Annotated in this window: 94 protein-coding genes and 1 tRNA gene (2 of these 95 cut by a window edge); 53 read left to right on the plus strand and 42 right to left on the minus strand. The window is 65.7% G+C overall.

Going from position 1 to position 115,343, the window contains the following annotated elements:
- The 5 genes from BWQ93_RS16865 to BWQ93_RS16880 form a co-directional block, all read right to left on the minus strand.
- Positions 1-996, minus strand: the 5' portion of a protein-coding gene (locus BWQ93_RS16865; protein WP_077031511.1) for a tyrosine-type recombinase/integrase. 117 nt of this gene lie to the left of the window's left edge; only the first 996 of its 1,113 coding nucleotides appear in the window; its start codon is at positions 994-996; the stop codon falls past the left edge of the window.
- Positions 996-1,133 carry a hypothetical protein gene (locus BWQ93_RS20930; protein WP_156878273.1) on the minus strand — a complete coding sequence of 46 codons (138 nt, stop codon included), beginning with the start codon at positions 1,131-1,133 and terminating at the stop codon, positions 996-998. The genes BWQ93_RS16865 and BWQ93_RS20930 overlap by 1 nt, the downstream gene beginning before the upstream one ends.
- A gap of 202 nt (positions 1,134-1,335) precedes the next feature.
- Complete coding sequence (locus BWQ93_RS16870) at positions 1,336-2,547, minus strand: tetratricopeptide repeat protein (RefSeq protein ID WP_198040408.1); 1,212 nt, start codon at positions 2,545-2,547, stop codon at positions 1,336-1,338.
- Positions 2,548-2,799: 252 nt separating this feature from the next.
- Positions 2,800-3,861, minus strand: coding sequence for a helix-turn-helix transcriptional regulator (locus tag BWQ93_RS16875; protein ID WP_077031513.1), 1,062 nt, complete (start codon positions 3,859-3,861; stop codon positions 2,800-2,802).
- A gap of 81 nt (positions 3,862-3,942) precedes the next feature.
- Positions 3,943-7,593 carry an autotransporter domain-containing protein gene (locus BWQ93_RS16880; protein WP_077031514.1) on the minus strand — a complete coding sequence of 1,217 codons (3,651 nt, stop codon included), beginning with the start codon at positions 7,591-7,593 and terminating at the stop codon, positions 3,943-3,945.
- Positions 7,594-7,795: 202 nt separating this feature from the next.
- On the opposite strand from BWQ93_RS16880, the gene BWQ93_RS16885 reads away from it, so the two are divergent.
- The 5 genes from BWQ93_RS16885 to BWQ93_RS16895 all read left to right on the plus strand — a co-directional run bounded on the left by BWQ93_RS16885 (position 7,796) and on the right by BWQ93_RS16895 (position 11,126).
- Positions 7,796-7,987: a hypothetical protein gene (locus BWQ93_RS16885; protein ID WP_077031515.1), complete on the plus strand. Its 192-nt coding sequence runs from the start codon at positions 7,796-7,798 to the stop codon at positions 7,985-7,987.
- 162 nt (positions 7,988-8,149) lie between these two features.
- Positions 8,150-9,274 carry an RHS repeat protein gene (locus tag BWQ93_RS16890; protein ID WP_077031516.1) on the plus strand — a complete coding sequence of 375 codons (1,125 nt, stop codon included), beginning with the start codon at positions 8,150-8,152 and terminating at the stop codon, positions 9,272-9,274.
- Between the two features lie 137 nt (positions 9,275-9,411).
- On the plus strand, positions 9,412-9,915 hold the full coding sequence (locus BWQ93_RS20935; protein ID WP_156878274.1) for a hypothetical protein: 504 nt from the start codon (positions 9,412-9,414) through the stop codon (positions 9,913-9,915).
- Entirely contained in the window at positions 9,912-10,355 is a 444-nt protein-coding gene (locus tag BWQ93_RS20940) for a hypothetical protein (RefSeq protein ID WP_198040409.1), read from the plus strand. The genes BWQ93_RS20935 and BWQ93_RS20940 overlap by 4 nt, the downstream gene beginning before the upstream one ends.
- Positions 10,356-10,838: 483 nt before the next feature.
- Positions 10,839-11,126 carry a hypothetical protein gene (locus BWQ93_RS16895; protein ID WP_077031517.1) on the plus strand — a complete coding sequence of 96 codons (288 nt, stop codon included), beginning with the start codon at positions 10,839-10,841 and terminating at the stop codon, positions 11,124-11,126.
- Here BWQ93_RS16895 and BWQ93_RS16900 read toward each other — a convergent pair.
- The gene (locus tag BWQ93_RS16900) at positions 11,068-13,107 is read right to left on the minus strand and encodes a TonB-dependent receptor (RefSeq protein ID WP_232314641.1); all 2,040 of its coding nucleotides are present in this window, start codon (positions 13,105-13,107) and stop codon (positions 11,068-11,070) included. The genes BWQ93_RS16895 and BWQ93_RS16900 overlap by 59 nt on opposite strands.
- 57 nt (positions 13,108-13,164) lie before the next feature.
- On the opposite strand from BWQ93_RS16900, the gene BWQ93_RS16905 reads away from it, so the two are divergent.
- Positions 13,165-14,463 carry an acyl-CoA dehydrogenase family protein gene (locus tag BWQ93_RS16905; RefSeq protein ID WP_232314642.1) on the plus strand — a complete coding sequence of 433 codons (1,299 nt, stop codon included), beginning with the start codon at positions 13,165-13,167 and terminating at the stop codon, positions 14,461-14,463.
- A complete protein-coding gene (locus tag BWQ93_RS16910; RefSeq protein WP_077031518.1) occupies positions 14,463-15,407 on the plus strand; it encodes an acyl-CoA dehydrogenase family protein in 945 nt (314 codons plus the stop codon). Before BWQ93_RS16905 ends, BWQ93_RS16910 begins: the two co-directional genes overlap by 1 nt.
- On the opposite strand, the gene BWQ93_RS16915 is transcribed toward BWQ93_RS16910, so the two are convergent.
- Positions 15,404-15,874: an Lrp/AsnC family transcriptional regulator gene (locus tag BWQ93_RS16915; protein WP_198040410.1), complete on the minus strand. Its 471-nt coding sequence runs from the start codon at positions 15,872-15,874 to the stop codon at positions 15,404-15,406. The genes BWQ93_RS16910 and BWQ93_RS16915 overlap by 4 nt on opposite strands.
- Positions 15,875-15,972: 98 nt before the next feature.
- Between BWQ93_RS16915 and putA the strand changes: the two genes are divergently transcribed.
- The gene (gene putA, locus BWQ93_RS16920; protein WP_077031519.1) at positions 15,973-19,062 is read left to right on the plus strand and encodes a bifunctional proline dehydrogenase/L-glutamate gamma-semialdehyde dehydrogenase PutA; all 3,090 of its coding nucleotides are present in this window, start codon (positions 15,973-15,975) and stop codon (positions 19,060-19,062) included.
- Between the two features lie 111 nt (positions 19,063-19,173).
- Here the strand turns inward: putA and BWQ93_RS16925 are convergent, their stop codons facing one another.
- Positions 19,174-20,124: a tetratricopeptide repeat protein gene (locus BWQ93_RS16925; protein WP_232314643.1), complete on the minus strand. Its 951-nt coding sequence runs from the start codon at positions 20,122-20,124 to the stop codon at positions 19,174-19,176.
- 159 nt (positions 20,125-20,283) lie between these two features.
- Between BWQ93_RS16925 and gdhA the strand changes: the two genes are divergently transcribed.
- From gdhA to BWQ93_RS16955, 6 genes are read left to right on the plus strand one after another with little or no spacing between them, the layout of a single operon-like run.
- Complete coding sequence (gene gdhA / locus BWQ93_RS16930; RefSeq protein WP_077031520.1) at positions 20,284-21,639, plus strand: NADP-specific glutamate dehydrogenase; 1,356 nt, start codon at positions 20,284-20,286, stop codon at positions 21,637-21,639.
- Positions 21,640-21,689: 50 nt separating this feature from the next.
- Positions 21,690-23,177 (plus strand): multiheme c-type cytochrome, encoded by a 1,488-nt coding sequence (locus BWQ93_RS16935; RefSeq protein WP_083720979.1) that lies wholly within the window; start codon positions 21,690-21,692, stop codon positions 23,175-23,177.
- A gap of 53 nt (positions 23,178-23,230) precedes the next feature.
- Positions 23,231-25,201 carry a heme-binding protein gene (locus BWQ93_RS16940; protein WP_232314644.1) on the plus strand — a complete coding sequence of 657 codons (1,971 nt, stop codon included), beginning with the start codon at positions 23,231-23,233 and terminating at the stop codon, positions 25,199-25,201.
- 3 nt (positions 25,202-25,204) lie between these two features.
- A complete protein-coding gene (locus BWQ93_RS16945) occupies positions 25,205-27,172 on the plus strand; it encodes a hypothetical protein (protein WP_156878277.1) in 1,968 nt (655 codons plus the stop codon).
- Positions 27,173-27,180: 8 nt separating this feature from the next.
- On the plus strand, positions 27,181-31,527 hold the full coding sequence (locus BWQ93_RS16950; RefSeq protein WP_077032488.1) for a hypothetical protein: 4,347 nt from the start codon (positions 27,181-27,183) through the stop codon (positions 31,525-31,527).
- Between the two features lie 53 nt (positions 31,528-31,580).
- Complete coding sequence (locus BWQ93_RS16955; protein WP_077031523.1) at positions 31,581-32,147, plus strand: hypothetical protein; 567 nt, start codon at positions 31,581-31,583, stop codon at positions 32,145-32,147.
- Here the strand turns inward: BWQ93_RS16955 and BWQ93_RS16960 are convergent.
- Complete coding sequence (locus BWQ93_RS16960) at positions 32,144-34,237, minus strand: RelA/SpoT family protein (RefSeq protein ID WP_077031524.1); 2,094 nt, start codon at positions 34,235-34,237, stop codon at positions 32,144-32,146. The two genes, BWQ93_RS16955 and BWQ93_RS16960, sit on opposite strands and share 4 nt — an antisense overlap.
- 126 nt (positions 34,238-34,363) lie before the next feature.
- Between BWQ93_RS16960 and BWQ93_RS16965 the strand changes: the two genes are divergently transcribed.
- Entirely contained in the window at positions 34,364-35,248 is an 885-nt protein-coding gene (locus BWQ93_RS16965; protein ID WP_077031525.1) for a glycosyltransferase family 2 protein, read from the plus strand.
- A gap of 405 nt (positions 35,249-35,653) precedes the next feature.
- Here BWQ93_RS16965 and BWQ93_RS16970 read toward each other — a convergent pair whose 3' ends face one another.
- Positions 35,654-35,983 (minus strand): CC_3452 family protein, encoded by a 330-nt coding sequence (locus BWQ93_RS16970; RefSeq protein WP_077031526.1) that lies wholly within the window; start codon positions 35,981-35,983, stop codon positions 35,654-35,656.
- 126 nt (positions 35,984-36,109) lie between these two features.
- Between BWQ93_RS16970 and BWQ93_RS16975 the strand changes: the two genes are divergently transcribed.
- The 3 genes from BWQ93_RS16975 to BWQ93_RS16985 all read left to right on the plus strand — a co-directional run bounded on the left by BWQ93_RS16975 (position 36,110) and on the right by BWQ93_RS16985 (position 38,644).
- Complete coding sequence (locus tag BWQ93_RS16975; RefSeq protein WP_058806643.1) at positions 36,110-36,631, plus strand: winged helix-turn-helix transcriptional regulator; 522 nt, start codon at positions 36,110-36,112, stop codon at positions 36,629-36,631.
- An 85-nt stretch (positions 36,632-36,716) separates the two neighbouring features.
- Positions 36,717-37,841, plus strand: coding sequence for a sensor histidine kinase (locus BWQ93_RS16980; protein ID WP_077032490.1), 1,125 nt, complete (start codon positions 36,717-36,719; stop codon positions 37,839-37,841).
- On the plus strand, positions 37,838-38,644 hold the full coding sequence (locus BWQ93_RS16985) for a LytR/AlgR family response regulator transcription factor (protein WP_077031527.1): 807 nt from the start codon (positions 37,838-37,840) through the stop codon (positions 38,642-38,644). The genes BWQ93_RS16980 and BWQ93_RS16985 overlap by 4 nt, the downstream gene beginning before the upstream one ends.
- A gap of 160 nt (positions 38,645-38,804) precedes the next feature.
- On the opposite strand, the gene ribA is transcribed toward BWQ93_RS16985, so the two are convergent.
- The 4 genes from ribA to BWQ93_RS17005 all read right to left on the minus strand — a co-directional run bounded on the left by ribA (position 38,805) and on the right by BWQ93_RS17005 (position 44,084).
- Positions 38,805-39,848, minus strand: coding sequence for a GTP cyclohydrolase II (ribA, locus tag BWQ93_RS16990; RefSeq protein WP_077031528.1), 1,044 nt, complete (start codon positions 39,846-39,848; stop codon positions 38,805-38,807).
- Positions 39,845-40,633, minus strand: a complete 789-nt coding sequence (locus tag BWQ93_RS16995; RefSeq protein WP_077031529.1) for an exodeoxyribonuclease III — start codon at positions 40,631-40,633, stop codon at positions 39,845-39,847. Before BWQ93_RS16995 ends, ribA begins: the two co-directional genes overlap by 4 nt.
- 355 nt (positions 40,634-40,988) lie before the next feature.
- A complete protein-coding gene (locus tag BWQ93_RS17000; RefSeq protein WP_077031530.1) occupies positions 40,989-41,648 on the minus strand; it encodes a LolA family protein in 660 nt (219 codons plus the stop codon).
- 117 nt (positions 41,649-41,765) lie between these two features.
- A complete protein-coding gene (locus BWQ93_RS17005; protein ID WP_077031531.1) occupies positions 41,766-44,084 on the minus strand; it encodes an FtsK/SpoIIIE family DNA translocase in 2,319 nt (772 codons plus the stop codon).
- Positions 44,085-44,432: 348 nt separating this feature from the next.
- On the opposite strand from BWQ93_RS17005, the gene BWQ93_RS17010 reads away from it, so the two are divergent.
- Positions 44,433-45,662, plus strand: a complete 1,230-nt coding sequence (locus tag BWQ93_RS17010) for an FAD-dependent monooxygenase (protein WP_077031532.1) — start codon at positions 44,433-44,435, stop codon at positions 45,660-45,662.
- 214 nt (positions 45,663-45,876) lie between these two features.
- On the plus strand, positions 45,877-46,533 hold the full coding sequence (locus BWQ93_RS17015) for a sigma factor (protein ID WP_077031533.1): 657 nt from the start codon (positions 45,877-45,879) through the stop codon (positions 46,531-46,533).
- Here BWQ93_RS17015 and BWQ93_RS17020 read toward each other — a convergent pair whose 3' ends face one another.
- Positions 46,534-47,181, minus strand: a complete 648-nt coding sequence (locus BWQ93_RS17020; RefSeq protein ID WP_077031534.1) for an LON peptidase substrate-binding domain-containing protein — start codon at positions 47,179-47,181, stop codon at positions 46,534-46,536.
- Positions 47,181-48,092 (minus strand): tetratricopeptide repeat protein, encoded by a 912-nt coding sequence (locus BWQ93_RS17025; protein ID WP_077031535.1) that lies wholly within the window; start codon positions 48,090-48,092, stop codon positions 47,181-47,183. Before BWQ93_RS17025 ends, BWQ93_RS17020 begins: the two co-directional genes overlap by 1 nt.
- A 184-nt stretch (positions 48,093-48,276) precedes the next feature.
- On the opposite strand from BWQ93_RS17025, the gene BWQ93_RS17030 reads away from it, so the two are divergent.
- The 9 genes from BWQ93_RS17030 (at position 48,277) to BWQ93_RS17070 (ending at position 58,702) form a co-directional block, all read left to right on the plus strand.
- A tRNA-Gly gene (locus BWQ93_RS17030) sits at positions 48,277-48,351 on the plus strand.
- A gap of 405 nt (positions 48,352-48,756) precedes the next feature.
- Positions 48,757-49,023: a hypothetical protein gene (locus BWQ93_RS17035; protein WP_077031536.1), complete on the plus strand. Its 267-nt coding sequence runs from the start codon at positions 48,757-48,759 to the stop codon at positions 49,021-49,023.
- On the plus strand, positions 49,020-49,766 hold the full coding sequence (locus BWQ93_RS17040; RefSeq protein ID WP_077031537.1) for an HAD-IIB family hydrolase: 747 nt from the start codon (positions 49,020-49,022) through the stop codon (positions 49,764-49,766). The genes BWQ93_RS17035 and BWQ93_RS17040 overlap by 4 nt, the downstream gene beginning before the upstream one ends.
- 156 nt (positions 49,767-49,922) lie before the next feature.
- Positions 49,923-52,193 (plus strand): glycosyltransferase family 4 protein, encoded by a 2,271-nt coding sequence (locus BWQ93_RS17045; protein WP_232314645.1) that lies wholly within the window; start codon positions 49,923-49,925, stop codon positions 52,191-52,193.
- Between the two features lie 12 nt (positions 52,194-52,205).
- Complete coding sequence (locus tag BWQ93_RS17050) at positions 52,206-53,507, plus strand: glycoside hydrolase family 130 protein (RefSeq protein ID WP_077031538.1); 1,302 nt, start codon at positions 52,206-52,208, stop codon at positions 53,505-53,507.
- The gene (locus BWQ93_RS17055) at positions 53,504-54,463 is read left to right on the plus strand and encodes an NAD(P)/FAD-dependent oxidoreductase (RefSeq protein ID WP_077031539.1); all 960 of its coding nucleotides are present in this window, start codon (positions 53,504-53,506) and stop codon (positions 54,461-54,463) included. Before BWQ93_RS17050 ends, BWQ93_RS17055 begins: the two co-directional genes overlap by 4 nt.
- Before the next feature lie 82 nt (positions 54,464-54,545).
- Positions 54,546-56,693, plus strand: a complete 2,148-nt coding sequence (locus BWQ93_RS17060) for a catalase (protein ID WP_077031540.1) — start codon at positions 54,546-54,548, stop codon at positions 56,691-56,693.
- Between the two features lie 12 nt (positions 56,694-56,705).
- Positions 56,706-57,938 carry an NAD(P)/FAD-dependent oxidoreductase gene (locus BWQ93_RS17065; RefSeq protein ID WP_077031541.1) on the plus strand — a complete coding sequence of 411 codons (1,233 nt, stop codon included), beginning with the start codon at positions 56,706-56,708 and terminating at the stop codon, positions 57,936-57,938.
- Positions 57,935-58,702, plus strand: coding sequence for a tyrosine-type recombinase/integrase (locus tag BWQ93_RS17070; protein ID WP_232314646.1), 768 nt, complete (start codon positions 57,935-57,937; stop codon positions 58,700-58,702). Before BWQ93_RS17065 ends, BWQ93_RS17070 begins: the two co-directional genes overlap by 4 nt.
- A 250-nt stretch (positions 58,703-58,952) precedes the next feature.
- Here BWQ93_RS17070 and BWQ93_RS17075 read toward each other — a convergent pair whose 3' ends face one another.
- The 4 genes from BWQ93_RS17075 to BWQ93_RS17090 all read right to left on the minus strand — a co-directional run bounded on the left by BWQ93_RS17075 (position 58,953) and on the right by BWQ93_RS17090 (position 64,697).
- Positions 58,953-60,740, minus strand: coding sequence for a YadA-like family protein (locus tag BWQ93_RS17075; protein WP_077031542.1), 1,788 nt, complete (start codon positions 60,738-60,740; stop codon positions 58,953-58,955).
- Between the two features lie 3 nt (positions 60,741-60,743).
- Positions 60,744-61,325: a hypothetical protein gene (locus tag BWQ93_RS17080; RefSeq protein ID WP_077031543.1), complete on the minus strand. Its 582-nt coding sequence runs from the start codon at positions 61,323-61,325 to the stop codon at positions 60,744-60,746.
- A gap of 148 nt (positions 61,326-61,473) precedes the next feature.
- Entirely contained in the window at positions 61,474-62,184 is a 711-nt protein-coding gene (locus tag BWQ93_RS17085) for a response regulator (RefSeq protein WP_077031544.1), read from the minus strand.
- Positions 62,181-64,697 carry an ATP-binding protein gene (locus BWQ93_RS17090; RefSeq protein ID WP_077031545.1) on the minus strand — a complete coding sequence of 839 codons (2,517 nt, stop codon included), beginning with the start codon at positions 64,695-64,697 and terminating at the stop codon, positions 62,181-62,183. The genes BWQ93_RS17085 and BWQ93_RS17090 overlap by 4 nt, the downstream gene beginning before the upstream one ends.
- A 941-nt stretch (positions 64,698-65,638) precedes the next feature.
- Between BWQ93_RS17090 and BWQ93_RS17095 the strand changes: the two genes are divergently transcribed.
- Entirely contained in the window at positions 65,639-66,655 is a 1,017-nt protein-coding gene (locus tag BWQ93_RS17095) for a glycoside hydrolase family 43 protein (RefSeq protein WP_232314647.1), read from the plus strand.
- 212 nt (positions 66,656-66,867) lie between these two features.
- Here BWQ93_RS17095 and BWQ93_RS17100 read toward each other — a convergent pair whose 3' ends face one another.
- Complete coding sequence (locus BWQ93_RS17100; RefSeq protein WP_443029349.1) at positions 66,868-67,305, minus strand: group I truncated hemoglobin; 438 nt, start codon at positions 67,303-67,305, stop codon at positions 66,868-66,870.
- Positions 67,306-67,401: 96 nt separating this feature from the next.
- The gene (locus BWQ93_RS17105) at positions 67,402-68,289 is read right to left on the minus strand and encodes a DUF3034 family protein (RefSeq protein ID WP_077031547.1); all 888 of its coding nucleotides are present in this window, start codon (positions 68,287-68,289) and stop codon (positions 67,402-67,404) included.
- A gap of 113 nt (positions 68,290-68,402) precedes the next feature.
- Between BWQ93_RS17105 and BWQ93_RS17110 the strand changes: the two genes are divergently transcribed.
- From BWQ93_RS17110 to BWQ93_RS17130, 5 genes are all read left to right on the plus strand, one after another.
- Positions 68,403-68,999: a methylamine utilization protein gene (locus BWQ93_RS17110; RefSeq protein ID WP_232314649.1), complete on the plus strand. Its 597-nt coding sequence runs from the start codon at positions 68,403-68,405 to the stop codon at positions 68,997-68,999.
- Complete coding sequence (locus BWQ93_RS17115; protein ID WP_083720987.1) at positions 68,996-71,308, plus strand: putative bifunctional diguanylate cyclase/phosphodiesterase; 2,313 nt, start codon at positions 68,996-68,998, stop codon at positions 71,306-71,308. Before BWQ93_RS17110 ends, BWQ93_RS17115 begins: the two co-directional genes overlap by 4 nt.
- Positions 71,309-71,426: 118 nt before the next feature.
- Positions 71,427-72,002 (plus strand): sigma-70 family RNA polymerase sigma factor, encoded by a 576-nt coding sequence (locus BWQ93_RS17120; protein WP_077031549.1) that lies wholly within the window; start codon positions 71,427-71,429, stop codon positions 72,000-72,002.
- The gene (locus BWQ93_RS17125) at positions 71,995-72,702 is read left to right on the plus strand and encodes an anti-sigma factor (RefSeq protein WP_077031550.1); all 708 of its coding nucleotides are present in this window, start codon (positions 71,995-71,997) and stop codon (positions 72,700-72,702) included. The genes BWQ93_RS17120 and BWQ93_RS17125 overlap by 8 nt, the downstream gene beginning before the upstream one ends.
- An 84-nt stretch (positions 72,703-72,786) precedes the next feature.
- Positions 72,787-73,380: a fasciclin domain-containing protein gene (locus tag BWQ93_RS17130; RefSeq protein ID WP_077031551.1), complete on the plus strand. Its 594-nt coding sequence runs from the start codon at positions 72,787-72,789 to the stop codon at positions 73,378-73,380.
- A gap of 487 nt (positions 73,381-73,867) precedes the next feature.
- Here BWQ93_RS17130 and BWQ93_RS17135 read toward each other — a convergent pair whose 3' ends face one another.
- Positions 73,868-74,767, minus strand: coding sequence for a LysR family transcriptional regulator (locus BWQ93_RS17135; protein WP_077031552.1), 900 nt, complete (start codon positions 74,765-74,767; stop codon positions 73,868-73,870).
- A gap of 96 nt (positions 74,768-74,863) precedes the next feature.
- Between BWQ93_RS17135 and BWQ93_RS17140 the strand changes: the two genes are divergently transcribed.
- From BWQ93_RS17140 to BWQ93_RS17160, 5 genes are all read left to right on the plus strand, one after another.
- Positions 74,864-75,193: a YybH family protein gene (locus BWQ93_RS17140; RefSeq protein WP_077032495.1), complete on the plus strand. Its 330-nt coding sequence runs from the start codon at positions 74,864-74,866 to the stop codon at positions 75,191-75,193.
- Positions 75,190-75,978, plus strand: coding sequence for an SDR family oxidoreductase (locus tag BWQ93_RS17145; RefSeq protein ID WP_077031553.1), 789 nt, complete (start codon positions 75,190-75,192; stop codon positions 75,976-75,978). The genes BWQ93_RS17140 and BWQ93_RS17145 overlap by 4 nt, the downstream gene beginning before the upstream one ends.
- Positions 75,953-76,294 carry a zinc-binding dehydrogenase gene (locus BWQ93_RS17150; protein WP_198040411.1) on the plus strand — a complete coding sequence of 114 codons (342 nt, stop codon included), beginning with the start codon at positions 75,953-75,955 and terminating at the stop codon, positions 76,292-76,294. The genes BWQ93_RS17145 and BWQ93_RS17150 overlap by 26 nt, the downstream gene beginning before the upstream one ends.
- A 165-nt stretch (positions 76,295-76,459) precedes the next feature.
- Entirely contained in the window at positions 76,460-76,867 is a 408-nt protein-coding gene (locus BWQ93_RS17155) for a nuclear transport factor 2 family protein (RefSeq protein WP_198040412.1), read from the plus strand.
- 269 nt (positions 76,868-77,136) lie between these two features.
- Positions 77,137-77,874 carry an SDR family oxidoreductase gene (locus tag BWQ93_RS17160; RefSeq protein ID WP_077032496.1) on the plus strand — a complete coding sequence of 246 codons (738 nt, stop codon included), beginning with the start codon at positions 77,137-77,139 and terminating at the stop codon, positions 77,872-77,874.
- A gap of 106 nt (positions 77,875-77,980) precedes the next feature.
- Here the strand turns inward: BWQ93_RS17160 and BWQ93_RS17165 are convergent, their stop codons facing one another.
- Positions 77,981-79,603 carry a GMC family oxidoreductase gene (locus BWQ93_RS17165; protein WP_232314650.1) on the minus strand — a complete coding sequence of 541 codons (1,623 nt, stop codon included), beginning with the start codon at positions 79,601-79,603 and terminating at the stop codon, positions 77,981-77,983.
- A 225-nt stretch (positions 79,604-79,828) separates the two neighbouring features.
- On the minus strand, positions 79,829-80,638 hold the full coding sequence (locus tag BWQ93_RS17170) for an alpha/beta fold hydrolase (RefSeq protein ID WP_077031555.1): 810 nt from the start codon (positions 80,636-80,638) through the stop codon (positions 79,829-79,831).
- A gap of 138 nt (positions 80,639-80,776) precedes the next feature.
- Here BWQ93_RS17170 and BWQ93_RS17175 point away from each other — a divergent pair, with 138 nt between their 5' ends.
- Positions 80,777-81,256, plus strand: coding sequence for a MarR family winged helix-turn-helix transcriptional regulator (locus BWQ93_RS17175; RefSeq protein WP_077032498.1), 480 nt, complete (start codon positions 80,777-80,779; stop codon positions 81,254-81,256).
- A 112-nt stretch (positions 81,257-81,368) separates the two neighbouring features.
- On the opposite strand, the gene BWQ93_RS17180 is transcribed toward BWQ93_RS17175, so the two are convergent.
- Entirely contained in the window at positions 81,369-81,995 is a 627-nt protein-coding gene (locus BWQ93_RS17180) for a TetR/AcrR family transcriptional regulator (protein ID WP_077031556.1), read from the minus strand.
- 137 nt (positions 81,996-82,132) lie between these two features.
- Between BWQ93_RS17180 and BWQ93_RS17185 the strand changes: the two genes are divergently transcribed.
- Positions 82,133-83,701 (plus strand): MFS transporter, encoded by a 1,569-nt coding sequence (locus BWQ93_RS17185; protein WP_077031557.1) that lies wholly within the window; start codon positions 82,133-82,135, stop codon positions 83,699-83,701.
- Between the two features lie 137 nt (positions 83,702-83,838).
- Here the strand turns inward: BWQ93_RS17185 and BWQ93_RS21175 are convergent, their stop codons facing one another.
- Complete coding sequence (locus BWQ93_RS21175; protein WP_198040413.1) at positions 83,839-84,036, minus strand: hypothetical protein; 198 nt, start codon at positions 84,034-84,036, stop codon at positions 83,839-83,841.
- Positions 84,037-84,095: 59 nt separating this feature from the next.
- Between BWQ93_RS21175 and BWQ93_RS17190 the strand changes: the two genes are divergently transcribed.
- The gene (locus BWQ93_RS17190; protein ID WP_077031558.1) at positions 84,096-85,112 is read left to right on the plus strand and encodes a formylglycine-generating enzyme family protein; all 1,017 of its coding nucleotides are present in this window, start codon (positions 84,096-84,098) and stop codon (positions 85,110-85,112) included.
- 207 nt (positions 85,113-85,319) lie between these two features.
- On the opposite strand, the gene BWQ93_RS17195 is transcribed toward BWQ93_RS17190, so the two are convergent.
- From BWQ93_RS17195 to BWQ93_RS17210, 4 genes are all read right to left on the minus strand, one after another.
- Entirely contained in the window at positions 85,320-86,795 is a 1,476-nt protein-coding gene (locus BWQ93_RS17195) for a S41 family peptidase (protein ID WP_077031559.1), read from the minus strand.
- 213 nt (positions 86,796-87,008) lie between these two features.
- A complete protein-coding gene (locus tag BWQ93_RS17200; RefSeq protein ID WP_077031560.1) occupies positions 87,009-87,710 on the minus strand; it encodes an RlmE family RNA methyltransferase in 702 nt (233 codons plus the stop codon).
- The gene (locus BWQ93_RS17205) at positions 87,707-88,801 is read right to left on the minus strand and encodes a Ppx/GppA phosphatase family protein (RefSeq protein WP_077031561.1); all 1,095 of its coding nucleotides are present in this window, start codon (positions 88,799-88,801) and stop codon (positions 87,707-87,709) included. Before BWQ93_RS17205 ends, BWQ93_RS17200 begins: the two co-directional genes overlap by 4 nt.
- Positions 88,802-88,984: 183 nt before the next feature.
- Positions 88,985-89,395, minus strand: coding sequence for a glycine zipper 2TM domain-containing protein (locus BWQ93_RS17210; RefSeq protein WP_083720993.1), 411 nt, complete (start codon positions 89,393-89,395; stop codon positions 88,985-88,987).
- Positions 89,396-89,585: 190 nt separating this feature from the next.
- Here BWQ93_RS17210 and BWQ93_RS17215 point away from each other — a divergent pair, with 190 nt between their 5' ends.
- The gene (locus BWQ93_RS17215) at positions 89,586-90,581 is read left to right on the plus strand and encodes an esterase-like activity of phytase family protein (RefSeq protein ID WP_077031562.1); all 996 of its coding nucleotides are present in this window, start codon (positions 89,586-89,588) and stop codon (positions 90,579-90,581) included.
- A 37-nt stretch (positions 90,582-90,618) separates the two neighbouring features.
- Here BWQ93_RS17215 and rpmB read toward each other — a convergent pair whose 3' ends face one another.
- Positions 90,619-90,912 (minus strand): 50S ribosomal protein L28, encoded by a 294-nt coding sequence (rpmB, locus tag BWQ93_RS17220; RefSeq protein WP_077031563.1) that lies wholly within the window; start codon positions 90,910-90,912, stop codon positions 90,619-90,621.
- Between the two features lie 249 nt (positions 90,913-91,161).
- Here rpmB and tadA point away from each other — a divergent pair, with 249 nt between their 5' ends.
- On the plus strand, positions 91,162-91,620 hold the full coding sequence (gene tadA / locus BWQ93_RS17225; RefSeq protein ID WP_077031564.1) for a tRNA adenosine(34) deaminase TadA: 459 nt from the start codon (positions 91,162-91,164) through the stop codon (positions 91,618-91,620).
- A 219-nt stretch (positions 91,621-91,839) separates the two neighbouring features.
- On the opposite strand, the gene BWQ93_RS17230 is transcribed toward tadA, so the two are convergent.
- A complete protein-coding gene (locus tag BWQ93_RS17230) occupies positions 91,840-92,544 on the minus strand; it encodes an NAD-dependent deacylase (protein ID WP_077031565.1) in 705 nt (234 codons plus the stop codon).
- 119 nt (positions 92,545-92,663) lie between these two features.
- Between BWQ93_RS17230 and dapB the strand changes: the two genes are divergently transcribed.
- The 5 genes from dapB to BWQ93_RS17255 all read left to right on the plus strand — a co-directional run bounded on the left by dapB (position 92,664) and on the right by BWQ93_RS17255 (position 97,206).
- A complete protein-coding gene (gene dapB / locus BWQ93_RS17235) occupies positions 92,664-93,389 on the plus strand; it encodes a 4-hydroxy-tetrahydrodipicolinate reductase (RefSeq protein ID WP_077031566.1) in 726 nt (241 codons plus the stop codon).
- A complete protein-coding gene (locus tag BWQ93_RS17240) occupies positions 93,386-93,910 on the plus strand; it encodes a hypothetical protein (protein ID WP_083720995.1) in 525 nt (174 codons plus the stop codon). The genes dapB and BWQ93_RS17240 overlap by 4 nt, the downstream gene beginning before the upstream one ends.
- A 22-nt stretch (positions 93,911-93,932) precedes the next feature.
- Positions 93,933-95,111, plus strand: coding sequence for a M48 family metalloprotease (locus BWQ93_RS17245; RefSeq protein WP_077031567.1), 1,179 nt, complete (start codon positions 93,933-93,935; stop codon positions 95,109-95,111).
- Complete coding sequence (nth, locus tag BWQ93_RS17250) at positions 95,108-95,764, plus strand: endonuclease III (RefSeq protein WP_077031568.1); 657 nt, start codon at positions 95,108-95,110, stop codon at positions 95,762-95,764. Before BWQ93_RS17245 ends, nth begins: the two co-directional genes overlap by 4 nt.
- Positions 95,765-95,832: 68 nt before the next feature.
- Entirely contained in the window at positions 95,833-97,206 is a 1,374-nt protein-coding gene (locus tag BWQ93_RS17255) for a M20/M25/M40 family metallo-hydrolase (RefSeq protein ID WP_077031569.1), read from the plus strand.
- A 54-nt stretch (positions 97,207-97,260) separates the two neighbouring features.
- Here the strand turns inward: BWQ93_RS17255 and BWQ93_RS17260 are convergent, their stop codons facing one another.
- Positions 97,261-98,157 (minus strand): AraC family transcriptional regulator, encoded by an 897-nt coding sequence (locus tag BWQ93_RS17260; protein ID WP_077032501.1) that lies wholly within the window; start codon positions 98,155-98,157, stop codon positions 97,261-97,263.
- Positions 98,158-98,321: 164 nt separating this feature from the next.
- Here BWQ93_RS17260 and BWQ93_RS17265 point away from each other — a divergent pair, with 164 nt between their 5' ends.
- Entirely contained in the window at positions 98,322-99,053 is a 732-nt protein-coding gene (locus tag BWQ93_RS17265) for an SDR family oxidoreductase (RefSeq protein ID WP_077031570.1), read from the plus strand.
- 51 nt (positions 99,054-99,104) lie between these two features.
- Here the strand turns inward: BWQ93_RS17265 and BWQ93_RS17270 are convergent, their stop codons facing one another.
- On the minus strand, positions 99,105-99,698 hold the full coding sequence (locus BWQ93_RS17270) for a TetR family transcriptional regulator C-terminal domain-containing protein (RefSeq protein ID WP_077031571.1): 594 nt from the start codon (positions 99,696-99,698) through the stop codon (positions 99,105-99,107).
- 33 nt (positions 99,699-99,731) lie between these two features.
- Between BWQ93_RS17270 and BWQ93_RS17275 the strand changes: the two genes are divergently transcribed.
- Complete coding sequence (locus BWQ93_RS17275) at positions 99,732-100,913, plus strand: aromatic ring-hydroxylating oxygenase subunit alpha (protein ID WP_077031572.1); 1,182 nt, start codon at positions 99,732-99,734, stop codon at positions 100,911-100,913.
- Positions 100,910-102,517 (plus strand): phytoene desaturase family protein, encoded by a 1,608-nt coding sequence (locus BWQ93_RS17280; RefSeq protein ID WP_077031573.1) that lies wholly within the window; start codon positions 100,910-100,912, stop codon positions 102,515-102,517. The genes BWQ93_RS17275 and BWQ93_RS17280 overlap by 4 nt, the downstream gene beginning before the upstream one ends.
- Here the strand turns inward: BWQ93_RS17280 and BWQ93_RS17285 are convergent.
- The 7 genes from BWQ93_RS17285 to BWQ93_RS17315 form a co-directional block, all read right to left on the minus strand.
- Positions 102,476-104,467, minus strand: a complete 1,992-nt coding sequence (locus BWQ93_RS17285; protein ID WP_077031574.1) for an AAA family ATPase — start codon at positions 104,465-104,467, stop codon at positions 102,476-102,478. The genes BWQ93_RS17280 and BWQ93_RS17285 overlap by 42 nt on opposite strands.
- Before the next feature lie 244 nt (positions 104,468-104,711).
- Positions 104,712-106,028: an APC family permease gene (locus BWQ93_RS17290; RefSeq protein WP_077031575.1), complete on the minus strand. Its 1,317-nt coding sequence runs from the start codon at positions 106,026-106,028 to the stop codon at positions 104,712-104,714.
- Positions 106,029-106,041: 13 nt separating this feature from the next.
- Positions 106,042-108,426, minus strand: coding sequence for a TonB-dependent receptor (locus tag BWQ93_RS17295; protein WP_077031576.1), 2,385 nt, complete (start codon positions 108,424-108,426; stop codon positions 106,042-106,044).
- A gap of 141 nt (positions 108,427-108,567) precedes the next feature.
- Positions 108,568-110,382: a sulfotransferase gene (locus BWQ93_RS17300; protein WP_077031577.1), complete on the minus strand. Its 1,815-nt coding sequence runs from the start codon at positions 110,380-110,382 to the stop codon at positions 108,568-108,570.
- Positions 110,383-110,387: 5 nt separating this feature from the next.
- Positions 110,388-112,025, minus strand: coding sequence for a DsbA family protein (locus BWQ93_RS17305; protein WP_077031578.1), 1,638 nt, complete (start codon positions 112,023-112,025; stop codon positions 110,388-110,390).
- Positions 112,026-112,081: 56 nt separating this feature from the next.
- Complete coding sequence (locus BWQ93_RS17310; RefSeq protein ID WP_077031579.1) at positions 112,082-113,485, minus strand: M48 family metalloprotease; 1,404 nt, start codon at positions 113,483-113,485, stop codon at positions 112,082-112,084.
- Between the two features lie 127 nt (positions 113,486-113,612).
- Positions 113,613-115,343, minus strand: partial view of an Rne/Rng family ribonuclease gene (locus BWQ93_RS17315; protein WP_198040414.1) — the 3' portion only. The gene runs 900 nt beyond the window's last position; 1,731 of the gene's 2,631 nt are visible here — the last part of the coding sequence; the start codon falls outside the window, past its right edge — the gene reads right to left on this strand; its stop codon occupies positions 113,613-113,615.

Below are 115,343 nucleotides of genomic sequence, written 5' to 3' on the forward strand. Positions count from 1 at the left end.
AGCCATAATGTCGGCCGCTTCCTCGTCGGTCAGCTCGCACTCGATAAGCAGCATCGTGCAAAACGTGCCGCGCACGTCGTGAAGATGCTTTGACTTCGCGACACCATCCTCATCGACGTGCACGATGCCAGCCAGATCGCGGATGCCGTTGAAGGACCCGCCGAAGCCGCTCTCGGTCCAGGGGCGCCCGTAACTGTTTACGAGAACCGTGTTCACACCCTCAACGCGGTGCCGCCCTCGGAGTTCTTCCAAGAGTGCGGCGAGTTGTGAGGTCATGGGTATGATCGCCCGGCGCCGCTTTCCGCGGCTTGCTTTGAGCGCGACCTTATTGATCGCATCGGCGGAGACATGGTCGAAGGTAAGCGTGACGAGATCGGCGAGGCGAAGGCCGGTCATGGAAGCCAAACGGAGGCCATCGCCGATCCAAGGTTTGCCTTCCACCGAAGCCGTCACAAGAAATCGGTCAATGTCTTCCGGCAGCCAGATAATCTCCTGGCGGTTTCCACCCCGATAGAGCTGGGGAATGTCGGCGGCGACGTTGATCGCGATGTCATGACCGCAGAGGTTTGCCCACCTCAGCAGCGTAGCGAGCACGCGCACGCCAATATCCGCTGTACGGGGCATGTCCTTGCGCGCGTTTCGCCACTGGATCACTTTCGCCTTCATGCGAGGATCGTTCCACACGCCGACGGGGACGTTGCCCCATTTTTCCTCGATTCGATCGACATGGGTGCGCCAGGTCTTCTTGGTGTTGTCGGCAAGCCGCTCCCATTCGGGGCTTTTCAGCCACGGCCGGGTTACTGACATGAACTTTCCTGACGCCGACGGAGCGTCTTTAGCGACAAGGGCGTCGGACAATTTGCGCGAGGCCGTTGCGTCCAAAGATAGTCGGCGCGGACCAACATGCTTCATGATGCAAGGACCGCCCTTGTAGGCGTAGACGTACCACGTCGTGGGTTTGCCTCGGCGCGCGCTCTTGATGAATTGGACTGCCATCAGAGGATGGCCTCCAGTCGGTCGAAATCCGTCAACATCTGGGGTTGTGCGCGCTCTTCCGTGATGTGGATCGTTCCATCGGGCGACACGGCATAGCGACAGACGTCGAGGCCGCACTCGCGACCGGCCTCGATCATCTGACGGATTTTTGCTTTGGTTGCCTAAAAGCTGCCGTGCGATGCCGCGGGAACCAAGCTTCTGCACGGCACCGGAAGCCGGCGGTGCCAGTGTATCGGCCCTGCGCGGAAGCGGTCGCTCTTTCGAAAGCGGCCTGCCCTGGTCAGCGCCGAATGGAAAGCGTACCGTGCGGCGGCGAAGCCCACCGATCCCCGATGGCGATCAGCTGCCGGTCAGCCGGTTCAACGCGGCTTGGATATGGGTTTCGTCTGGCCACCGGTTTCGTATCCGTCGGACCAGACCGGCGTCGCCCCACCGTTCATGGCGCGCCTCGGCCTCGCCCAGGATCGTAAGCAGGCTCCTCTCGTCGTGCGTCGACGATGCGACAAAGGCGGCCCAGGCGGCGGTGCGATGTTCGCCGCTGGCCCGGTCGGCGCGCGCAAATTGCAGCAGCATCTCTCCTGTCCGACCCAGTCCATCCGTCGAGGCCCTCGCCAGCGCGTCGGTGCGCTTCAACAGCGTGTCGCTTTGCCGAAGCGCGGCCACGCGGGCCTGGCCCTGAATATAGCCGGCATAGTCGCCCTCGGCGAGGCGGATGATGGCGAGGCAGTCGTGGATGACGGCAAAATCGGGATGGCGCTGCGCCAAATCGTTGAACGCGGCGACGGCGTCATCGTCTTGCCCGGCCGACCATAGGGCCCAGGCGAGATCGGTCTGTATTGGCACCGATCCCGGCTGCATCGTACGCGCCTGGCGCAGGTGGCGCAGCGCGTCGGCGCTGTCGCCATGATCGGCGAGGATGTTGCCGTACCAGAAATGGCCGGTCGCGTCGGCGGGCGCCAGTGCGATCGCCCGGTCGAAATAGGCGCGCGCCGTCGCGAAATCCTGTTCCCACCAATAAGCGATGAAACCGTTGACGCGGTGGGCAGAGGCGAGCGACGGCGCCAGGCGCAGCGCATCGCGGGCGGCGGCGCGGGCTTCCGGAAAGGCCTGGCGGTCGTCGCGCGTCCCGAATTCGCGGGACAGGACCAGCGCTTCCGCGAGCGCGGCATAACCGGGGCCATATCCGGGATCTCGCCGCGTCACATCCCGGAGCACGGCGATCGCCCCTTCGATCGATGCGGCATCGCGATCGGCCAGCAAGTCGCGGCCCTTCAGAAAGCGGTCGGCGGTGAGGGGATCCCGGGGCAGGACCAGCATCGCCGGACTTGAGGAAGCCGCGGGGGCGATCCAGGGGAGCGCGGCCCATCCCGCGCCGCCGACCGCGAAGGCGATCAGCGTGGCCGTCGCGACGACCCGCCGGCGGCGGGGCAGGACCATCTCCCGCGGTGTCCCGGACATATCGACGTCGCGGTGGCCGCTTTCGGCCCAGCGATCAAGTTCGTGACGCAAGGCGTAGACGGTGGCATTTTTGCCGCCGGGGATGCGATGCACCGGCAGTTCGCGTTCGCGCGCCCAGCGGATCGCGGTCGTCCGGTCGCGTCCGAAATGCGCGCCGATCGATTTCCAGCCGTCGATCCGGTCGGGCAAGGCCTTGCTGCCCGCCGTCATCGGCAGGTTCCGCCATATCGGAGCGTCCCGAACGAAATCATGAAGTGCCCGATCCTTTCCTGCGCTGGCGGACGCCAAGGATCGGACGGCGCTATCATGCACGGCCGGAACCGGCATCCATCATCTGTTTAGACGTCAGCCCGCCGCGACGATGAAGCGGTGCGCGAACAGACAGAGGTCGGGAAAGCCGGATGTGCCGGTCTTGGCATAGATTTTGTGGAGATGGCTGCGGGCGGTGGCGCGCGCAATGCCGAGCCGCTCGGCGGTTCCGATCATCTCGCCATGGGCAAGCACATCTTCGAGGATCCTGGCCTCGCCCGCCGTCAGCCCGTGCGCCTCTGCCATCGCGCCATAGGCAAAGCCCCAGCGCCGATCGACCTCGGTCACGCTGACCGCATGCGCCGCGCCGCCGCCTTCGCTGACGTCGCCATAGCGGTTGCGCGACAGCGCGCGCGGGGCGAGCAGCAGTCGCAGCTTGCGCGAACCGAAGCGGAACTCGCGCAGGACCGGCGTCCCGACTTCGGCGGCGCGGGCCAGCGCGCGGGCGAACGCCGATCGGCGTGCCGCATCGATCGACGCAAACCCGGTCATCCGTTCGATTTCCGGTCCCAGGTCGAGGATCTGTCCCGCGTCGCCGAGCAGGACGAGGCCATCTCTCGCGCCCTGCGCCGCTTCGCGATAGGCAGCCATCAGATCGGCCTGGCGTATTCGATGGCTCGACAGGATCACCGCGCGGCGCAGATGGGGGACCAGCACGCGCATCGCCGCAAGATCGTCTTCCGAAAAGGGCGCCACGTCGCCTGTGCGCAGGATCGCGATCGTCGCGAACATGTCGTCGCGTTTGATGAGGTTGACCGCGAGATTGTCGACGATCCGCTGCGGCGCGATATATTCGCGGTAGAAACGGCTTTCGCGCACTTCGGGCCGTTGCAGCAGCGGATAGACGGGCCGCGGTTCGCCCTCGGGCGTCTCCATCAATGCCGGACGCAGGATATCGAGCGGCGCATAGGTTTCGACATAGCTTCGAAGATAGGCGGGATCGTTGCCATATTCGGCCTGGAAACCCGCGCCGCTCGCGCCGCCCATCCAGGCGAGGAAACCCGCTTGCGCGCCGAAATGATCGCCGATCCGCCGCAGCAGATCGGGAAACATCCGCTCGTCGGCGGCGGCGTCATAGATGGATTCGACAGGAAACACGGTAGCTTGGCTATGGCGCGTCGCGGGCAGCCGCGCAAACGCAAACCCGGCCCCCGCCGCCAGACGGGGGCCGGGCGCGAGTCAGAAGGCGATCCGCAACCCAGCCTTGACGCTGTGATCCTGCCCTGCCGACCCGATCACACCGTCATAGCTGACGGTGATCTGCGCCGCCCCGCTCAGCCGCAGCCGCGCGTCGATCGTCGCGACGCCGGCATCGCGCGAGCGCCGCGTCCCGATCACGGCAAAGCCCGGACCGGTCGTGAAGCGCATCGCGGTGGCGGGCGTCAGGTCGCCGAACCCATGCTGCCACCCTGCCATGCCGCCGACCGAGAAACGGCCGTCCGTGCTGGTCGAGAAGCGGGCGCCAAGCGTCGAGAGGGTCGCGTTCTCGCGCGCTTTGGCGCCCGCAACCGCCGCGCTGCCGCCGGTTTCGGCGAAAGCGTCGGTATCGGCGCGCACGGCGACGATCTGGGCAAAGGGTTCGACATGGCCGGTGCCGAGCGGCAGGCGGTAGCCGAGGTCGGCAAAGCCATGGATGACCGAGCCGTCATAGTCGGCGACAAGGCGCTGGCCGATGCCGGGAAAGGCGACTGCCCGGTCGGTGTCGATGCTGGCCGACGCATAGCCGCCGCCGACCTTGAGCGATGCGCCGCCGACCTGCACGCCCGCATAGCCCAGCACATGCCAGCTTTTGAGCTTGGCGCTGCTGCTGCGCGCGCGGGCATCGACGTCGGTTTCGAGATAGGAGCCGGCGATACCGATCGTCGCGCGGTCGCCGACCGCAAAGTCGGCACCCAGCACCCCGCCGATCGTCTTGCGATCCAGGTCGCCGGTGCCGTTCGCGCCGTCGCTATCGCCCCAATTGCCGAACAGTTGTCCCCAGACCGCGCTCCCGGTGCGTTCGTCGAGCCGCTCGAGCACCGCGTTGCGCGGCAGACGGCTCTCCTCGATCATCGCGGTGCGGACGCTCGGGTGGATTTCGCCCGACAGGCCGTCGAACGCCGCTTGCGCCGCCGCATCGCTGGGCAACAACAAGGTCGCTGCGGCCAGCGGGTCGCTCGCCGCCTGCCCGTCGAGCGCGGTGCCGACGGCAATCTGGTTCGGCGTCATCCCCGCCGACGCGAACGCGCGCAGCTTCGCCAGTTCGACGAAGATCGTCGTGTCGGTGCGGCCCTGACGATAGCCGAGGAAGTTCGAGAGCAGCTGGTCGGCGAAGGTGAAGCTGCCGGTCACGCCGCCCGCCGATTCGAGCACGGTGTAACGCGTCCCCAGCACTGCGGGCTGCGGATTGCTGACCTGCAGCCGGGCTCCGGTTTCGATCACCGTGGCGCCGCCCGCGACGAAACGGTCCGACCCGCTGCCGCCCGCATCGACCGCAAGCAGCGATCCCGCGGCGAAGGTCGCATCGCCGCTGGTCTGCACGACATCGCCAAAGCCGCCGTCGGCCATCGTGACGATGCCTTGGTTGGTCAGCGTTTCGAGGCCCGAATAAGTCGTGGTCTCGGCGGTCGCCGCTGCCGCGCCGCCGAACAGGCGCCCACCCGCGACATTGACCAGCACATCGTCGACGCCGCCAAAGACATTGACCCCGCCGATGCTGTTCCAGGTGCCGGCGTTGGTGAAGCGGTGGCTCGCCTCGATATCGGGCACTTCGGCGATGACGAAGGCGGCGCGCGCCGAACGGCCGCGGGTTTCATCGTCGCCGGGATCTTCGGGTTCCGGCTCGGGTTCGGGCGCGACGATTCCGGCGTCGAGCCGGATCGTGCCGAGCAGGGCGCCGTTATTGAGGATATCGACCGGACCGCCCGCTGCCTGGATCGCAAGATCGCCCGACGCGCCGGACCGGTTGCGAATGGTGCCGTCGTTGGTCAGGCGGAACGCCAGACCGCTTTCGGTAACCGCATCGATCGCGGCGATGCCGCCCTCGACCGTGCCGCGCGTGATCAGCGTCGTGCCGAATCCCGCGTCCGCGTTGATCGCCGCGATACCGATGTCGGCGGTGCGCAGCACGTCCACACTTTCGCCGCCGCCATCGCCGCCGCCCGTGCCACCCGTCAGGATCGAAACGCCGAAGTCGCCGCCCGAGGCATTGTTGACGTCCAGCGACAGGCTGCCCGTCGCGCCCGGCGTGGTCGCCGCGCGCACGCCGCTCGCGCCGCCGGTTGCCGTGCCGCGCGAAACAAGATGACCATCGCCCGCGCCGGCGATGTTCAGCGTCACGCCGTTGTGCGCGCCGTTGCTGTTGTCGAGGTCGAGCAGGATCGGCCCCGAACCGCTGGCGAACAGGCCGTCGCGATCGGTACCGGTCAGGGTGCCGGTCGCGTTGATGCTCGTCTGCCCCGTGCCCTCCGCCAGCAGCAGGACGCCGTTTTGTCCGCCGGTCACATCGCCCACTGCTACCATCGTGTCGCCGGTCGTGCCGCTCGCGCGCTCGATGCGGACCCCGTCGCCGCCGGCAACGACCGGTCCGGTCACCGTCAAGTCGATATCGCCATTGCCGGCCGGATTGATGACGACGCCGTCGGTCGCGCCCTCGACCGCGGCAAGCTGGACCGCGATGTCGCCCGCCGCGATGCCCGTCGTGATTTCCACGCCGCGCCCGTCGCGTCCCTTGATCAGACCGGTCGCCGTCAACGACGTCGTGCCGAGCCCCCCGTTGTTGATCAGGATGCCCGCGCGTCCCTCGACCCCGGCCGCCGCCACGACGATGTTGCGCGCCGCGGCGCCGTTAAAGACATTGATCCCGTTGCCGCTTTGCGGACTGGCTTCGGGCATCAGATTGTTGCTGGTCAGTTGCGCGCGCGCGATGATGGCCGTGTCGCCGGTGCCTTCGTTGAGTATGGTGATGCTCGTCGCGCCACTGGTCACCGTTCCGTTCGTGATGACGCTGAGGTCCGTCGCGCTCGCCGCGTTGGTGGCCGTGATGCCCTGCCGGCCCGAGACGTTAACGGTTCCGTTGACGGTGATGCTGGTCGATCCGATGCCGCGATTGGTGCTGTTGATTCCGCCGCCAACGCCGCCGATATTGTTCGCTTCGATGACGATATCGCGTCCGGCGCCCGCGACGCTGTTGAACGCGGAGATGCCAAAGCCGGTCGCGATTGTCGCCGACGCGGTCCCGGTCGAGGTGATACGGATCGATCCATTGCCGCCGCGATTTTCAGTGCCGACACCGACTTCGCCGGACGCGTTGTTCGCAATGATTTCGATATCGTCATTCGCACTGGGACCGATGTTTGCCACCGCGAGTGCCGAAATCCCCCGGACGCCTCCGCTGACGGTGCCGGTCGATTCGATGCGGATACCGCCATTGCCCAGATTGTTGACCAGGAGGCCGCGGTCGCTGCCCGTGATATCGGCGCCGGTACGAATCGACACGCGCCCGGCACTGCCATTGTTGACGACAAGCAATCCGTCGCCGCCGCGCGCAATCAACGACAACGCATTGGCATCGTCATAGCTCACCGCGCCGAAGCCGCGAATGACGAGTGCGCTGCCCGCGCTGTCGATCGAGAAACCCGGCGTGGTCGTGACGACGGCCGCGCCCGCCGTGTTGACCGTCTGGCCGTCGCTGTTTTCGCCCGAACAGATCACCGTCACACCGTCGACCTGGGTGACGCATTCGGCGAGCGCGGGCGATGCGCCGACCATCGCCAGGCCGGCGGTGGCGGACAGGAGAGCGACGCGTGGGCTGCGGCGCGGACGAGCGGAACGGAAATGGATGCTGGTCATCGGAGAGAAACCTCAAGGCCAAAGGACGGGATGACCGGCCGCGGAGCCTGATGGATGGCCCCGCCCGATCTACGCTCCTTGTGCCGGTGCGCCGCGCGTCACACCAAGTTGCAACTTGTTGCATCGGGTGGATAAATGTTGCGCGCCACGGTCAGATGCCGCCGGACGATGATTGTTTGTCTATCGATGTTGACAGGGGCCGATGCTGACCGCCGAAGCGTCGCGCGCGGTATTCGCGCTCTATCTGTTCGCGGGCGCGATGCACTACGGCGGCGATCTGGGGATCAGCCGCGCCATGGCGGCAAGCCTAGCGTTCGCAGCCCCGCTATCGGCGATCGCCATCCTGTGGTGCCGACGCAGCTATGATGCCGCTTTGCTTGTTACCCGGCGATAAGGCCATTTTCTTCCCTGCCGGCCAAATGATGCGGGCGGAGGATGTCGTAGCCGACGCCATCGCGACTATTTGCGGTCGGCGATCCGTCGAAGCGCCAGCCAGAGCATCAGCGATGCCGCCAGCGGCGCCAGAAGCATCAATGCCAAGGCATAGCGGAGTGATTTGGTACCGACCGTCGGGGCGATCGCGGCGGACGAGGTGCGCACTGCCTACACCGCGAACGGTCAGGTCGATTATGTGATCGACGCCGAGAGCAATCGCACGACCTATATTTATGACGGGTTCGACCGGCTGTCGCAGACGCGCTATCCCTCGACCACCAAGGGGGCGAACAGCAGCAATGCGAGCGATTACGAGGGGCTGACCTACGACGCGCGGAGCAGCGTGACGCAGCGCCGGCTGCGCGACGGTACGACGATCGGCTACAGCTACGACGATCTGGGCCAGCTCACGACAAAGGACCTGCCGACCGGCGAAACCGACGTCACCTTTAGCTACGACATGATCGGCCGCGCGACAGGCGCGACGCAGGGCAGTCACAGCCTGAGCTTCGTGCAGGATGCGCTTGGACGACTGACCAGCCAGACGGGGCCGCTGGGCACGAACGGCTATACCTATGATGCGGCGGGGCGACGGCTGACGATGAGCTATCCCGGCGCGACGCTGACGATCAACTACGACTATGACGTTGCGGGCAACGTGCTGACAGTTCGTGAAAACGGCGCCACCTCCGGTGCCGGGCTGTTGGCAACCTATGCGTTCGACGCTGCGGGCCGCCGATCGAGCGTGACGTTCGGCAACGGGAGCGTGCAGAGCTTCACTTACGGCACGACGACCGCCAATCTGAGAGATGGCCGGATCGAGACGATCACCAACAACCTGGGCGGCGCGGCGACGACGCACGATCTGACGCAGACCTTCGATTATAATCCGGCGGGTCAGATCCAGAAGGTCGCGCGCAGCAATGACGCCTACGCTTGGGCTGCGCATTATAATGTCGATCGCAGTTACACGATCGACGGGCTCAACCGGATCATGAACATCGGCTCGACCGCCTTCACCTACGACGGTCGCGGCAATCTGACGAATGACGGGACGAACGCCTTTACCTACACCAGCGAGAATCTGCTCAAGACGGGACCGGGCGGCGCGACGCTGGCCTATGATCCGCTGGGTCGGCTCTTCGAGACGGTGAAGTCGGGGGCGACCACGCGGTTCCTCTACGACGGCGCCGACCGCATCGGCGAATATGACGGCAGCAACGTTATGTCGGTAGCGATCCGGTAAATTTTAGCGATCCGACGGGGCTGGCGTGTCAAGGCGACGGAACTGGGTGTCCGTCGATTGAAGTGAATGGGACGAGGCCGACATGCTCGCTAGGCCTAGGTTGCGAGATTTATTCATCCTCGCCATTTGATTATTCTATGACAATATTTTATGATGAAGTAATGATTGTCGGTGGAAGTCTATCATCCAAGACTTGTAAAATTAATAGCGTCGAGGTCACACAATACGGAGCCGGCATGGTAGCCATAAGTGGAAGTATCTCGTTCCCGGACGGCCGTTCGGACTACCTCGCGGCGATGAATAATGCATGGAGCGGCAACTTTGGACGTTATACTGTATCGACTCAAATGCTCCAAGGCACTGGAGGGCTTACGGCTTACATAAACAAGGCGCCGGGAGAGAGCCCTACGGCAGACATCGGTGGGCCAAATTTGAACCTTAACAGCGCAGTGGGAGCAACGCCGACTCAGATGGCCTACGCGCGCTGGGCAGCCGGGCACGAGCTTGGTCATAGTTTTAAATTGCGGGACCAGTATACGGAAGCTGGACCTAATTCTGGATATGAAAACGAAATTATGGGCGTTGACGGTGGAAAACCAAACGAAACAACCATTGATTCTTTGTTATATAATTGCAAGTGAGGTCATTGAACATGTCTCTAATAATGGCTCTTGTATCTCTTGCAGGGTGTTATTACTCTGTAAATTCTGAAGTTGATTGGAAATCTACAAATAATTTAGTATATCCAATTGCAACGAATTTTCAAGCCAGCATCATGGCTAGGATCCAGGATAATAATTTTGAGCGTATAAATTACCGCTTTGCTAGAAAGATAAGTGAAAATATAGAACTTTCTAAATCTCAATATTATTACATCGCCAAAATTTCATATATAGGGGAGAAAGAATATAAGGAGATTCCGACTGGAATTTCAATGTCCATGGATGTTAGCAACGAAGGTGTGGGATACATAACCACATACAGGCTTACAAAGGGAAGCGACGAGAAATTTATTGCAGCCTTAGTCCAAAGCGATGTTCCGTTGAATAGTATCGTATCTGTGTGTGGAGCCGCCGAATAAATAGCGATATCAAGGATAATTTTTAGGTATAAATTGGGATTACGGTGACAGGTGCATAAACCCCTAAACTCTTCGACCACTGAGGGGGCGTTCTCCGGCAATCGATGAGCCAAGGGCGATTACTCTCGCATGGGTTGCTGGTTAAAGCCTTATGGCGCCAGCAGAGGACGCCCCCCCTTCCTGATGCGCCCGGAATTACGGTGACAGTTTACTTAACCCCTAAATCTTTGCTGCCGATCGAACGCGAGCTTCCGCAATCGGCGTCAAGGGCCAACCGCTTCCCATTGGTCGCAGGATGAAGCCCAGTGGCGCCCGCTGAGAATGCCACCCTTGTTCTAGCTAGCCAATGGTTGGCCGACCTCGCAACGGGCTCGATCACCACGGGTGCCGCAACAATCGCGGTCGCAGGGATCGGGTTTGCGATGCTGGCGGGAATTACGGTGACAGCTTACTTAACTCCTAAATCTTTGCCGCCGATCGAGCGTGACCTATGGCAACGGGAGCGTGCAGAGCTTCGCCTATGACGCGGCGTCGCGGCTCGATACGCTGACCAACAACCTCGGTGGCAGCGCGACGACGCACGATCTGGCGCAGATGTTCAGCTACAACCCCGCGCGCCAGATCGCGACCGTGGCGCGGAGCAACGACGCTTATGCGTGGCAAGCGCATTACAACGTCGATCGCAGTTACACGATCGACGGGCTCAACCGGATCAGCCCTGCTGCAACTCGCTGTTCATTTGCGGCGTGCCCGGCGCGTCGATGTCGTTGAACGGCGAGAAATAGAAATATTGCCGGCTCGAATAGGCCATGTTCGGCGCGAAGGTGACGGTACCGCCCGCGACCTCCACGACATCCCATTCGAAACCGAGCTGCGCGGTGAGCTTGGGCGCGAAGGGCAGCTCGTTGCCCGACAGGTCGGCGCCCTGCAGCGTCAGTTCCTTATAGTTCGAATGCAGCCAGCCGAGCGACGCGCTGACGCGGAGGCCGTCGGTCGGGCGCAGCGTCGTTTCGACCTCCAGCCCGTACACCTCGGACGACGGCGCATTGACCAGGAAGGACACCGGCCCGGCGCGCGTATCCTGCAGCTGTTGGTTCGAGTAGTCGTAATAAAAGGCCGAGGCCGCGTAAGTCAGCAGCCGGTCGGCGGTGCGCCCCTTGATCCCGATCTCATAGGCGTTGACGCGTTCGGGCTCGATATAGCCGATGCCCGACGAGGAGGTGTAGCCGCCGCCGTTGACGGCCCCCGCGCGATAGCCGCGGTTGTAGCTTGCATAGACCAGCGGGCCGTCGTCGAAGCTGTAGCTCAGCGCAATCCGCCCGGTCAGCGCATTGTTGGTGTCGGCGAGCGCGAAGCGCGCGGCGGGATCATAGGCGCAGGTGCCGGCGACGCCCGGGCACGGTACCGTCGTCGCGATCGGCGTATCGGGATCGTCGACCCCGCCGATGAAGAGATAGGCGAAGGCATCGTCGTAGCGCGACTTGTCCTTGGTGTAGCGCGCACCCAGCGTCAGCACGAGCTTCTCGGTCAGGTCGATATCGGCCTGCCCGAACACGGCGTAGCTTTTCCGGACCTGCCGATAGTGCTGGAAGAAGCCCCCCGCCGGCGGCAGCGGCAGGTTGAACCGGTTGTCGGTGATGTTGCGGTCCCAGCCATAGAATAGCCCGCCGACGAAGGCGATGCCGTCGCCCTCATAGTTGGCCCGCAACTCCTGGCTGAACTGGCGATATTTCGAGCGCCAGTTGATATCGAGGATATCGAGCGGCGCACCGTCGGCCGCCTGCTGCAGGTCCTGCTTGCCGCCGTCGTAGCTGGTGATCGAGGTCAGGCTTAGCATGTCCGAAAGCTCGAGCGCGATATTGGCCGAAAAGCCCCAGGCGTCGGTGCGGTTCTCGCCGATGCGATTCTCGTTGGTCTCGAAGAAATCGAGCCCGGTGCGAAACGCGCCGAGCCCGTGCACCGCGGCCTGGGTGCCGCGGTCGCGCCCGGCATAGGCGCGCAGCACGACATCGAGCGTCTCGGTCGGCTTGACGCGCAGTGACGCGCGGCCCTGCAGCGTGTCGACCGAATTAGCATCGCGGCCACCGGGGAAGACATTTTTGATCTGCCCGTCGCCATTGGCATAATTCACCGCGAGGCGGAGCCCCGCGATATCCTCGGCGAGCGACGCCTCGGCAGCACCCTGCGCGGTGAAGGTGTCGAAATTGGCATAGCCGATCTGGGCATAGCCGTTCGTCCCCGAAAGGCCCGGCTTCTTGGTGATGAAGTTGATCGCCCCGCCGGTGGTATTGCGCCCGAACAGCGTTCCCTGCGGCCCGCGCAGAACCTCGATGCGGTCGAGGTCGAAGAGGCCCATGCCGTGGCTGGTGCGCGGCGCCAGATAGACGTCGTCGAGATAGACACCGACCGGCGAGGCCTGATTGCTGTTATATTCGTTCGCAACCCCGATCCCGCGTAGCGAGAAGTTCGGCTGGGTGTCGCCGTAGGGGCTGTTGATCTGCAGGTTCGGCACCGCGTCGCCGAGCTGCGCCGAATTGGTTATCCCGCGCTCGGCCAAGCTGTCGCCGCCGAGTGCGGTGACCGCGAGCGGCACGTCGAGCAAAGACTGTTCGCGGCGCTGCGCGGTGACGACGATATCGCCGTCGCTAGCGGCGGCAACCTCGGCGGGCGGGGATTCCTGCGCCAGGGCCAGTGTCGAAGTCGAAAGCGAGAGCGCCGCAAGAAATGCACGCGCGTGGAGCGAAACGGCCATGAAAACTCGCCAGTAAACCGGCTTCTGCGAGCCTGATGTCGAGGAAATTAGCCGCGCGTGCCTCTGCTGGCTTTAGCCGCACTTGCAACGAGTTTTGACATTTCTTGCACGGGCTGGGCCATTCCCCTCATCCAAAATGGGCCTTGCCGCCCGCCCTCCGCCGCAATAGGCGCACAAGCGAAAACAAAGGGAAGGGGACGACCGCTGTTCGATACGCTCACCCTGGCGAGCCTGCCCGAGGCGGACGAGGCGCTGCGCCCCGCGATCCGCGCGCTGGCCGATGAAGCCGCCGCCAATGCGTCCGCCGATGTCCGCGCGCGCTCGTGGTCGGGCTTCGACCCTGCCTTCAGCCGCCGCCTCGGCGCCGCGGGCTTCCTCGGCCTCACCTTACCCAAGGCCTATGGCGGGCAGGAGCGCGGGCCCTTTGCGCGCTTCGTCGTCGTCGAGGAATTGCTGTCGGCGGGCGCTCCGGTCGCGGCGCACTGGATCGCCGACCGCCAGAGCGCGCCGCTGATCCTGAATTATGGCAGCGAGGCGCAGCGCGACTATTACATCCCGCGCATCTGCCGCGGCGAACTCGTCTTCTGCATCGGGATGAGCGAGCCGGGGTCGGGTTCGGACCTCGCGAGCGTGCGCACGCGGGCCGAGCGGACCGAAACCGGTTGGCGCGTCAACGGGCAGAAAATCTGGACCACCAACGCGATGCATGGCGATTATATGATCGCGCTCGTCCGCACCTCCGGTACCAGCGAGGATCGCCACGCCGGGCTGTCGCAGCTGATCATCGATCTGAAGGCGCCCGGCGTGACCGTCCGCCCGATCGCCGACCTCGCGGGCGACGCGCATTTCGCCGAGGTCTTTTTCGACAATGTAGACCTGCCCGCCGAAGCGCTGATCGGCAACGAGGGCGAGGGCTGGAAACAGGTCACCGCCGAACTCGCTTTCGAACGCAGCGGGCCCGAGCGCATCTATTCGAGCGTCGTGCTGCTCGACGCCTGGGTCGCGCATCTACAAAAGGTCGGCCGTGGTGATGCTGCGACGCTGGCGCTGGTCGGCGGCTTCACCGCGCGCCTCGCCACCTTGCGCGCCATGTCGATCGCCTGCACCGCGCGGCTCGCGCTCGGCGAAAGCCCGGTGACCGAGGCCTCGCTGGTCAAGGACCTCGGCACCGCTTTCGAACAGGAATTGCCGGTGGCGATCGGCGACGATCTCGCCGCGCATCCCGAGGAGGCGGTGGACGCCGAACTCTATCGCACGCTGATGTTTGTCACGCATGTGGCGCCCAGCTTCTCGCTGCGCGGCGGCACGCGCGAGGTGCTGCGCGGGATCATCGCACGCGGAATGGGGCTGAGATAATGAGCGAATTTCTCGAACCCTTCGAGCGGATGCTCGAGGATGTCGCCACCCCCGCCGCGGTGCGCGCGATCGAACAGGGCGGCAGCGCCGACGCGATGTGGGGGGCCTTCGCCGAATCGGGCTTCCTCGATGCGCTGGCGCCCGAGGATCGCGGCGGTGCGGGGTTGCCGCTGGCCGAGGTGCAGCCGCTGTGGATGGCGCTCGGCCGCCATGCGGCGCCGCTGCCGGTCGGGGAGACGATGATTGCGCGCGCGCTGCTCGCCGATGCGCCCGACGGCCCGATCGTGTTGACGGTCGCTGATGGCGCGGGCGCCGTCGTGCCCTGTGGCCTCGTCGCGGCGCAGCTGCTGGTCGAATCGGCGGCTGGTCTCCACCTCGTCGCGACGAAAGGCGAAGCGACCGGCGTACCCGCCAGCCTCGCCGCGCGGTTCGATACCGGCCGCTTGCCCGCGCCTGTCGCGCCCGCACCCGAAGGCGGCCTCCGCGGCCTCGCCGCGATCCTTCGCGCGGCGCTGATCGCCGGTGCCGCCGAACGCCTCACGCAAATGACTGCCGCCTATGCGAACGAGCGCATCCAGTTCGGCAAGCCGATCGGCCGCCAGCAGGCCCTGCAGCAGCAGATGGCGGTAATGGCCGAGGAAATGGTCGCCGCCCGCATCGCCTCGCAGCTCGGCTGCGCGGGCAGCTTCCCGCCCTCGCTCGTCGCTGCGGCCACTGCCAAGTCGGTCGCGAGCAAGGCTGCCGCGCGCGTCGCCGCGACCGCGCATGCGGTGCACGGCGCGATCGGGATCAGCGAGGAGCACGACCTCCAGCTCTTCACCCGCCGCCTCCACGAATGGCGGCTGGCCGACGGGTCGGAGACCTACTGGAACCGCCTGCTCGGCGCCGCGCGGCTCGGCGATGTCGGGCGCTCGGTGGATTATGTACGCGAGGCCTTTGCCTAACGCGCCGACTCCAAGATCGTCTCCATAGCGACGAAGGTCGAGGTGCTCGCGACGTGCGGCAGGCTCGAGATCTTCTCGCCGAGCACGATGCGATAGCGGCGGATGTCGGGGGTGCGCACCTTGAGGAGGTAGTCGAAGCTGCTCGCGATCATATGGCATTCCTCGACTTCAGGGATCTGTCGCACGGCATCGTTGAAGCGGCGCAGCGCGTCTTCGCGCGTGTCTGACAATTTGACCTCGGTGAAGGCGACATGGTCGAGGCCCATTTTCGCCGGATCGACAATCGCGCGAAAGCCCGTAATCAGTCCGCTATCGACGAGCCGCTTGACGCGGGCCTGGCACGGGGTCTTCGACAGCCCGACCTGCGCCGCGAGATTGGTATAGGTAATGCGCCCGTCGCGCCCGAGGATGGTCAGGATCTTGCGATCGAACTCGTCCAGATCGACCAGGGATGCTGCATTTTTCATATGGTCGGACTAAGATTTCGAACATCTTTGGTCAAAATATATATTCATGGCGCGCAATGAAGTCGGATCGACTTTGCGCATTCTGCTATGAAAGGTACATGACCCAGCCCACCGACCGCGCCGCTGTCCGCGCCCTCGCCCGCCGTCCCGAAGCCGATATCGTCGCGGACCTGCGCGCCGAACTCGCGCGCTCGTCCGCCACCGTCGAGGCGACCACCGCGCGCGGGCTCGCGCTCATTCGCAAGGCGAAGGCCGAGGGCGAGCGCGAGACGCTCGTCGCGCAGCTGATGAATCGCTACCGCCTTTCGACCGAGGAAGGCGTGGTGCTGATGTGCCTTGCCGAGGCGCTGCTTCGTGTTCCCGACAGTCCAACCGCCAATGCGCTGATCCGCGACAAGATCGCCGGGCGGCGCTGGAACGAGGGCGAGGACGAGGACAGCCCGCTGATCGTCGCGCTGTCGGCGCGCGGGCTTTCGCTCGGCTCGGCGACGCTGATGCTCGATGCGATGGGCAGCAAGGCGAATCCGCTCGCGCTTTTGAAGTCGATGATCCGCCGTTCGGGCGAGCCGGTTATCCGCCAGGCGTCGCTCGCGGCGATGAAGATGCTCGGCCAGCAGTTCGTCATGGGCGAGACGATCGACGCCGCGGTCAAGCGCGCCGACAAGGAAAAGAGCGAACTCGCGAGCTTCGACATGCTCGGCGAGGCCGCGCGCACCGCTGGGGACGCACAGCGCTATTACGACAGCTATGCCAATGCCATCACGCGCATCGGCAAACATGCAAAGGCCGGCGACCCGCACGCGAACCACGGCATTTCGATCAAGCTGTCGGCGCTCCACCCGCGCTACGAATATCTGCAAGGGCAGCGCGTGCGCGAGGAGCTGATCCCGCGCGTGATCGAACTCGCCCGCGCGGCGCGTGCGGTGAACATCCCGCTGATGATCGACGCCGAGGAAAGCGACCGGTTAGAGCCGCATATGGACGTCTATGCCGCGCTGATCGACGCCGGCATTGCCGACGGCTGGACCGGGCTCGGCATCGTCATCCAGGCCTATCAGAAGCGCGCGCCCGAGGTGATCCGCTGGGTCGCGGCGAAAGCCCGCGCGCGGGGCGTCAAGCTGTCGATGCGGCTCGTGAAGGGCGCCTACTGGGACACCGAGATCAAGCGTGCGCAGACGATGGGGCTCGCCGACTTCCCGGTCTTCACCGCGAAGAACCACACCGACCTCAACTATATGCATTGCGCGCAGATTCTGCGCGACGCGCAGGACGCGATCTTCCCTGCCTTCGCCAGCCACAATGCGATGACGCTCGCCTTCGTCGCCGAACTGTTCGCAGGCGCCGATTACGAGCTGCAGCGGCTCCACGGCATGGGCGAAGGCGCGCATGACGCCATCGTCGGGCTGTTCCCGCCGCCGCGTCCGGTGCGCGTCTATGCCCCCGTCGGCACGCACCGCGACCTGCTCGCCTATCTCGTCCGCCGCCTGCTCGAAAATGGCGCGAACTCCAGCTTCGTCCACCAGTTCTCCGACCCCGACGTCACCGCCGAACAGCTCGCGGTCGACCCGCGCAGCATCGCGAGCAAGGTTTCGACGATCGCCACCGGCCGCACCCTGCTCGACCCCGAGCGCCGCAACTCGCGCGGATACGACCTCGGCGAGCCGGGCGTGCCCGAAGCGCTGATGGCGGCCATCGCCCAGGCGCGCCGCGCGGGCCCGGTGGCGGCTCCGATCGTTGCCGGGCGCACGCTCGGCGGTACCGCCGTGCCCGTGCACAACCCCGCGACCGGCGCCGTCATCGGCTCGGTGATCGAGGCCGATGCCGCCGCGGTCGACGCTGCCGTCGCCGCTTCGAAGCCGGTGCAGGAGCATTGGAGCCTCGCGGGCGGCGCCTTCCGCGCCGAACGACTCGAGCGCGCCGCCGACCTGCTCGAGGAACGTGACGCTTTGTTCCTCGGCCTTGCAATCGACGAGGCGGGCAAGACGCTGGTCGATGCGGTCGCCGAGGTACGCGAGGCGGTCGATTTCCTGCGCTATTATGCGGGCCAGGCGCGCACGCATTTCACCCACCCGCTGCCGCTTCCCGGCCCGACCGGCGAGCGCAACGAGCTGATGCTCGAGGGCAAGGGCATCTTTGCCTGCATCAGCCCGTGGAATTTTCCGCTCGCGATCTTCCTCGGCCAGGTGTCGGCGGCGCTCGCCGCGGGCAATGCCGTGCTGGCGAAGCCCGCCGAACAGACGCCGCTGATCGCGCACGCCGCGGTGGAGTTGCTGCACGAAGCGGGCATCCCCGCCGAAATCCTCCATTTTCTCCCCGGCCGCGGCGAGACCGTCGGCGCGGCGGTGACGGGGCATGACGACGTCATCGGCGTCGCTTTCACCGGCTCGACCGAGGTCGCACGGCTGATCAACCGCAGCCTCGCGATGCGCGACGGCCCGATTGCGACGCTGATCGCCGAGACCGGCGGCGCCAACGCGATGATCGTCGATTCGACCGCGCTGCCCGAACAGGTTGCGCGCGACGCCGTCGCCAGCGCCTTCCAGTCGGCGGGACAGCGCTGTTCGGCGCTCCGCCTGCTGTGCGTGCAGGAGGATGTCGCCGAAGGCATGATCGAAATGGTTGCGGGCGCGATGGCCGAACTCGCGGTCGGTGACCCGGCTTTGCTCGCGACCGACACCGGCCCGATCATCGACGAGGAGGCGCAGGCCAATATCGCGACATATGTGGCCGACGCACGCGCCTCGGGCCGGGTGCTCGCCGAAGCGGGCGGCGACCTGCTCCCTGGCGGCCATTTCGTCCGCCCGGCGCTGATCCGGCTGGATGCGGTCACCGACCTCAAGCGCGAAATCTTCGGCCCCGTGCTGCATGTGGCGACGTGGAAGGGCGGCGAACTCGATGCGCTGATCGATGCGATCAACGCGTCGGGCTATGGGCTGACGCTCGGTGTCCACACACGCATCGACGGCGTCGCGGCGCATGTCGCGGCGCGCGCGGCGGTCGGCAATGTCTATGTGAATCGCAATCAGATCGGCGCGATCGTCGGCTCGCAGCCCTTCGGCGGCCGCGGCCTGTCGGGCACCGGGCCCAAGGCCGGCGGCCCGCACTATCTGTTCCGCTTCGCCGAGGAAAAATCGATCTCGACCGACATCACGGCGGCCGGAGGGAATGCGGCGCTGATGGCGGGGTGACCTTCCGCCTCTAGTCCCGTTCGCATCGAGCGAAGTCGAGATGCCCCGAAGGACGGCGCGATGTCGAGGGGTGTCTCGACTTCGCTCGACACGAACGGAAACCAGGGGGCGTTAGGCGCCCGGCACGCCCAGTAGCTGCGCCTGTGCCTTCAGCCGCGCGGCCGCGCCCGGGTTCGCTGCGATGCCGTCCTTCAGCGCTTGCGCGGCCTTGGCGGTCTCGCCCAAGGTCATCCGGCTGCGCATCAGCATGATCCAGCGATCGACGTCGCCCGGATTGGCTTTCAGCTTGGTCTCGAGCCCGCTCACCATGCCCGCTATCATCGCGTCCTGCTGGCCCTTGGGCAGCTGCGAGGCTGCCTCCATGTCCGAACGGCTCGGTCCGGGGATGGCGCGTGCGGCGACGGGCATTTCGTCGGCGGTCAGCGGGCGCGGCTGGGTTTTCGCCAGCCGGTCCGCGACCTCGATCTTGTGGATCGCGCCGACCTGTTCGATCGTCCGGCGGAGGTCGGCCTCCCACGGTGCGCCCTGCGGCGTGTCGGCGAGCAGCGCGAACCAGTCCTCGATCGCGCCCTTGTGGTCGCCACCGATATCCTTCTTCACCGCCATGAAATAGCGCGCGCGCGGGTCCTTGGCGTCGAGCGCGATGGCTTTTTCGAAGGCCTGCAGCGCGTCAGCGGGCATCGGCTCGCGCTCGCTCGCCATCACGCGCGCCTCGCCGAGCGCCGACCATAGCCCCGCCGAATCGGGCGACAGCGCGGTCGCTTTTTCATAAGCCGCCGCCGCGCCGGCGAAATCGCCGAGGTCGAAGCGCGCCGCGCCGAGCTGCATCCAGGCGTCGGCGCTGTTCGGTTCGGCCCTGGTCCGCGCCTCGAGCGCGGTGAGCTGGTCGCCCGGCAGCGCGCCGGCTTCGGTGGCCGCCGCAGGGGCTTCGGGCGCGCGGTCGCGCCAGATCGCATAGCCGATCGCGCCCGCCAGCAGCAGGAAGGCGGCGATCAGGATCAGGCCGTTCGTCCGCGTCAGGCCGGTGCCGGCCGGCTTTGCCATCTCTTTGCTCTCGTTCATTTTTGCCCCTCTTGTGCGCGTGCGAAAAAATAACCGCCCCGCGCGGTCGCGGCTTGCCTTTGCTCGGCGATGGTGTAGCCTTTGAGGGGCGAGGTCGGTCAACGATTAAATCGCAAAGGGGTCGCACCGAAATTTTCCCGGCCAACAGGGGAGGGGTGCATGGCAGTTTCAGATCACGTCGATTTCAAGACGTTCATGGAAGGGGTGTCGAAGCGTAACCCGGGGCAACCTGAGTTCGTCCAGGCGGTGCAGGAAGTCGCCGAGGACATCTTCGATTTCATCAAGGACAAGGAAGAATATCACGCGCAGCAGATCCTGCGGCGCATCGCGGAGCCCGACCGCGTCGTCTCGTTCCGCGTCTGCTGGGAGGACGATAATGGCAATGTCCGCGTCCAGCGCGGCTGGCGCGTCCAGAACAACAATGCCATCGGCCCGTACAAGGGCGGCATTCGTTTCCACCCCTCGGTCACCGAATCGGTGCTCAAATTCCTTGCCTTCGAGCAGACGTTCAAGAACGCGCTGACCGGCCTGCCCATGGGCGGCGGCAAGGGCGGCTCGAACTTCAATCCCAAAGGCAAGAGCGTGCGCGAGATCATGCGCTTCTGCCAGAGCTTCATGACCGAACTCTATCGCCACATCGGCGCCGACATCGACGTACCCGCGGGCGACATCGGCGTGGGCGGGCGCGAGATCGGCTTCATGTTCGGCCAGTACAAGCGCATCACCAACGAATTCACCGGGGTGCTCACCGGCAAAGGCCTCGAATGGGGCGGCTCGCTGATCCGCACCGAGGCGACCGGCTATGGCGCGGTCTATTTCCTTGCCAACATGCTCGCCGCGAAGGGCCAGGACCTGACCGGCAAGACCGCGGTCATCTCGGGCTCGGGCAATGTCGCGACGCATGCGGCGGAGAAGATCGTCCAGCTGGGCGGCAAGGTGCTGACGCTTTCCGATTCGGGCGGCTTCATCCACGACCCCGACGGCATCACGCAGGAGAAGATCGACTGGGTGAAGGCGCACAAGACGCACCGCCGCGGCCGGATCGAGGAATATTGCGACGAGTATAAGGGCGCGAGCTTCACCGCGGGCAAGACGCCGTGGGGGGTCAAGTGCGACGTCGCTTTGCCCTGCGCAACGCAGAACGAATTGCTCGGCGACGATGCGCGCGCGCTGGTTGCCAATGGCTGTATCGCGGTCAGCGAAGGCGCCAACATGCCGACCAACCTCGAGGGCGTGCATGTCTTCAAGGATGCGAAGATCATGTTCGCGCCGGGCAAGGCGGCGAACGCCGGCGGGGTCGCGGTGTCGGGGCTCGAAATGAGCCAGAACAGCGAACGGCGCAGCTGGAAGGAAGCCGAGCTGCAGCAGATGCTCAAGGACATCATGGACGGCATCCACAAGAGCTGCCTGACCTATGGCGATCAGGGCGGCGGCTATATCGACTATGTGAAGGGCGCCAATATCGCGGGCTTCAAGAAGGTCGCCGACGCGATGCTCGCGTTCGGGGTGGTGTAGGACGGCGGTCGAGGCGCAAAAGCGCCCGGCGGGGTAAAAGGGGTTCTGCGATGACGACGCACGCTGGAACGGAGCGCCGCGATGGGCCCACGGCGGCCTTGGCCGCCGTTCGGCCGCCGCTCGTGGCTTTTGCCGCCCTTGTGCTGTTGCTCGCCGCGCTGGCGGTTGCCGCCGTCATCGCGGCTCCGCCGGCGCGCTCGCAGGGCGAGGCCGGTGGGCGCTACACCGGCGTCGCCTCGTGCGCGGGATCGACCTGCCACGGCCGGATGGAGGGCGACGGGACTGTCGTTCGCCAGGACGAGCTGATGAAATGGCAGGAGCCCTCGACTCCGGGCGGCGCGCACAGCCGCGCCTGGGCGGTGCTCAGCAACAGCCGCAGCCAGTTCATCGCGCGCAACCTGGGGCTGAAGGACGCCGCGACCGCGCCGATGTGCCTCGGCTGCCACAGCACGAAGGGCGCGATCGACGCCGCGGGCGGCGCGATGCGCGGCACCGTGCCGCTCGAGGACGGCGTCGGCTGCGAATCGTGCCATGGTCCGGCGGGCGGCTGGATCGCCAGCCACTATGCCGGGGTCGGCACCAACGCCGATCCCGACCGCGAAATGCGCGAAAAGCATCTCGCCAACCTGTCGGCGGGGCTCAAGAAGCTCGAGGATCCGGTGGTGCGCGCGGGCGTGTGCGTCGACTGCCACTTCGGCTCGGCGGGCGAGGGGCAGTTCGTCACCCACCGCATCATGGCGGCGGGGCATCCGCGCATCGCCTTCGAGCTCGACCTCTTCTCCTCGCTCCAGGCGCATCATCAGGAGGATGGTGATTACAGCTGGCGCAAGTTCGGCGCCGCGGGTGCGCGCACCGACCATGTCCAGATGTGGGCGGTCGGGCAGGCCGAGGCGCTCGAGCGCAGCCTCCAGCTCTTCCAGTCGAAGCGCGGGACCGAGGGCATGTTCCCCGAATTCTATTTCCTCGACTGCCACAGCTGCCACCGCCCGATCTTCGACCAGGCGAAGCCGGTGAAGACGAGCCTCGACAACCCCGGGCGCCAGATTCCCGAGGGCATGCCGCCCTATAATGACGAAAATCTGATCATGCTCGCCGCCGCGGCGCGGATCGCGGCACCGGGGCTCGCCGACCAGCTCGCGGCGCGCACCGCCGCCTTCCACCGCGCGATGACGGTCGACCGCGACAGCGCAAAGGCGGCGGCGGCGCAGCTCGGCCAGACCGTCGCGGCGCTGAAGCGCGCCTTCGCCTCGCGCAATTTCTCGGGTACCGATGCCTTCGCGCTCGTCGATGCGATCGCGGCGAAGGCGATCAGCGACCGTTTCACCGACTATTCGGGCTCGCAGCAGGCGGTGATGGGGGTCGATACACTGCTCAACGCGATGGTCTCGTCGGGACGCATCACCGTCGGCGCGGCGGCGGGCATCCGCGGCGATATCGACCGCGCCTATGCCGCCGTGAAGGACCCCAACGCCTATAAGCCCGTGCAATTCCAGCAGTCGCTGGGCAATGCCGTGCGCGCGATCCGGGCGCTGCGCTGACGACCGACATGCAGAACCGAACCCGCCTCTTCCGCTCGAGTGCCTTTGCCGCCATGGCCGCGCTGCTCCTGTCCTCGTGCGGCGGCGGTGGCGGAGGTGGCGGCACGCCGACTCCCACGCCCACGCCTACCCCGACGCCCACCCCGACCGGCGGGCTCTTCACGCCGCCCGCGGCCGAATCGCTCAGCACTGCCGACGTCCAGCAGGTGATCGCGCAGGCGGTCGGCGAAGCGCGCGCGCGCAGCCGCCCGTCGATCATCGCGGTGACCGATCGCGTCGGCAATGTCCTCGCGGTGTTCCGCATGACCGGCGCGCCCGACACCGCGGTGGTCAGCCGCAAGCGCATCGGCGGCCCGGCGCCCGCGGGGGCCGAGATCGCGCTGCAGGGCGCGACGATCCCTGCCGCTGCCGCCGCGATCGCCAAGGCGATCACCGGCGCCTATCTGTCGAGCGGCGGCAACGCCTTCTCCAGCCGCACTGCCAGCCAGATCGTCCAGGAACATTTCCCGCCCGCGCCGACCACCGTCGGGCTCGAAAGCGGGCCCTTGTTCGGGGTGCAGTTCAGCCAGCTGCCCTGCTCGGACCTGTCGCGGCGTTTCGTTGCCGGCGGCGGCACAGGCGCGCTGATCGGGCCGAAGCGCTCGCCGCTCGGCCTCGCCGCCGACGCCGGCGGTTTCCCGCTCTACAAGAATGGCGTCGTCGTCGGCGGCATCGGGGTGATGGCCGACGGCGATTACGGCTTCGACCAGAATATCCTCGACACCGAGAATGACGACGAGGAAGCGATCGCCTTCGCCGGCACGCAAAGCTTCGCCGCCGCGGAAGCGATCCGCGCCGAACGGATCACCGTCGACGGCACCTCGCTGCGCTTCAGCGACGCGACGACCGCGAGCCTGTCGCCGCTCCAGACCAATTTCGGCGCGATCAACGGCAGCCAGGGCGCGCTGATTCCGGTCACCGGCTACACCGACGGCACGCTGGTGGCCGGCACCGTCTACGGCACCGAGGCCTCGGGCATCCGGGCGAGCACCGCGGGCGAATTTTCGAACCGCGATGCGTTCGTGCTCACCGACGGCAGCGGCAACCCGCGCTACCCGATCCGCGCGGGCACCGACGGCGCCGCGGTGGCGCAGCCGCTTACCGCCGCCGAAGTGCGCGCGGTGCTCGAAGAAGCCTTCACGATCCTCTCCCGCGCGCGCGCGCAGATCCGCCGCCCGCTCGACAGCCGTATGCAGGCGACGATCAGCCTCGTCGACACCAATGGCGAGGTGCTCGGTATCGTCCGCTCGCCCGATGCGCCGATTTTCGGCACCGATGTGTCGTTGCAGAAGGCGCGCACGGTGGCTTTCCTGTCGGGCAGCCGCGCCGCGCCCGAACTGCTCGCAACCCCGGTCGTGCCCGGCGTCGCCAATGTGCCCGCTTATGTCCAGCGCACGCGGACTTTCCTCAACGATCCGGCGGCGCTGACCGGCGGAACGGCCTTCGGCGACCGCTCGGTCGGCAATCTCGCCCGCCCCTATTTCCCCGACGGCGAAGTCGCGCGTCCCGCGGGTCCTTTCTCGGTCGAGCAGGCGGCGCAGTTCAGCCCCTTTGGGGTCGGGTTGCAAGTCGATCTCGTCGCGCTCAATATCGTCCAGCACCTCAATTTTGTCGCCAGCGGCGGCGCCAGCCCCGACACCGCGCAGCAATGCACGCAGGTCCCCGACACCTCGCTCGGGCGCAAGCGCATCGCCAACGGCATCCAGATCTTCCCGGGCTCGGTCCCCATCTATCGCGGCAGCACGCTGGTCGGCGCGATCGGCGTGTCGGGCGACGGCATCGACCAGGACGATATGGTCAGCTTCCTTGGGCTCCATAATGGCGGCGCGCGGATCGGCGGCATCGGCAACGCGCCGACGGGCATTCGCGCCGACCGCGTCGTGGTGAACCTGTCGGGCGGCGCAAGCGTGCGGCTGCGCTACGTCTCCTGCCCCTTCGCGCCCTTCCTCGACACGGCGCAGCAAAATGTCTGCGACGGGCTGTAGACGATGAGCCTCGCGGGAAGCAGCCTTTGGCCGATCATCGCCAGCCTGGCCGCCCAGGGCGCGCCGGGCGATGCGGCCGAACCTGCGCCCGCTGCGGAGGCCGAAGCCCCCGCACCCGAACCCTCGCTCGACGAGCTCACCCCGCCGCCGCCGCCGGTCGATTGGCAGGAGATGATGGACGACGATCTGATGACCCAGATCATCGACGGCCGCCGCCGCCCCGGCTATCGCCCCGACCTGCCCGACCAACTGACCCAGGACAATGTCGGCGCGCTGCGCCCGCCGCCGCCCGAGGCCTTTCCAGGGATGGAGGACCAGCTGCCGGTCCCCGACCGCTGGCGCCTGATCGAGAGCCTGGGCGTGGTCAAGGAACGCTGGTTCGACCCCTATCACCAGAATACCTACAAGGGCGATCGCGCGCTTTGCATCCCGACCAAGGAAGAGCAGGAACTTCGGACACGGGGCGGCGAAGCGCGCTGCAAGACGCCGAAATTCCTGGGGCTGAAGGGCGAGGACTGGTTCTTCGTCGTCAACGCGGTGTCGGACACGGTGTTCGAACCACGCACCTTCCCGATCCCGGTCGGCGTCCAGACGACCTCGCGCCCCGGCAGCCTCGATGTATTCGGCAAGAACCGCAGCTTCGTCGCGGCGCAGACCTTCATCGTCGGCGCGGCGCTGATCAAGGGCTCGACCGCGTTCAAGCCGCCCGACATCGAATATCGCCTGACGCTCGCCTATCAGGCCAATTATGTCGACGTGCCCGAACGGCGCGTGCTCGACGTGCGCCCGTCGAAGAAGAGCAACCGCTTCGACCATTTTATCGGCGTGCAGGAATTGTTCGTCGACAAGCACCTCGGCAACACGTCGGACCGCTACGACTTCTATTCGATCCGCGTCGGCATCCAGCCGTTCCAGAGCGATTTCCGCGGTTTCCTGTTCCAGGATTCGCAGCTCGGCATCCGCCTGTTCGGCAATCGCGACAACAACCGCTTCCAATATAATCTTGCGGCCTTCTGGCGGCTCGAGAAGGACACCAACTCGGGCCTCAACGACATCACCCAGACGCCGCGCGACGATTTCATCTTCACCGGCAACCTCTATCGCCAGGATTTTCCGTTCGTCGGGCTGACCAGCCAGGTCAGCGTGACCTATAATATGAATCGCGAAAAGAACGACATTCAGATCGACCACAACGGCTTCCCGGTGCGCCCCGCGCTGCTCGGCGACCTCAAGGGGCGCGAATATGATGTCGTCTATCTCGGCTACAGCGCCGACGGACGCATTGGGCGGATCAACCTGACCGCGAGCTTCTACGCTGCGCTGGGCGAGGACCGGAACAGCTTCTTCACCAGCAAGCCCGCCGAGATTCGCGCGGGCTTCGGCGCGGTCGAGCTCAGCTACGACCACGACTGGATGCGCTTCCGCCTCTCGGGGCTCTACGCGACCGGCGACAAGGACCCGTATAACAACACCGAGGGCGGCTTCGACGCGATCTTCGAGAATCCGATCTTCGGCGGCGCCGACACCAGCTATTGGATCCGCCAGACGATCCCCTTCGCGGGCGGCGGGCGCGTCATTTCGATCAACGGTCGCAACGGCATCCTGAATTCGCTGCGCTCGTCGAAGGAAGAGGGCCAGTCGAATTTCAACAACCCGGGCACCGTCTTCGTCGGCGCCGGCGCCGATTTCGACATCTCGCCGCAGTTCCGCGTCAGCACCAACGTCAACCATCTGTGGTTCGCCAACACCAGCTCGCTTCAGGCGCTGCGCATGGAGGGCTCGATCCCCAAGGACATCGGCTGGGACCTGTCGGTCGCGACGATCTGGCGGCCCAAGGCGACGCAGAACATAGTCGGGCGCCTCAGCGCCGCGGTGCTCGTCCCGGGCAAGGGGTTCAAGGACCTGTTCGAAAACAAGCAGCGCGAGGATGTCTATGTGTCGATCCTCGCCAATGCGATCCTGAGTTTCTGACGATGCCGATGCGCAAGCTCTTCGCCCTGATCGCCTTCGTCCTGATGGGCGCGAGCCTAACCCTGTCGATGGTGCGCGCCGCCGAGGGCGAAAAGCCGGTGAAGGTCGAATATCGCTTCTCGCCCCCCGCACCCCGCGAGCAGCCCGGCGCGACCTTCGAGGAGCGCGAGGCCGCGGTGCTCGCAAAATCGAAGGGCTGCTACAGCTGCCACACCCAGACCGACGCGCCGTCGATGCACGCGACCCCCGCGGTCCAGCTCGGTTGCACCGACTGCCATGGCGGCGACGCCGAAAGCGCCGCCGCCTTCGGCGATGCCAAGCTCGGCTACGACAATCCGTACAATCTCGCCGCGATGAAGATCGCGCACCCGCAGCCGACCTTGCCGAACAGCTGGGGGCACAGCCCTGCGAACCCCAAGCGCAGCTACACGTTGCTCAACAAGGAATCGCCCGAGTTCATCCGCTTCATCAACCCCAGCGATTACCGCGTCGCGCGCGAGGCGTGCGGATCGTGCCACCTCGAGGTGATCGAGGCGACCGAACGATCGCTGATGTCGACCTCGGCGATGCTGTGGGGCGGCGCGGCGTATAACAACGGCATCGTGCCGTTCAAAAACTATGTCTTCGGCGAAGCCTACACCCGCAATGGCGACCCCGCGTGCATCCTATCGCCGACGACCACCATGAGCGCCGAGGAATATAAGAAGGCGTGCGATCCCAAGGTGCCGTCGGACAAGATATTGTCCGACAAGGAACGCGCGCGCGGCGCGCTCGGCAAGATGTACCCGCTGCCGCGCTGGTCCGTGATCCCGCCGGGCGACGTCTTCCGCGTGTTCGAGCGCGGCGGGCGCAACATCAACACGCAATTCCCCGAAATAGGCCTGCCCAACCCGACCGGCAGCATCCAGCGTTTGGAAGAACCCGGCCGTCCCGACCTCAAACAGTCGAACCGCGGCCCCGGCACGGGCCTGCGCGTCGCGATCCCCGTGCTCAACATCCACAAGACGCGCCTCAACGACCCGCTGATGTGGTTCATGGGCACCAACGACCAGCCGGGCGACTATCGCCATTCGGGCTGTTCGGGCTGCCACGTCATCTATGCCAACGACCGCGAGCCGCGGCACAGCCTGACCTATTCCAAATATGGCCGCGACGGCGAGACCGCGACGGTCGACCCGACGATCAAGGACCGCAAGCATAAGGCCGACGACGGCCACGGCCATGGCGACAGTCACGGCGGCGGTGGGTCGAGCCATGGCGATGCCGCGAAGCATGCACCCAACGAGGAAAAGCATGGCGGGCTGATCGACCCCGCCGACGCCAGGGCGGGCCCGCGGGTGTTCGCAAAGAAGGAGCGGCTCGAATCGGGTCACCCGATCAAGCACGCCTTCACGCGCTCGATCCCGACCTCGCAATGCATGACCTGCCACATGCACCAGCCGAACATCTTCCTGAACTCCTACCTCGGCTACACGATGTGGGATTATGAATCGGACGCGCCGCAGATGTGGCCCGGCCCGCACAACACGACGCCGCGTCCCGACGGCATGAGCGACGAAGAGTATCAGAAGAAGTTCAAGCAGCAGCACTACCCGACCGCGGCCGAGGTGCATCAGGTGCTCGAACGCAACCCCGAGGGCGCGGCGACGCGCGGGCTGTGGGCCGATGTCGAGTTCCTGCGCGACGTCTATGACGTCAACGACAGCAACAAGGACACCCAGTTCGCCGACTATCACGGCCACGGATGGAACTTCCGCGGCATCTTCAAGCGCGATCGGAGCGGCAATCTGCTGACCGCCGACGGCAATATGTCGACCTATGGCACCGACACCGCGCACATCATCGATCCCAAGGACCCCGAGAAATGGCGCAAGAGCTGCGCCAGCTACAGCGACGAAAAGCAGCGCGAGCTGTGCCTCGCCAGCGCCGATCCGGGACGGCCCGGGGTCGAGGGCAAGTTCGTTCCGCCCGGGCTCAACCCCGGCAAGGCGGTCCATATGATGGACATCCATGCCGAAAAGGGCATGCAATGCGCCGACTGCCACTTCAGCCAGGACAGCCACGGCAATGGCTATATCCAGGGCGAGGTCGCCAACGCGGTCGAGATCGGCTGCAAGGACTGCCACGGCACCGCCGACGCGCTGCCCAACCTGCTCACGTCGAACGTCGCGGCGCGGCCGCAGGGCACCAACCTCGCGCTGCTGCGCAACCCCGACGGGCGCCGCCGCTTCGAATTCCAGTATAACGACAATGGCGACGTCACCGGGCTGATCCAGCGCTCGATCGTCGATCCCAAGCTCGAATGGCAGGTCAGCCTGGTCAAGCAAGCGGTGACCCCGGGGCCGCATTTCAACGCCAAGGCGGCGCGCGCCAAGCTGATGGCGCGGTCGGGCGCCGAGGACGGGCAGTTCCAATGGGGCCCCGGCGTCGCGAAGGAGGATCGTGCGCACGGCGACGACAAGATGACCTGCTTCACCTGTCACCTGTCGTGGACGACGAGTTGCGGCGGCTGCCATTTGCCGATCGAGGCGAACTGGAAGACCAAGATGCACCATTTTGAGGGCGAGGAGACGCGCAACTTCGCCACTTACAATCCGCAGGTCGCGCGCGACGAAATGTTCCAGCTCGGCCGCCACCAGCTGACCAAGCCCGGCGAGCCCGGCCCCGACGGCGAGGTGCGCGGGATCATCACCCCGGTGCGATCGACCTCGGCGCTGATCCTGTCGTCGACCAATATCAACCGCGAGCGCATCTATGTGCAGCAGCCGCCGATCAGTTCCGCGGGCTATTCGAGCCAGGCCTTTGCGCCGCATTTCCCGCACACCGTGCGGCGGCAGGAAACCAAGCAATGCTCGGACTGCCACCTGTCGGCGAACGACGACAATAATGCCATCATGGCGCAGCTCAATCTGCTGGGCACCAATTTCGTCAACTTCGTGGGCTTGAACGTCTGGTCGGGGATGGAGGACGGTTTCCAGGCGACGCGCGTCACCGAATGGGACGAGCCGCAGGCGGTGATCGGCAGCTATCTCCAGAAATATGCCTATCCCGACTATTGGAAGCTGCACGTCGAGCAGAATGGGCGCGAGCTCAAAAATTGGGTGCGCGGCAAGACCTTCGACAAAAAATTCTCGGGCGAGACGCATGCGCTCGAGGAATTCGCGAACATCGTTCAAGACACCAGCGGCCGGGTGAACTGCCTGCAGCAGCGCGGCGAATATATGTTCGTGGCGGAGGGCAAGGGCGGCTTCCGCGTCTATGACGTCGCGTCGATCGGCAACAAGGGCTTCTCCGAACGCATCATCCGCGCGCCCTTCGCCGGGCTCGGCCATAGCACGCATGTGAAGACGAAGAACGCGACCTGCATGGCGATCGCGACGACCCAGCCGATCAGCGTCAGCCGCAACGACAATATCGTGAAGAATTTCCCCGAAAACCACGAACAGGCGATGCACCCCATCTATCGTTATGCGGTGATCACCGACAGCGTCGAGGGGCTGATCCTCGTCGACATCGATACGCTCGCCGACGGCGAATTCCGCAACAACCGCTTCACGCGCGCCTTGACCTGGAACGAGGGCAATGTGCTGGCGGGCGCGCGGCACGTCACACTCGCGGGCAGCATCGCCTATATCACCACCGACGCCGGGCTGGTCGTGCTCGACTTGACCGATCCGCTGGCGCCCAAGGTCACCGCGCAGCTGCCGCTGACCGACGCGCGCGCCAGCGCGGTGCAGTTCCGCTACCTGTGGGTCACCGACGCCGAGGGCGTGAAATTGTTCGACGTCACGCGGCTGGCGCAGCCGGTGCCGGTGCCCGAGGGCACGGTGCGCCTCGCCAATGCGCGGAAAATCTACCTCGCGCGCACCTATATGTATGTCGCGGCGAAGGCCGACGGGCTCGTCATCGTCGACGTCACGCGCCCCGCGGCGCCGCAGGTCTGGCCCGCGCTGACCTTCGGCGGCGCGCTGACCGATGCCGAGGACGTGATCGTCGCGTCGACCAATGCCTCGCTCTTCGGCTATGTCGCCGACGGCCGCAACGGCATCAAGGTGATCCAGCTGACCAGCCCCGACAATGCCGGCCTCTATGGCTTCTCGCCCAAGCCGACCCCCGAACTGATCGCCTGGGCGAAGACCCCGTCGCCCGCGCTCGCGCTGTCGAAAGGGCTCGACCGCGACCGCGCGGTCGACGAGACCGGCGGCCAGATGGCGGTGTTCGGCCGCCTCGGCTCGCGGCCCTTCACCCGGCCCGAGATGGAGCGGCTGTTCCTCAACCGCCAGGGCCTCGTCTACAAGGTCCGCGACGAGGTCGACCAGGCGGGCTGGCGCGCGGGGGATGTGTTCGCGAACTGACCAACGCGGTTAAGCCCCTTGGCGCCGTCCACGGGTTGTGCGAGACGCGGAGCATGCGACCCCAGGTCACTCCCCACCCCAGCCTCGGCGACAAGCTTCGCCGCGCGGTCTGGAACGCCGTCTGGCTCCTGCTCTATCGCCCCAGCCCGATCCCGCTCCACGCGTGGCGCCGCCTGCTGCTCCGCCTCTTCGGCGCGACCATCGGCCCGGGCGCGCGGCCCTATCCCAGCGCGCGTATCTGGGCGCCGTGGAATTTCGAAATGGGCGCGGGCAGCACGCTCGGGCCGAAGAGCGAAATCTACAGCGTCGCGCGCGTGACGCTCGGCCCCTGGTCGGTGGTCAGCCAGCGCGCCTATCTCTGCACCGCCAGCCACGACATCCATGCGCCCGGCTTTGCGCTCACCGCGGCGCCGATCGCGGTGGGCCGCAACGCGTGGGTGGCTGCCGACGCCTTCATCGGGCCCGGCGTGACGCTGGCGGATGGCGCCGTCGCGGCGGCGCGCGCGGTGGTGATCAAGGATGTCGATCGGGGCGTCATCGTCGGCGGCAATCCCGCGGTGCCGGTGGGCGAATGCGGTCTTGCCGACTTCGCCGACGGCTCGATGCGCCCGGGGGGCTAAAGCCGCTCGGCCTGCACCACCGTGTCCGATGCGCGCAGCGCCGACAAGATACGCATCACATGCTGCACATCGCGCACCTCGACGACGACGTCATAGGTGTGGAAACCGCCCTCGCGGTTCGACAGGCGCAAATTGGTGATGTTCGCCATATTGGCCGCCAAGATGCCCGACATTTCGGCGAGCGTGCCGGGCTCGTTGAGGATCACCACGCACAGCCGCGCATTGCCGCCCTCGCTATCCTCCTGCCAGCGCAGGTCGATCCAGTCGGCGTCGACCCCGTCCGCGAGGCTGGGGCAGTCGATGACATGGACCTCGATTCCCTCGCCCGGGCGCGCCAGCCCGACGATGCGGTCGCCGGGCACCGGGTGGCAGCAATCGGCGAGCTGGTAGGCGACCCCGGGGGTCAGCCCGGCGATCGACACCGCGGCGCCCTGCACCAGCTTGCCGGGCTTCGATTTCATCTCGGCGGTGATTCCGGGGACGAGCGCTTCGAGCACCGCATTGTCGGTCAGCCGCTGCTTGGCGATCGCGACATAGAGCGCGCTGTCGTCGTCGAGCTTCAGCCGCGTCAGGGCGGCGGCGCGTGCCTTGTCGCCGACCTTGTTGGGCAGGCGCGCGACGATCTCGTCGTACATCTTGCGGCCAAGGGCCGTGAGCTCGACCTTTTCCTTCGAGCGCACATGGCGGCGGATCGCGGCGCGCGCCTTGCCGGTGACCGCGAACCCGAGCCAGGCGGGCTGCGGCGTCTGCTTGTCCGATGACAATATTTCGACCGTGTCGCCATTGGCGAGCTGAGTGCGCAGCGGCACCAGCCGGCCGTTGACCTTGGCGCCGACGGTGCGGTCGCCGAGCCCGGTGTGCACGGCATAGGCAAAATCGACCGGGGTCGCGCCCTTGGGCAGCTGGTGCAGGCTGCCCTTCGGGGTGAAGGCGAAGATGCGGTCCTGATACATCGCGATGCGCGTGTTCTCGAGGAACTCGTCGGGATCGTGCGTCTGCTCGAGGATTTCGAGCAAGTCGCGAATCCACCCCGCCTGCCCGTCGGGAACCGCGCCGCCCTGCTTGTAGGCCCAATGCGCTGCGAGTCCGAATTCGGACTGCTGGTGCATGCCCAGGCTGCGGATCTGGATCTCGATCCGCATATTCTGCTGGTGCATGATCGTCGTGTGCAGCGACTTGTAGCCGTTGCGCTTGGGCGTCGAGATATAGTCCTTGAACCGCCCGGGGACCATTTTCCACTTGCGGTGGATCAGTCCGAGCGCGGCGTAGCAGTCGGCGTCGGTCGGGGTGATGATGCGGAAGGCGATGATGTCGGTCACCTGCTCGAAGCTGACGTGCCGCTCCTGCATCTTGCGCCAGATCGAATAGGGATGCTTCTCGCGCCCCGATACATCGGCCTCGATCCCGTTCTTGGCCAGCAGTTCCTTGAACTCGCGCGTGATCGCCGCGACCTTGTCCTTGCCCCCCGCGGTCAGCTTGGCAAGGCGGCCGGTGATCGTCGCATAGGCCTCAGGCTCAAGCTCGCGAAAGGCAAGCAGCTGCATTTCGCGCATATATTCATACATGCCGATCCGCTCGGCGAGCGGGGCATAGATGTCCATCGTCTCCTTGGCGATGCGGCGGCGCTTGTCGGGATTCTGGATGAAATGCAGCGTGCGCATATTGTGCAGCCGGTCGGCGAGCTTGACCAGCAGCACGCGGATGTCGTCCGACATCGCGAGCAGGAATTTGCGGAGGTTTTCTGCCGCGCGCTCATTCTCGGTCTGCGCCTCGATCTTGCTGAGCTTGGTCACGCCGTCGACCAGCCGCCCGACGTCGGCACCGAACAGCCGCTCGATCTCCTCGGGGGTGGTCAGCGTATCCTCGAGCGTGTCGTGGAGCAGCGCGGTGACGATCGTCTCGCTGTCGAGGTGCAGGTCGGTCAATATGCCCGCGACCTCGACCGGATGGCTGAAATAGGGGTCGCCCGACGCGCGTTTCTGGCTGCCGTGTTTCTGGACGGTAAAGACATAGGCGCGGTTGAGCAACGCCTCGTCGACGTCGGGATCATAAGCGCGCACGCGCTCGACAAGTTCATATTGACGCAGCATCCTGTCCCAATGTCGTGCATGCGGGCATAAATGCAATGCGAAACTTGGTTGCGCGGTACCGGCCTCGCCCCGCAATATTGGTAAACGGCTTTGGAAGCATCGTGCGCGCGCGGTAAGGCGGGAGCGATGACAGGGACCGCGCCCTCCGATTCGGCCGCGCCGCGCGTGTCGATGGTGATGCCCGTGCACAATGGTGCGCGCTGGCTCGAAGAGGCGATAGACTCGGTTCTTGCGCAAAGCTTCGCCGATTTCGAGCTGATCCTCGTCGATGACGCGTCGCGCGACGACAGCCCGGCGATCATGGCCGCGGCCGCGGCGCGCGATCCGCGCATCCGCCATGTCCGGCTCGACACCAATATCGGTTTGCCCGCCGCGCTCAACCATGGTTTCGCGCAGGCGCGTGGGCAGTTGCACAGCTGGACCTCGGACGACAATCTGCTGCGCCCGGCGATGCTCGAGCGGTTGGTCGCGACGCTCGACGCGAATCCCGATGCCGGGGTCGCCTTCGCCGACTTCACGTTGATCGACGACGAAGGGCGACACCTCGGCTATTCGCGCGTCGGCCCGGTCGAGCGGCTGCTCCACGGCAATAATATCGGCGCCTGCTTCCTCTATCGGGCCGAGGTGACCGCGGCGCTCGACGGCTACGACATCGGGCTGTTCGGGGTCGAGGATTATGATTTCTGGCTCCGTGCGGCGCGGCGCTTCGCCTTCGTCGAACTGCACGAGGATCTCTACCGCTACCGCAAGCATGGCGGCAGCCTGACGAGCAAGCGCGCCGACCAGATACAGGCTTTGACGGCGCTCATCGTCGAGCGCGCGCTGCCCGACCAGCTGCCGCCGCGCAGCCGCAGCGAGATTCTGCTCGGGCTCGCGCTCAAGACCCAGCGCCGCTGGCGCTTCGACCTCGTCCGCCGCGCGCTCCGCGCGCACCCGCCATCGGTCGCGGCGCGCCTGCCCGCGCTCGCGCGCTGGACGCTGGTGGTCGCGCGCAACCGCATTACGGCTTAGAGCTCTCCAAACCTTACTCTATTTCCGTTCGTGTCGAGCGAAGTCGAGACACCGTGAAGGCAGGCGCTCCCGATGGGTGTCTCGACTTCGCTCGACACGAGCGGGATTTATGGTTGGGCTTATCCAGAACCGCGTGAAAGCTAGCGAATTGTGTATCAGGAAATGGATCGCGCAGAGGCGCAGAGGCCGCAGAGAGATTGCGCCTTTCCTCTCTGCGGCCTCCGCGCCTCTGCGCGAATCTGAAAATAGCCTGCGGCAGCCATCGCCCGAAAGCGGTCAAACCGGATACTCTCCCAACCCAACGAAAAAGGACCGCCACGCCGCCCCGGGAGGAAGGGCGGCGGGCGGTCCTCTCGAAGACCGGATGGGGCGGCAGGGGGAGGGGAGAGCCGCCCGCCCGGCCGGTCAGGCTGCGCCGTTGCAGCGCGCCAGATCTTCGGCTTCGAGTGCCTTGCCGTCGGCGGTGAAGCTCTTCACTTCGCCGGCCTCCTTGGCCAGGCCCGAGCACATCATCAGCGGACGGCTGGTGCCGCGCGCCCCGACGCAATCGGTGCCGGTGCACGACCAGACGATCCCGCGCGCGACGAACTTGCCCTTGGGCGCGGGGCTGGCGGGTTCGGCGCGATAATAAGCGCCGCCCGCGGCGTTAGCGGCGGCCGGCAGCATCGCGCTCGCGCCTGCCAGTGCGACGCCGATCAGCGGCAAAACATGCGCCGGAGAAGAAAATTTGAACATGGGGAGGTCTCCTTTTTTCGCACCTATTTTAGGTTGCAAAAAGAAATTTAGGCGGCGAGTTGCAAAATGCAACCGAGGCCCACATATTTTTTGTGCGGGGGCCGATTTTACGTTAGGGCTAGGCCCATGGGAAAATTACGCGAACCGCTGAACCTGCTCTATGGGGACAATTGCGCCCTGCCGCTCGCGCTCGAGGCGATGGGCGAGCGATGGTCGTTCATGATCCTGCGCGCCGCGTTCAACGGCGTGCATCATTTCGAGGAGTTCCAGCAGGAACTCAGCATCGCGCGCAACATCCTGTCGAACCGTCTGTCGAAGCTCGTCGACCATGGCATCATGGCGCGCGAGGTGATGGCCGAGGACCGGCGCAAGGTGCGCTACGAGCTCACCGAAAAGGGGCTCGAACTGCTCCCCGCGATGATTGCGCTGCGCCAATGGGGCGAAAAGTGGGGCGCCGGCGTGCCCTCGACCCCGGTGCTGGTCGACGTCCGCGACGAACAGCCGATCGGCCCGGTGACGATCACCGCGCACGACGGTCGCCCGATCGGGTACAAGGAGCTGGTGTGGAAGCACCGCGCCGAGCTCCAGCCGCTGGGGCAGGCGCGCGCGCGCGCCGACGAACGGATGGCGCCGGTTGCCGCCGAGTGAGCCCATGGGCGCCGTTTCCTCCGCCGCCCCGACCGCTTCGACCATGCCGCTGACCACCGCCCAGCAACGCCCCCCCAGCGGACCGATGCCCCTGTTCGGCCTGTCGACGCCGGGGCCCTTTTTCGGCAACAAGATCCGCGCCTTCTGGAATCTCCAGATCCTCGGCTGGTTGGGCTGGCTGGGCCTCCGCGGCGTGTCGGGGCTGGCCAATGGCCAGGCGTGGAGCTTCCTCGTCCAGCCGATCGTCTCGGCGATCACCGGCTTCTCGCTGACGCTGATCCTCGCGGTCTGCTACCGCACATTGATCAACCGCCGCCCGATCGTGATGTGGGGGATCAGCCTCGGTCTCGCGGCGGTGGCGACGGCGCTGTGGGCGTTCATCGACGCCTGGGTCGCACAGATCCTCAATCCCGCGAGCGAGACCGGCTTCACCAGCCTGCTGCTCGGCGCGGTCTATATCGACGCCTCGTCGATCGCCGCCTGGTCGGCACTCTATTTCGCGATCAACTATTTCCTCCAGCTCGAGGAACAGAATGACCGCGTCCTCCGCCTCGAGGCGCAGGCCGCCTCGGCGCAGCTCGCGATGCTGCGCTATCAGCTCAATCCGCATTTCCTGTTCAACACACTCAACAGCATCTCGACGCTGGTGCTGCTCAAGCAGTCCGAGCCCGCCAATGCGATGCTCTCGCGCCTCTCGGCCTTCCTGCGCTACACGCTCGCCAACGAGCCGACCGCGCAGGTGACGCTGGCGCAGGAGATCGAGACGCTGAAGCTCTATCTCGACATCGAGAAGATGCGCTTCGAGGAACGATTGCGCCCGCATTTCGCGATCGATCCCGCGGTCGCGCGCGCGCGGCTGCCCTCGCTCCTGCTCCAGCCGCTCATCGAAAACGCCATCAAATATGCCGTCACCCCGCAGGAGGACGGCGCGGACATCACCATTTCCGCACAGCTCGCCGGTCAAAACGTACGGATTACCGTGTCGGACACCGGGTCGGGATTGCCAGCGGGCGGCACCGACCCCACCACGGGCTTTGCAACGGAATCGACCGGTGTGGGTTTAGCCAACATCAGGGACCGGCTGGCGCAGGCTTTCGGCGACCAGCATCGGTTCGATGCCCAACCGGGCGCTGACGGCGGATTCACGGTAATAGTCGAGTTTCCGTTTCAGCCCGACGGGCAAATGACGATTGGAACCGAACGCACATGACGATCAGAACCATTCTGGTGGATGACGAAAAATTGGCGACCCAGGGCCTGCAATTGCGGCTCGAAGCGCACAGCGATGTCGAAATCGTCGACACCGCGCAAAACGGCCGCGAGGCCATCCGCAAGATCAAGACGCATAAACCCGACCTCGTGTTCCTCGACATCCAGATGCCCGGTTTCGACGGCTTCTCGGTGGTTCAGGGATTGATGGAGGTCGAACCGCCGCTGGTGGTGTTCGTCACCGCTTACTCGGACCATGCGATCCGTGCCTTCGAGGCGCAGGCGGTCGATTATCTGGTCAAGCCCGTCGAGCCCGAGCGGCTCGCCGACGCGCTCGACCGTGTGCGCCAGCGCCTGTCCGAGAAGCGCGGCGCCGCCGAGGTCGAACGATTGAAGACCGTGCTCGCCGAAGTCGCGCCCGACGCGGTGGAGGGTTATGACGCCGAAATCGCCCCCGATGCGCACGCCGCCGACCGCTATGAAAAGATGATCAATATCAAGGACCGCGGCCAGATTTTCCGCGTCGACGTCGACAGCATCGAACGCATCGACGCGGCGGGCGACTATATGTGCATTTACACCGCCGACAACAGCCTGATCCTGCGTGAGACGATGAAGGACCTCGAAAAGCGCCTCGATCCGCGCAATTTCCAGCGCGTGCATCGCTCGACGATCGTCAATCTGAGCCAGGTCAAGCAGGTCAAGCCGCACACCAACGGCGAATGCTTCCTCGTGCTCGGCTCGGGCGCACAGGTGAAGGTCAGCCGCAGCTATCGCGACGTGGTGGCGCGCTTCGTGCACTGAGATAAGTTGTCTGAACTATAACTCTCCCCCTTGACGGAGGAGGCAGCGAGACTTTGCAGCTTGCTGCTTAGTCGCAGCGGTGGGGGTGAGGTGGCGTGCGTCAGCCTACGCCTGCGACCTCACCCCCACCCATCCCTCCCCCCTCAAGGGGGAGGGCTTTTCAAAGCTGGTGCCCGGTCCGGTCGCGCTTCGTCGCCAGATATTGCTCGTTATGTTTGTTCGTCGGCAGCGCGAGCGGAATGCGCTGGACGACCTCGACGCCCTCGCGCTCGAGCCGCGCAACCTTCTCCGGATTGTTCGTCATCAGCCGGATGCGCGGCACGTTGAGCAATTCCAGCATCCGCCCCGCGATCGCAAAATCGCGCGCCTCGACCGGGAAGCCGAGCCGCAGATTGGCGTCGACCGTGTCATAGCCCTGGTCCTGGAGCGCATAGGCGCGCAGCTTGTTGACCAGCCCAATGCCGCGCCCTTCCTGCCGCAAGTACAGCAGCACCCCCCACGGCGCATCGGCCATCGCGTGCAGCGCGGCGTGGAGCTGTGGCCCGCAATCGCATTTGAGGCTGCCGAGCACGTCGCCGGTCAGGCATTCGCTATGCAGCCGTACCACCGGCGGATTGCCGTCGCGCTTTCCGATGACGAGCGCGACATGGTCCGAAGCCTCCTCGGGCGTCCGGAACGCCACGATCTCGGCGATTTCGCTCGCATCGACGGGCAGCCGCGCGCGCGCCGCGATGTGCAGCCGCGCGGGGTCGAGCAGGGCGGCGACATCGGCGGCTTCGCACATGGTCTCGGCCTCGCCCACGGCGCCCCGCACGAAGAAGGCGGGGAGCAGACCCGCATGACGCGCCATCGTCATCGCGGCGGCCGCGGCGCTATCGTCCCCGGTCGCAATCGTGCGGAACGGGCCTTTGAGCGGTTTGGCGAGGTCGAGCGCCGGGTCGGCCACGGCCAGCCCCGCCGCAACCGTCGGCGCGGCATCGGCCAGCCGCACCGGCCCCGGTGCCGCGGCGACGCGCTGGTTGGTGAGCTTGAGCGTCACCGCGCGCTCCCCCGACAGCAGCAGGTCGCCGCTGCCGAACTCCGCCAGCGCCGCGTCGCCCGCGCTCTCGACCGCGATCAGGTCGAGGGTGCCGACGCGCAGCGGCCAGCCGCGGCGCAGCGCATCGATCGCGCGCGCGGCGCGCCTCGCGCCTTCATCGCTCAAAGCGCGAACTCGGTGATCAGCGGGATATGGTCCGACGGCCGTTCCCAGCTGCGCGCGGGCTGGACGATGCGGTGCGACACCGCCTTCGCGAGCAGGTCGGGGGTGACCCACATATGATCGAGGCGCCGGCCGCGGTTCGACAGCTCCCAATCCTTGGCGCGGTAGCTCCACCAGGTGAAGAGCGGGGTCGGCGCCTCGATGAAATGGCGGCCGAGGTCCACCCAGTTGGCCGCCGCCTGCAGCCGGCCGAGCGTCTCGACCTCGATCGGCGTGTGGCTGACGACGTCGAGCAGCGCCTTATGGTTCCACACGTCGCTTTCGAGCGGCGCGACGTTGAAGTCGCCGGTCAGGATCGTCGGCTGGTCGAGCGCGCCCGACCATTCGGTCATTCGCGCATAGAAATCGAGCTTCTGCCCGAACTTGGGGTTGATCTCACGGTCGGCGATGTCGCCGCCGGCGGGGATATAGACATTGTCGAGCCGTACACCGCCGGGGAGCGTGACGCCGATATGGCGCGCCTCGCCATTCGCCTGCCAGTCATATTTGCGCACGTCGGCCAGCGGCACCTTGCTGACGATCGCGACGCCGTGGTGCATGCGCTGGCCGTGGGTGACGATATGCTCATAGCCCAGCCGCCGGAACATCTCGGGCGGGAAGGATATGCATTCGACCTTGGTTTCCTGCAGGCACAAGATGTCGGGGGCTTCCTCGCGCAGGAATTTCTCGACGATGCCGATGCGCGCGCGAACGCTGTTGATGTTCCACGAAGCGATGCTGATTGTCATGGCTCGGCTCTATCGGCGCGTGCCGTCAGGCGCAACGCTCCCGCCTGGAAAACATAAACCCCCGTTCCAGGGGCGGTGGAACGGGGGTTCAAGGTCAGCGTTCGTCACGCTCTTGAATGAAGGTGCCTGGCGATCCGGTTGGGGCAACAGGGGGAAACCCAGAACCGGGAGCCGTGTTGGCGCCTTCGAGAGTTGAAATAGCCCTGCTTCCCTGTCGCCAAGCTGAACGAAAATCGGGGGCTTCCGGCGGCTTTTGCAGTTCGTCGATGCCCGATGTCGGTTGGTCCGAAAAACGGCGCTGAATCCGCGGTATGAGATTCGGCGCCGTTCATTTTCCGCTGTGGATAAATCTGGATTAGCTACCGCGGCCGCGCGAGCGCGGGCGCGGGTCGGTCCATTTGAACGCCGAATCGGCGACCGCTACGTTGAATTTCTGGTTACTGAGGTCGATGCGCGTGCGGTTGTTCTGCGAATCGAGCGCGACCCAGCCGCGCAGCCGCAGCCCCGCGGGCGCGCTGCCGTCGCGCATGAACACCATGGTGATCGTGCCATATTCGGGGCGCTTGGGGTCCTTGACCTCTACGCTGATCACGTCGTTGCTCGTCGTCGGCATCACCTTGGCATATTTGGTGAGGTCGCGATCGGGGTCGAGCAGCGCACCGAGCGGCGAATTCTTCACCGGCCAGCGCTGCACCTGCTTCACCTCATAGTCGATCATCGTCAGCGAGCTGCCGTCGCCGACGATCAGCAGAGGCACGCCCTTTTGATACTGGAAGCGAATCTTGCCCGGGCGCTTCAAGGTCAACTGACCGGACAGCCGCTGGCCGTTGCGGTCGGTCTGGGTGAAGTCGGCGGTCATCGAGGTCGTCGCCTTGAGGTGCGACTGCACCGCGGACAGCGTGCTGCTCGATTGCGCGATCGCCGGCACGCCGAAGGTCAGCGCGACCGCGGCCGCGGGGGCGAGCGCCAGCGCGGCGGCGCGCGTCAGGGTCAGGCGGGGAAAAGTCAGCGTCATAGTCTTTGGTTCCTGCATCTCTGCCCGCGCGCATCGCACCGGGGCGTTGAACCCGCCGTGAACCCGGCGGTCAGAAGTCGTTCAAGCCGCGAGCGCGCGCTTTGGTTCCGGCGGGTCTCAGCGTGGCTGCCCATATTGGTCGGTCAGCACGTCGCGCCGACCGACATGATTAGGAGGGCTGACTAGTCCCTCCTCCTCCATGCGCTCGATCAGCCTTGCGGCGCTGTTGTAGCCGATCCGCAATTGCCGCTGGAGCCAGCTGGTCGAGGCCTTCTGGCTCTCTACGACGATCTGGCACGCCTTGGCATAGATGCGGTCCTCGGCGCTGTCGCCGCCCGCGGGGGCGCCTTCCATCGCGAAGCCGCCGTCCTCGGGCTCCTCGGTGACGCTCTCGATATAGTCGGGCGCGCCCTGGCCGCGCCAATGGTCGGCGACCAGCCGCACCTCGTCGTCCGACACGAACGGGCCGTGGATGCGCGTGATCTGCTTGCCGCCGGGCACGTACAACATGTCGCCCTTGCCCAGCAGCTGTTCGGCGCCCGCCTCGCCCAAAATGGTGCGGCTGTCGATCTTGCTGGTGACGTTGAAGCTGATGCGCGTCGGCAAATTCGCCTTGATCACGCCGGTGATGACGTCGACCGAGGGGCGCTGCGTCGCGAGGATCAGGTGGATGCCTGCCGCGCGCGCTTTCTGGGCCAGGCGCTGGATCAGGAACTCGACCTCCTTGCCCGCGGTCATCATCAGGTCGGCGAGCTCGTCGACCACCACCACGATCTGCGGCAGCGGCGCATAGTCGAGCGCTTCTTCTTCGTAGATCGGCTGGCCGGTCTCGGGGTCGTAGCCGGTCTGGACGCGGCGCCCGAGCGATTTGCCCTTGGCCAGCGCGCCTCGCACCTTGTCGTTGTACCCCGCGAGGTTGCGCACCGACAGGCTCGACATCATCCGGTAGCGGTCCTCCATCTGCTCGACCGCCCATTTGAGCGCGCGGATCGCCTTCTTGGGCTCGGTCACCACGGGCGCAAGCAAATGCGGGATGCCATCATAGACGCTGAGCTCGAGCATCTTTGGGTCGATCATGATCATCTTCACCTGGTCGGGACCGAGGCGATAGAGCAAGGACAGGATCATCGCATTCAAACCGACCGACTTGCCCGACCCGGTGGTGCCCGCGATCAGCAGATGCGGCATCGGCGCGAGGTCGGCGATGACCGGGTCGCCGCTGATATTTTTGCCGAGGATGATCGGCAAAGCGCCGGTCTGCTCCTGGAACAAGGCGCTGCCGATCATTTCGGACAGCACCACCGATTCGCGGTGCGCATTGGGCAGCTCGATGCCGATCACCGTTCGCCCGGGAATCGGCGCGATGCGCGCCGACAGCGCCGACATGTTGCGCGCGATATCGTCGGCGAGGTTCGAGACGCGGCTGGCCTTGGTACCCGGCGCGGGCTCGAGCTCGTACATGGTGACGACGGGGCCGGGGCGGACCGCGGTGACGACGCCCTTGACCTGGAAATCCTCGAGCACCGATTCGAGCAGGCGCGCGTTGCGCTCGAGCCCCGCCTTGTCGATCTGCCCCGTCGGCGCGGGCGGCGGCGGCGCGAGCAGGTCGACCGACGGCATCTTGTACGTCGTGAACAGGTCGGTCTGCGGCTTGGGCTTCGGTTTCGACGGGGCGGTGCGCTGCGCCGGATCGGCGATCTCGGGCGGCGCGCGGTCGCTGGGCTCGGCGCGCGCGCGCGGGCGAATGACGCGGCCCATCAGCGACGGCGCCTTTTCGTCGCGCGGCGCGGCGGGCGCACTGGCCGGCGCGATAACGCGGCCGGTCTCGGCGGCGGGCAGGCGGAAACGTGCCCACCAGCCCGGCTCGAGCCGCAGCGCGCGCCACGCGAGCCACAGCCCGACGCCGACGAGCAGCAGGATCGCCGCGAAACGGACGAGCGCCGCGGCAGGGTCGCCAAGCCGCGCGAACAGCGGGTCGACCGCGCCGCCGACGACCAGCGCGATGATCCCGCCCCAGCCCGCAGGCAGCGACGTGTCGCTCCCCGACGCCCAGAGCTGCGCGCCGAGGCCGACGAGCAATATGCCGAACAGCACGAAGGCGATCTGGCGCTTCCAATAGGGCTGCGGCGCGGCGAGCCACAGCCGCCACGCGATCACACCGAGAAGCGGCAGCACCAGCACGGCCGCGGCGCCGCCGATGAAGAGCAGCAGGTCGGCGACCCACGCCCCGGCGGCGCCCATCCAGTTGGCGGGGGCGCCGCCCGCGGCGGTGTGGATCGCGGCATCGGTGCCGTCATAAGTGAGCAAGGCCAGCGTCAGGAAAAGCGTGAAGGCGCCGAGCGCCACCGCCGCGGCGATCACCAGCGAGCGCGCGATACTGGCCCGGAAAACGGTGCGCCAATCGGCCTTTGCGGCCACGGGCTTGCGGCTGGCCATGCTGAAATCGGTCCCCTCTGGAATTAACCACGGCGATATGCGCACGGGGGTGACTCGTCGTCAAGCGCAGGTCCGAACCGGGCTGTGGGTTATATGGGTTCACGCGGAGACGCGAAGACGCGGAGAGGATTTCCTAACCCGTTCGTGCTGAGCTTGTCGAAGCACTGTTCTTCTCTTTGATGCCGCCGGAAGGAAGGACGGCCGTTGGCGCTGCGCGCCCTCTGCGAGTCCGACAAGCTCCGGGCAAACGGCTTTTGAGAGAATCTCCGCGCCTCCGCGTCTCCGCGTGAACCGAATCAAGACCGACGCCGCTTTTCATACGGCCGGTTGCGGTCTAGGGCGAAAGCCATGACCGACATCCAGCGCAGCGACGTGATCATTTCCGGCGGCGGACTCGTCGGCCAGACGCTGGCGCTCGCGCTGGCGCATCATGGGCTGTCCAGCATCGTCGTCGACCCCGCCGATCCGGTGGCGACGATCGCGCCGGGTTTCGACGGCCGCGCCTCGGCGATCGCCAGCGCGACCTGGCAGATGTTCGAAGTGCTCGGGCTCGCGGACCGCCTCGCGGGCTATGGTTGCCCGATCCGCGCGATCAAGGTCAGCGACGGCGGGCAGTCGGGCGAGCTCGATTTCGAGACCGGCGAGGGCGATCCCGCGCTCGGCACGATGATCGAGAACCGCCGGCTGCGGCTCGTTCTCCGCGATGCGCTCGCCGATGCACCGCTCGCGAAATTCATCATGCCCGCACAAGTGGTCGACCGCCAGATCGGGCCGCACGGCGTCACGCTGACGCTCGCCAACGGCACGCAGCTCGCCGCGCCGCTGCTGATCGTCGCCGAGGGCCGCCGCTCGCCGACGCGCGACGCCGAGGGCTTCAGCATCGCCAACTGGTCGTACCACCATCATGCGATGATCGGCGCGGTCGCGCACAGCAAATCGCACGATCGCGTCGCGCACGAAATCTTCTTCCCCTCGGGCCCCTTCGCCTTGCTCCCGCTCGTCGATGACGAGCAGGGGCGCCACCGCTCGGCCTTCGTCTGGACCGTCTCGGAAAAGGACGGCCCCGGCTTCGCCAAGCTCGGCGACCGCGGTTTCGTCGCCGAACTCGAAAAGCGCGCCGGCGACCTGCTCGGCACGATGGAGCTGGTCGCACCGCGGATGACCTATCCGCTCGGTTTCCACCACAGCGCGTCGATCGTCGCCGAGCGGCTCGTGCTCGTCGGCGATGCCGCGCACGGCATCCATCCGATCGCCGGACAGGGGCTCAACCTCGGCCTGCGCGATGTCGCGGCGCTCACCGAAGTGCTCGTCGAGGGTGCGCGGCTCGGGCTCGACCTCGGCGATGCGGCGCTGCTCGCGCGCTACCAGCGCTGGCGCGGGCTCGACAGCCTGATGGTCAGCCTCGCGACCGATGGGCTCACCCGCCTGTTCGGCATCCCCGGCCGCACCGCCTCGGCGGTCCGCCGCGCGGGGCTCGGCGCGGTGCAGCGGCTGCCGATGCTCAAGCGCTTCTTCATGGACGAAGCGCGCGGCGAGGCCGGCGACCTTCCGCGCCTGCTCGCGGGAGCCGAGGTTTAGGCCCACCTCTTTTTTTCCGCTTGTGTCGAGCGAAGTCGAGACACGTCGAGGGCGTGCGCTGCCGATGGGCATCTCGACTTCGCTCGATGCGAACGGCTTGGGTGATAGCCAAGCCATGCGTATTTCTACCTAGGGCGCTGGCACGCCCCCGCTAACCATGACCCCATAGCCTGTTCCGTGCGGCAAACACCGCCGCGCAGCAGGAGCCGGGACCATGTCGGCGAAGAGCGACGCCCTCGAACAGGCGGTGATGGACTGGATCGCCGCGCGCACCGCAAGCGATGCCGAACCCACCCCTCGCCGCCGCGCCCAGGCCGACCGCGCCTTCGCGCGCCTTGCCGCCTGCGCCGCCCCGCGCATCCGCTATTTTATCCGCCGCTATGGCCTGTCCTCAGCCTATGAAGATGGCGAACAGGCGTGCGCGATCGCGCTCCACCGCGCCGCGCAAAGCTATGATCCGCGCCGCGCCGCCTTCACCACGCACATGAACTGGCAGATCCGCGCAGAGCTTCAGGCGCTGCGCCATCGCCTCCACGGCGATCAGCGCCGCGCGCCGCACCGGCTCGCCGCCGAAACCCTGTCGCTCGGCGATCCCGCAATCCTCGACCGGCTCGTCGATCCCGACGCCGAACTCGCCGTCGAAGGGCGCGCGTCGGACTATCTCGCGGGGCGTCTCGCCGACCGGCTCGCCGACGACTGGGCCCAGCGCCGCGACGGTGAATGGCAAAGGGGCAAGGCCAAGCTGGCGGCGCAGCACTCGCTCGTGCGGCGACACCTCACCGCGGTCGACCCCGCGGGCCGGCTCTCCGAAAGCCATCGCCATATCGTGCGGCGCGCTTTCGCGGATATTGCGCTGCGTATCGACGCCTGATTATTGAAGCGTCGAGCGCCCGTCGTCGCCGCTCATGCGGCCGAAGAATTGCATCATCTGGACGACCAGTTCGGCGCGCGCGTCGATCGTGTCGCATTCGAGCAGCGCCTGCTTCGCCGCGCCGTCGAACGGCGCGACCTGCGCGATGCCGTTGACCAACGTCGCATCGTCGAGCTGGCCGACCGCGTTCCAGTCGACGACATAGCCCTGCCGCTCGGCAAAGCGCTTGGCCTCGCGTTCGAGGCTCGCGCGCTCGATGCTCGCCAGCACCGCGTCGTCGTCCTCGCGCTCGATCTCGGCCTCGACCTGGCGGAAGGGGGTCGTGACGTCGAGCTCGCGGCGGACGCGAAAGCGCGCGACCCCCTCGAGCACCAGGTTGAAGCGCCCCTCGTCCAGCGCCTCGACGTCGACGATCTTGCCGACGCAGCCGATGTCGTAGAGCGCGGGCGGTTCGCGCATTTCCTCGCCGGGCAGCATGCGCGGCTGGATCATCCCGATCTGGCGGTCGCGCACCAGCACCTCCTGCACCATCGCCGAATAGCGCGGCTCGAAGATGTGCAGCGGCAGGTGCAGCCCGGGGAACAGCAGTGCGCCGGGCAGCGGAAAGATCGCGATCCGCTGGATGGTCAGGGGCGCGGTCTCGCCCATCAGCCGAAGAGAATCAAAGACAGGCGGCGGCGCTGCGCCGCGACCCAGGGATCCTCGAGCCCGACGGCTTCGAACAGCGCAAGCAATTTGGCGCGCGCGGCGCCCTCCTGCCATTCGCGGTCGGCGGCGACGATGTGGAGCAGATTGTCGGCCGCTGCATCGCGCCTGCCCGCGCCGATCTGCGCGGCGGCAAGGTCGAAGCGCGCCTGATGATCGTCGGGATTCGCCGCGACCGCAGCCTCGAACGCGGCGAGTTCGCCCGCGTCGGGTGCGTCGGCAGCAAGCGCGAAGGCGCTCTTCGCCTGCGCGATCGCGGGATCGTCGGCGATCTCGGCCGGAATCATGTCGAGCAGCCCCTGCGCGCTCTCGAGGTCGCCCGTGAGCACGAGCGCGCGGATCAACCCGCCCTGCGCCGGGGCATTGTCGGGCGCGATGTCCAGGATCTGGCCGAAGATCGACGCGGCGCGTTCGCCGTCGCCTTCGGCAAGCACACCTTCGCCCATCTCGATCAGCGGCGCGATCTCGATCGCGCGTGCGCTCGCCGCGCTTTCAATGGGCAGCTGCGCGAGCAACTGGTCAAGCATCGCCTTGATCTGGCTTTCGCTGCGCGCATTGGTCAGGTTCGCGACGGGCTGGCCCTGGAAGATCGCATAGACGGTCGGGATCGACTGGACCTGGAACTGGCCCGCGATGAAGCGATTCGCATCGACGTCGACCTTTGCCAGCACCACGCCCTTGTCGGCATAGTCGGCGGCGACCTTTTCCAGGATCGGGGTCAGCTGCTTGCACGGCCCGCACCATTCGGCCCAGAAATCGAGGATGACGAGGCTGGTCATCGATGGCTCGACGACATCGCGGCGGAAGGCTTCGACGGCTTCCTTTTCTTGTGCGCTCAGACCCAAAGTGGCCACGGGGATATTGCTCCTATTGACTGTGTGGCGTCCGGTACCGGCCCGCTCTCACCCCGCTTATGTGGGATTTGCCGGCGATATGCCAACCCCATGCAGAAAATCGCAAACAAGGCTTGCCGACTCCGAAAGCCGGTGCTAATCGCCCGCCTCACCCGCTGGGAGCCACCCGTTTCCAGCCGCCAGAGCGGGCGTAGCTCAGGGGTAGAGCACAACCTTGCCAAGGTTGGGGTCGAGGGTTCGAATCCCTTCGCCCGCTCCATCGTCGTTTGTACGATATCGTTGCCAAATCTTTCCTATCACTCGACAGGATCCGTGCCGATATCGGGAAATATCGATTTTGTCTCCAAGCCAAAGGTTCGGGTCGAAGGTTCGAATCGTGCCTAGATTGGCGGCTTAACGTCGCCAAACTGCGGCGAGCCAGAATAGCACGGCGCTTGCTGAGAGCATGTCGCGATGACCGCTTTGCGCCTGATGTCGGCCATTCGCGAGGGCAACGAAGGAGTGCCAACAGCGGACCTTTACATGCCGGCCAACGAAAGACTGACGAGAATAGCTTCGCTGAAGATTGCAATACGCCGCCGCGCACCCATATCCTTATCATTGCCGTGCTGACCTGCGCGCCGGTAACTGAGAGACCATTGTGCTCCCCGCCAACGGAGCGATTATGGACCTCAACGAACTTCTCTATCACCATCAGATCGCCCTGATGTCCGTCAGCCAGGCGGAGCGTCGCGGGCATGCGACGGCGAATTTCGATCTGCCGCTCTATTATGCCAAGCGCATCAACGACTATCGCGACATCCGGGGTTTGACGGGCAATCTGATCATGGCCGGGGGATCCCCCCAGGACGCGGAGCTGTCCGGGCGCGTCGCATGCGACCGGTATGTCGGCGACAGGCTGCCGATGGCGCAGCCGGCCATTCTTGTTTGAAAAATCTCATTGCCTTCGATCTCGACGGCACGCTCGCCGAGAGCAAGCAGCCGCTCGCCGATGTGATGGGGGAGGCGCTCGCCGACCTTCTGGCTGTCGCCGACGTCGCGATCATCTCGGGCGGCGACTGGCCCCAATTCGACAAGCAGATCGCCTCGCGCCTTCCGGCTCGCGCCGACCGGTCGCGATTGTGGCTCATGCCCACGACCGGCACGAAGCTCTACACTTATCGTTCGGACGCTTGGCAGGCGGTCTATGCGGAACTCTTCGCCGACGATGAGAAACAGCGCATATTCGGGGCTTTCGATGCCGCGCTCGAAGCCACGGGCTTCGTGCCCGAAGCCGTCTGGGGCGAACGCATCGAAGACCGCGGCAGCCAGATCACCTTTTCGGCGCTCGGCCAGCAGGCGCCGATCGACGCCAAGGAAAAATGGGATCCGGACTTTTCGAAGCGCAAGATCATCCAGCACGACCTTCGCGCGCGTCTTCCGGGCCTGTCGATCAACATGGGCGGCGCAACGTCGATCGACATCACCCGCGAAGGGGTCGACAAGGCCTATGGGTTGACCACGCTCCGCGACGAGAGTGGCTTTCCGCTCGACGCCATGATGTTCATCGGCGACGCGATTTTCCCCGGCGGCAATGACTATCCCGCCAAGATGCTCGGGCTCGACACGATTTGCGTGCGCGACCCGCGCGAAACGCTGGCGGTTATCGCATCCATCGTCGCTTGCCTGAAATGACGGGGTTTTCGGTGCGGAGTGGGTGTGCGGCGGAACCAAATCCCCGCTAAATTGTTCTAATTCCGGACGCTCCGTGGCGCTTCGCCGCGCGTCCCAAAACCAATCAATGCATTTGGGTGAGGCCTTCTGCCGCTTCATTTTGGAAGGTAAAAACCTGTGTACGAAGCTCCCGATCGCACGTCGTTCGATGAAGGCCTTGAGGCCTGCCAGTCGCTCCGTCCCGCCGTCGCGTCGACCCTTCGGCTCGCGCTGATCGGCGGTTTCCTTCCGCGGCGCTGCGGCATCGCGACGTTCACGGCCGATATCTACTCCTCGCTGCAGGCGGCCGCACCAGAGATCGCCGTCGACGTTTACGCCATGGCACCCGCAGCGGTACCGACCATATTCGATCCGGTGGTTCGTGCTGCGATCACAGAGGGTGACGCCGACAGCTTCATCGACGCGGCAAAACGGATTGAGGCGAGCCGCGCCGACATCGTCTGGCTGCAGCACGAATTCGGCCTCTTCGGCGGGCTGGCGGGCGACATGGTGCTTGAACTCGTGGACCGGGTTTCGGCGCCGCTGATCGTCACGCTTCACACGGTGCTCGCCGAACCCGACGCCGACCAGCGCCGCGTCATGGAGCGTCTGATCGCGCGCGCGACCAAGCTCGTCGTGATGTCCGAACGCTCGCGCGACCTGCTACGCAGCGTCTATCATGCCGATGACGATCAGATCGCGCTGATCGCGCATGGCGTTCCCGACCGGCCGTTCGGGCGTGCGTCGCAGTTCAAGCCGCAGTTCGGCTTTGCGGGCAAGCAGGTCGCGCTGACCTTCGGCCTCTTGTCGCCAGGCAAGGGGATCGAGGCTGTCATCCAGGCATTACCCGCGATCGTCGAGGATCACCCCGACTTCCTCTATTGTATCGCAGGCGCCACACACCCCAATCTGCTCGCGCATGAAGGCGAAGCCTATCGCGAACGGCTCCACGCGCTCGCCGTGTCGCTCGGCGTCGATGCGCATGTCCGCTGGATCAATGCCTTTATGGACACCGACGATCTGCTCGATCTTATCGAGGCGGCCGACATCTACGTGACGCCTTATACGGGCGCGCAGCAGTCGACGTCGGGTACGCTCTCCTATGCGATGGCGCTGGGCAAGGCCGTGATATCGACGCCCTATGTCCATGCGGTCGAACTCCTCGCCGACGATCATGGCGTGCTGGTGCCCTTCAACGATAGCGAAGCGATCGCGAACGAGATCCGCTACCTGCTCGGCGACGCCGACCGGCTGCTCACGCTACAGCGTCGCGCCTATGATCGCAGTCGCGATATGATCTGGCCCGTGTTCGCCGAGCGGACCTGTTCGCTGATCGCGGAAAGCCGCGTCGTGCCGAAAGCTGCGCCTATTCCCGAGCATATCGGCATCGACGGGTTCCTGCGCATTTGCGACGATACCGGCATCCTGCAGCACAGCGTGCACATGATCCCCGATCGCGCGCACGGCTATTGCGTCGACGACAATGCGCGCGCGCTCATGCTGATGCATCGGCTCGACGAAGACGCGATCGGTCGGTGCGGGCAACTCACTTCGGTCTTTGCCGCGTTCGTGCAGCACGCCTGGAATCCGGACCGCGGCGAATTCCGCAACTTCATGGGCTTCGGGCGCAACTGGCTCGAAGATGTGGGGTCCGAAGACAGCTGTGGCCGAACCCTCTGGGCGCTCGGTGCTACGGCTCGCGACGCACGTGACGCCGGCCTGCGGCAATGGGCGCATGAGCTGTTCGAGCGCACCGCGGCATCCGCACTGGATTTCCAGTCGCCGCGGGCGATTGCCTTTGCAATGCTCGGCGCCGACTTCATGCTCGCGGCGCATCCCGAGCATGATCTGGCGAACCGGATATTGCGCCATGGCGCTGACCGGCTGATCGCGCTCTACCACAGCGCGGCGCGGCAGGACTGGCGATGGTTCGAGCCGGTGCTTGCCTATGACAATGGCCGCCTGCCCGAGGCCATGTTGCGCGCGGGCGTGCGATTGGAGCGCGCGGACGTCACCGCGTGCGGAGTAGATACGCTGCGGTGGATCAACGACGTTCAAATCTCCCCACAAGGTCATTATCGCCCCGTCGGGTCAGACAGCTTCGGTCACGTCTATGAACTGCCGCGGCCATTCGACCAGCAGCCGCTTGAAATCTGGGCCGCGATCGATGCCGCTTCGGCCGCCTATGATGTGACGGGCGACGATATCTGGTTGGCGCACGCGCGACGTGCCTATAAATGGTTTACCGGAGCCAATGATCGCGGCGTGATCGTCGGTGATCCGCTGACCGGGACCAGTAAGGACGGCATAAATCCGCGCGGGCTCAATTTGAATGAGGGCGCCGAGTCGGTTCTCGCCTATCAGCATGCGACCTATGCCATTCGGGATTTCGTCCGGAAGGTCGGCTGAAAGGATCTTCGCTTGCATCTCGTCCAGCATGAATTGCGGCTGCACGCCGACCCGACGCGCGTCGTCGTGCGGCCCTTCCATCTAGCCTGGCAGGCGTCGGGCCCCGATCTCGAGCGCGTGCAGCGGCTGGCGCGTGAGATCGTCGCGCTCAATCCCCGCACGGTGCGTGCGGAACTTGGCGTCGTCCTGCGCGATTTTGCCGATCGGCACTGGCAGATCGAGAAAGTGTTCGAGGATCGTTTTGACGAGATCGAACCCAAGCTCGGGCTTGAAGGCTTGGCGCTCAAACGCGAAACGCGGCTGCTGATCGGCGCCTATTTCTGTCACGAATATAGCTATGCCGCGGCGGCGTTGATGAACCCTAGCGTCGTGCGCCATCCCGATCAAAGCGGGCTGCAGGAAGGCAGCATCCGTATCCTGCTTTCGCTGCGCGCGGTCGGCGAGGGTCATATTTCGACCATCGCCTTTCGCGAGGGCATCATCACCCACGATCGCGAACTGACCTTGCTCCCGCAACCCGGCTTCGCCACGGCGGCGATGCTGGGCCCGCACCGCGAGGACAAGCCCGACGATGTGGTCTCGCTCTATCGTCAGAAGGACAGCACCCTGTCCGGGACGGTGATCTTCCCGATCACCGAGGCGCAGCGCAACGGCCTCGAGGATCTGAGGCTCCTCGAGTTCGAGCGCGACAGCGGCAAGAGCGAGTGGATCGGGACCTACACGGCTTATAGTGGCCGCGACATCCAGTCGGAGCTGCTCCGGACACGCGACTTTAAGGATTTCACGCTGACTCCGATCAAGGGCGCCGCGGGGCGGAACAAGGGCATGGCCCTGTTCCCGCGCAAGATCGACGGGCAGTTTTTGATGATTGGTCGCCAGGACGGCAAGAATCTTTATCTGCTGCGCTCCGACAAGGTCGATGAATGGGACGGCGGCGCGTTGTTGCTCGAACCCCGCTTCCCCTGGGAACTGATCCAGATCGGAAATTGCGGCGCGCCGATCGAGCTCGACGAGGGCTGGCTGGTGCTGACCCACGGCGTCGGCGCGATGCGCAAATATGCGATCGGTGCGGTGCTGCTCGACAAGGCCGATCCGTCGAAGGTGATCGGCCGGACGCCCAATCCGATCCTGTCTGCGGCCGATGAGGACCGCGAAGGCTATGTCCCCAATGTCGTCTACACCTGCGGGGCGATCCGGGTCGGCGACGATATTTTCCTGCCTTATGGCGTGGCGGACAGCTCGGTCTGCTTTGCGTTCGTCGCGATTACGGAAATCCTCGCGGCCATGGACTATTCGGCGCGGGCCACAGGATGACGTCGCTTTCGGCCGGCGAAGGGTCGCCGATCGATATATTGATCGTCGGTGCAGGACCTGCCGGGCTGACGGCCGGCATGTATCTCGCGCGCTACCGAAGAAAGGTGCGCATCGTCCATAACGGACGTTCGCGCACTCTTTGGGTTCCGCGTTCACGCAATATCCCCCGATTTCCGGACGGTATCGTGGGAGCCGATCTCATCGCGCGCATGAGCGACCATGCCGTGCGCTACGGCGCCGAGATCGTCGAGGGCCGCGTTGTCGAGATCGCTCGGGACGAAGACCGCGCGCTGTTTCGCGCGCGCCTCGATAGCGGCGCGGTCATCGGCGCGCGCGGACTGATCCTCGCAACCGGCGTCGATACCAATCTGGCGAAACTCGACAGCGGCGATCATCAGGCAGCGGTTCGCAGCGGCGTGCTGCGCTATTGTCCGATCTGCGATGGCTTCGAACATAGCGACGAGCGGATCGCTGTCCTCGGTTCCGACCTCCATGGCGCCGCCGAGGCAATGTTCCTGCGACAATATTCGAGCAACATCACGCTCATCCCGAAATGGCAGGTGGCGCTGACCGACAAGCAGCGGGGCGAGCTCGCGGCGAGCGGCGTCGATGTTATCGAAGGCCGGGTTCTCCGGCTCGACGCAACCGAGGAGGCGATGTTCGTCGCGATCGAGGGCGAAGCCGCGCCGCGCCGGTTCGATACGCTCTACCCGGCATTCGGATCGACGCCGCGCAGCGAGCTTGCCGCCATGCTGGGGCCGCTAATCGATCCGAAGGGCTGCATTCCGTTCAGCGCCTTTTCGGACGGCCTGCTTCCCGGCGTTTATGCGGCGGGCGACGTCATCGAAGGTCTCGACCAGATCAGCGTGGCGATGGGGCAAGGTGCGATGGCGGCGACGCGGCTCCACAACTGGCTGCGCGAACAGGACGGGCATATGATGGCCGACCAGAAATAGTCTGAGAAAGCGACACGCAGCGAAACCTAAGTGCGAGCGGGGGGTTGAGGAGGCAAGCCCCTCAAAATTCAAGGAACCCCTCATGGCCAAGAAGCCCGCGCCATCGCCTGCGACCGTCCACGCCCTCGGCGACCATAAGCCTGGCGAGGGTCGGGTCGCCCCGGTTGGTAACCGCGGCAATGGCGATGAACTCCACCAGCAGGTCGAAGGCGGCGCCGCCGATCCGGCCGCCTATCTCACCGACAATTTCGGCCACCGCATTTCGGACAACCAGAATTCGCTGCGCGCCGGCGAGCGCGGCCCGACGCTGCTCGAGGATTTCGTCCTCCGCGAGAAAATCTTCCACTTCGATCATGAGCGCATTCCCGAGCGTATCGTCCACGCGCGCGGATCGGGCGCGCACGGCGTGTTCGAATGCACCAAGGCGATCCCCGGGCTGACCAAGGCCTCGATCCTGCAGAAGGAGGGTGCGACTTGCCCGGTCTTCGTCCGATTCTCGACGGTCGCGGGCGGTGCCGGGTCGGTCGATACGCCGCGGGACGTGCGGGGCTTCGCGGTCAAGCTCTATACCGACAGCGGCAATTGGGATCTCGTCGGCAATAATATCCCGGTGTTCTTCATCCAGGACGCGATGAAATTCCCCGACCTCGTTCACAGCGTCAAGATGGAGGCCGACCGCGGCTATCCGCAAGCGGCGAGCGCGCACGACACCTTCTGGGACTTCATCGGGCTGATGCCCGAGGCGATGCACATGATCATGTGGGCGATGTCCGACCGCACGATCCCACGCAGCCTTCGCATGATCGAGGGTTTCGGCGTCCACACCTTTCGCCTCGTCAACGAAAAGGGCGAGGGCAAGTTCGTCAAATTCCACTGGAAACCCGTGCTCGGCATCCAGTCGACGACCTGGGACGAAGCGGTAAAGATCGCGGGTGCCGACCCCGATTTCCACCGCCGCGACCTGTTCGAGGCGATCGACGCGGGCGACTTCCCGGCGTGGGATCTGGGCGTGCAGGTGTTCGACGAGGCATTTGCGGCCAAGCAGCCCTATGACGTGCTAGATGCGACCAAGCTGATTCCCGAGGAGGATGTCCCCGTCGAAATCGTCGGCCGCATGACGCTGAACCGCAACGTCGACAATTTCTTTGCCGAGACCGAGCAGGTCGCCTTCCTGCCGTCGAATATCATTCCTGGCATCGATTTCAGTAACGATCCGCTGCTGCAGGGCCGACTTTTTTCCTATCTCGACACGCAGAAGTCGCGGCTGGGCACGACCAATTTCCACCAGATCCCGATCAATGCGCCGAAATGCCCGTTCCACAATTTCCAGCGCGACGGGATGATGCAGACGCTCGTGCCGACCGGACGCGCCAACTACGAACCCAACAGCCTTGCCGAAGCCGGCGAGAATGGCGGTCCGCGCGCAAGCGCTGAAACGGGCTTCAAGACCTTCGAGACGAACGACGAGCGGAACGATCCGGCGCAGAAGCTGCGCCTCCGCGCCGAGCTTTTCGCCGATCATTTCAGCCAGGCGCGGCTCTTCTACCTGTCGCAGACCGAAAATGAGCAGGCGCATATTGCTTCGGCGCTGGTGTTCGAACTGTCGAAGGTTGCGCTCGACCATGTTCGCGCGCGCGTCGTCGGCCAGCTTCGCAATATCGACGAGGGCCTGGCCAAGCGCGTCGCCGCGGGTCTCGCGATCGACCTGCCGGCGAAAGAAAAGGCCGCGCGTGCGCCGGTCGATCTCAAGACCTCCGACGCGCTGTCGATCCAGAAGAACGCCGACGACACGATGGAGGGCCGCAAGGTGGCGATCCTCTTTGCCGAAGGATCGGACAAGGCAGCCATCGACAAGCTGAAGGGCGATATCGAAAGCGCCGGTGGCACCGCCTTCCTCGTCGCGCCCAAGGTCGGCGGGATCAAGGTCAAGGGCGGCACGCTCAAGGCGGATGGTCAGCTCGCGGGATCCCCCTCGGTGCTGTTCGACGCCGTCGCGTCGATCCTGACCGAAGAACAGGCCAAGGCGCTGTCGGGGCAGGGCGCCGCAGTTCAGTGGTTCATGGACGCCTATGGCCATTGCAAGACGATCGCGCATGATGAGGCGACCCAGTTGCTCCTCGACAAGGCGGGGGTCGAAAAGGACGGCGGTGTCGTTGCGATCGACAAGTTCGAAAGCGTGGGCACCCGGCGTCATTGGGCACGCGAAGCCAAGGTGCGCGATCTTGCTTGATCGCCTCTTCTGGTGAGCCGCGCATCGGCGACCCATCATCGCGATCTCCGGACCGGCCAGTCGATCTGGTCGGCACGGCGTCGTCCTGCGATCGCCGCGCAGCCGCTGACAAGCGACATCGCGTGCGATGCGGTCGTCGTGGGGGCCGGCGTGTCGGGCGCGCTGATCGCCGAGGCGCTGTCGGACGCGGGGCTCAAGACCGTTATCGTCGATCGCCGGGGACCGGCAGAGGGATCGACCGCCGCGTCGACCGCGATGCTGCAATATGAGCTCGACACGCCGCTGACCTTGATGGCCGAGCGGATCGGGCGCGAAAAGGCCGAACGCATCTGGCGGCGATCGCGCCAGTCGGTCGACGCGCTACGCGAACGAACCGAAAGGCTGGGCCTTGCCGTCGATGGGGCGACGCGCGGCTCGATCTATCTCGACGGCAATGTGCTCGATGCTGACGGGCTTGCGGTCGAAGCCGACGCCCGGCGGCGTGCGGGTTTCGAGGTGGAATTGCTCAAACCCGCTGCGGTTCAGGAGCGTTACGGGATCAAGGGACGCCATGCCCTGATCGGTTTCGGCAATTATTCCGCCGATCCGCGTCGTCTCACTGCCGGTTATCTGAATGTCGCGCTGGCGCGGGGCGCCCGGCTCTACGCGCCCGTCGATATCTGCGACATCGCCCCGACGGGCGATGGCGTCTCATTGGTCTCGGCGCGCGGACCGAGCATTCGCGCGCGCCATGTCGTCATGGCAACGGGCTATGAGATGATGAAGGGGATTCCTCGCAAGGGGAACAAGATCATCTCGAGCTGGTCGATCGCGACGCGCCCGCAGCCCCGCGCCATCTGGCCGACGGCCGCAATGATCTGGGAAGCCGCCGATCCCTATCTCTACATCCGAACAACCCCACGCGGAGAAATTATCTGCGGCGGCGAGGACGAGGAAATCTCCGATGCGGCGCTCCGCGACGCCAAGCTTCATGACAAGACCGCGACGCTTTCGCGAAAGCTTGCCGCCCTGTTGCCGGGAGTGGACGCGTCGCCCGCTTACAGCTGGGCCGGCAGTTTCGGCGACAGCCCGGTCGGTACGCCGACCATCGGCCGAATTCCCGGCATGCCGAACTGCTATGCCGCGATGGGATACGGCGGCAACGGCATCACCTTTTCGATGATGGCGGCTCAGATGTTGCGCGGGCTAATTTGCGGTTATGGCGATCCGGACGCGGACTTGATCAGCTTTCATCGCAAATTTTGACTGCAGAGACATTCTTCCTTCGAAATATGTTCTCGTTGCGATTTGTCGGCCCGCAAGATGACCTTCCGCAACCGGCCAATCGGCTTGACCCGAGCGTTTCCCTTTTTGGCCATTTTGGCCACAGGAGAACGAATCTGGGTAGGCCGGAATTCGACTATTTACCTCCACGACCGGCATGGAATGCCGGTCGAAAGGTTGGTGCAAAGCGGCCGCTAAAGCCACGGCAGATATGGGCAATTCGCTTCCACTTGGATCGAGAGCACCGGCTTCGAGACCGGGGGCTCTTCGATCTCGCAATCGACAGCAAACTGAGAGGCTGCGATCTGGTGAAGATAAGGATCGGCGACCTTGTAGCCGGCGGTGAGTTGAGAACGCGGGCGATGGTGATCCAGCAGAAGACAAATCGGCCCGTTCAGTTCGAAATCATGTCGGATGCTCGCGGGAGCCTCTTGGCATGGCTTGAGCGGCGCGGCGGATCGATCGAGGATTTTGCGTTCCCCAGCCGGGTCGATCACTCCGCTCATATGAGCACGCGTCAATATGCGCGTCTCGTCGACGAATGGGTCACCGCGGTCGGACTCGGAAGCGAAGACTTCGGGACGCATTCGCTGCGCAGAACGAAGGCGTCGATCATATACAAAGCGATCGGGAATCTGCGTGCTGTCCAGATTCTGCTCGGTCACACCAAGATTGAAAATACGGTGAGATACCTCGGCGTCGATGTTGAAGATGCGTTGACCCTGGCGGAAGCCATCGAAGTCTGACCAGGAAATCTCGATATCCTAGAGAGCGAGCGATCTACCTCGTGGCGGAACGTCCGCTCTCTTTGTTTGAAACCTAAAAGCGGACAGTTTCCAACCGGCCAGACGCAGAAGAACATTCAGGCGGTGTGACCGACCCGCCAGCCGGCAGTCCTGCAAAAAAGGGCCGGGACACGAAGTCCCGACCCTTTCCTCCGGATCTCTCCCAGCCGGAGAGCAATCGCCTACTGGGCGATCCGAAACCCGATGCCGTTCAGAACTCGCCAGCGACGCCGACACGAACCGCGGTGTTCTTGCCGCCGGCCTGCGAGAAGCCGAAGGTGATCGCGACCGGGGTGTCGACGTTCAGCCGGTGCGACAGAGACAGGCCGACCGCCGCTTCGCCGCGGAAGGTGGCGAGGTTGAAGACATAGCTGGTCTTGCCAGGGGTCGAGGGGACCGGAGCATCGGACATCGCGACCGCCGCGGCGATCCCGCGCCGCGCCTCGCGCCGGTCGTGGTTGACCAGGTCGAAAAGCTGGGTCTGCGAAGCCTGCAGCGCGCCCATCTGGCTCTGCAGCGCGGTCATGCCGGTCTGCAGATTGCCGATCGCCGTCGAATGCTGGGCGAGCTGGGAGGTGTGCTGGGCGACCGTCGCGCTGGTCGCGGTCTGCACCGTCTGCAGCGCGCCGATCTGTGCATTCTGCGTGGTGTTGACCGCCTCGGCGGCGTCGAGCCTTGCGTCCTGCACGGCCTGACCCGCCTGCAGTCCCGCGATCTGCGTCGTATGCGTCGCGACGGTGGCGGCGGTCGCGCCCTGCTGCGTCGTCAGCGAGGCGATGGCGCTGTCGTGCCCGTCGAGGCGGCCGTTCTGCGCGGTGTCAGAGGTCTGCAGTGCCGCGATGTCGCCGTCATGCCCGTCGAGGCGGTTGTTGAGCGGGGTCGGATCGAACGGCATGCCGCTGCCGCCCCCACCCATGCCCTCCAGCGCGGTGATGCGCGCGTCGAACGCCATGTCCACACCCTGCAGCGCGCCGATGGCCGTGCCGTGCGCCGTCTGGCCTGCCTCAAGCGCTGCAATCGCGCCGCCCTGTGCGGTCTGACCATTTTGCAGCGCGCCGATCTGGCCGTCCTGCGTCATCTGCCCGGCCTCGAGCCCCGCGATGGCGTTGTTGATGCTCGTCGGGTCGAACGGCGCGCCGCCGCCGCCCATGCCTTCCAGCGCGGTGACGCGGCCGTCGAGCGCGCCGAGCGCATTGTTGATCGAGGTCGGGTCGAAAACGGCGCCCGCGGTCGGAATGTCGGCGGTGCCGATATTGCCGTTGGCGTCGGTGGTCACCATGCGCAGCGCACCGCTCTGGAACGCGTTGCCGTTGGCGATGCCGGCGACGGTCAGTGAGTGCGTGGCACCGCCGAGCGCTATCTGGTTGACGCGAGTGGTAGTCGCAAGGAGGGCCGCCGACGAAGCGAAATTGGCTTTCGATGCGACGCCGAGAGCGATCGAGCCGAATTCGTTCGCTTCGCTGCCGACCCCCAAAGCCATCGACGAAAAGCCGAGCGCATAGGCGTTTTGACCAATCGCTATGGCATAATCGTCGTTGCCGATGGCGCGGTCGCCGATCGCTATCGCCCGGCTTCCGGCGGCGGTGGCTCCGTCTCCAATGGCGACGGCATAATCGCTCTTGGTGCTCGAAAGATGGCCGATGGCAATCCCGCCCTGGGTCTCCGCCGTCGCGGCGGTGCCCAAGGCGATGGTCCAAGTATCCTTCGATTGTGCGCCAGTGCCGAGCGCCAGCGACGAGAGGCCCAGCGCCGAAGAATCGGATCCGATCGAAATCGCGTAAAGGTTCAGCGCATATGCGTCGTCGCCGACGGCGATCGCGCGGTCGCCTTGGGCAAGGGCATAGCCGCCGAGTGCAATCGCGTAATTCTCGGAAGCCGAGGCGAAACCGCCGATGGCGACCGAATAGGAGTCGGTTGCCGAACTCTTTTCGCCGAAAGCAATCGTGCCCTCGCCATTCGCGCGTGACCCCGGCCCCATCGCCGCCGAGCGGTCGCCCACAGCCTAAGCGTCGAAGCCGATGCCCGCCGCGTTGATACCCTGCGCCAGCGATCCGGCACCCAGTGCCGAGCTCTGCGCGCCCAGCGCCCGGGCGTTGAAACCGACGGCGGTGGCCTGCGTCGCCTGCGCCTGCGCGGTCGCGCCGAGCACCGAACTTTGCGCGCCGACCGCCCGGCTGTTGTTCCCAACGGCGGTCGCGTCGGCATTCTGCGCGAACGCGCTCATGCCGAGCGCAGTGGTGCGCACCGCGGTGGCGCGGGCGTTGTTGCCGACCGCGACGCTGTTGGCTTGGCTGGCGGTCGCGGTGTTGCCGACCGCGGTGGTAAAGGCGCCGGTGGCGCTCGCATTGTTGCCGAGGGCCGTCGAAGCAGCACCCGAAGCATTCGCGCCGACACCGCAGGCGAGGCGCAGGTCGTCGCCGCCCGAGTTGGCGCCCCCATCGGTATCGGCGGTCGCATCGGCGACGCCGTCATTGTCGCTGTCGAGCAGGCAATCCTCGGCGTGCGCGGGGGTGGCGGTGAAGGTCGTGGCGGCGAGCGCCAGGGTGAAGGCCGACGCGGTGGTCAGCAGGCTCTTGGTGATCATGGTTTGCTCTCCATTTAAAGGGTCGGCGAAGACCGCCGATGGAGAGCTGTCTGAAGGATCGCCGTAACTCGCCGATCACGCGGGACGGGCAAAATTGTCTTTGTTGTAACCGCGAACGTAACAGCCTGTTACAAAGGCCTCGGCCGGATCACTCGCCGTCGGGGACGAGCATATAGCCTTCGCCGCGCACCGTCTTCAGCACCGACGGTTTGGCGGGATCGAACTCGATCTTCTTGCGCAGCCGCGCGATGCGCATGTCGATGCTGCGGTCGTAGGGATCCCATTTCTTGTGATGCGCGAGTTCGAGCAGCTGGTCGCGATTGAGAGGCCGCCGCGCGTGGGTGATGAAGGTATAGAGCAGGTCGTATTCCATCGCGGTCAGCTCGACGCGCTCGCCGACCTCGTTGAACATCGCCTTCATCTCGGTATCGACGACGCAGCGCCCGACCTTGACCCGCGCGGCGGGACGACCAGCCGCCAGATTCGCAGACATCGTCCGGCGCAGGACCGCCTTGATCCGCGCGCGCAGTTCGCCGGGTTCGAACGGCTTGGCCAGATAATCGTCGGCGCCCATCTCCAGTCCGACGATGCGGTCGGTGGTGGTGCCCATTGCCGTGAGCATCAGCACCGCCGCATGACCCTCGCCGCGCAGCCAGCGGGTAAGGCTCAGCCCGTCCTCTCCAGGCATCATCAGGTCGCACACGACGAGGTCGGGGCGAAAGCGCGGCACGATACGGCGGAGCGCGATGCCGTCCTCGGCCGTTTCGACCTCGTAACCGTCACGGCGAAGCAGGTCGACGAGCAGGTCGCGGAGATCGGGATCGTCGTCGCAGACGATGATGCGGGCGCGGCTGTTCATCTCGTCTCTCCCCCTTCGGTGCCGATCATTCCCGCCACCAATGCGCCGAGGCTCGCCGGCGTGAAAGGCTTTTCCAGCACCGGGCAGCCGGCGTCGGCGAGGAAGCCCGCGACGTGGCTGCTCATGGTGTCGCCGGTCACGAAGGCTACCGCCCCGGCAAGATCGGGGCGCTCGGCGGCGATCCACGCGTAGAGGGCCGGGCCGTCCATGTCGGGCATGCGGATGTCGGAGAGGATCAGGTCGAAGCGCGCGCCACGCGCCAGCGCTTGCTGCCCGGCAAGCCCGCCGATTGCGACGCTGACGTCGAGCCCCATCCGCTCGAGCATATCGGCGAGCGTCCCGGCGACGTCTTCCTCGTCGTCGATCACCAGCACGCGCCCGCGGCCGCGCGCGCCTTCTGCCGGTTCGGCGTGGCTGTCGGCGTTGCGCTCGTCGCTCACCGGCAAGGAGACGACGAAGCGCGTGCCGACGTCGCTATCCTCGATTGCGATCGTGCCGCCATGCGCTTCGACGATGCCCAACGAATAGGACAGGCCTATGCCAGTGCCGGCCCCCACCGCCTTGGTCGTGAAAAAGGGGTCGAAGATACGCTGCCGCGCCGCCGGATCGATGCCGGCGCCGTTATCGGTGACGGTCAGCTTGACCGTGCCGTCCTTATGGCGCGAGGCGATAGCGATGCGGCGGTCGCCCTCTACCGTCTCCAGCGCCTGCCGCGCGTTGGTCAGCAGGTTGACGATCACCTGGTGCAACTGGTCGGGGTCGGCCTCCAGCGTCGGCAGGTCGGGCTGCAGGTCGAGGTCGATCGCGATGTTCACCGAGCGCATATGATATTCTGTGAGCTCGATCGCGCCGCGTACTTGGTCGTTGAGATTGACCGGGCGATATTCGGGCGCCTTCCGCCGCGCCATCGCGAGGAAGCTCTGGACGATGCGCGCGCAGCGGTCGGCCGCGCGGCGGATTTTTGCAATGCGGTCGGCGTGCGGCGTCCCCTCCAGATCCTCGCCGAGCAGCGCCGCCTGCCCGATCACTGCCGCCAGCGGATTGTTGAGCTCATGGCTGACCCCCGCGAGCATCGAGCCCAGCGCGGCGAGTTTTTCGGCCTGGTGCAGGCTCTCGCGCGAGGCGGCGACTTCTTCGGCCGCCGCCTTTTCGCGCGTCTGGTCGAAAATAAGCCCGCCGACATGCGTGACCTGACCCTCTGCATTGCGCACCGGAAAGCGCGTGCCGACGATATGGCATTTACCGACCGGCATGTTCACCGATGTCTCGAAAGTATAGGGCTTGCCCTCGTCCATATTGGCCCGAACGGCATCATCGGCCAGATTAGCCCATGATTTGGGTAACAGCGCGCTACCCTGCTGGCCGATGATTTTTTCGGGGGCCATGTTCGCGGCGCCGAAATGATCGGCCAAATAAGAATTGGCCGCGATGATGTTTCCCTCGAGGTTGGAGAGAAACGCAAAGCCGGGCAGATTGTCGAAAAAGGTCTGAAGCGACATGCGCGATTGCTGGAGGTCGAGTTCGGCGCGCCGCTGGTTCGTCACGTCGACGAAATAATTGCCCGCCAGTTCGACCGTGCCGTCCGTCCCGAAGACGGGAAAGGATGTCATGCGAAACACGAATATTTCGCCAGAATCGGCATGAAATTCGGCTTCCTCCGTGCTCGCTTCGGCGTTGACCAGCGGCCGCACCATCGGTTCGGTCAACCGGCGCGCGTCCGGATAGTGGCGCGCAAATTCGCTCACCTTCCTGCCGACCGCGCTTTGCGGGGTCTCGCCATAATAATCGGCCGCATAGCGGTTCATCATTGTGACCCGTCCCTTGCGGTCGATGAAGCTCATGCCGATCGGCGCGTGGTCGAGAAAGGCCTGCATTTGTGCTTGCGTATTTTTGAGCTGGGTCAGCCGGTCCATGACCGGTTTCCAGATCGATGGCATGTCGGGCGGCGGCCGCGGGCTCGATTCATCGGCCTGCGCATAGTCGAGCAAAGCGAAGGCCGGCCGATTGACCATGCGGCGGAGGTAGAAAAAGCTGGCCAGCGTCGGGATGCCGAGCGCGAGGATGAACAGGATCGAGGCGACATTGGCGCCAAGCGCCGCGCGCCAGATCGCGGCGCCGTCGATCGCGGCGCGCAGCTCGATGCCATCCTTGCCAAGCTCGGCGCGGCGAAAAGCGGTGCCCGGCGGCAGACTGGGCAGCCCGGCGACGGGCCGCCCTTCGCGGTCGGCGATGCCGAAAGCGACGCCCTCGGCCGCACTGGCCTTCAGCAGGGCGTCGATCCGCGCGACATCGACACGCTCGCGCGCTTGCATTACGCTTGTCACCGCGGTTTCGGCCGCGCGGACGCTGCGCTCGGCGCCGGCCTCCATCTGGCCGTGGGTCAACCACACGCCCTGGAGCCCCATCGCGAACATGAAGAGAAAGGCGAGGGTATAAGTCACCGCGCGGATCGCGTTCAGCCGTTGCCGCGCCTCGCGCGTGAAACCGATCGACGGGCCGCCGCGGTCAGCCATGGCGGCGGGCGAAAGCGGGGAGGGAAGGCGATGGCACGATTGGCATAGAAGATCCGGCTGGGGTTTCCTTCCTTCGTTAGACGCGCTTTGTAACAAGCGAACCGCGCGCAGCCAGCGCTTTTGTAACGATTGTAACAGCGCGCACGCCGTGGCCGGATCGGCGCGTGGGGCTCGCGAAGTTACAATTGAGACGAAATAGTCTGTCCTACGACATCGGCGCGTGACCGCCCACCGCCACAACCACGCCATCGCCGCAGTGCCGGCCGTTCAAACCATGGAGTGGAAAAGTGGGAAATCTCGATGCCATCACCGTTGCCGCGTGGCGCCGTCGTCGCAATCGCTGGGTAGTTTCAGCCCTATTGCTTAATTGGGGTCTTGTTCTCGCGATGGTCACCATCGCGCCCGGGGCGGCTGGCTAAGTCCGCGATGATGGAACAACTTGCGCGAACTGTCGCCGCGGCACTCGAAGTACTCAATCCGGCCCGGAGTGCAGCCAAACAGGATCCGCCGGCGAGAGGTGATCGTTCCTTGAGCGGCTCGAGCTTGCCTCAGCCGCAAAGAGGTGAAGAACCTCGAACGGCCCGGGACTAGCTCATTCTCCCCCAACGCAGTTATACGTCCAAGCAATATGACGGGGACCGCCGAGCTGCGTAAGGCTGGACTGCGGAATGTCCGCCCTGACGGTATATTCGTGAAAAGCGGACATTCCGCTACCGGGCATTTGAGAGTTTAGTGGCCGGACGATTGCGCTCCTTGTTGCGGTCGTTCCGGCTGCTACAGACCGATTGCCCAACGCCGTTCGTATGGTCACTGTCGGCGTTAAGTCGGGCCTCCTCGGCGCGGCACCACTCGTAATTCGCGGCGTCAGACGCGCCGGAGCGATTGACCACAAGGCAACCCATCACGCATGACCGGCCTCGAATTTTTGTACGCTGGAGAGGATGGCAGGGATGAATCTCGGATATAGCCTGGGCTTGCTCGCCTGTCTTGCAGTGCCCCTCACTGCCGCGGCGGCCGACGGCATCGGGCACCCTGCTAAACAGGGCGAAAATCCAATCGTCCGCGATAAGTTCACTGCCGATCCGGCCCCCTTGGTCGTCGGCGACACGCTCTACCTCTATGTCGGGCACGACCAGGCGCAAGGCGACGAAATGTTCAACATGCGCGAATGGCTGGTCTATTCGACGAAGGACATGAAGCATTGGAAGGCACATGCACCCATCATGCGTGTTGCCGATTTCAAATGGGCGAAGCAGGATGCCTGGGCTTCGCAGGCCATCCGCAAGAACGGAAAATATTGGTTCTACGCCGCGGTCGAGCACGACGACGCCCATCCGGGCAAGGCGATCGCGGTCGCGGTCGCGGATAGCCCGACCGGGCCCTTTGTCGATGCCAAAGGATCGGCGCTGGTTACAAACGAAATGACACCCAAGGGCACGCACAGCTGGGAGGATATCGATCCCACCGTCTTCACGGACGAAGACGGGACGACCTGGATCGCCTGGGGTAATCGTCAATGCTACATCGCGAAGCTGAAGCCCAACATGATCGAGATCGACGGGCCGATCACCGAAATCACACCCCCGCATTTCGAAGAAGGACCGTGGCTGCACAAACGGGGCAAGCTTTATTATCTCACCTATGCCTCGCTCGACCGGACGACGCAGCGCGACGAACATGTCTCATACGCAACCGCGTCATCGCTTGCCGGGCCCTGGACGTATCGAGGCCTGCTGACCGGGCCGGGAAAGAACAGCTTCACCATCCATCCCGGTATCGCAGAGTTCCAGGGGAGGTGGTACATCTTCCTGCACAATGCTTCGCTGGCGATTGGCGATCAGAATGGGGCCGTCGGACGCCGATCAGTCACCGTCGAATATCTCGACTACAATGCCGACGGCACGATGAAGCCGGTGATCCAGACCGACGATGGCGTCTCGGTCCCTGGGCAGCGCTGAAGACCCGAACAAATTCCAAGAATCCTCGTATAGCGACGATCAACCGCGAAACAATCTCGATGCGCTTGCCATCGGAGCCGGCAGTTGCGGGTGCATCGCGCAGTCACAACCGAGATCCACCTCGTCGACGGCAGCTTTTCGCCAAGTCCGACCGACCCGCCTGTCTCCAGACGGCCCAAGCCGCTGACGATCTATCGCTCGTCACAATTTCTCTATCGCGCGATGACATCGCCCGACATCGGAGCGAGTTTGCCGAGGAACCGGTTTTGCACTGCGAAGGGAATTTTTTCCTCGCGCATCGCCGCCTGCAGATTTTCGACCAGCGCGTTCATGTCGCGCATCCGTATGCCGAGATCCTTGTGTGAGGTCGCCATGTCACGCCCACTATAATCGCATCCGGCGTTCAGGATATAGCAGAACTGCTCGAACAGCGTACGCTTTAGCCGAACCATGTCATGCGATGCGAAAATCGCGGCGATGCGCGGGTCGGCTTCCGACAGTTCGACGGTCCGGCTGGCGATGCGCCTGATCCCGTCCTGCCCGCCGAAGGCGGCCGCCATGCCCGGACCTGAAAACGGCGTCGCGCCGGCGTGGCGATTGTCCGGGACATAGGGATCGACCGGAAGTTCTCCGGTCACCGGATCGCGCACCTTTTCCTCGATTCCGAATTCCTTGTCCCAATCGGTGGGGGGCTCGTTCGCGGGTTGGATGAGCAGGGCGGCGGCAAGCAGAAACATGGCAGACCCCTAAAAGGCGAATTGTGCGGAGAGCATCCCGCCGCGTTGCCTGTCGAAAGTGGCGATCGAGCCGAGATCGACATAAGCGGCGGTGACGGTGAGGTTCTTCGTAAGCGCGTAGGCCGCGAACAGGTCGAGCCAATCATCCTCGCGCGCGATCGCCAGATTGTCGGGCTTGGTGCGATATTCGGCGCCGATTACCGCGCGGCGCGACAATTGATAGGCGACCGATCCCTCGAATTGCAGCGAATGATCGTCCTTTCCGGGTGCTCCGAAGCCGAGCAGGCCGGCCTGGTTCGCCTTGGTCAGCCGGGCGGTGGCATTGACCAGCACGCTGTGCGAAAGGAAGAGCTTCGTGGCGCTGAGCGTCACGTCTGTACCCTTTCCATGTGCTGCTCCGACCGCGAGCGCCACCGGGGTGTCGCGATTGCGCTTGTGCTCGATACCGACGCTGATCTGCGGGAGGAGCGGATCGCCATAGACGACGTCGCCCAGCAAGCGCAGCTTCGCCGCGAAGATATCCTGGTTCAGCGTATAACCTTCGCCCAGGCCAAGCGCGGTACCGACGTCGCGGGTATCGAAATTCTGCCGCGCATAGCTCAGCTCGACCCGGTTCGCGATCCCGACGGCAAAACCGTGGCTGTGCCAGCCATAGTCGGGAAGCTCGATCAGCGTGACATGGCCCGACAGGCCGATTCCGCGATCGGTTTCGCGTCCGGTGATCGTCGCCCAGGTGGCGACCCCGCCGCCGCTGGTCCCCTCGATCGTTGCCACGCCATTAGTGAGCAACAGCTTGCCGCCGTCGATCAGCGGTGTCTCCTCGGCATGCGCCGGAGCGGCGAAGCAGGCGATCGCGAGCAAAAGCACGGCGGAGGGGCGAAGAAGAGGCTGGTCCATAACGGCGCAATCGCAGGAAGGCGCAAAGATTGCGTTAACTATGTGCCTCAAAATTTGAGATAATATTAAGCTCTGCCCCGTAGCCGGACAAAATGAGGGGACCAATTCTCATTTTGACGGCGTGCGCGCTGGCCATTCCGCTGGCCGCCTCCTGGGCGGCCGCGCCTGCGGCCGTGCAGGTGCAGGTCGTCGACGAACGCGGCATGCCGGTTCGCGACGCCGTCGTCGAGTTGACGCCCAACGGCGGATGGCGCGGCGGCACGATCCGCTTTGGCTGGAAGTCGGCGATGGCGCAGAAAAGCGTCGCCTTTGTCCCGGGAACGCTGGTCGTTGCCAAGGGCACGGCGGTTGCGTTTCCCAATCTCGATAGCGTCCGGCACAGCGTCTACAGCTTTTCCAAGGCGGCGCGGTTTGAAATCGATCTCTACGGCCGCGACCAGACGCGTTCGCATAATTTCCCGATCGCGGGTACGGTGGCGCTCGGCTGCAATATTCACGACCAGATGCGCGGCTATATCCGCGTCGTCGACACGCCGTTCGCGGGCAAGACCGACCAGAACGGCATCATCCGGCTGACCGGCATGCCGGCGGGCGGCTATCAATTGACCGTCTGGCATCCTCGCGCGCGAACCCCAGGCGGCGAACTCAAGCGTGCGCTCGCAGTCGGCGCCGGCCAGGGCAGCCAGAAGATCGCGTTGAAACTGAAATGACGAGCGTCCCGTCCTGGCGTGCGCAACTTCGCTTCCGGTCGCTCAAGCTGCGGATTGCCGTGGTCTATGCCGCACTGTTCGCCGCGATCCTCGCTGTCGTGCTTTTACTCGCAGGCAATGGCATTGCGCGCTTCGGCGAGGACAGCGCCTCGCGCGACCTCGCCGCCAATGCGCGCGTCTTCGACGAAATTATCGCTCTGCGCGCGCAGCAGATGCGCGGCTCGGCCGACGTGCTGTCGCGAGATTTTGGGTTCCGCGAAGCGGTTGCGACCGGTGACGAGCCCACGATCGAGAGCGCACTCGTCAGCCTGCGCGAACGGTCACGCAGCGATGCGGCCTTCGTCGTCGGCCTCGATGGCGTTATGATCGGATCGGCGGACGCGGCGCTACCACCGGTTGCCGAGCTATGGGATGCGCTCGAGGGCGGACAGGAACATGGTATCATCCGGATCGGCAACAAGCTGGCGCTGGCCGCGGCTTCGCCGATCGAGGTTCCCGATACGATCGGCTGGCTCGTCCTCGCCCAACCGCTCGACGCGGCCGAGATGCAGCGGCTCAGCAAGCTGGCCGCGGTCGATATCGATGCACGGGTCCTGCGCGCCGCGCAGCTGCCCGTCGGTCTGAAGAGCGCATCGCTGGGTCAGGTGATCGAAAGCGGCGACAGCGAACGCGTCCTCCATCATGTGACTGCGCTCCCGGCGCTTCAGCAGGGCCTTCGCCCGCGGCTCGTTCTCGATCACTCGCTCAGCAAGGCGCTTGGCGAATATTCGGGGTTGCAATGGCTGCTCGCCGCGCTCGCTGCCGCCGGACTGACGCTCGTCATCATCCTCAGCTGGCGGGTCGCGCGGACGATTACCCGTCCGCTGAGCGCGCTCGACACCGCAACCCGCCTGCTCGGCGAAGGCAAGGACGCCAAGGTCGAGGTGACCTCGGACGACGAGATCGGGCGCCTCGGCGCCAGCTTCAACGCGATGGTCGCCGCGATCGAGGAGCGCGAACGCCAGATTACGCATGTCGCGCTCCACGACGGTCTCACCAATCTGCCCAACCGCAAGCTGTTTGTCGAACAGCTCGATCAGGCGCTTGCACGGCGCCGCGACGATGCGCGGCTGATGGTCGTCTATGTCGATCTCGACGATTTCAAGGTGGTCAACGACACACTGGGCCATCCAGCGGGGGATGCGCTGCTGCGCAATGTAGCCGCGCACCTGCAGGGTGTGCTGGGCGAGGCGATCGTCGCTCGGCTCGGCGGCGACGAATTCGCGATTCTGCTTGGCGATTTGCCCGCGAGCGAGAATCTCGCCGCGCTCGCCGACAGGCTGCAGGCCTGTTTCGATCGCCCGATCATGATCGACGGGCAACAGGCGGATGCGTCCGCCAGCATGGGCATCGCGGTCGCGCCGGGCGACGGGATCGACGGCACGACGCTGATGAAGAATGCCGATCTTGCGCTCTACCGCGCAAAAAGGGACGGCAAGGCGACCTATCATTTCTTCGAACAGTCGCTCGACGAACAGGCGCGGCACCGCCGCCAGATGGAACTCGACCTGCGGCTGGCGATCCGCGACGGCGGGTTCGAGCTCTATTTCCAGCCACTTTACAGCATGCACGAGGAACGGCTGAAGGCGTTCGAGGCGCTCATCCGCTGGCCACATGCCGACGGCATGATCAGCCCGGTCGACTTCATCCCGCTCGCCGAGGAGACGGGCCTGATCGTCCAGATCGGCGAATGGGTGATCCGCGAAGCGTGCCGCCAGGCCGCGTCATGGCCCGACGATCTGTCGGTCGCGGTCAATATTTCGCCGAAACAGTTTCAGAGCCCGAACCTTGCCACCATCGTGTTGTCGGCACTGGCGTCGTCGGGGCTGCCTGCCGATCGGCTCGAGCTCGAAATTACCGAAAGCATCTTCATATCGAACGTCGAAAAGACGCTCGAGGCATTGCATAGCCTGCGCGCGCTCGGGGTCCGTATCGCGCTCGACGACTTCGGCACGGGATATTCCTCGCTCAGCTATCTGCGTTCCTTCCCCTTCGACAAGCTCAAGATCGACCAGAGCTTCGTCCGCGACCTGACGCAGGGCGGCAACGCCAACGCTATGATCCGGGCGATTACGACGCTTGCCGACGCGCTGGGCATGGAGACGCTGGCGGAGGGCGTCGAGGACGAGGCGCAGGCGGAAATCCTGCGGCAGGAAGGGTGCCACCAGATACAGGGTTATCTGCTGAGCAAGCCGATCGATGCCCGTGCGGTGCATGTTTTCATCGCCGCCATGGCGGACGAGGCCGACGGGCAGCGCCTTAGGGCGTAAGGTCAGCGCATTGCTGCGCACGAGTGCCCTCCGATCCGTATTTCCGGGCGACGGCGTGCCACCACCATCCGCTTGAGTAATTTGGCTTCTCCTATAGGCTGGCGGGGTGACGGCACCGATGCCCCCATCCCGGACCGATGAAGCCCGCGAGGCGCTGGTTGCGGCGCTTGCGGCGGTGGCGCGGCGGGACCGCACCGCCCTGCGGCAAGTCTATGATCTGACGTCGGCGAAACTATTCGGAATCTGCCTCCGTATCTGTGGTGACAGGGGGAGTGCGGAGGATGTGTTGCAAGCCGTTTACCTGAAGATATGGGATCGCGCGGGGCGGTTCGAGGCGGCACGGGCGAGCCCGATCACTTGGCTGGCAGCCATCGCGCGCAACAGCGCGATCGACTGGCGGCGCTCGGCAGTGGCGCGCGGGTCGGGGGCGATGTCGGGCGACGGCGCGGCGCTGGCGGTGGCCGACGAGACCCCGCTCGCCGATCAACAATTGCTCGTGGAAGAAGCGGAGGCCCGGCTGCACCGCTGCCTCGGCGAACTCGACGTGCGCGCGCAGGGCTGCATCCGGTCGGCGTTTTTCGACGGCCTGACCTATGCCGAGCTTGCGGCACGCGAAAATGTGCCATTGGGCACGATGAAGAGCTGGATCCGGCGCGGACTGATGCGCCTCAAGGACTGTCTTGGCGATGGATGAACCCCTGACCCCCGAACAGGATCGCGAAGCGCTCGCCGCCGAGCTCGCGCTTGGCCTGCTCGACGGGCAGGCGCGCGCCGATGCGTTGCGCCTGCGGCTTGCAGACCCCGACTTTGCGGCGCTGGTTGAAGCGTGGGAGGCGAAGCTGTCGCCGCTTTACAGCGAATGGCCGGCGGCCGACCCTGGCGGAGACGTCTGGAACCGGATCGATGCATCGCTCGCCGATGCGCCCGTCAAAGACATTGCGGTAATCGAGACGCACTTGCGCCGCTGGCGCACCGGCGCCTTGCTGTCGGGTGCCGTGGCCGCGGCGCTCGCGCTGGTTCTGCTCGTCCAGCCGACGCCCGCGCCGGTGCCGGCAGCGCCGCAGCTTGCCGTGGCGAGGATCGAAAGCGCCGCCGAGGGACCCGTGGTGCTCGCGCGTTACGACCGGACGAAAGGGGTCATGCGGCTGCAAATTGCGGGGATCGATGCCGGCGCGCTGACGCCCGAATTATGGGTTATCCCAGCCGGTGGCGATCCGGTGTCGTTGGGGCAGATCGGGCGCGCCGGTACGGCGGAGATCGCGTTGCCGGCGCCGCACCGCCCGCTGTTGCGCGACGGCGCGACGCTGGCGATCACGATGGAGCCGATATCGGCGACCCCCCACGCTGCACCGAGCAGCGCGCCCGTTGCGGCCGGAAAAATCATCACCATCTGACCCGCGCCCGCATCCGCGGCGGCCTCCGTTCCGTAGCTGGGACACACTCCGATTCCCCGGGGTGCAAAAAGAGGGAAAAGTTAGATGAAACTTTCCAGAAAATCCGTGTCGCTCGCCGTTGTTGTCCTGCTCGCTTCGGGTTGCATGATGTCGGGCGAGGAGCCGATGGCATCCGATACCACCCCGATGAGCCGTTCGAACCCGATGGTTGGCGGAGCCGCCATGTATCCGGCCAAGAACATCGTCGAAAATGCCATGAATTCGAGGGACCACACGACGCTGGTCGCCGCGGTAAAGGCCGCCGGCCTGGTCGACACGCTGATGAGCCCCGGGCCCTTCACCGTCTTTGCGCCAACCAATGCCGCGTTCGCCAAGTTGCCGGCGGGAACCGTCGACACGCTGTTGATGCCCGCGAACAAGATGATGCTGACCAGCGTGCTCACCTATCATGTCGTGCCCGGCACGATGACGTCGGCCGACCTCGCCGCCATGGCGAGCGCGAACGGCGGCCGCGCGGTTCTGACCACGGTTCAGGGCGCTAAGCTGACCGTGTGGGAAAAGAACGGCGCCTGGTACGTGACCGACGCCAAGGGCGGATCGGCGAAGATCACCATTGCCGACGTGATGCAATCGAACGGCGTCATCCATGTCGTCGATACGGTGCTTATGCCGGGCTGATCGCTCGGTCCATGTCCACCGGGGGGCTCTCCGGTCTGTCTGTACGATTCCCGCAGGCAGGCCGGATGAGTCGTTGATCTTGAAGTCGACCCGCGATCGCGTCTGCGCTTCTGCCAGACGTTTTTCGGTCGTCAATCCATGGGCATGCCGGGCGGGGCGGTCCCGGCCGCTCGACCGGCCATCTTCGAATCAACGCAGTGGCGCCGGGGCCTCCCGAAAAATCGCCTGCCATCACCTAATTTCCAATCGGCTCGGCCCGAAGGCTATGAGGAAATGCGTCGGCGCGTTCCGATGGATGGCCTAAGCTATAGAACGGATCCCAGTTAGGGCTTTCCTCGCTTCCGAAGATGCCGGTTTGGGACAGGGCATATGCTTATTGCGGATGGCGAGCGTCAACCCAAAGGTCTTGCAATTGAAGCGTTGCCTATATCGCGCGGGCATGTAACCCGGCTGCGCTTGTGCGCTTCTTGAACGTGCAGCAGGAGGCTCAGGACTGTGTCGCGAAGTTGCGCGCGAGCGCGATAAAGGCCTGGAAGGCCGCCGAGGGGTTGCGGCGATTGGAATAGTAGAGGCAGAGCGGCACGAGCGGCGGGGTCCAGTCGTCGAGAATGCGTACGAGCCGTCCCGACGCGATGTCGTCGCGTACGTCGGTTTCCATGAAATAGCCGATCCCCACGCCGCTCATGACCGCGATCCGGGTGAGGGAGGCCTCGTCGAGGGTCATCGGGCCCTCGACGTCGAGTTGTAATTCTTCGCCGCCCTTCTCGAACCGCCATCGGAACAAGGCGCCGTTGGGAAGCCGGACGCGCACGCAGGGATAAGCGAGCAGCTCCTGCGGCACCTGCGGGATAGCCCTGTTTTCGAAAAACGCAGGGGATGCGGCAACCGCCATGCGTCGCATCTGCCCCAGCGGTATGGCGATCGCGTCGCTTGGCACCAGATCGGCGCTGCGAACGCCCAGATCGAAACCCGCCGCCACGACATCGACAAGCCGGCCTTCGGTGACGAGGTCGATGTGAACCTGCGGGTAGCGCTCCATATAGTTCAGGACCAACGGCGCCATGATTTCGCGCGCCGCCGTTGCGAAGGCATTGATGCGCAGCGTACCGGACGGCGTCTCCTGCTGAGAGCGCGCCGTATTCATGGCTTTTTGAATGTCCTCGAGAGCTGGCTTGATCTGCTTGACGAAGATACGCCCCGCATAGGTGAGCGAGACACTGCGGGTGGTTCGATTGAATAGCCTCACGGCAAGCTCCCGCTCGAGCTTGCCCACCGCGGCGCTAATGGCTGTGGTCGACATGCCGAGATCGATCGCCGCGGCCCGAAATGAGCCGCATCGCACAATGGCGAGAACCGCCTCGAGCTCAATCAGTGAATGGCGAACCATTGTCCCGTTCTTCTTGACACTCCATGCCGATTTATCGCGATTATCAGGCGAGAGGTCCATCATTAAATCAGTCTCGTCACGAATGAGGAGATGAAGATGTCAATGGACCTACCCAAGCCCATCGCCGACTATGTCGAGGCAAATGCCCGTCTCGATATCGACGGTATGTTGGAGCCTTTCCTGCCCGACGCGGTCTTCATCGACAACGGCAAGCATTTCGAGGGGCAGTCGGCAATCCGGCAATTGTTCGAAGAAGAAGTGATCCCGGTGAAAGCCATCTTCGTGCCCGATGCGGTGCGGGAAGAAAGCGGCGATGTCATCGTCGAGGGGCCCGCACATGGTGACTTCCCGGGCAGCCCGCTGCGCTTCACCTATCGTTTCACGCTCGTGGATGGCGCCATCAAGACCCTGGAGACAACGGTATGAGCATCAAGGCAGATCCCACCGAGTTCACCGGCAAGCGCGTCCTCGTCAGCGGTGGCACCAAGGGCCTCGGCCGCGCCACGGTCGAGCGCTTCCTCGCCGGCGGAGCCCATGTCGTCACGGCCGCCCGCGCGATCAAGGATCCGATCGAGGGCGTCGAATATGTCCAGGCCGACCTGACGACCGCGGAGGGCGGCGAAGCGTTGGCCAAGGCGGCGCTCGAGCGGCTGGGCGGCATCGATATTCTGGCCCATGTCGTCGGTGGTTCGGCGTCGCCGGCGGGCGGTTTCGCCGCGCTGACGGACGACCACTGGCTCGCTGAGCTAAACCTGAACTTGTTGGCTAGCGTTCGGCTCGATCGGCTGCTGATCCCGCAGATGCTCGAGCGGGGCACGGGCACCGTGGTGCACGTCACCTCGATCCAGTCGGTCCTGCCGCTGCCCGAGTCCACCACCGGCTATGCCGCTGCGAAGGCCGCGCTGCGGACCTACAGCAAGTCGATATCGAAGGAGCTCGGTCCCAAGGGTGTTCGGGTCAACATCGTCTCGCCTGGCTGGATCATGACCGAAGCCACCGGCGACTTTCTCGAAATGCTTCGGGCTGCCAGCGGCGGCACGATCGAGGACGCGCGTCAGTCCGTGCTCGATGCCTTGGGCGGAATCTCGATCGGGCGGGGCGCAGAGCCCGAAGAAGTGGCTGACCTCATCGCCTATCTCGCCTCGGACCGTGCCGCTGCGATCCACGGCGCCGAGTTCGTCATCGATGGCGGGACCATCAGCACCGTCTGAGGGTGTCGACAACATCGGCGCCGCGACATGGGCTCACAGCCTGAAGGCCGTCAAACGCGGCGGGGTCCTGGTGATAAACGGGATCACCACGGGCCACGCCGCCGAGACCGATCTGCTGCGGATCTTCGTCGAACAGATCGATATCCGCGGCACCATCATGGGCACGCTCGAGGAGATGAACGCGATGATGCAGTTCGTCATCCGGAACAACATCGAACCCGAGGTCGGCGCGGTGGTACCGATGATCGGCGCGCGCGAGGCGATCCGCGACATGGTCGAGGGCCGCACTCGGGGAAAGACGGTGTTCACGCGGTGACATGATCGACACAGCGCTGTCGGTTCTAGCCGAAAAATCAGAGGTCTGATTCAGGGCAATAAATGAAGTGAAAATTGAAGAATTCCATATTGTTCGCAGTGAGATTCAGAATTCATTGCGAGCGTATTGAACGAATGTAATCGACTCTAACATATGGAGAGTAAAATGGCAGATCAAACCAGTTTTGCTGTGGTAAAACATTTCTACGACAGTTTTGTCCGCGGCGATATCGAGGCCGTGATTGCCACCCTGAGTGATAATCTGGACTGGCGTGAATCGGAAAACTTCTTGCTTGGCGATCGCAATCCCTACTTGACGCCCGCTTCTGTGGTCGAAGGCGTTTTCAACCGCATCGCCAAGGAATTTCAGGATTATCAGGCCGGGCCTACCGAGTTGATCGACGGCGGCGATGTCGTCGTGGCCGTTGGCCGATCGAAAGGCATTATGGCTTCGACCGGAAAGCCGTTCGACGCGCAATATATGCATGTCGTGCGCGTTGCTGACGGCAAGATCGTGAGCTTTCACCAGCTGATCGACACATTTGAGGTGTGGCGTTCGCAGCAAGCCGATTAGACGCAAATCGCGGACGGCAGCGTAAGTGACGACCATCGCTTTCGGTGCCGCCGTTCTTTCGTCGCCGTCGCACTTTTGCTGCCGTCCATTCGCGCGCTGCAGTGAAACCCCCCATCCATACCCCCACTTCCCTATGCGGCGCCCGTGAGGCCAAGCGCCTTGCTAAAGGGCGTTGTGTTGGGGCGAGCCGGCACATTCCAGAGCCAGGTCGTTGGGAGGTCGGACCGCGAGAAGAGCGACCTCATGTCGAACGTCAAATGGAGTTTTCGATGACGCTTGCAGGCAAGAAGGCGCTCGTGACCGGCGGTAGCCGGGGCATTGGCGCGGCAATCGCGAAGACGCTCGCAGCCGAAGGCGCTGATGTCGCGATCACGTATGAGAAGTCAAAGGACTTAGCCGACGCGGTGGTGTCCGGGATCAAGGCCCTTGGCCGCTTCGCCGTGGCAATCCAGGCCGACAGCGCCGACATCGCGGCAATTGCGGCATCGGTCGACAGGGCAGCCGCAGAACTCGGCGGCCTCGACATCCTCGTCAACAATGCCGGGATTATTCGGATGAACAATCTCGCCGATATCGCCATCGACGATATTCAGGCACTCCTCGATATCAACGTGCGCGGACCGATCGTCACGAGCAAGTCGGCCTTATCCCATCTGAAGGAGGGCGGCAGCATCATTACAGTCGGCAGCTTCTTTGCGGATCGCGTGCCGTATGGCGGCTTGGGCGTCTACGCAGCTACAAAGTCGGCTCTTACTGCCTTCAGTCAGGGCCTTGCACGCGAACTTGGACCTAAGGGCATAACCGCGAACATCGTCCAGCCTGGCTCGATCGACACGGACATGAACCCGGCCCACGGACCCTTTGGCGATCCGATGCGCCAGCTGACCGCTTCGGGCCGCTTTGGTGCGGGTACTGAGATCGGGCATGCCGTCGCCTATCTTGCCAGTGACAAGGCTCGATACGTTACCGGCACTATGCTTACGGTGGATGGAGGCGCTAACGCTTGAGCCGGATAAGACGCCCGGCGGCTCCGGCTCACCGCTGCGAGAGGCGTGAGCATCTCCGGCCTTCGGCCCGAAAAATCGGACCGAAGGCCTTTGGATGACGACAGCCCTAGAGACCGTGCTCTGCGCGTAGGCGCGTCGCGGCCTGTTCGCCAATGACTGCGCAGGGAGCTTGCGTATTGCCGGTTGTTACCCTCGGCATGATGGAGCCATCGGCGATGCGCAGGCCTTCGATCCCGTAGACGCTGAGCGAGGCATCGACGACCGACATGTCGTCCTGTCCCATCTTGGCGGTGCCGCATTGGTGCCAATAGGTGACCGCGGAATCGCGAATGAACGCATCGAGTCCGGCGACGTCGCGGTCTCTTGGCATGACCTCTCCCTTGACGAAGGGTTTGAACGCCTCGCCATTGCCAAGCTCGCGACAAAGCTTGACGCATTCGCGCGCGGCTTCGAGGTCAATTGGATCCGACAGCATGTTGGTATTGATCGCCAATGGTTTCGCCGGGTCGGCATCGCGCAGGAGAAGCTGTCCCCGGCTCTTTGGTTGTGCAAGCCCCGCGAACATCGTCCAGCCATGCTCGGGAACACCGAGAGCCGCCGTACGCTCGCTCGGCACGGGAAACTCGACCTGGCAAAAGAGCAGGTCGGGCGCATCGAGATCGGGACGGCTCTTCCAGTAGAGCGTTGCCTCGCTTCCGCTGTTTCGGGGCGCCATCGGCCCTGAAAGCTCCCACATGCAGCCGAAGGACACATGATCCTGCATGTTGCGCCCGACACCGGGCAGGTGCTGGACAACGGGGATCGAATGTCGGTCAAGTTCGGCGCGATCGCCGATGCCCGAGAGCATCAACAGCTTGGGGGTGTTGATCGCGCCGGTCGACAAGATCACCTCGCTTCGCGCGCCGATCGAAAGGATCCGTCCATCCTTTTCCACTTCGACGCCGATCGCGCGGCGCCGATCGAAGAGGATGCGGCGGACATGCGCGCCGGTCACGATCGTCAGATTGGGTCGGTCCGAAACGGGATGCACATAGGCGCGATACAGCGACTGGCGCCGCCCGCCCTGAACGAGCATGTCGGTGATGGCAGCGCCGCCCGGCCCTTCCATCATCGCGCCGTTGGGGCTCGCGAATGTCGGGATGCCTTGCTCGCGCGCAGCGCCGAGCAGAGCGTGTGCGAGCGGGTGCGGATCTTGGGCTGGCTGCACCCAGACGGGACCATCGGTGCCGCGGAACCGCGCATCGGGCGCGCCCTGCCAGTTTTCGATGCGGCGATAGATGTCGAGCACCTTTTCATATCCCCAGGCATCATCGCCCGCTTCGGCGGCAAAATGATCCCAATCGTTTTTGTGACCCCGCGCCCAGACCATGACGTTGATGCTCGATCCGCCGCCGAGGCCCTTGCCCATCGCCATCGACAGTTCGCGGCCGCCGAGATGCGGATTGGGTTCGGCCTGAAAGCCCCAGTCGCGTTCGCTCCCAAGGTTCGTCGGCCAGAGCGCGGGGACCATGACCGAGTCTGCTTCATCGCCGCCGCCCGCCTCGATCAACAGAACCTCAGCGCTGCCGTTCTCGGCAAGGCGGCGGGCTACGACGGAACCCGAGGAACCCGCGCCGCAGACGATAAAGTCATAGCTGTGCTTGAGATTGGCATTGAGCCTCGCTTGGTTCTCGCGGGCGCGTCGGCCAAAATCGGAGTCCTGGCCGGGGGAAGCCTCGGTGATCATCATGTTTTCCTTATACTTTGGGGAGGGGTGGGGACGGACGGTCCCCGGGTCGTAGGCCGTGCCGAACAGGCACGACGGGGTACAGCGGCGTCGCGGCCTAGCCGCCGCGTCCGCTGTTAATCCGGCCGGGCAATCCGGCCGAAGACTGGCAGTTATGGAAGGTAGGCGAGACCTGTCGGTCCCGCCTACCGGCGCCCTGCCACCGGGGGAGAGGCCGGGCGCAAGCCGCTATTTGGAGCTGCGCGAGGCCGCCTGCGCCGCCTGGTCGATCACGTCCGCCACGACTTTTGGCTGGGTCATGAAGACGGCATGGCTCGCGGGCACTTCGGTGACCTTCGCACCGATGCGCTTCGCCATATGCTGGAGCATGCGCTGGTCGAATGCCTTGTCGTCGGTCGCGATCACCGCCCAGCTCGGCTTGCTGCGCCATGCGGCCTGGGTCAGCTTCGTGCCGAAGGCCGACATGTTGATCGGGACCTGCGAGTCGCGCATGAACGCGGCATCGCTATCGGTCGTATCCGCCGCGAACCCGGCCTTGAACTTCGCAAGATCGATGAAGCCAAAACCGTCGCTCTGCGTGTCGAGAACGAACTCGGGCGGCGTGACGAAACCCTGATATTGCTGCGCCGTCGTCTCGCCGGCATCGGGGGAGAGCGCGGACACATAGACGAGGCCCGCGACCTTCGGGTCGACCCCGCCTTCGGTGATGACGGTCCCGCCCCAGCTATGGCCGACGAGGATGGCCGGGCCGTCCAGCCGGGCGATCGCGCGCTTCGTCGCCGCGACGTCATCGGCGAGCGAGGTCAGCGGGTTCTGGACGATCGTGACGCGATAGCCACGGCCCGTCAGCTCGTCATAGACGCCGCGCCAGCCCGACCCGTCGGCGAAGGCGCCATGGACGAGGACGACATTGCGCACCGGCTGGGTTGCGGCGATGTGACCGTTATGATCCGCCGTCTGCGCCGACGCGGCGAGGGGGAAAGAAGCGGCAACGGCGGCGGCGGCGAGGACGGTGCGGACATTGCGGAACAGGGACATGCGATCTCTCCTATATTGCGACAACAGTTATTGCGATAAGTGACGAGATAGGGTGATTCGAATGGCTTGTCCAGCAGAAATATATCGCGATATTTATTTTTGTGATTCAGGCGCTATATTGGGCAGGAAATGGAGCTCATGATGACCGCCGACAATCCGCCTGTGCCGCTCGACGATCAGCTCTGCTACGCCATCTACTCCGCCGGCATTGCCGTTCAGCGTGCCTACAAACCTCTGCTCGACGAACTTGGGCTGACCTATTCTCAATATCTGGTGCTCAACATATTGTGGCGCGAAGACGGGCAGCCGATCGGACGCATCGCCGACCAACTCGCCCTCGAATCGAGCACGCTGACGCCCTTGCTCAAGCGGCTCGAAGCGGCGGGCTTCGTGAGCCGAACCCGCAATCCGTCGAACGAACGCCAGGTCGTTGTTGCACTCACGCAAACCGGGCGAGCGCTTCAGGCGAGGGCAGGCTGTCTCGGTGATGCCCTGCTGGAGGCGTCCGGCCAGTCGGCTGCGGCCCTTGCAAATCTCAACAAGGACATCAAGGCCTTGCGCGATGCCGTCTATGCCAATGTCGGCGGCTGGAACCTGACGGACAAGCCTGGCGCGTGATCGATTGCGCGATGGTTCAGAACGGCGCGGCACCGCCCGGGCGAAAGATTTGCAAGCGCGTGAATTCATCGGCGGGGGACGTGGCGCGGCTGTCGACGGCGGTCGTGTGGCATCAGATAGTCGCACCTGCGACCCGCCCAAGGCGTTTCGGGTCATCTACCATCGATCGAACCGAGAGCGCCGCATTCCTCGCAGCGGCGACGAGACGATTGGTTGACCAGCCCTGACGGGCGAGTGCGGAAAGTCCATGCATTATCGACGCTACCAAGTCGCTGATGGGTTCCGCCAAATCCGGTCGCGACTCGGCTATACGTTCGCGCATGCGCAGACGCCCGTTCTCGGCGATCTGCTCGGCGGCGGCTGATGCACATGCATCGCTGCAATTGCGCGTAGCGTCCAGAACGAGGCAGCCTTTGGCCATGGCACTCTCGCTGTAAGTAACGGCGCGAGCGACCAGAAACTCTTCGATGGCTGCCGCCAGGGGGCGCCCCTCGACCAGGAATTCATCGATCGGCAGTGCGGCGTTGGCATGACGGTTCAGGATCTGTTGGAAGAAAGCCGCCTTGCTGCCAAACGCGGCGTAGAAACTGGGTGCAGCAATACCCAGTGCGTGCGTCAGATCTGACAGCGATACCCCGTCATAACCGCGCTCATGAAAGAGCTGCTGCCCCACCCCAAGCGCAGCATCAATGTCGAACGAACGCGGCCGGCCGCCTCGTCCTAGTTTTTTATCGCGCACTAAAAAACCCTTGCATCATTCCGAATTCGAGATATTTAGCGAGCACTAAAGTATTTGCAAGGTTTGGCGACAATTTCCCGCAGGCTCGAGGTCCTGAGCCTGAGCAGCGGATTCCGGTGGCCATTCAAGGAGCTATCATGACAAACGAATTCTCGGAATGGCGTTCGACGGCCGTGCTCGTGGCGGTGTGCCTGGCATCCGCATCGATGCCGCTGGCCTTTACCGGGCCGACCGTAGCCCTGCCGAGCATAGGTGCGGCGCTTGATGGATCGCCTGTTTCCATCAGCTGGGCAACGAACGCCTACCTGCTAACCTTCGGGAGCCTGCTTCTCGCCGCTGGCACGCTGGCCGACCGATACGGTCGAAAGCGGGTTTTCGCTATCGGAACAGGCGGGTTCGGCATCCTTTCTTTGGTGCTCGCAGTCGTGCCCGACATGACGAGCTTTAACCTGATCCGAGCGGCGGAGGGTGTCACGGCTGCGGCCGTTATGTCGGCCGGGATGGCTGTTCTGGCACAGGAGTTCGACGGTCCTGGACGGCTAAGGGCCTTTAGTTTCGTGGGAACGAGCTTCGGGATCGGCCTCGCGGTCGCGCCGATCGCGTCTGCTTACCTGTTCGAGCTATTTGGTTGGCGAAGCATCTTCGCTCTGGTCGTTGCGTTCGATGTTGCCGCTTTCGTCATCGGCATGATCGCCATGAAAGAGACACGGGATCCGGATGCAACACGGGTCGATTGGCCCGGCTGCGTCAGCTTCACACTGGCGCTTGCGGCCTTAACTTGGGCAATCCTCGATGGTCCTGGCCGCGGCTGGTCACATCCGGTGGTGCTCACCTTGTTCGGGTTGGCTCTCGCGCTTTTTATCGCCTTCGCTGTGATCGAGACCCGTGTTGCCCGGCCGATGCTGGACCTCGGTCTGTTTCGCTATCGGCAATTTGTTGGTGTCCAACTCCTCGCCACAGCTCCCGCCTACGGCTTCGTAGTGCTTGTGATCCTGCTGCCGATCCGCCTCGTGGGAATTGATGGCATGTCCGCCTCGGAAGCAGGCCAGACCATGCTCGCCATGTCGGCGCCGCTGCTCGTCCTGCCTCTCCTCGCGGGATCGCTGACCCGCTGGCTGTCACCTGCAATACTCAGCGGATTCGGCCTCTTGATCGCTAGTGTGGGCCTCTTTTGGCTTGGTCAAATTCCGATCGGTGCCGGGATCGCCGCAATCGCACCGGCCCTCATTGTTATCGGCGTTGGCATGAGCTTCCCGTGGGGACTGATGGACGGGCTCGCGGTCAGCGTAGTGCCAACGGAACGAGCTGGTATGGCTGCAGGCATCTTCGGGACCGTTCGCGTCGCCGGCGAGGGCATTGCGCTGGCGCTGGTCACGGCTCTCCTCACCTCCCTGGCGCAATCGCAGGTCTCCGAACTCGTACCGCAGAGCACAAGTTCTTCTGCCATTGCACAGCGGCTTGCGGCGGGCGATCTGAGGGGCGCCTCCGCGCTCGCTCCTCAGGTTTCGCCGTCGACCTTGCTCGCTGGCTACAGTGATGCGTTCGGGACGCTCACGCTCTGCCTCGCCGCCGTCACGCTAGCTACGGCGGTAGTCGTGTTCCTCTCGTTGAGGACACCGGCTGCCAGACAGGACCAGGTGGCACAGCTTCAATCCGCCAAATCGTATGTATCGACTGACCGTGGACACATATCCATCGAGACATGAGATCAACTGATATGAAAGCAGGCGGTCGTTTCACGCCGTCCGTACGAGAGCCTGGCGATTGTCAGCTATCTTGGATCCACGCCCGAAAGCCGCCGGTCTGAAAGCGGCCAGTTCCAGCTACCCGCCTAGAATAGCCTTTAATTCGATGAACTCTTCGAAGGATAATCAAAGCGTAGGATGGAATAAGAAAGCCTGTCGTAGGCTGCACTACCTGTTGCCAAGGTTGGGGTCGAGGGTTCTAAACCCTTCGCCCGCTCCAGTTTTTCCAGCATATCTCGGAACTTCTCCGTCGGCGCGCCGTGCCGCGCGCCGCCGATCTTGCCTGCGCTGGCCATTGACCTCGGCCGCGAAGCCGTCCAGCCGGGTTGCCGCACATCCGCCCGCGCAGGAGAAGATGATGACCCGTTCGCCGCTATTCCTCGCCGCGCCGCTCGCCGGCGCGGTGCTGTTGCTGGCGGCGTGTAGCGGCGGCGAGACCGACGAAACGAAGGTCGCCGCTGCGGTTCCGCGCAAATGCCCCGCGGTCGCCCACACGCCGGTCAAGCTTGCGGGCGGCAGCTTCGAGATGGGCGAGGACGATGTCTATGCCGAGGAAGGGCCGGTGCGCAAAACCGAGGTCGGCGGCTTCTGGATCGACCCGCACGAGGTGACCAACCGCCAGTTCGCCGCGTTCGTCGCCGCGACCGGCTATGTCACCATCGCCGAAAAGCCCGTCGATCCGAAGCAGTTCCAGGTCCCCGTCGGGCAGATTCCTGCCGACATGCTGAAACCCGGATCGGCGGTGTTCACCCCGCCCGACTTCCCGTCGAACCGCTACAGCGACTGGTGGAAATATGTCCCCGGCGCCAACTGGAAAAAGCCCTATGGTCCCGGCGGCGCCGACCGGGTGCCGAACGAGCCCGTCGTCCACCTCGCGTGGGACGATATGGTCGCTTACGCCAAGTGGGCCGGCGGGCGCATTCCGACCGAGGCCGAATGGGAATATGCCGCGAGCGCAGGGACGCGCTCGAAAAATGTCCAGCCGGCCGAGGCGAACAGCTGGCAGGGCGCCTTTCCCAATTACAATGCCGAAACCGACGGCTTCAAGGGGGTGGCGCCGGTCGGCTGCTACCGGCCCAACGCCAACGGCCTCTACGACATGGTCGGCAATGTCTGGGAGGTCACCGCGGACTATTTCAAGCCCGGGCACGATCCGCGCGACACGGACAATCCCAAGGGCCCCGACGCGGGATCGGCCTATGATCCGCTCAACCCCGGCATGGTGTCGCGCACGGTAAAGGGCGGCAGTTATCTGTGCGCGCCCAATTATTGCCAGCGCTACCGCCCGGCCTCGCGCCAGGGACGCGATCCGGGGCTCGGCACCAGCAACGTCGGTTTCCGCCTCGTCTACGATCGGGCGCCCGCCGCCTAACGACGAAGGGCCGACCCTTTCGGGACGGCCCTTCCATTGTCTTGGCGTTCGCGGCCTTAGCCGAGAGAGACCTCCGCGCGGACGGCCGGGCTCGATTCTGCCGCGTGCGGCATGGGACAATGAGACATTCGACCACCTCCTTTCGCTTGTTGACGATAGAGGGAATATGGGCGCGCTTTCCGCGGCTTGCAAGGGGGCGGCGTCGCCTCAGAACAGGCCCGGCAGTTCGCGCTGTGCCGCGCTCGGCGCATCGCTTGCCAGCATGGCGGGCTCGGGGGCGAGCCCGGGGGCGATACGGCCCGACGACGATGTGCGCGTATCGAGGGCGGTGATCCGCGCGCCGCAACTGCGTCCAGCAAGGAAGTCGAGCGCGGCGCGCAGCGACGGCTCGTTCGGGTCGCCGAGCTGGAACGACAGATTGTCGCCGGCCGCGCAACTGTTGGCGATCTTGGGCGCCAGGCCGTCATAATAGTCGCTCTGCCCCGCCGCATTGCCCGTCGCGAAGGCAACCACGCGCATGCGGTCGTCGCAGGCGGCCCGGTCGAGGGCGATCTGGCCCACCGGCTTGCCGAAGGTGTTGCTGCCGACCAGCGTCATGTTGGTGCCGAGATAGGGCAACATGCCGTTGATCACGAGTTCGCTGGCCGAGGCGGTCGATCCCGTGCCGATGAAGGCGATGCGCGTCGGCGCGATCGATTCGGGCTGGCTGGTGAAGAAATGGCGATCGTTCTCGGTGGCTTTGGACGGGCGGAAATCGGTGCGCGAGAACAGCTCGCTCGACGTCCGGTTGCGACCGAGCAGGTCGCCCATCAGTTCGGCTGTGCTGACGAGGCCGCCGCCGTTGTAGCGGAAGTCGATGACGATGTCGGTCACGCCCTGCGCGCGGAAATTGGCGAAGGCGGTGCGCAGCTGCGGGTTCGCCGAACTGATGAAGGTTCTAAGGTTCAGATAGCCGTAGCTCTTGCCGCCCTCGGTAATGATCTTGGCGCCATAGCGGTCCGAAATCGGGTCGATCTCGAAATCGGCCTTGGAGACGGTGACATCGCGTGTGCCCCCGCCATCGACGATGCGCAGCACGCGCGTGACGCCCGGATCGTCGGGACCCAGCGCGCTGATGATGCCGCCGGTACCGCTCGTCGCGACGATGTCGGCGATCGAGCGGACATTCGAGGTGGTGGTGCCGATGCCCGTGATCTGCGTGCCGCGGTCGATGCCCGCCGCGAGCGCCGGCGCGCCTTCATAAGCTTCGGCGATCACCACGCGCTGCGTGCCGCTGTTGTAGCTCAGCCGCACGCCGAATCCCGCGGTCGATCCGCTCGAGAAGAAGGCATTCTCCTCCGCGATCGACGTGATGTAGGTGAAGAAGCGGTCCTTGCGGAGCGCACGTGCGGGCGCGACGAGCGCGTCGATATAGGATTGGACATCGCTATACGCCGCCTTGTTGACGCCGGTCGCGACGTCGTTCGGGAACAGATACCATTCGTCGATCACCGCCTTGGCGAAGTCCTGACGCGCCGACAGGCTGCAGCTTGCCGTGGGGGTCGGCGTGGGTGTGGGCGTCGGGGTGACCGTCACAGGCCCCCCGCCACCGCCACCGCCGCCGCCGCCTCCCCCGCCGCACGCGGCGAGGACGAAGGCCGACATCGTCAGCAGGGCAATGGATTTTCGCAAGTCACGGCGCATGGATATTCCCCGGTTGTCGACACGCAGTGAGACGACCGGCGCCCTGTCTGCGACCAGCCACATGTATCGGCGATGAAAAGTCTCGGCAATGATCTGGATCAGCAGACGCGACGAAGCGAATGTCGGCTTGGGAGTGGAGAGCGGACGTTGCTGATCCTCCCCGGAACGGGGAGGATCGCTTTCGCCCGCTCCGCCCGGAACCGGACCGCCGACCTAGTCCTCCGCCACGTCTTTCCGTCCCTTGAAGCCCTGCGCGACGACGAACAATTCGGGCGATCCCTTGCGACTCGCGGGCGGCTTGGCGTGCTTCACCGTCGCGAAATTCTGCTTGAGCAGGGTGAGCAGGCTGTGGTCGGCGCCGCCCGCAAACACCTTGGCGACGAAGCTTCCCCCGGGCAGCAGCGTGCGCACCGCAAAATCGGCGGCGGTCTCGGCGAGCCCGATGGTGCGCAGGTGATCGGTCTGCTGATGCCCGACGGTGTTCGCCGCCATGTCGGACATCACCAGGTCGGGCGCGGTGCCCAAGGCCTCCATGAGCGCCGCGGGCGCGGCATCGTCCATGAAATCCATCTGCAGGATTTCGACCCCCTCGATCGGCTCGCATTCGAGCAGGTCGATACCCGCGATCCTGGCGCGCGGGTTGGTTTGCCGCACCACCTGCGACCAGCCGCCGGGGGTGATGCCCAGGTCGACGACGGCGCGCGCCTTTTTGACGAAGGCGAATTTCTCGTCGAGCTCGATCAGCTTGTACGCGGCGCGCGAGCGATAACCCTCGGCCTGCGCGCGGCGGACATAGGGGTCGTTGAGCTGCCGTGCCAGCCAGCGCGTCGACGAGGTGCTGCGCTTCTTCGCGGTCTTGACGCGGACGTGCAGCCCGCCGCGGCTGCCCCGGCCGCCACCCTTCCCCTGGCTCATTTGCGATACTCGCGCCGCGTCACGGGCACGTCGCGGCCCTGCATCGCGAGCGTGCGGAGGATGCCTTCGCGGATACCGCGGTCGGCGACCCCGACGCGCGCGGCGGGCCACAGGTCGATGATGCTTTCCAGAATGGCGCAGCCCGCGACGACCAGGTCGGCGCGCTCGCGCCCGATGCAGCCGATCTCGGCGCGGTCGGCGATGCTCGCCTCGGCCAAGCGGCGGCTGATGTCGCGCATCGCGTCGCAGGGCACCACCAGTCCGTCGACCGCGCGCCGGTCGTAGCGCGGCAGGTCGAGGAACACGCTGGCGAGCGTCGTCACCGTGCCGCTGGTGCCCAGCAGGCGCAGCTTCTGCCCCGCATGACGCTCGGCGCGCGCGGCGAAGGCGGCAAAGGCCTCGCGCGTCGTCGCGCGCATATGGTCATAGCTTGCCTGGCGGTCGGCCATCGTCGCGCCATTCGGCGAGGCATGTTCGGTCAGCGACACCACCCCCCACGGCACGCTCACCCAGTCGCGGATCGCGACGTCGTTGCCGCTGCCCTCGACATGCATCAGCTCGGTCGACCCGCCGCCGATGTCGAAGATCAGCGCGGGCCCGTCGCCGGGCTCCATCAGATTGTGGCAGCCGAGCACCGCCAGCCGCGCTTCCTCGGCGGGCGAGATGATGTCGAGCACGATTCCCGTCTCGCGCTTGACGCGGTCGGCGAGTTCCTGGCCATTGGCGGCGCGGCGGCACGCCTCGGTCGCGACCGCGCGCGACAGGCTGACGTGGCGGCGGCGGAGCTTGTCGGCGCAGATCGACAGCGCCGCGACCGCGCGGTCCATCGCCGCCTCGCTGATCCGCCCGCTGCCGTGGAGGCCTTCGCCGAGCCGGACGATGCGCGAAAAGGCGTCGATGACGACCAGTTCGCCATCCTGCGGCCGCGCGATGAGCAGCCGGCAATTGTTGGTGCCAAGGTCGATCGCGGCATAGCTTTTGGGCCGCGTAAAGGGCGTTGGCCGGTCATGCGCGCCGGCCGGTTTCCGATTCTGCGCCGCTGCCGCCCCGGGCCGCGGCGACCGCCCCTGGGGCGCTGCCATTTGCCGCATGGCTATACTTACCTGTTTCTCACGCGCCCGAAGACCGGACGTGCACTTGGGGACAGACTAGGCGTGCGACGAAGTGATGGCAACCCCGGCGGGCAAAGCGCCATACGCAAAGAAAACCCCGCCCGGTACGAGACCGGACGGGGCTGCAAAGGAAGATAAGTTTATTGGGGGTCGGGTCAGCCCTTAGCGGCAGCCGTCATTCCCCTTGTCGATCGCGCGGCCGGCGATGGCGCCGACGGCGCCGCCGATGATCGTGCCGACCGTGCGGTCGCCGCGACCGGCGATTTCATGACCGGCCAGGCCGCCGGCGATCGCGCCGATGATCGTGCCGCCGGTGCCGTTGTCGCACTGGTTGCGATAGCGCTGGTTGTAGCGCTGCTGGTTGTAACGGCGGTCGTTCCGGTAATCGCGGCGATTGTCGCGGCGATCGTAACGACGGTCATAGCGGCGGTCGTCGCGGTCGTAACCGGCGTTATAGCTCGAATAGCCATCGCGGTCGTAATAGCCATTCTGCGCCGCGGCGGGGGTTGCTGCCAGGCCCAGCGTCGCGGTGGACATCAGGGCGGCGATCGAGAGGGTCACCATCTTTTTCATTTTCAGTCTCCTTCTTTCGTCGTGTGGCCCGTCTGGGCGGTGGTCGATGAAAGAGGTTCTAGGTGATTCGCTTTGAGCCGAGCCTGAACGCGGCTGTTGGCTGACGTTCAGCCTCGGTTGCCCGAGGTTCAGCTTCGCCCACGCTTTCGCGGGCTTTCCTTTGTCCGCGCTTCGCTCTACGCCCGCGGCGATGCGCCGCCTCCTCCCCGCCGCCCTCATCTTCCTGACGCTCGGGCCGGTGCCCGGGACGCACTATCGCTACCCCCTCGTCGATCGCAGCCAAAGCGCGAGTGCGCGCCCGCTGATCCACCCCGCGGCGACCAGCGGCAGCCTACGCTTCGTGCGCGGCTGGCGCCTGACCAGTCCGAACAGCTTCTTCGGCGGCTTCTCGGCGCTGGCACGGCTCGGCCCCGGCCGCTTCCTGCTGCTCGGCGACAATGGCCATGCGGTGCGGCTGACGCTCGGGGAAAGCGGCGTGGAGGCAGTGACCATCGCCACGCTGCCGCTGCCGCCGCGCAACCCGGGCAGCAAGGCCTTCACCGACAGCGAGGCGGTCGCGGTCGACCCCGCGAGTGGCAGAATCTGGGTCGCGCTCGAGGGGATCGACCAGATCTGGCGGCTCGACCCCGCGCTCACCCATATCGAATCGCGCAACAAATCGGCGCAGCTCGCGCGCTGGCCGGCGAATCGCGGCGCCGAGGCGATGGCGCGCCTCCCGGACGGACGGACGATCGTCTTTTCGGAGGATGCCGACGACGACGACCGCGGGCGCGAGGCCTTGCTCTTCGCCGGCGACCCCGCAGCGCCCGGCAAGCGCGAGATACGCTTCTTCTACGATGCTGAGGGCAAGGGGCAGGTCAGCGACGCAGCGCCGCTCCCCGACGGCCGCATCCTCCTCGTCCACCGCTCGCTCGGTGTGTCGCCGCTGTTCACGACCACGCTCGCCATCGTCGATCCCGCCGACATCGCAAAGGTCGGGGTGGTGCGTTCGGTGACGATCGGTACGGTCCCAGACGCGCTGCGCGAAAATTACGAGGGTGCGGCGGTGTCTGTCGAGGACGGACGCACCTTCCTGTGGCTCGTCGCCGACGATAATTTCAACAGCTGGCAGCGCAGCCTGCTGCTCCAGTTCGAACTGGTCGAACTACCTCCGCGACGGGCGGACAGCAAAAAGGCCGCGCGGTAAACCGGCGGCCTGATTGCGATTCGAAAGGGTGGAGGGCTTAAGCGGCCTTTTCGGCCAACTTCTTCGCCACTTCCTTCTTCACCTTGCGCGCGGTCGCCGACAGCTGGTCGTCGCCGGCCTTCAGCAGCCAGTTGTCGAGGCCACCATTGTGCTCGACCGAACGCAGGCCGTGGGTCGACACGCGCAGCTTGACGCCCTTGCCCAGCGCGTCCGACAGCAAAGTCACATTCTGCAGATTGGGCAGGAAGGTGCGCTTGGTCTTGTTGTTGGCGTGGCTCACATTGTGGCCAACCTGGCGGCCCTTGCCGGTGAGTTCGCAGATGCGCGACATGGTCTTCTTCCTCGAATCAATGGGCGGCGTGCCGGTCGTGCCGCAAGGCACTTACGAGACCGGGTGGGCCGGGAAAGGCGCGCGCTTATCGGCTTGCCGGGGATTCGTCAAGCGCATAGGACTATTTCCACTGCGTGGATCCGGCACCGGCCCGCTCCCCCACCCGGCCTCCCCGACCATAGGAAACTATGGGAGGCCGGGTGGGGGAGCGGGCCGGTGCCGGGCGTTCCTGCGCAGCAGGAACCGACAATGACCGCCCATTTCCCGCTTCCCGAACCGATGCGCCGCGCGCTCGATCTCGCGCGGATCGCCGCCGAATGGGGCGAAGTGCCCGTCGGCGCGGTGGTGGTCAAGGACGGCGCGATCATCGGCGAGGGCCACAACCGCCCCCGCGAATCACACGACCCGACCGCGCATGCCGAAATCGTCGCGATTCGCGCCGCGGCGGCGAAACTCGGCAATGAGCGCCTCGACGGCTGCGACCTCTATGTCACGCTCGAACCCTGCGCGATGTGCGCCGGCGCGATCGCCCACGCCCGCATCGCGCGCCTCTATTACGGCGCCGACGACCCCAAGGGCGGCGCGGTGGTCCACGGCCCGCGCACCTTCAGCCAGCCGACGGTGCACCACCGCCCCGAAATCTACGACGGCATCGGCGCGGGCGAGGCGGCGGGGCTGCTCAAGGCGTTTTTTGCCGAGCGGCGGTAGTATGATCTCGGCAAGCCGCGATTTTGACTCGCACAAAGCCACGAAGCCACAAAGGGGCTCGAAACCCGCTCGCCCTGCGCTTGTCGAAGGGCCGTTCTTTCTTCAGCACTTGAAGAAGAACAGTGCTTCGACAAGCTCAGCACGAACGGAGAAACTGAGAACCCCTTTGTGGCTTCGTGGCTTCGTGCGAAATAATTTCCAGAGCCGACGCCCGCCCACTCACTCGCCGAGCATTTCCTCGACCCAAGCCGGCACCAGCACACTCGCCGGTCCGTGCCGCGCTTCGTCGAACCAGTGCGACCCCTGGCTCGGCTCCATGTTGAGCTCCAGCGTCCGTGCCCCGCTGGCGCGCGCTTCGCGGACGAAGCCCGCGGCGGGATAGACCGCGCCCGAGGTGCCGATCGACACGAACAGGTCCGCCCGGTTCAGCGCGCGGTAGATCGCGTCCATGTCGTACGGCATCTCGCCGAACCACACGACGTCGGGGCGGAGATATCCCGCCACGCCGCAGGCCGGGCACACGGGCCGGTCGAGCAAGGTCCCCGTCCATTCGCTCCGCGCATCGCACGCCGTGCACCAAGCTTTGAGATGCTCGCCATGCATATGGATCAGCCGCCGTGCGCCCGCACGCTCGTGCAGGTCGTCGACATTCTGCGTCACGATCAGCAACTCGCCCGCCCAACCGGCGTCGAGCCGTGCCAGCGCGTCGTGCGCCGCGTTTGGCAGCTTGGTCTGGATCGCCGCGCGCCGCGCATCATAGAAGCGGTGCACCAGATCGGGGTCGCGGATATATGCCTCGGGCGTCGCGACATCCTCGACGCGGTGCTGCTCCCACAATCCGCCGCCGTCGCGAAACGTGTCGATCCCGCTCTCGGCCGAAACCCCGGCGCCGGTCAGGATCACGATATTTTCGATCTTGGTCATGCGCCCCTCTTATCCGCTCGTGTCGAGCGAAGTCGAGACACGCGAAAGATGGCGCCAACGTGTCTCGACTTCGCTCGACACGAACGGTTAAAGGGAGGCCGTATTTCAGGGGACGGATCATGACCAGCATCGGCATCGTCGGCAGCCAGGGCCGGATGGGCGTCGTGCTCGCCGCCGCGGCGGCCGAGGCGGGCGCGCGCCATTGCGGCATCGACAAGGGCGGCGATATCGCGAAGCTCGCCGCCGACGCCGACGTCCTCATCGACTTCTCCTCGCCGGCTGCTCTGGAAGCAACGCTCGACGCCTGCATCGCGGCCAGGACCCCGATCGTGATCGGTACCACCGGGCTCGAGGAGCGCCACCACTGGCTGATCGACGATGCTGCGAGCGACATTGCGGTGCTCCAGACGGGCAACACCTCGCTCGGCGTCACCCTGCTGGCGCATCTGGTGAAGGAAGCCGCAAGCCGCCTCGACGCCGACTGGGATATCGAGGTGGTCGAGATGCACCACCGGATGAAGGTCGACGCCCCCAGCGGCACCGCGCTGCTGCTCGGCCAGGCCGCCGCCGACGGCCGCGGCATCGGCCTCGCGACCTGCTCCGAACGCGGCCGCGACGGCGTCACCGGCGCGCGCGGCCATGGCAAGATCGGCTTCGCGTCCTTACGCGGCGGCACCGTCGCGGGCGACCATGACGTGATCTTCGCGGGCAATGAGGAAATGATCACCCTGTCGCACCGCGCCGAAAACCGCATGATCTTCGCGCGCGGCGCGGTGAAGGCCGCGCTGTGGCTGCTCCATCAGCGGCCGGGCCGCTACACCATGCCGCAGGTGCTGGGGCTATGACCAAGGTCACCGCAACCGCCTGCACTTGGCGCGACGAGGGCGGCGGCGAGGCCGCGGCCGCACGCATCCTGCCCTTTCTCGAAGAAATCGGAATCGAGGTCGACTGGATCGGCGATCAAAAGGAGCAACTCCTCGACGGCCTCGCGATCGTGGGCGGCCGCATCCTCATCGACCCCGACACGCCGGTGTGGCCCGGTGACCTGCTCCACGAGGCCGGCCATATCGCTGCCGTTCCCGCCGAGGATCGCGCGACGCTCGGCCCGCTCGAGGCCGATGCCACCGACGAGATGGTGGCGATCGCCTGGTCCTACGCCGCGTCGCTGCCGTGCGACCTGCCGCTGCGGCAATTGTTCCACGACGGCGGCTATCGCGGCGATTCGGCGAAGCTTCGGACCAGTTTCGCGACCGGCCATTATATCGGTGCGCCGATGCTCGGCGTCTATGGCATGACCGCGGACCTGCGCACCGCGCTCGCCGAGGGCAAGCCCGCCTTTCCGTCGCTCAGCCGCTGGCTGCGCTGATCCGTCGCCCGAGGAGCCCGTGATGACCTTCGACCCCGCGACCGCCACCGCCGCCACTATCGACGCGCTCGGCCCTGCCGCGCTCGCCAAGGCCGCGGCCTATACCACGGGCAGCGAATGGCTGCTCCTCTGGAACGTCGTCGTTGCTGCGATCGTGACCTTCCTCTTCGTCCGTTTCCGCATCCTCGACCGGCTTTCGGTAAAGCTCGAACGCCGCGGCTGGGCCCTCCGCACTTTCCTGATCTGCGCCGCCTTCCTCCTGCTCTCGGCGCTGCTGACCCTGCCGTGGGACCTCTACACGGGCTTTTTTCGCGAAACCGCCTATGGCCGCACCAGCCAGCCGCTCGGCGATTATCTCGGCCAGTCGGCGATCTCGCTCGTCATCGGCACCCTGTTCGGTGCGCTCTTCTTCCTCGGCATCTATGCGCTGATCCGCCGCGCGGGCAGGCGCTGGTGGATCTGGTCGGGCGGGCTCGCCGCGACCGCGATCCTCGGCATATTGCTGCTGTCGCCGATCGTCGTCGAGCCGCTGTTCAACGAGTATAAACCGCTCCCCGCCGGCGCGGTCCGCGACGCGCTCGAGGGGCAGGCGAAGGCGGCGGGGATCGAGCCCGAGCGCATCTTCGTCTTCGACGGCTCGCGCCAGTCGAACAATTTCACCGCCAATGTCTCGGGCCTCGGCCATTCGGCGCGCATCGCCATCTCCGACGTCGCACTGAAAGGCGCGTCGCTCGATGAAGTCCAGGCGGTCACCGGGCACGAGATCGGCCATTATGTCCTCGGCCAGGTCTGGTGGCTCGTCGCGGTCTTTTCGCTGCTCGCGATCCTGCTCTTCTTCCTTGCCGACCGGCTGTTTGCGCGATTCGCCCGCCTGTTCGGTAGCGACGCGAGCATCGGCGACGCGCGCGGCTTCCCGGTGCTGATGTTCATCGTCTCGCTGTTCGGCCTGCTCGCGCAGCCGGTGCAGAACTGGGTGGTGCGCAAGGGCGAGACCGAGGCCGACCTCTATTCGGTGCAGACGGTGAACCTGCCCGACGCAATGGCGAGCGCGCTGGTCAAGACCGCCGAATATCGCAACCCGCGCCCGAACGCGGTCGAGGAATTCCTCTTCTATTCGCACCCCTCGGTCGAACGCCGCGTCCGCGCCGCGATGGAGTGGAAGGCGGCCCACCCCGCCGGAAAGCAGTCCGTCCCCAAATGAAAAAGGCCGACGTCTTCGAATTCTACCGCCGCCTCGCCGAGCTCAACCCCAGCCCCGAGACCGAGCTGCAGTTCGGCAACACCTACCAGCTGCTCGTCGCGGTGGTGCTGTCGGCGCAGGCGACCGACGTCGGGGTCAACAAGGCGACCCACAGGCTGTTTCAGGAGGTGACGACCCCGCAGGCGATGATCGACCTCGGCGAGGAAGGGCTGAAACAGCACATCAAGACGATCGGGCTGTTCAACGCCAAGGCGAAGAATGTCATCGCCCTCAGTGAAATCCTCGTCCGCGATTTCGGCGGTGAGGTGCCCGCCGACCGCGACACGCTCGTCGAATTGCCCGGCGTCGGGCGCAAGACCGCCAATGTCGTGATGAATTGTGCGTTCGGGGCGGAGACCTTCGCGGTCGACACGCATATCTTCCGCGTCGGCAACCGCACCGGCCTCGCGCCGGGCAAGACGGTCCTCGCGGTCGAAAAGAAGCTCGACAAAGAGACGCCGCAGCCCTTCCGCGTCGGCGCGCACCACTGGCTGATCCTCCACGGCCGCTACATCTGCAAGGCACGTACGCCCGAATGCTGGCGCTGCCCGGTCGACGACCTCTGCCGCTACAAGCCGAAGACCCCGGCGCCGAAGGCGAAGAAGGCGGCCTAACCGTCGCTCCCGCGGCGGCGGCGAAATGGCACTTGCCGCGCGCAACCAACGCGCCATAACGCGTTGCCATGCGCAACCTTACCGCCCCCCTCGCCCTCGCCGCCGCTCTGCTCGCCGCCGCGCCCGTTCACGCCAAGCCCGCCGATGCCGAGGCGGCGAAGAAGATCCTCAAGGACAGCATCGCGATCCCGACGGTGATGGGCCGCGGCAAGGTGCCCGAACTCGCGGCCTATTATGCGGGCGTGCTCAAGGCGGCGGGCTACGCCGATGCCGATATCGAAATCACCCCGATCGGCGAGACCGCGACCTTCGCCGCGACGCTCCGCGGCACGACGCAGGCGAAGCCGATCGTGCTGCTCGGCCATATGGACGTGGTCGAGGCCGACGCGAAGGACTGGACGCGCGATCCCTTCGTCCCGGTCGAGGAGAATGGCTATATCTTCGGCCGCGGGTCGGAGGACAATAAGTTCGACGTGTCGATGATGGTCGCCGCGATGGCGCAGCTCAAGAAGGAGGGCTTCAAGCCCAAGCGCAGCATCATTCTCCTGCTCTCGGGCGACGAGGAGACGTCGATGACGACGACGCGCGCGCTTGCCGCAAAATATAAGGGTGCCGAATTCGCGCTCAACGGCGACGGCGGTGGCGGGCTGATCGCCGAGGACGGCAAGCCGCAATATTATGGGCTGCAGGCGGGCGAGAAGACCTATGCCGACTTCACTCTCGAGGTCACCAATCCGGGCGGGCACAGCTCGCGCCCGTCGGATACCAACGCGATCGTCCAGCTGTCGAACGCGCTCGCCAAGGTCGGCGCCTATCGCTTCACCCCGCAGCAGAACGAGCTCACCAAGGTCGGCATGCCGATCGTCGCCGACCAGGTCGGCGGCGACATCGGTGCGGCGCTGAAAGCCTTCGCCGCCAATCCGGCCGACGCGAAGGCGATCGCCGCGATCCGCGCCGACCCCGAATATATCGGCCAGATTGGCACCACCTGCGTGCCGACTTTGGTCAAGGGCGGCCACGCCGAAAATGCGCTGCCCCAGCGCGCGACCGCGAACATCAACTGCCGCATCTTCCCCGGCGTGCCGGTCGAGACGGTGCGCGCCGAGCTCGAAAGGGTCATCGGCGACCCCGCAGTCAAGGTAAACCCCGATCCCGACGCCAGCGCCAGCGACGCCTCGCCGCTGCGTCCCGACGTCATGGCGGCGGTGAAGAAGGCGGTCCATGCGCGCGCGCCGGGACTGCCGATCATCCCGTCGATGAGCGCGGGCGCGACCGATAGCTATCATTTCCGCGCGCAGGGCGTGCCGAGCTACGGTGTCGCGGGGCTCTTCTCAAAGGCCAGCGACAGCTATGCGCACGGCCTCAACGAGCGTGTGCCGGTCGATGCGATTGCGCCGGCGCTGGCGCATTGGGACAGCTTGCTGCGGGATTTGTCGAAGTAACCGATCCTCCCCTCGCGCCTGCAGAAGGGGGAGAGCGTACATCGGCTCTATCCTTCACCCCGGCAACCCCGCCGGCATCGCCCGCAGCCTTGCCGCATCGCGCAGCGGCGGCATGCCGAATGCCTTGGCATAGTCGCGGCTGAACTGCGACGGGCTGTCATAGCCGACCTGGAATCCCGCGCTTGCCGCGTCGATCGCTTCGGATACCATCAACCGCCGCGCTTCGAGCAGGCGCAGCCGGGTTCGGTATTGCAGCGGACTGAATCGCGTCACGCTCTTGAAATGCTCGTGGAAGGACGACGGGCTCATCCCCGCCAGCCCTGCCAGATGGTCGATGCTGAACGCTCCGGAATAATGATCCTTGATCCACGCCACCGCGCGGCTGATCTGGTGCAGCCTTGTGTCGGCGGTCGCGATATGGCGCAGCATCGCGCCCCGCGGTCCGGACAGCAGCCGATAGAGCAATTCGCGCTCGATCAGCGGTGCCAGCGCGGGAATATCACCGGGCGTGTCGAGCAAGCGCAGCAGCCGCAACGCGGTGTCGCGCATCGCAGGGTCGACCTGGCCCACCGCGATCGATGCCGCATGGTCGCCGCGCGGCACACGATCGTCATGCGCGAGCAGCAACTCGCTCAGCACCGCGACGTCGAGGTCCAGCTTCAGGCACAGATAGGGGTTCTCGGCGCTGGCCTTGAGTACCATGCCGGTCACTGGCAGGTCGACCGACACCACCAGATATTGCGCGCTGTCGTAAACGAAGCCGGTATCGCCGATCAGCACCCGCTTGCGCCCGCTGATCGCGAGGCACAACGACGGCTCATAGACCACCGGCATCGGTTCGCCCGCTTCGGAGCTACGGACAAGCGATATACGCGGTAGCGGGCAGGGGTGGATGCCGTCGCTCGGCCGGTGGCGAAGCAGGATGTCCCGCATTTCTTGTAAGCTCGTCATGATCGCGGTGTCGCATCCCGATCTGGGGCCCGCAAGCGCAAAGTCCACCATGCGGAGGATCGTGCAATCATCGCGGAGCTGCGATCTACCGCTCCTATCCCGACCGGGCCCAACAAGTCTCCAGCGAACGGCAAGGCGCCGCTCGGCAGACAAGGAGACCGACCATGACGACCACCGACAAAGTCATCCTCATCACCGGCGCGAGCAGCGGTATCGGCGCCGCTACGGCGCGCGAGCTCGCCGCCACCGGTGCAAAACTGCTCCTCGGCGCGCGCCGCACCGATCGGCTCGAAGCGCTGGCGGCCGAGATCGCCGCCGCCGGCGGCACTGCCGAGTTTCGCGCTCTCGACGTCACCAACCGCGCCGACATGCAGGCTTTCGTTGATCATGCCACCCAGCGCTTTGGCCGCTTCGATGTGCTGGTCAACAATGCCGGCATCATGCCCCTGTCGCCGCTCGCCGCGCTCGAAACGGCCAATTGGGACGCGATGATCGACGTCAATATCCGCGGCGTCCTCAACGGCATTGCAGCCGCGCTGCCCGGCTTCACCGCGCAGGGTTCGGGGCATTTCGTCAATGTCGCCTCTTTGGGCGCACATTATGTCGTGCCCACCGGTGCGGTCTATTGCGCGACCAAATTCGCCGTCTGGGCTATCACCGACGGCATTCGCCAGGAACATCAGGATATCCGCGCGACGATCATCTCGCCCGGCGTCGTCGAATCCGAACTCGGCCATGATATCACCGATCCGGAAAGCGCCGCCGCCATGGCCGAATTCCGCAGCATCGCGATCACCCCCGACGCGATCGCTCGCGCGATCCGATTCGCGGTCGAACAGCCCGCCGATGTCGACGTCAGCGAAATCATCGTTCGTCCGGTGAAGGGCAGCTTCTGACGATCCGTTCCCCGGCGAAAGCCGGGGTCCACCAGGAAAGGGCGGCGTTGCTCAGTCGAGTAGCGCCGCGACCGCCTGTTCGATCATCGTCGTCGCCGCGTCGGCGCCGAAGCTTTGTGCGTCGAGCGACAATTCGAGCCACAGCCCGTCGACCATCGCGGTCAGCATGATCGCCAGCCGGTCGGCATCGCGCGCGCCGCACGCCGCGAGCAGTTCGGCCAGCCGCGCGCGATAACCGGCATAGCTTTCGGCGTGGATCAAAGTCATGCGCGCGTCGCTCCGGGCCAGCGCCCAAAAGGCGGTCCAGGCGCCGAGCAGCTCGGGATCAGTGACGGGGGGACGGAAGCTTGCGGTGAGATAGGCGTTCAGCCGCGCGCGCGGATCGCCGCCCGCGCTCTCGACCGCAGCGGCGAAGATCGCGTCCATCCGGTCGCTCGTCGCCTGATAGGTGGCGGCGACCAGATCGTCGATCCCCGCGAAATAATGGCGCAAAAGCCCGGGCGACACCCCGGCGCGCGCGCAGATCGCGCGCACGTTCGTCGCCGCCAGGCCGAGCTCGGCGAGACACGCCGCGGTCGCGTCGATCAGGTCGGCGCGGCGGGCATCGGCGCTTGCGCGCGTAAAGGCTTGGCGAGCGGGCTGCATCTTGTTATACGCTTGTACAACAAGGATCGACTCATGGCAACGCTGCGCGACACTTTCGATAACATCGACCCGCTCGACGGCTGGTCACTGCCGGCGTGGACCTACAGCGACCCCGAATATCACGCGGTCGAACTCGACCGCATCTTTCGCCCCAGCTGGCAGGTCGTCTGCCACGACAGCGACATCCCGAATGTGGGCGACTGGCACAGCATCGACTATTGCGGCGAGAGCGTGATCCTGGTGCGCGGCACCGACCGTCAGGTGCGCGCTTTCACCAACGTCTGCCGCCACCGCGGCTCGCGCCTGCTCGACGGCGCGGCGGGCTGCGCGAAGAAGCTCGTCTGCCCCTATCACGCCTGGACCTACGAACTCGACGGCCGCCTCACCGGCGTGCCCGACAGCGCGAGCTACCCGACGCTCGACAAGGGCAAGGCGGGGCTCGTCCCCGTCGGGCTCGAACAATGGCGCGGCTTCTGGTTCGTCCGGCTCGAGGATGACGGCGGCCCGTCGGTCGCGTCGATGATGGCGCCTTATGAGGCGATGGTCGAACCCTATCGCTTCGAGGAACTCGGTGCGCTCGGCCGCGTCACGCTGCGTCCGCGCGAGGTCAACTGGAAGAATGTCGGCGACAATTATTCGGACGGCCTCCACATCCCCGTTGCGCACCCGGGCCTCACGCGGCTGTTCGGCAAGAGCTATGGTGTCGAGGCGCAGGATAATGTCGACCGCATGTGGGGCGATTTGATCGACCGGCCGTCGGTCAACTGGTCCGAACGCATGTACCAGCGGCTGCTGCCGCCGGTCCCGCATCTGCCCGAAGATCGCCAGCGCCACTGGCTCTATTTCAAGCTCTGGCCGAACGTCGCCTTCGACATCTACCCCGACCAGGTCGACTTCATGCAGTGGCTGCCGACCGGCCCGACGACCTGCCTGATCCGCGAGATCAGCTACGTCCTCCCCGACGCTTATTCAAAAGAGTGGCGCCGCGAGATGAAGGCGACGCGCTACCTCAACTGGCGTATCAATCGGCAGGTCAACGCCGAGGACACCGAACTGATCACCCGCGTCCAGCAGGGCATGGCGTCGAAGAGCTTCTCGATGGGCCCGCTCAGCGACAAGGAAGTCTGCCTTAAGCATTTCTGTTCGCGGATGCGCGACCTGATCCCGGAATCCCGCCTCGACCAAGCCCCGCGTGCGGGATGGAGCCAAAAATGACCAAAAAATACGACGCGCTGATCATCGGCGCCGGCCACAATGGCCTCGTCTGCGCCTTCTACCTCGCCAAGGCGGGGCTCAAGGTCCGTATCGTAGAGGCGCGCGACGTCGTCGGCGGCGCCGCGGTGACCGAGGAATTCGCGCCGGGTTTCCGCAATTCGGTCGCGAGCTACACGGTCAGCCTGCTCCAGCCCAAGGTGATCGCCGATATGAAGCTCGCCGATCATGGCTATCGCGTGATCGAGCGGCCGATCAGCAATTTCCTGCCGCAGGAGGATGGCAGTTACCTCAAGCTCGGCGGCGGGCTCGAACGCACCCAGGCCGAGTTCCGCAAATTCAGCGCGCGCGATGCCGAGGTGCTGCCGCAATATTATGACGCGCTCGAAAATGTCGCCGAACTGCTCCGCGACCTCGCGCTGCGTGTGCCGCCCAATGTGGGCGAAGGGTTCCGCACGCTGATCGACGGCGCGCGGCAGGGGCGGCGCTTCGCAGGGCTCAGCCTCGAACAGCAGCGCGACGTGCTCGACCTGTTCACCAAGTCGGCGCGCACGATGCTCGACTCCTGGTTCGAAAGCGAGGAGGTCAAGGCGGCGTTCGGTTTCGACGCCGTCGTCGGCAACTACGCCAGCCCCGACACGCCGGGCAGCGCCTATGTCCTGCTCCACCACGTCTTCGGCGAGGTGAATGGCAAGAAAGGCGCTTGGGGCCACAGCGTCGGCGGCATGGGCAAGACCACCGAGATCATGGCCAAGGTCTGCCGCGACCTCGGCGTCGAGATCAGCCTCGAAAGTCCGGTCGACAAGGTACTTGTCGATGGCGACAAAGCCGTCGGGGTGAAGCTCGCCGGCGGCGAGGAGATCGCCGCCGCGCGCGTCATCGCCAATGTCGGGCCGAAATTGCTCTACGAACGGCTGATGGACGCCGCCGACCTGCCGGGCGACTTCCGGCGCCGTATCCGCGGCTTCAAGGCGGGCAGCGGTACGTTCCGCATGAATGTGGCGCTCAGCGAACTGCCCAAATTCACCTGCCTGCCCGAGCCGGGCGAGCATCACCAGTCGGGGATCATCCTCGCGCCGACGCTCGACTATATGGACCGCGCCTTCCTCGATGCGAAACAGTTCGGCTGGTCGAAGAAGCCGATCGTCGAAATGCTGATCCCCTCGACCGTCGACGACAGCCTCGCGCCGCCCGGACAGCATGTCGCCAGCCTCTTCTGCCAGCAATTCGCGCCCGAGCTTCCTGACGACCGCGACTGGGACGATGAGGAAGGCGCCGCCGCCGATGCGATCATCGACACCGTCGAAGAACATGCCCCCGGCTTCCGCGCCAGCATCGTCGGCCAGACGCGCCTGTCGCCCAAGGGACTCGAAAGGAAGTTCGGCCTCATCGGCGGCGACATCATGCACGGCAATATGACGCTCGACCAGCTGTGGGCGGCGCGCCCGGTGCTCGGCAACGGCGGTTATCGCGGCCCGGTCAAGAACCTCTATATGTGCGGCGCGGGTGCCCACCCCGGCGGCGGCGTCACCGGCGCGCCGGGGCACAACGCCGCGGAGGTGGTGCTACGCGACCGGGGTTTCTTCGCGCCCCGGTGGCGCGCCTGATCCGAAGCCGATCGGCTGCGGCATCGCCGGGCGCGCCGCGCGCTCGCGCTGCAGCCGTTCGACCAGCGCCGCATCGTTCGCCGCGCCGGTAAAGCGCGTCTGCCGCGCAACGACCGCGAAGTCGCCGAGCGTCAGCCCGCCGAGCTGACCCAGCGCCGCCGGTGCCTCGCGGCCGAAGAAATGGGCGAATGCCCGCCGCGCCCGCGCGGCGTCGAGCGGGCGCAACTCGACCTTGAAAACGAAGCGCCGCGCCGACGCGGGGTCGAGCTTCGCGGCATGGTTGGTCGCCGCGGCAAAGGGCAGCGGATGCTCCGCCATCCAGGTTAAAAGCTCGTTGACCTGGCTGACCTCCCAGCCTCGCGACGCCCCCTGCCGGTCGGCGAGCAGCGAATCGACCTCGTCGAAGAAGAGCATCGCGCCCTGCCGCCGCGCCTCGGCAAAGGCGCTCGCGATCGCCTTTTCGGTCTCGCCGACCCATTTCGACATCAGGTCCGACGCGCGCTTGATATGCAGCGGCCGCCCGAGCTGCCGCGCCAGCGCCTGCACCGCCTCGGTCTTGCCCGTGCCCGGCGGTCCCGTGAGCAGCAGCGAGAAATCGGCGGGCGCGCCGGTGCGGGCCAAGGCGCCGAACAGCGCGGGCAGGTCGGTGTCGGCGGCGAGCAAGGTCTCGTCGAAGGCGCCTTGCGGGCGCGGTGCGATCGTCTCGCCGCGCAGCGTTCCGAGCACCGATCCGGCGAAGCGGCTGGCGCTCGCGGCGTCGCCTGCGAGCGCCGCCGCGCGGGCCGCGATGCGGAACAGCGATGCCGTCTCGGGCGCCGTGGCGGCCAGCGCCTGCAGCGCGGGATCGACCGCGACGCTTTCCTCGGCGCTCACGCGCTCGAGCATCGCCGGGCTGTGCGCGGCGCCGGGGAAGTCCATGGGGATCGACAGGCTGAAGCGCCGCAGGATCGCGGCATCGACGTCGGCGACCGCGTTCGACGTCCAGATCACCGGCACGACATTGTCTTCGAGCAGGCGATTGACGAACAGCTTCGATCCCGCGCGATCGCGCACGCGGCCGTCCTGCTCGCGCCGGGCATTGCCGAGCAGATCTTCCATCTCGTCGAACAGCAGCAGCGCGCGCCCGCGCTTTTCGAGCGTGCGCAGCGCCAGCCGCAGCGCGGCGACGCGGTCGAAGCGGCTGGGCTCGTCGCCGTCGCCGTCGGCCTCGCCGACCCCGTGCAGCGGTTCGCCGACCGCGGCGGCCAGCGTGCGCGCCAGCTCGGTCTTGCCCGTCCCCGGCGGGCCGTGGATCAGGATGTTGATCCCGCGCGCCCCGCGGTCGATCGCCCCGCGCAGCAGTGCGATGGCCAGCTCGGCCTCGCCACGCTGCGCCGGGAAGTCTTCGAGCGCATGGCGCGCCGCCTGCCGTGCGCCGAGCAGGCCGTCGAGCAGGCTTTCGTGGCGCCCCGGCGGGGCGTCGAGCAGCCGCTCGAACGCCCAGCAGAGGCCGAACTCGACCCCGCCGCCCTTGTCGGTCCAGCGCCCGACGAGGTCGAGCCGCACCACCTCGGCGCGGCGCAGCGCGTGCGGCGCGATCCCGGTGACCGCGCCTGCCAGCGCCTCCATGTCGAGTTTCTCGGTCCCGATCAGCTGCTCGAGGCTGCGGGTCAGCGGGGCGCGGTCGAGCGCCGTCGCGAGCAGCAGCAACGCGCGTTCCTCGCCCGGCAGTTCGAGCGCCTCGGCCAGCCGGTCCGCCTGGATCAGCCCTTCGTCCTCGCGCGCGCCCGGCGGCGGGGCCGAAGTCTCCGCCAGCAGCGCCGCGCGCGAGATATTTTTTTCGTCGAACCCGAGCGCGGCGGCGCGCGCGCGGGCCCAGCCGAGCAGCGCCCGGCCGGTCTTGGTCTTGCCCGGATGATCCGTGGCGATGGCGCGCGCGAGTGCGCGCGCCCAATGGCTGTCGTGCAACATAGATACCTGCCTGCGGCCGGCGGACGCAAAGCGCCCGGCGGCAGAAGTGATGATGGGCGGGTTGGAAATTGCGGCAGCGCCCGGGCGCACCGCGTCAGGAAATACGCGCTACGACAGCGGGCGGATGCCGCAGGGGTTCAAACCCTGGATGTTCCGGCGGTCCGACACGTCATTTCTCCAGAAAAGCCCGAATCCGAGCTTGTGGGACCGCGCCGATAGGCGATTCCGTAGCTGAAATCAAGGTTCAGGCGGCCGCAGGCCTCGCGTACCGCATCGCCAGATAGATCGGCAGCCCCGCGGCGGTCATGATCAGGCTCCACACGCTCGCCTCCAGCCCGGCGCCGTAAAAGGCCCAACCACTATAGAGAAACCCCGCGACCGTCGCCGCCACGAAACCCGGCGAGACCTTCATCTCGCCCCGCCGCTCGAGCCACAGCGCCGCGAGCGCGCCGACGATATAGAGGATGATCGCGGTCGAGGTCGTCACCTTGACCATGAAGGCGAAAAGGTCGGCGAGCCCGCGCGAATAATTGGCATAGACGATCACGCTCGCCAGCCCGCTCGAGACGAGCTGGGTGACCCACGGCGAGGCGAAACGATTGTCGCGCGCGAAAGCGGCGGGGAGCAGTCGGCGGTGCGCGAGGTCGCGCGGGATGTCGCCCTGCAGCAGCACGAAGCCGTTGAGCGCGCCGAGCGCCGCGATCGCCGCGAAGAGCGCGACGACCTGTCCCGCCTCGGGGCTGACGAGCCGCGAGAAGAAGGTCGCATAGGCCGCGTTCGAACTATGGAGCGTGTCGAGGGGCACCAGCAGCGTCACCGTCGTGCACGACAACAGATAGAGCAGGCCGACCGCTGCCGCCGCGATGACCGTCGCGCGCGGGATCGTCCGTTCGGGGTCCTTGACCCGGTCGCTGACGACGCACGCGCTTTCGAAACCCAGCAGCGCGAACAGGGTCAGCGTCGCCGCCGAGCTCACCGCCGACAGGCTGACCGGCTCGGTCCCCGCCATCGTCGGCGGGGGCGCGGTGCCGGTGCCGAGCGCCCAGATGCCCACGAAGATCGCGCCGACGACCGGGATCAGCTTGAGCCCGAGCGTCAGCAGCTGCGCGCCGCCCGCGCGCCGGACGCCGAACAGGTTGACGAGGGTGAAGAGCCAGATGCACCCGATCGCGATCCACGCGGTCAGCGGGCCGGCATCGGCGAGCCAGGGCATCAGGATCGACAGGTTGCTGAGCGCCGCGACCGCGAGCGTCGCGACCACCGTCCAGCAGCTGATCCAATAGCTCCACGCGACGATGAACCCGGTGCCCGGACCGAAGGCCTCTGCGGCATAGGTGAAGGCCGCGCACCCCGTCGGCAGCCGCTTCGCGAGCCGCGCAAAGACGATGGCGAGGCACAGGGTCCCGGCGATCGACACGCCCCAGCCGATGATCGCGTTCCAGCCCAAGGGAGCGAGATCGCGCGGGAGCAGGAACACCCCCGACCCGATCATATTGCCCATGCCGAGCGCGACGCACATCAAAAGGCCGAGCTTTTGGCCCGGCCTTTCGTTGGTGCTCATGTCGGCGGACAGGTCAGAAATCCTTGCTGACCTTGATCCCGATCAGGCGTGGACGGATGACATTGTCGTAAATGACGCCGCCGGTGCTGCTGATCCCGTCGGGATCGCCGCAGATCGACTCGCCGCACTGCACCCCGGCGTTGATCACGCCGTTGCTGTTGAACAGGTTCGTCGCGAACAGTTCGGCGTCCCAGCTGTCGCCCTTGATGCCGATGCTGACATCACCGGTCGTATAGGCGCCGAAATTCCCGACGATGCCGTTCTCGAACGGCCGCAGGTCGGACCGGCGCTTGCCGATATGGTTGAGCGCGAACTGGACGTGCGCCTCCATGTCGCCCACCGGGAATTCATAGCGCGCGACAGCGTTGCCCTTGAACTTGGCAGTGACCGGCAGGCGCGATCCAGCGGGGGCGAGCAGCGCATTGGTCTGGCCCGGCGGATCGATTGTGCAGTCGAACTCGTCGTTGGCGATACGACAGAAATCGCGGCGGATCGTCGCGTCGTTGTAACTGCCGCCCAGGTTCAGCGAGAAACCGCCCTCGCGGAAGTTGATGTCGGCCTCGAACCCGCGGATGCGGGCTATGCCCGCGTTGCGGATCTCGGTCAGCCCGTTGGCGCCCAGGAAGGACAGCTGGATATTGTTCCAATCCTCCTGATAGACTGCACCGTTGAAACGGAAGGGGCCGAAGCTGGTCTTGAAGCCGAACTCGTAATTGTCGAGCGTATCGGGGCCATAGGGGGGCAACGTGCCGCGGCGGTTGATGCCGCCGGGGCGGAAGCCGCGCGACCAGGTGCCATAGATCAAAACATCATCGTTGATCTTGTAGTTCAGGTTCAGCTTGTGGATGAAATCGGTGTCGCTGGTGCTCTTGTCGAGGTTGGTACAGGGCGAACCCGCGACGACCGGCGGGCCGAAGCATACCGCTTCGCCGGTGCGGCTCGAAAAGCCCGCCGAATAGCCGAAGAAGCCGACCAGGCTGTTGTCGAACTTGTACAGTCGCCCGCCGCCGGTCAGCGTCAGCTTGTCGGTGATGTCGAAGCTGATTTCGCCGAACGCGGCATAGTCGCGGTCGATGCGCAGCTGCTGGGTCAGCCAGATATTGCTGTCGGTGCCGGTGACGGTGATCGCGTCGCCGATGCCGTCGATGATGTAATTCTGTTCGATATTATGCGCCTGGCGCTGCCAGAAGAGCCCGCCGATGAAGCGGATACGCGCGTCGGCGGGCGACGCGACGCGGACTTCGGCGAAGCTGCGCTTATAACGGTCGATGCCCTGGATATATTGGTTCGGATTGACCGGGTCGCCATTATTGTCGGTGAAATAGGCGCCATAGCCGTAGAGCGCGTCATAGAAATAGGCATAGTCCGAATAGTCGCTCTCGGTCTCGGTCTTGCGGCGCATATGGCCGCCGGTAACGGTCAGGTCCCAATTGCCGATCTTGCCCTCGATGGTCATCGCGGCCTGGAACCATTTGTCGTCGCTGCGCTCGGGGTTGTATTGCACCGTCTGCAGCTTGCGGGTGACCGCGCTCGACCGTTCCTGGGCAAAGCTGCCGTCGGCTTTCTGGATCTGGCCCATCAGCGTCGGACGGATCGTCCAGTCGTCGTCCAGTTCGATGCCGAGCGCGAGGCGTGCGCCATAGGTGTCGACCTGGTTGTAATTTTCCTCCACCAGATCGGCATTATTCTGGGTGATGCCGCTGGTCGCATAGGTGCGGCTGCCCGCGATATTGTCGATATAGCCCGCGTCGCGGCGATACCAGCCGACCAGGCGCAGCGCCGCTCTTTCCCCCAGCGAGGCGTTGATGAAGCCTTCGGCGACGCCGCCGATGTCGCCGCTCTTGACCGTGTTGAGTTCGAGTCCCGCCGAACCATAGGTGCTGCCCGGATCGGGAGCATTGGTGATCAGCTTGATCGTGCCGGCCATCGAGCTGGCGCCATAGAGCGTGCCCTGCGGCCCGGCGAGCGCCTCGACGCGCGCGAAGTCATAGGCGTGGATGTCGAGTGCGCCCTGGATCGTCGTGATCGGCATTTCGTCGAGATAGGTGCCGACGGTCGGCAGCGAGGCCGAGTGGTTCGCGTTCTCGCCCGATGCGACGCCGCGGAAATAGACTTGGCTGAAACCGGGGGCGAGCGTCTGGATCGTCACCGAGGGCAGGAATTTGACGACGTCCTGGAATTCCTTGACCTGCAGCTCGTCCAGCCGTTCGGTGCCGATCGCGGTGATCGCGAGCGGCACGTCCTGCAGATTTTCCTCGCGCTTCGACGCGGTGACGACGATGTCGTCGCTGTCGTTCGTATCGGCCTCCTGTGCCAGCGCCGTGCCCGACGTGCACAGGATCGTAGTTGCAAGCAAAGCACCGCTGGCGCGTGCCAGTACGGATGTGACGTTACGCATGTGACCCCCCACAAATGACAGCTATGTGACGGAGAATGACGCAGTGCAGCGCAAGCGCAAGCATTGTTGGCGACGGAAAGCGGACATTGGTCGAAAATGTCGTCGGCTGTTGCCCAAAGGCAACGTTTTGTCCTGCAACCCTTATCCGAACGATGCCGGCGCCGCGGGATAGGCGGCGAGCACCGGGCCGAGCGCGTCCTTGAGTGGCCCGAGCCATGCGTCATAGGGGCGCCACTGGCCGACGCCGTCGCGGTTGATCGGCCGGCGCACCTGCTCGCTCGACGCGGTACGCACGGCGCGGACATTGGCGTGGAACGCCATGCAGGCGTCCTCGAATGGCTGCCCCAGAAAGGCGAGCATCGCGCGCACCTCGGCCTCGGGATCGTCGAGCAGGGCCTCGTGGATGACGCGGTGGACGGTTCCCGGCTGCACTGCGTCGATATGCGCCATCAGCCGCACATAATCGCGGTAATAGGCGCCCATGTCGGCCAGGCCATAGCTGAACGCCTGACCCTTCGCATAATGCTGACGGAAGTTCGAAAAGCCGCAGTCGAGCGGGTGGCGCCGCGCGTCGATGATCTTCGCATTGGGCAGGATCAGCCGGATCAGCGGGATATAGAGCCAATTGTTCGGCAGTTTGTCGATATAAAAGGGCCGGCCACTTTTCCGCTGGACCGCCGTGTCGGCGAGATATTTTGCACCCAGTTCGGCGAGCTTGTCGGCCGGTGCCTCGGCGAGCGCGTCGATCCAGCGCCGCCCTTCGCCCTTCGCCGCGCGGCCGAAACCCAAGGCCAGCGCCGGGATGTCGGGCAGCTCCATCGTGCCCTCGATCGCCGAATGGCTGGCCAATATCTGTTCGACCAGCGTCGATCCGGCGCGCGGCATGCCGAGGATGAAGATGGGGTCGGGGCGCGGGTCGCCCAGCCCGGCGCGGGCGTCAAAGAAATCGGCGGTGCAGGCGGCGATCGTCGCGTCGACGAGCGCCGTCGTATCCTTCGCCGCATAGCCGAGCTGGCCGCTGCGGATCGCATTGCCCTCGGCATAGTGGCGAAAGGCGGGCTCTGCTTCCCCGCCGTCGTCATAGGCCTTGCCGAGCGCGAAATGCAGGTGCAGCCGGTCGTCGTCACGGGCCGGATCGGCATCGTCGATCGCGGCCAGCGCCGCTGCCATCGTGGCGCGGTCGGCGGCATCGAACCGGATCGTCTTCAGGTTCGCGAGGCTCCACCATATCTCGCCGAGCCCCGGTTCGCTGGCAATCCCGCGGCGATAGGCGGCGATGCTGTCCTCTTGCCGCCCGACGGTCTTGAGCATATGGCCATAACTCATCCACAGCTTCGCGTGGCCGGGGAAGCGGGTGACCAGCGCCTCGTAAAGCGCCAGCGCCTCGTCATAGCCCCCGATGCGGCCGAGCGCGGCGGCCTTCAGATTGGCATGCGCGGGATTGTCAGGATCCTCGCCCAGCACCGCGCCCAGCATCTCGGCGGCGTCGGCGAAGCGGTTCTGCTTGTAATAGACGGTGGCGAGATTTGCGCGCGCGGCGCCGAAGCCGGGCGCGAGGTCGAGCGCTCGGCTGAGCAGTTTCTCGGCATCGCCATAGCGACCGATGCGCCCCGCCACCTCGGCGAGCATGCGGATCGCCGCGACGTCGGTCGCATCGGTCCTGAGCCGCGCGCGCAGCGCGCCTTCGGCGTCGGGCAGACGGTTCTCGGCGAGCGCCAGCGCCGCTTCGACCATGTCGGGATCGTGGATCGTCGCCGCCACCGCATCAAGCGAGGCCGCCTGCGCCTCGGTCTCGCGCCCCAGCGCGCGCAGCGCGTGCGCGGCGAGCCGATGCGCCGCGGCCGAGGTCGGCACCGCTTCGAGGATCGCGCGCGCCTGTTCGAGCGCGGCAGCGGGCTGGCCGTTCAGCAGGCGGCGGGCGTTGGCGATCGCGTCGTCGTGCGTGACCGTCGCCAAGCGCCTCAGCCCTTCGCCCGCGCCTTGGCGACCGCGTCGCGCAGCCCTTCGTAGCCGATCTGGCCTTGCAGCAGCTGGTCGCCGATCACCCAGGTCGGGGTCGCGTTGAGCTGGAGCTGGCTGGCGATCGCGAGATTGCTGTCGAGTTCGCGCTGGAACAAGGCCTCATTCGCGGTCGCGTCGGCGCTGCCGTCGGTGACGACGCCGGCCTTTTCCGCCGCGGCGGCGATCGCGCCGGCGTCGAGCGACGAGGCGCGGAACATCGCATGGTGGAAGGCGTCATATTTGCCCTGCCGCGCCGCGGCGAGCGCCATGATCGCGGCGTCGCGGCTCTGCGGCGAGATGATCGGCAGCTCGCGGAACACCACTTTCACGCGGCGGTCGCTGCGGATCAGCCGGTCGATGTCGGGCAGGCTCGCGCGGCAGAAGCCGCAGGCATAGTCGGTGAAGACCGTCAGCGTGACATCGCCGTCGGCATTGCCCGCCCAGGCGCCGGCATAGGGCTTTTCGAGCGCCGGACGGATCGCGTCGATCGCCTTCGCCATCTCGCGGTCGCGCTGCGCCGACAGCGCTTCGGGAATGATCTGCGGGTTGGCCTTGATATAGTCGGCGACGATCGTCTCGACCTCGCTCTTGCTCATCCCGCCGCCGAGGCGGCCGCCGAGCCAGAAGGTCGCGCCGAGCAGCAGGACCGCGGCGAGTACGATTGCCCAAAGGGGGGCGGGCAGGGCGAAACCGCCGCCGCTGCCCCCGCCGCCATGGCCGCGCCCCGGCGGGGGGCGATGCGGCGTGCGGTCGTCGGCGACGGGCGCAGAGATCGACGGCGGCGGGGCTGCGCTGGCGGCCTTGGCGGGCTTCGCCGCGGTCGGCTTGGGCGCCGCGAGTTCGATCCCCGGCTCGCCCGCGAACAATGGCAGGTCGGGGGCGGCGGGCTTGGCCGCCGCAGCGCTGGCTGAGGCTTCGGCCTCCTCGAGCGCGAGCAATTGTTCGAGCCCGGAGGGCGGCGGCGCGGCCTCTTCGCGCGGGGCGGGGCGCAGCTTGGTCGCGGCTTCGCCTAGGCTTTCCTTGCCCGCCTTCGCGGCCTGGCCCAGCGCGTCGCCGGCCTTGCCCGCGACCTCGCCCAGCCCGCGATGCGCGCCGCTCGAAAATTTGCCGACCTTGTCGCCGAGCGCCATCTTGTCCCATGCCCGCGCGCTCGCCGCGGCGACGGCCGCGCTGCCGCGCGCGGTCCCGCGCCCGGTGGCCTTCGCGGCGCGCGCGGTCGCATCCGCAGCGCGCCCCGCGATTTCGCGCGAACGGCGCGGGATCTCCATCGCCTCGACGCGCGCCGGGATATCGGCACGCTCACCGACGCGAATCGTCCACACGGCAAAAGCCCTGCTGCCGTCGCGGACCGCTTTCCACAGCCCGCTCGCCCCGGCCTTCAGCCGCTCGGTATCGACTGCTGGTGCCTTGGGCATACGCTCCTCGGCGGGATAGCGCGACATGTCGAGGCCGACGGGCGGCACCTCGCGCGGCTTGGCAAGGCCGCTGTCGGGCGCGGCGCCGGGCGCCGGGCGCGGTGGTTCGGCCGGCGCGGGCGCCGCCGGCGCCGCCGGGTCGCGCAGCCACGGCTGGTAATAATCGTCTTTTTTATCCGTCACTTGTCGCCCTTATGCATCGCCATCGCGACGCATTCCCCAATTCGCTTTGCCTGAATCTAGCGCCGTTTGCGCTCGCGTTCCACCTCGGCGCGCGCAACCAGCGAAATATCCTGTGCACGAATCCAGTCGGGTGACCCTTCGGGCAGGCCCTGCATCGCGAGGTCGGCGTTACGCAGCGCGAGCATCGCCTGTCCACCCTCGAGGCTGTAGCGTTCGGCCGAGGCGAGCGCGGCGCGCGCCTGATCGCCCTTGTTCGCATAGACGATGCCGAGCTGGTACCAGGCGAAGGGATTCTGATTGTCGAGCGCGACCGCGGTCTTGAGCACCTCCTCGGCCTCGGCGAAATTGCCGGGCTCTTCGGTGGCGATCAGCGCATGGCCGAGCGTCGCCGAGATCAGCGGCTGCGACCGCGAGCCTGCGACTGCCTTGCGCAGCGGCGGGATCGCGTCCTTCGGCCGCCCCGATTCGAGCAGCACCTGCCCCTCGAGTTCCAGGAAATAGGGGTCGTTCGGATCGGCCTTGAGCAGCCCTTCGACCTCTGTGAGCGCCTTTTGGGGATAGGCGCTCTTGTGCCAGGCATAAGCGCGGGCGTAGCGTGCCGGAACGCTGGTGTTGCTTTCGGGAAATTTGCGCAGCGTCCGCTCTGGCTCAGCGATATAGCCTTCGAGCTTGGCCTTCACGCGCTGGAAACGCGCCTCGATCGCGGGGTCGGCGGGTTTTTCCCAGGCGGGATCGATCATATAGACTTCGCGCAGCGCCTGAATGCGGTCGCCCGACAGCGGGTGGGTGCGGCCATAGGCCTGATCGTCGTCCTGCTTCACCGCATAGCGGAACTCGATATTCTGGAGACGCTTGAAGAAGGCAAGGCTGCCGCGTCCGCTGATCCCGGCCTTCGACAGATATTGCGCGCCGGCGGCGTCGGCGGTCGATTCTTGGACGCGCGTAAAGGCGAGGAACTTGCCCAGCGCGGCCTGCTGACCCGCCATCATGGCGGCCATGCCTGCTTCGCCCGCGCCGGCCGCGATCGCCGCGGCGCCGAGCAGCAGGCTGAGCAGCGAGATGTTCGTCGCCGCCTTGGCGCCATCGTTCACCCGGATCGCGTGACCGCCCATCACATGGCCCAGTTCGTGCGCGAGCACGCCCTGCACCTCTTCGGCGCTGCCTGCGGCCTCGATCAGGCCCGAGAAGACATAGATATCCTGGCTGCCCGCGACGAAGGCGTTGATGCTGCGTTCGCCGAGCAGGTGGACGCGGACCTGCCCCGGCTGCAGTCCCGCGGCGACGAGCAGCGGGTCCATCATGTCCTGGAGCAGCGCCTCGGTCTCGGCATCGCGCAGGATCGACTGCGCCGCCACCGGGCGCACCGCGACCGCAACGAGCAGGATCGCCGTCACCAGCAGCCGGACGAGCGCGCGCCAGGGGTCGGCGCGCAGGAGATGCTGCGGTGCAGAGAAACTCATGGGGTGCGTCCTTGCGCCGGGCGCCTGAACCTCGACTGAAGCCATAAAAGCCTTGTGGAGTTCAGCGCGCCCGGACGCAAGGGCGATCGCGGCGACGCGATGGTTGCCGCAGATCAGTTACCGCCAATTAGTTTCCGAACGTGCGCTGCCACCAGCCCCGGCGCGGTTCGCCGTCGGGGGCTTCCTTGCCCTCGGCGACGACCGTCTCGCCGGCCTCGGCCACGTCGGACGTGGTCGCGGCTTCCCCGGCAGCGGCTGCTGCTGCGGCCTTTGCCTTGCGCGGCGTGCGCTTCTTCGGCGCGGGCTTGGCGGGTTCGGCTTCGGCCTCGACGACCGGCTCGGCTTCCATCGGAGTCTCGGCGCCCGCTGCAGCGGCGGCAGCTTCCTCGGCAGCAATCTGCGCCTTGGTGCGGCGCGGCTTGCGCTTCGGCTTTTCCTCGGCGGCGTGCGCTTCTTCGGCGGCCGGCTCGGGAGCAGCTTCGACGACGGAAGCTTCGGCTTCCGCCTCGACAGCCTCGTCCTTCGCCTTGCGGCCGCGTCCGCCACGGCGCCGGCGGGGCTTAGTTTCCGCTTCCGTCTCGGCTTCGACCGCTTCGGCGGGCGCTTCCTCAGCTACGGCCTCGTCGTCGCCAGCTTCGGTTTCGGGCTCGTCGTCGTTCGCGGCTTCGCCTTCGATCTCATTGCCTTCCTCGTCGCGGCGACCGCGGCGGCCGCGGCGGCGGCGGCGGCGGCGCTTGCGTCCGTCGCCTTCGCCTTCGCCTTCCTCGCCGTCACGCTCGCGCTGGCGTTCGCGCGGGCGCTCGGTTTCTTCTTCCTCGGCCTCGGCCTCTTCTTCCTCTTCGAAGAATTCCTCGTCCTCTTCTTCCTCGATCTCGACGATCGGGGCGAAGCTGCGGCGCTGGGTCGGCGGCGGGCCGCCGACCTCGATCGCCATGCGCGCGCCCTCGGTCTCGCCGTCGGGCAGGATTTCAACGCTGACGCCGTAGAGCTCCTCTATCTCGCGCAGTTCGCGGCGCTTTTCGTTGAGCAGGTAGAAGGTCGCTTCCTGGCTCGCGCGCAGGATGATCTTGCTGCCCTTGCCGCGCGCGGCTTCCTCTTCGATCATGCGCAGCGCGCTGAGGCCCGCCGACGAGGCGGTACGGACCAGGCCGGTGCCTTCGCAATGCGGGCAGGGGCGCGTCGAGGCTTCGAGCACGCCGGTGCGCAGCCGTTGGCGGCTCATCTCCATCAGGCCGAAGCCCGAGATGCGACCGATCTGGATGCGCGCGCGGTCGTTCTTTAGCGCGTCCTTCATCGCGCGCTCGACCTTGCGGACGTTCGAGCCATGATCCATGTCGATGAAGTCGATCACGATCAGCCCCGCCATGTCGCGCAGGCGGAGCTGGCGCGCGATCTCGGCCGCGGCCTCGAGGTTGGTGCTGAGCGCCGTCTGCTCGATATTATGCTCGCGCGTCGAGCGGCCCGAGTTGATGTCGATCGACACCAGAGCCTCGGTCGGATTGATCACGAGATAGCCGCCCGATTTCAGCTGGACGACCGGGTTGAGCATGCCCGCCAGCTGGTCCTCGACGCCGTAGCGCTGGTAGAGCGAGACCGGGTCGGCATATTGCTTCACGCGCCGTGCATGGCTCGGCATCAGCAATTTCATGAATTGTTTAGCCGCCTTATAGCCCTCGTCGCCCTCGACGAGCACTTCCTCGATATCCTTGTGATAGATGTCGCGGATCGCGCGCTTGACGAGGTCGCTGTCCGAATGGATCAGCGCCGGGGCGCTCGATCCCAAGGTGTTCTCGCGGATTTCGTCCCAGACGCGCGCGAGGTAGTCGAAGTCGCGCTTGATCTCGACCTTGGTGCGGCT

This window comes from Sphingopyxis sp. QXT-31 (assembly GCF_001984035.1).
Taxonomy (GTDB): Bacteria; Pseudomonadota; Alphaproteobacteria; order Sphingomonadales; family Sphingomonadaceae; genus Sphingopyxis.

Excerpts from the sequence above, each read along its gene's own strand:
- BWQ93_RS16965 (WP_077031525.1), top strand. The coding sequence starts at position 34,364 with ATGACAGGGACCGCGCCCTCCGATTCGGCCGCGCCGCGCGTGTCGATG.
- BWQ93_RS17255 (WP_077031569.1), top strand. The coding sequence starts at position 95,833 with ATGCGCAACCTTACCGCCCCCCTCGCCCTCGCCGCCGCTCTGCTCGCC.
- BWQ93_RS17125 (WP_077031550.1), top strand. The coding sequence starts at position 71,995 with ATGGATGAACCCCTGACCCCCGAACAGGATCGCGAAGCGCTCGCCGCC.
- BWQ93_RS16960 (WP_077031524.1), bottom strand. The coding sequence starts at position 34,237 with ATGCTGCGTCAATATGAACTTGTCGAGCGCGTGCGCGCTTATGATCCC.
- BWQ93_RS17035 (WP_077031536.1), top strand. The coding sequence starts at position 48,757 with ATGGACCTCAACGAACTTCTCTATCACCATCAGATCGCCCTGATGTCC.
- BWQ93_RS16985 (WP_077031527.1), top strand. The coding sequence starts at position 37,838 with ATGACGATCAGAACCATTCTGGTGGATGACGAAAAATTGGCGACCCAG.
- BWQ93_RS16955 (WP_077031523.1), top strand. The coding sequence starts at position 31,581 with ATGCGACCCCAGGTCACTCCCCACCCCAGCCTCGGCGACAAGCTTCGC.
- BWQ93_RS17140 (WP_077032495.1), top strand. The coding sequence starts at position 74,864 with ATGTCAATGGACCTACCCAAGCCCATCGCCGACTATGTCGAGGCAAAT.
- BWQ93_RS17230 (WP_077031565.1), bottom strand. The coding sequence starts at position 92,544 with ATGACCAAGATCGAAAATATCGTGATCCTGACCGGCGCCGGGGTTTCG.
- BWQ93_RS16900 (WP_232314641.1), bottom strand. The coding sequence starts at position 13,107 with ATGGCCGTTTCGCTCCACGCGCGTGCATTTCTTGCGGCGCTCTCGCTT.
- dapB (WP_077031566.1), top strand. The coding sequence starts at position 92,664 with ATGACCAGCATCGGCATCGTCGGCAGCCAGGGCCGGATGGGCGTCGTG.
- BWQ93_RS16935 (WP_083720979.1), top strand. The coding sequence starts at position 21,690 with ATGACGACGCACGCTGGAACGGAGCGCCGCGATGGGCCCACGGCGGCC.
- BWQ93_RS16910 (WP_077031518.1), top strand. The coding sequence starts at position 14,463 with ATGAGCGAATTTCTCGAACCCTTCGAGCGGATGCTCGAGGATGTCGCC.
- BWQ93_RS17265 (WP_077031570.1), top strand. The coding sequence starts at position 98,322 with ATGACGACCACCGACAAAGTCATCCTCATCACCGGCGCGAGCAGCGGT.
- BWQ93_RS17060 (WP_077031540.1), top strand. The coding sequence starts at position 54,546 with ATGGCCAAGAAGCCCGCGCCATCGCCTGCGACCGTCCACGCCCTCGGC.
- BWQ93_RS17090 (WP_077031545.1), bottom strand. The coding sequence starts at position 64,697 with ATGGCTGACCGCGGCGGCCCGTCGATCGGTTTCACGCGCGAGGCGCGG.
- BWQ93_RS16980 (WP_077032490.1), top strand. The coding sequence starts at position 36,717 with ATGCCCCTGTTCGGCCTGTCGACGCCGGGGCCCTTTTTCGGCAACAAG.
- BWQ93_RS17135 (WP_077031552.1), bottom strand. The coding sequence starts at position 74,767 with ATGGTTCGCCATTCACTGATTGAGCTCGAGGCGGTTCTCGCCATTGTG.
- BWQ93_RS17190 (WP_077031558.1), top strand. The coding sequence starts at position 84,096 with ATGATGACCCGTTCGCCGCTATTCCTCGCCGCGCCGCTCGCCGGCGCG.
- BWQ93_RS16885 (WP_077031515.1), top strand. The coding sequence starts at position 7,796 with ATGCTGACCGCCGAAGCGTCGCGCGCGGTATTCGCGCTCTATCTGTTC.
- BWQ93_RS16970 (WP_077031526.1), bottom strand. The coding sequence starts at position 35,983 with ATGTTCAAATTTTCTTCTCCGGCGCATGTTTTGCCGCTGATCGGCGTC.
- BWQ93_RS17290 (WP_077031575.1), bottom strand. The coding sequence starts at position 106,028 with ATGAGCACCAACGAAAGGCCGGGCCAAAAGCTCGGCCTTTTGATGTGC.
- nth (WP_077031568.1), top strand. The coding sequence starts at position 95,108 with ATGAAAAAGGCCGACGTCTTCGAATTCTACCGCCGCCTCGCCGAGCTC.
- BWQ93_RS17085 (WP_077031544.1), bottom strand. The coding sequence starts at position 62,184 with ATGAACAGCCGCGCCCGCATCATCGTCTGCGACGACGATCCCGATCTC.
- BWQ93_RS17195 (WP_077031559.1), bottom strand. The coding sequence starts at position 86,795 with ATGCGCCGTGACTTGCGAAAATCCATTGCCCTGCTGACGATGTCGGCC.
- BWQ93_RS17160 (WP_077032496.1), top strand. The coding sequence starts at position 77,137 with ATGACGCTTGCAGGCAAGAAGGCGCTCGTGACCGGCGGTAGCCGGGGC.
- BWQ93_RS17185 (WP_077031557.1), top strand. The coding sequence starts at position 82,133 with ATGACAAACGAATTCTCGGAATGGCGTTCGACGGCCGTGCTCGTGGCG.
- BWQ93_RS16940 (WP_232314644.1), top strand. The coding sequence starts at position 23,231 with ATGGCCGCGCTGCTCCTGTCCTCGTGCGGCGGCGGTGGCGGAGGTGGC.
- BWQ93_RS16945 (WP_156878277.1), top strand. The coding sequence starts at position 25,205 with ATGAGCCTCGCGGGAAGCAGCCTTTGGCCGATCATCGCCAGCCTGGCC.
- BWQ93_RS17165 (WP_232314650.1), bottom strand. The coding sequence starts at position 79,603 with ATGATGATCACCGAGGCTTCCCCCGGCCAGGACTCCGATTTTGGCCGA.
- BWQ93_RS16925 (WP_232314643.1), bottom strand. The coding sequence starts at position 20,124 with ATGAACGAGAGCAAAGAGATGGCAAAGCCGGCCGGCACCGGCCTGACG.
- BWQ93_RS17005 (WP_077031531.1), bottom strand. The coding sequence starts at position 44,084 with ATGGCCAGCCGCAAGCCCGTGGCCGCAAAGGCCGATTGGCGCACCGTT.
- BWQ93_RS16915 (WP_198040410.1), bottom strand. The coding sequence starts at position 15,874 with ATGAAAAATGCAGCATCCCTGGTCGATCTGGACGAGTTCGATCGCAAG.
- BWQ93_RS17280 (WP_077031573.1), top strand. The coding sequence starts at position 100,910 with ATGACCAAAAAATACGACGCGCTGATCATCGGCGCCGGCCACAATGGC.
- BWQ93_RS17010 (WP_077031532.1), top strand. The coding sequence starts at position 44,433 with ATGACCGACATCCAGCGCAGCGACGTGATCATTTCCGGCGGCGGACTC.
- BWQ93_RS17115 (WP_083720987.1), top strand. The coding sequence starts at position 68,996 with ATGACGAGCGTCCCGTCCTGGCGTGCGCAACTTCGCTTCCGGTCGCTC.
- BWQ93_RS17175 (WP_077032498.1), top strand. The coding sequence starts at position 80,777 with ATGATGACCGCCGACAATCCGCCTGTGCCGCTCGACGATCAGCTCTGC.
- BWQ93_RS16950 (WP_077032488.1), top strand. The coding sequence starts at position 27,181 with ATGCGCAAGCTCTTCGCCCTGATCGCCTTCGTCCTGATGGGCGCGAGC.
- BWQ93_RS17145 (WP_077031553.1), top strand. The coding sequence starts at position 75,190 with ATGAGCATCAAGGCAGATCCCACCGAGTTCACCGGCAAGCGCGTCCTC.
- BWQ93_RS17130 (WP_077031551.1), top strand. The coding sequence starts at position 72,787 with ATGAAACTTTCCAGAAAATCCGTGTCGCTCGCCGTTGTTGTCCTGCTC.
- putA (WP_077031519.1), top strand. The coding sequence starts at position 15,973 with ATGACCCAGCCCACCGACCGCGCCGCTGTCCGCGCCCTCGCCCGCCGT.
- BWQ93_RS17155 (WP_198040412.1), top strand. The coding sequence starts at position 76,460 with ATGGCAGATCAAACCAGTTTTGCTGTGGTAAAACATTTCTACGACAGT.
- BWQ93_RS17210 (WP_083720993.1), bottom strand. The coding sequence starts at position 89,395 with ATGAAAAAGATGGTGACCCTCTCGATCGCCGCCCTGATGTCCACCGCG.
- BWQ93_RS17205 (WP_077031561.1), bottom strand. The coding sequence starts at position 88,801 with ATGCGGCAAATGGCAGCGCCCCAGGGGCGGTCGCCGCGGCCCGGGGCG.
- tadA (WP_077031564.1), top strand. The coding sequence starts at position 91,162 with ATGACCGCCCATTTCCCGCTTCCCGAACCGATGCGCCGCGCGCTCGAT.
- BWQ93_RS17245 (WP_077031567.1), top strand. The coding sequence starts at position 93,933 with ATGACCTTCGACCCCGCGACCGCCACCGCCGCCACTATCGACGCGCTC.
- BWQ93_RS17285 (WP_077031574.1), bottom strand. The coding sequence starts at position 104,467 with ATGTTGCACGACAGCCATTGGGCGCGCGCACTCGCGCGCGCCATCGCC.
- BWQ93_RS17150 (WP_198040411.1), top strand. The coding sequence starts at position 75,953 with ATGGCGGGACCATCAGCACCGTCTGAGGGTGTCGACAACATCGGCGCC.
- BWQ93_RS20930 (WP_156878273.1), bottom strand. The coding sequence starts at position 1,133 with ATGATCGAGGCCGGTCGCGAGTGCGGCCTCGACGTCTGTCGCTATGCC.
- BWQ93_RS17120 (WP_077031549.1), top strand. The coding sequence starts at position 71,427 with ATGCCCCCATCCCGGACCGATGAAGCCCGCGAGGCGCTGGTTGCGGCG.
- BWQ93_RS17020 (WP_077031534.1), bottom strand. The coding sequence starts at position 47,181 with ATGGGCGAGACCGCGCCCCTGACCATCCAGCGGATCGCGATCTTTCCG.
- BWQ93_RS17095 (WP_232314647.1), top strand. The coding sequence starts at position 65,639 with ATGGCAGGGATGAATCTCGGATATAGCCTGGGCTTGCTCGCCTGTCTT.
- BWQ93_RS17170 (WP_077031555.1), bottom strand. The coding sequence starts at position 80,638 with ATGTCCCTGTTCCGCAATGTCCGCACCGTCCTCGCCGCCGCCGCCGTT.
- BWQ93_RS17240 (WP_083720995.1), top strand. The coding sequence starts at position 93,386 with ATGACCAAGGTCACCGCAACCGCCTGCACTTGGCGCGACGAGGGCGGC.
- BWQ93_RS17275 (WP_077031572.1), top strand. The coding sequence starts at position 99,732 with ATGGCAACGCTGCGCGACACTTTCGATAACATCGACCCGCTCGACGGC.
- BWQ93_RS17270 (WP_077031571.1), bottom strand. The coding sequence starts at position 99,698 with ATGCAGCCCGCTCGCCAAGCCTTTACGCGCGCAAGCGCCGATGCCCGC.
- BWQ93_RS21175 (WP_198040413.1), bottom strand. The coding sequence starts at position 84,036 with ATGGCCAGCGCAGGCAAGATCGGCGGCGCGCGGCACGGCGCGCCGACG.
- BWQ93_RS17080 (WP_077031543.1), bottom strand. The coding sequence starts at position 61,325 with ATGATCACCAAGAGCCTGCTGACCACCGCGTCGGCCTTCACCCTGGCG.
- BWQ93_RS16975 (WP_058806643.1), top strand. The coding sequence starts at position 36,110 with ATGGGAAAATTACGCGAACCGCTGAACCTGCTCTATGGGGACAATTGC.
- BWQ93_RS17015 (WP_077031533.1), top strand. The coding sequence starts at position 45,877 with ATGTCGGCGAAGAGCGACGCCCTCGAACAGGCGGTGATGGACTGGATC.
- gdhA (WP_077031520.1), top strand. The coding sequence starts at position 20,284 with ATGGCAGTTTCAGATCACGTCGATTTCAAGACGTTCATGGAAGGGGTG.
- BWQ93_RS17105 (WP_077031547.1), bottom strand. The coding sequence starts at position 68,289 with ATGGACCAGCCTCTTCTTCGCCCCTCCGCCGTGCTTTTGCTCGCGATC.
- BWQ93_RS17000 (WP_077031530.1), bottom strand. The coding sequence starts at position 41,648 with ATGACGCTGACTTTTCCCCGCCTGACCCTGACGCGCGCCGCCGCGCTG.
- BWQ93_RS16995 (WP_077031529.1), bottom strand. The coding sequence starts at position 40,633 with ATGACAATCAGCATCGCTTCGTGGAACATCAACAGCGTTCGCGCGCGC.
- BWQ93_RS17055 (WP_077031539.1), top strand. The coding sequence starts at position 53,504 with ATGACGTCGCTTTCGGCCGGCGAAGGGTCGCCGATCGATATATTGATC.
- BWQ93_RS17215 (WP_077031562.1), top strand. The coding sequence starts at position 89,586 with ATGCGCCGCCTCCTCCCCGCCGCCCTCATCTTCCTGACGCTCGGGCCG.
- BWQ93_RS17310 (WP_077031579.1), bottom strand. The coding sequence starts at position 113,485 with ATGAGTTTCTCTGCACCGCAGCATCTCCTGCGCGCCGACCCCTGGCGC.
- BWQ93_RS20935 (WP_156878274.1), top strand. The coding sequence starts at position 9,412 with ATGACAATATTTTATGATGAAGTAATGATTGTCGGTGGAAGTCTATCA.
- BWQ93_RS17295 (WP_077031576.1), bottom strand. The coding sequence starts at position 108,426 with ATGCGTAACGTCACATCCGTACTGGCACGCGCCAGCGGTGCTTTGCTT.
- BWQ93_RS17260 (WP_077032501.1), bottom strand. The coding sequence starts at position 98,157 with ATGACGAGCTTACAAGAAATGCGGGACATCCTGCTTCGCCACCGGCCG.
- BWQ93_RS16880 (WP_077031514.1), bottom strand. The coding sequence starts at position 7,593 with ATGACCAGCATCCATTTCCGTTCCGCTCGTCCGCGCCGCAGCCCACGC.
- rpmB (WP_077031563.1), bottom strand. The coding sequence starts at position 90,912 with ATGTCGCGCATCTGCGAACTCACCGGCAAGGGCCGCCAGGTTGGCCAC.
- BWQ93_RS17200 (WP_077031560.1), bottom strand. The coding sequence starts at position 87,710 with ATGAGCCAGGGGAAGGGTGGCGGCCGGGGCAGCCGCGGCGGGCTGCAC.